This is a genomic window from Rhizobium sp. LCM 4573, from assembly GCF_001854865.1.
GTDB lineage: Bacteria > Pseudomonadota > Alphaproteobacteria > Rhizobiales > Rhizobiaceae > Neorhizobium.
In genome coordinates this window covers 230,687-341,047 of record NZ_MDDW01000029.1, presented here as the reverse complement: position 1 = coordinate 341,047, position 110,361 = coordinate 230,687, and the positions used below count along the sequence as shown (strand labels likewise).

Annotated in this window: 123 protein-coding genes, 2 tRNA genes and 1 pseudogene (2 of these 126 only partly in view); 56 read left to right on the top strand and 70 right to left on the bottom strand. The window is 62.5% G+C overall.

The annotated features are described in order from the left end of the window. Positions 1-91: the beginning of a cytochrome c gene (locus LCM4573_RS26265; RefSeq protein WP_071009526.1), read on the bottom strand. 350 nt of this gene lie to the left of the window's left edge; only the first 91 of its 441 coding nucleotides appear in the window; its start codon is at positions 89-91; its stop codon lies beyond the left edge, outside the window. A gap of 141 nt (positions 92-232) precedes the next feature. Beyond that, the gene (locus tag LCM4573_RS26260; RefSeq protein ID WP_071009525.1) at positions 233-877 is read right to left on the bottom strand and encodes a LysE family translocator; all 645 of its coding nucleotides are present in this window, start codon (positions 875-877) and stop codon (positions 233-235) included. A gap of 131 nt (positions 878-1,008) precedes the next feature. On the opposite strand from LCM4573_RS26260, the gene LCM4573_RS26255 reads away from it, so the two are divergent. Then, positions 1,009-1,707 carry a YafY family protein gene (locus LCM4573_RS26255; protein WP_071009524.1) on the top strand — a complete coding sequence of 233 codons (699 nt, stop codon included), beginning with the start codon at positions 1,009-1,011 and terminating at the stop codon, positions 1,705-1,707. Positions 1,708-1,846: 139 nt separating this feature from the next. Here LCM4573_RS26255 and LCM4573_RS26250 read toward each other — a convergent pair whose 3' ends face one another. Continuing rightward, on the bottom strand, positions 1,847-2,449 hold the full coding sequence (locus LCM4573_RS26250; protein WP_071009523.1) for a superoxide dismutase: 603 nt from the start codon (positions 2,447-2,449) through the stop codon (positions 1,847-1,849). A gap of 187 nt (positions 2,450-2,636) precedes the next feature. On the opposite strand from LCM4573_RS26250, the gene LCM4573_RS26245 reads away from it, so the two are divergent. The 5 genes and pseudogenes from LCM4573_RS26245 to LCM4573_RS27600 all read left to right on the top strand — a co-directional run bounded on the left by LCM4573_RS26245 (position 2,637) and on the right by LCM4573_RS27600 (position 4,654). Then, positions 2,637-2,957: a hypothetical protein gene (locus LCM4573_RS26245; RefSeq protein ID WP_071009522.1), complete on the top strand. Its 321-nt coding sequence runs from the start codon at positions 2,637-2,639 to the stop codon at positions 2,955-2,957. Positions 2,958-3,066: 109 nt separating this feature from the next. Further along, a complete protein-coding gene (locus LCM4573_RS26240) occupies positions 3,067-3,810 on the top strand; it encodes a sulfite exporter TauE/SafE family protein (protein ID WP_407071768.1) in 744 nt (247 codons plus the stop codon). A gap of 12 nt (positions 3,811-3,822) precedes the next feature. Beyond that, positions 3,823-4,080 (top strand): YdeI/OmpD-associated family protein, encoded by a 258-nt coding sequence (locus tag LCM4573_RS26235; protein ID WP_071009521.1) that lies wholly within the window; start codon positions 3,823-3,825, stop codon positions 4,078-4,080. 45 nt (positions 4,081-4,125) lie between these two features. After that, positions 4,126-4,362, top strand: a complete 237-nt coding sequence (locus LCM4573_RS26230) for a ribbon-helix-helix protein, CopG family (protein ID WP_071009602.1) — start codon at positions 4,126-4,128, stop codon at positions 4,360-4,362. Positions 4,363-4,367: 5 nt separating this feature from the next. Continuing rightward, positions 4,368-4,654: pseudogene (locus tag LCM4573_RS27600) on the top strand (type II toxin-antitoxin system RelE/ParE family toxin). Between the two features lie 45 nt (positions 4,655-4,699). On the opposite strand, the gene LCM4573_RS26220 reads toward LCM4573_RS27600, so the two are convergent. Beyond that, a complete protein-coding gene (locus LCM4573_RS26220) occupies positions 4,700-5,581 on the bottom strand; it encodes a branched-chain amino acid aminotransferase (RefSeq protein ID WP_071009601.1) in 882 nt (293 codons plus the stop codon). A gap of 169 nt (positions 5,582-5,750) precedes the next feature. Between LCM4573_RS26220 and tam the strand changes: the two genes are divergently transcribed. Beyond that, complete coding sequence (tam, locus tag LCM4573_RS26215; protein ID WP_071009519.1) at positions 5,751-6,521, top strand: trans-aconitate 2-methyltransferase; 771 nt, start codon at positions 5,751-5,753, stop codon at positions 6,519-6,521. A 24-nt stretch (positions 6,522-6,545) separates the two neighbouring features. Here the strand turns inward: tam and LCM4573_RS28175 are convergent, their stop codons facing one another. Further along, on the bottom strand, positions 6,546-6,686 hold the full coding sequence (locus tag LCM4573_RS28175) for a hypothetical protein (protein ID WP_157895540.1): 141 nt from the start codon (positions 6,684-6,686) through the stop codon (positions 6,546-6,548). A 64-nt stretch (positions 6,687-6,750) separates the two neighbouring features. Then, positions 6,751-7,659 carry an alpha/beta fold hydrolase gene (locus LCM4573_RS26210; protein WP_071009518.1) on the bottom strand — a complete coding sequence of 303 codons (909 nt, stop codon included), beginning with the start codon at positions 7,657-7,659 and terminating at the stop codon, positions 6,751-6,753. Positions 7,660-7,800: 141 nt separating this feature from the next. On the opposite strand from LCM4573_RS26210, the gene LCM4573_RS26205 reads away from it, so the two are divergent. Then, entirely contained in the window at positions 7,801-8,460 is a 660-nt protein-coding gene (locus LCM4573_RS26205; protein ID WP_071009517.1) for a glutathione S-transferase family protein, read from the top strand. Positions 8,461-8,462: 2 nt separating this feature from the next. Here the strand turns inward: LCM4573_RS26205 and LCM4573_RS26200 are convergent, their stop codons facing one another. Both LCM4573_RS26200 and LCM4573_RS26195 read right to left on the bottom strand, forming a co-directional pair. Next, the gene (locus tag LCM4573_RS26200; protein WP_157895539.1) at positions 8,463-8,873 is read right to left on the bottom strand and encodes a hypothetical protein; all 411 of its coding nucleotides are present in this window, start codon (positions 8,871-8,873) and stop codon (positions 8,463-8,465) included. Between the two features lie 8 nt (positions 8,874-8,881). Continuing rightward, on the bottom strand, positions 8,882-9,775 hold the full coding sequence (locus tag LCM4573_RS26195) for a LysR family transcriptional regulator (RefSeq protein WP_071009515.1): 894 nt from the start codon (positions 9,773-9,775) through the stop codon (positions 8,882-8,884). 453 nt (positions 9,776-10,228) lie between these two features. On the opposite strand from LCM4573_RS26195, the gene LCM4573_RS26190 reads away from it, so the two are divergent. From LCM4573_RS26190 to LCM4573_RS26175, 4 genes are all read left to right on the top strand, one after another. Then, positions 10,229-11,410, top strand: coding sequence for an MFS transporter (locus tag LCM4573_RS26190; RefSeq protein WP_071009514.1), 1,182 nt, complete (start codon positions 10,229-10,231; stop codon positions 11,408-11,410). A gap of 75 nt (positions 11,411-11,485) precedes the next feature. Next, entirely contained in the window at positions 11,486-12,523 is a 1,038-nt protein-coding gene (locus tag LCM4573_RS26185) for an aldo/keto reductase (RefSeq protein WP_071009513.1), read from the top strand. Positions 12,524-12,629: 106 nt separating this feature from the next. Then, positions 12,630-13,457: an aldo/keto reductase gene (locus LCM4573_RS26180; RefSeq protein ID WP_071009512.1), complete on the top strand. Its 828-nt coding sequence runs from the start codon at positions 12,630-12,632 to the stop codon at positions 13,455-13,457. Between the two features lie 338 nt (positions 13,458-13,795). Next, a complete protein-coding gene (locus LCM4573_RS26175; protein WP_071009511.1) occupies positions 13,796-15,100 on the top strand; it encodes a hypothetical protein in 1,305 nt (434 codons plus the stop codon). A 68-nt stretch (positions 15,101-15,168) separates the two neighbouring features. Here the strand turns inward: LCM4573_RS26175 and corA are convergent, their stop codons facing one another. The 3 genes from corA to LCM4573_RS26160 form a co-directional block, all read right to left on the bottom strand. Continuing rightward, positions 15,169-16,146, bottom strand: a complete 978-nt coding sequence (gene corA, locus LCM4573_RS26170; RefSeq protein WP_071009600.1) for a magnesium/cobalt transporter CorA — start codon at positions 16,144-16,146, stop codon at positions 15,169-15,171. 295 nt (positions 16,147-16,441) lie between these two features. Then, positions 16,442-16,834 (bottom strand): hypothetical protein, encoded by a 393-nt coding sequence (locus LCM4573_RS26165; protein ID WP_071009510.1) that lies wholly within the window; start codon positions 16,832-16,834, stop codon positions 16,442-16,444. Positions 16,835-16,986: 152 nt separating this feature from the next. After that, positions 16,987-17,868 carry an alpha/beta fold hydrolase gene (locus LCM4573_RS26160; protein WP_071009509.1) on the bottom strand — a complete coding sequence of 294 codons (882 nt, stop codon included), beginning with the start codon at positions 17,866-17,868 and terminating at the stop codon, positions 16,987-16,989. 163 nt (positions 17,869-18,031) lie between these two features. Between LCM4573_RS26160 and LCM4573_RS26155 the strand changes: the two genes are divergently transcribed. Next, positions 18,032-18,406 carry a helix-turn-helix domain-containing protein gene (locus LCM4573_RS26155; RefSeq protein ID WP_071009508.1) on the top strand — a complete coding sequence of 125 codons (375 nt, stop codon included), beginning with the start codon at positions 18,032-18,034 and terminating at the stop codon, positions 18,404-18,406. 116 nt (positions 18,407-18,522) lie between these two features. Beyond that, positions 18,523-20,064, top strand: coding sequence for a helicase HerA-like C-terminal domain-containing protein (locus tag LCM4573_RS26150; RefSeq protein WP_071009507.1), 1,542 nt, complete (start codon positions 18,523-18,525; stop codon positions 20,062-20,064). Between the two features lie 21 nt (positions 20,065-20,085). Here LCM4573_RS26150 and LCM4573_RS26145 read toward each other — a convergent pair whose 3' ends face one another. Next, the gene (locus LCM4573_RS26145; protein ID WP_157895538.1) at positions 20,086-21,384 is read right to left on the bottom strand and encodes a beta-propeller fold lactonase family protein; all 1,299 of its coding nucleotides are present in this window, start codon (positions 21,382-21,384) and stop codon (positions 20,086-20,088) included. 132 nt (positions 21,385-21,516) lie between these two features. Here LCM4573_RS26145 and LCM4573_RS26140 point away from each other — a divergent pair, with 132 nt between their 5' ends. After that, positions 21,517-22,458, top strand: a complete 942-nt coding sequence (locus LCM4573_RS26140) for a LysR family transcriptional regulator (protein ID WP_071009505.1) — start codon at positions 21,517-21,519, stop codon at positions 22,456-22,458. Positions 22,459-22,461: 3 nt separating this feature from the next. On the opposite strand, the gene LCM4573_RS26135 is transcribed toward LCM4573_RS26140, so the two are convergent. The 5 genes from LCM4573_RS26135 to LCM4573_RS26115 all read right to left on the bottom strand — a co-directional run bounded on the left by LCM4573_RS26135 (position 22,462) and on the right by LCM4573_RS26115 (position 25,915). Then, on the bottom strand, positions 22,462-23,208 hold the full coding sequence (locus tag LCM4573_RS26135) for a sulfite exporter TauE/SafE family protein (RefSeq protein WP_071009504.1): 747 nt from the start codon (positions 23,206-23,208) through the stop codon (positions 22,462-22,464). A gap of 93 nt (positions 23,209-23,301) precedes the next feature. Continuing rightward, positions 23,302-23,703: a nuclear transport factor 2 family protein gene (locus LCM4573_RS26130; protein WP_071009503.1), complete on the bottom strand. Its 402-nt coding sequence runs from the start codon at positions 23,701-23,703 to the stop codon at positions 23,302-23,304. Positions 23,704-23,796: 93 nt separating this feature from the next. Further along, complete coding sequence (locus tag LCM4573_RS26125) at positions 23,797-24,609, bottom strand: VOC family protein (RefSeq protein ID WP_071009502.1); 813 nt, start codon at positions 24,607-24,609, stop codon at positions 23,797-23,799. Between the two features lie 38 nt (positions 24,610-24,647). Next, complete coding sequence (locus tag LCM4573_RS26120; protein ID WP_071009599.1) at positions 24,648-25,118, bottom strand: DUF1579 domain-containing protein; 471 nt, start codon at positions 25,116-25,118, stop codon at positions 24,648-24,650. A gap of 41 nt (positions 25,119-25,159) precedes the next feature. Continuing rightward, complete coding sequence (locus tag LCM4573_RS26115; RefSeq protein ID WP_071009501.1) at positions 25,160-25,915, bottom strand: thioredoxin family protein; 756 nt, start codon at positions 25,913-25,915, stop codon at positions 25,160-25,162. A gap of 53 nt (positions 25,916-25,968) precedes the next feature. On the opposite strand from LCM4573_RS26115, the gene LCM4573_RS26110 reads away from it, so the two are divergent. Continuing rightward, positions 25,969-26,421 (top strand): MarR family winged helix-turn-helix transcriptional regulator, encoded by a 453-nt coding sequence (locus LCM4573_RS26110; RefSeq protein WP_071009598.1) that lies wholly within the window; start codon positions 25,969-25,971, stop codon positions 26,419-26,421. Here LCM4573_RS26110 and LCM4573_RS26105 read toward each other — a convergent pair. The 3 genes from LCM4573_RS26105 to LCM4573_RS26095 all read right to left on the bottom strand — a co-directional run bounded on the left by LCM4573_RS26105 (position 26,414) and on the right by LCM4573_RS26095 (position 28,049). After that, the gene (locus tag LCM4573_RS26105; RefSeq protein ID WP_071009500.1) at positions 26,414-27,172 is read right to left on the bottom strand and encodes an RES family NAD+ phosphorylase; all 759 of its coding nucleotides are present in this window, start codon (positions 27,170-27,172) and stop codon (positions 26,414-26,416) included. The two genes, LCM4573_RS26110 and LCM4573_RS26105, sit on opposite strands and share 8 nt — an antisense overlap. Then, positions 27,132-27,530, bottom strand: a complete 399-nt coding sequence (locus LCM4573_RS26100) for an MbcA/ParS/Xre antitoxin family protein (protein ID WP_071009499.1) — start codon at positions 27,528-27,530, stop codon at positions 27,132-27,134. The genes LCM4573_RS26105 and LCM4573_RS26100 overlap by 41 nt, the downstream gene beginning before the upstream one ends. A gap of 96 nt (positions 27,531-27,626) precedes the next feature. Continuing rightward, positions 27,627-28,049, bottom strand: a complete 423-nt coding sequence (locus tag LCM4573_RS26095; RefSeq protein ID WP_071009498.1) for an organic hydroperoxide resistance protein — start codon at positions 28,047-28,049, stop codon at positions 27,627-27,629. A 143-nt stretch (positions 28,050-28,192) separates the two neighbouring features. Here LCM4573_RS26095 and LCM4573_RS26090 point away from each other — a divergent pair, with 143 nt between their 5' ends. Beyond that, entirely contained in the window at positions 28,193-28,660 is a 468-nt protein-coding gene (locus LCM4573_RS26090) for a MarR family winged helix-turn-helix transcriptional regulator (protein ID WP_071009497.1), read from the top strand. On the opposite strand, the gene LCM4573_RS26085 is transcribed toward LCM4573_RS26090, so the two are convergent. The 4 genes from LCM4573_RS26085 to LCM4573_RS26070 form a co-directional block, all read right to left on the bottom strand. Then, a complete protein-coding gene (locus tag LCM4573_RS26085; protein ID WP_083347633.1) occupies positions 28,661-29,548 on the bottom strand; it encodes an aminoglycoside phosphotransferase family protein in 888 nt (295 codons plus the stop codon). Positions 29,549-29,609: 61 nt separating this feature from the next. Next, positions 29,610-30,344: a L,D-transpeptidase gene (locus tag LCM4573_RS26080; RefSeq protein ID WP_071009495.1), complete on the bottom strand. Its 735-nt coding sequence runs from the start codon at positions 30,342-30,344 to the stop codon at positions 29,610-29,612. A 249-nt stretch (positions 30,345-30,593) separates the two neighbouring features. Then, positions 30,594-31,403, bottom strand: coding sequence for a L,D-transpeptidase (locus tag LCM4573_RS26075; RefSeq protein ID WP_071009494.1), 810 nt, complete (start codon positions 31,401-31,403; stop codon positions 30,594-30,596). A gap of 78 nt (positions 31,404-31,481) precedes the next feature. Beyond that, entirely contained in the window at positions 31,482-32,378 is an 897-nt protein-coding gene (locus LCM4573_RS26070) for a LysR family transcriptional regulator (protein ID WP_071009493.1), read from the bottom strand. A 123-nt stretch (positions 32,379-32,501) separates the two neighbouring features. On the opposite strand from LCM4573_RS26070, the gene LCM4573_RS26065 reads away from it, so the two are divergent. Continuing rightward, positions 32,502-33,341 carry an oxidoreductase gene (locus tag LCM4573_RS26065; RefSeq protein ID WP_071009492.1) on the top strand — a complete coding sequence of 280 codons (840 nt, stop codon included), beginning with the start codon at positions 32,502-32,504 and terminating at the stop codon, positions 33,339-33,341. A gap of 49 nt (positions 33,342-33,390) precedes the next feature. Here the strand turns inward: LCM4573_RS26065 and LCM4573_RS26060 are convergent, their stop codons facing one another. Then, positions 33,391-33,879: an Rrf2 family transcriptional regulator gene (locus tag LCM4573_RS26060; RefSeq protein WP_071009597.1), complete on the bottom strand. Its 489-nt coding sequence runs from the start codon at positions 33,877-33,879 to the stop codon at positions 33,391-33,393. A gap of 143 nt (positions 33,880-34,022) precedes the next feature. On the opposite strand from LCM4573_RS26060, the gene LCM4573_RS26055 reads away from it, so the two are divergent. Then, positions 34,023-34,913 (top strand): NAD(P)/FAD-dependent oxidoreductase, encoded by an 891-nt coding sequence (locus tag LCM4573_RS26055; RefSeq protein WP_071009491.1) that lies wholly within the window; start codon positions 34,023-34,025, stop codon positions 34,911-34,913. Here the strand turns inward: LCM4573_RS26055 and LCM4573_RS26050 are convergent. From LCM4573_RS26050 to LCM4573_RS26035, 3 genes are all read right to left on the bottom strand, one after another. Further along, complete coding sequence (locus tag LCM4573_RS26050) at positions 34,910-36,550, bottom strand: cisplatin damage response ATP-dependent DNA ligase (RefSeq protein WP_071009490.1); 1,641 nt, start codon at positions 36,548-36,550, stop codon at positions 34,910-34,912. The two genes, LCM4573_RS26055 and LCM4573_RS26050, sit on opposite strands and share 4 nt — an antisense overlap. 211 nt (positions 36,551-36,761) lie before the next feature. Further along, a complete protein-coding gene (locus tag LCM4573_RS26040; RefSeq protein WP_071009488.1) occupies positions 36,762-37,772 on the bottom strand; it encodes a ligase-associated DNA damage response exonuclease in 1,011 nt (336 codons plus the stop codon). A gap of 139 nt (positions 37,773-37,911) precedes the next feature. Beyond that, complete coding sequence (locus LCM4573_RS26035; protein WP_071009487.1) at positions 37,912-39,423, bottom strand: MDR family MFS transporter; 1,512 nt, start codon at positions 39,421-39,423, stop codon at positions 37,912-37,914. A gap of 122 nt (positions 39,424-39,545) precedes the next feature. On the opposite strand from LCM4573_RS26035, the gene LCM4573_RS26030 reads away from it, so the two are divergent. The 3 genes from LCM4573_RS26030 to LCM4573_RS26020 all read left to right on the top strand — a co-directional run bounded on the left by LCM4573_RS26030 (position 39,546) and on the right by LCM4573_RS26020 (position 41,758). Next, positions 39,546-40,067, top strand: coding sequence for a MarR family winged helix-turn-helix transcriptional regulator (locus tag LCM4573_RS26030; protein WP_071009486.1), 522 nt, complete (start codon positions 39,546-39,548; stop codon positions 40,065-40,067). Between the two features lie 62 nt (positions 40,068-40,129). Beyond that, complete coding sequence (locus LCM4573_RS26025; protein ID WP_071009485.1) at positions 40,130-40,375, top strand: type II toxin-antitoxin system ParD family antitoxin; 246 nt, start codon at positions 40,130-40,132, stop codon at positions 40,373-40,375. Positions 40,376-40,390: 15 nt separating this feature from the next. After that, positions 40,391-41,758, top strand: a complete 1,368-nt coding sequence (locus LCM4573_RS26020; RefSeq protein WP_071009596.1) for a TIGR03808 family TAT-translocated repetitive protein — start codon at positions 40,391-40,393, stop codon at positions 41,756-41,758. 8 nt (positions 41,759-41,766) lie between these two features. Here LCM4573_RS26020 and LCM4573_RS26015 read toward each other — a convergent pair whose 3' ends face one another. Together LCM4573_RS26015 and LCM4573_RS26010 are read right to left on the bottom strand one after the other, a co-directional pair. After that, a complete protein-coding gene (locus LCM4573_RS26015) occupies positions 41,767-42,078 on the bottom strand; it encodes a type II toxin-antitoxin system RelE/ParE family toxin (protein ID WP_071009484.1) in 312 nt (103 codons plus the stop codon). Continuing rightward, a complete protein-coding gene (locus LCM4573_RS26010; protein WP_071009483.1) occupies positions 42,075-42,359 on the bottom strand; it encodes a type II toxin-antitoxin system ParD family antitoxin in 285 nt (94 codons plus the stop codon). Before LCM4573_RS26010 ends, LCM4573_RS26015 begins: the two co-directional genes overlap by 4 nt. Positions 42,360-42,500: 141 nt before the next feature. On the opposite strand from LCM4573_RS26010, the gene LCM4573_RS26005 reads away from it, so the two are divergent. Next, positions 42,501-43,148, top strand: a complete 648-nt coding sequence (locus tag LCM4573_RS26005) for a glutathione S-transferase family protein (RefSeq protein ID WP_071009482.1) — start codon at positions 42,501-42,503, stop codon at positions 43,146-43,148. Positions 43,149-43,165: 17 nt separating this feature from the next. Here LCM4573_RS26005 and LCM4573_RS26000 read toward each other — a convergent pair whose 3' ends face one another. After that, positions 43,166-44,059 carry a LysR substrate-binding domain-containing protein gene (locus LCM4573_RS26000; protein WP_071009481.1) on the bottom strand — a complete coding sequence of 298 codons (894 nt, stop codon included), beginning with the start codon at positions 44,057-44,059 and terminating at the stop codon, positions 43,166-43,168. Between the two features lie 102 nt (positions 44,060-44,161). Here LCM4573_RS26000 and LCM4573_RS25995 point away from each other — a divergent pair, with 102 nt between their 5' ends. Next, positions 44,162-44,356 carry a hypothetical protein gene (locus tag LCM4573_RS25995; RefSeq protein ID WP_071009480.1) on the top strand — a complete coding sequence of 65 codons (195 nt, stop codon included), beginning with the start codon at positions 44,162-44,164 and terminating at the stop codon, positions 44,354-44,356. A 7-nt stretch (positions 44,357-44,363) separates the two neighbouring features. On the opposite strand, the gene LCM4573_RS25990 is transcribed toward LCM4573_RS25995, so the two are convergent. Next, positions 44,364-44,987 (bottom strand): glutathione S-transferase family protein, encoded by a 624-nt coding sequence (locus LCM4573_RS25990; protein ID WP_071009479.1) that lies wholly within the window; start codon positions 44,985-44,987, stop codon positions 44,364-44,366. 70 nt (positions 44,988-45,057) lie between these two features. Further along, positions 45,058-45,414, bottom strand: coding sequence for a DUF4406 domain-containing protein (locus tag LCM4573_RS25985; RefSeq protein WP_071009478.1), 357 nt, complete (start codon positions 45,412-45,414; stop codon positions 45,058-45,060). A 124-nt stretch (positions 45,415-45,538) separates the two neighbouring features. Here LCM4573_RS25985 and LCM4573_RS25980 point away from each other — a divergent pair, with 124 nt between their 5' ends. Beyond that, on the top strand, positions 45,539-46,294 hold the full coding sequence (locus LCM4573_RS25980; protein ID WP_071009595.1) for a DeoR/GlpR family DNA-binding transcription regulator: 756 nt from the start codon (positions 45,539-45,541) through the stop codon (positions 46,292-46,294). Here LCM4573_RS25980 and LCM4573_RS25975 read toward each other — a convergent pair. Beyond that, positions 46,291-47,298: an asparaginase gene (locus LCM4573_RS25975; RefSeq protein WP_071009477.1), complete on the bottom strand. Its 1,008-nt coding sequence runs from the start codon at positions 47,296-47,298 to the stop codon at positions 46,291-46,293. The two genes, LCM4573_RS25980 and LCM4573_RS25975, sit on opposite strands and share 4 nt — an antisense overlap. A gap of 72 nt (positions 47,299-47,370) precedes the next feature. On the opposite strand from LCM4573_RS25975, the gene LCM4573_RS25970 reads away from it, so the two are divergent. Continuing rightward, positions 47,371-48,108 carry a DUF3750 domain-containing protein gene (locus LCM4573_RS25970; protein WP_071009476.1) on the top strand — a complete coding sequence of 246 codons (738 nt, stop codon included), beginning with the start codon at positions 47,371-47,373 and terminating at the stop codon, positions 48,106-48,108. Positions 48,109-48,117: 9 nt separating this feature from the next. Then, positions 48,118-48,555 (top strand): YdeI/OmpD-associated family protein, encoded by a 438-nt coding sequence (locus LCM4573_RS25965; protein ID WP_071009475.1) that lies wholly within the window; start codon positions 48,118-48,120, stop codon positions 48,553-48,555. A 328-nt stretch (positions 48,556-48,883) separates the two neighbouring features. Here the strand turns inward: LCM4573_RS25965 and LCM4573_RS25960 are convergent, their stop codons facing one another. The 3 genes from LCM4573_RS25960 to LCM4573_RS25950 all read right to left on the bottom strand — a co-directional run bounded on the left by LCM4573_RS25960 (position 48,884) and on the right by LCM4573_RS25950 (position 52,466). Further along, positions 48,884-49,885, bottom strand: a complete 1,002-nt coding sequence (locus tag LCM4573_RS25960) for an NAD(P)H-quinone oxidoreductase (protein ID WP_071009474.1) — start codon at positions 49,883-49,885, stop codon at positions 48,884-48,886. A 78-nt stretch (positions 49,886-49,963) separates the two neighbouring features. Then, the gene (locus LCM4573_RS25955) at positions 49,964-51,766 is read right to left on the bottom strand and encodes a bifunctional diguanylate cyclase/phosphodiesterase (RefSeq protein WP_071009473.1); all 1,803 of its coding nucleotides are present in this window, start codon (positions 51,764-51,766) and stop codon (positions 49,964-49,966) included. Positions 51,767-51,905: 139 nt separating this feature from the next. Further along, a complete protein-coding gene (locus LCM4573_RS25950; protein WP_071009472.1) occupies positions 51,906-52,466 on the bottom strand; it encodes an HdeD family acid-resistance protein in 561 nt (186 codons plus the stop codon). A gap of 180 nt (positions 52,467-52,646) precedes the next feature. Here LCM4573_RS25950 and betC point away from each other — a divergent pair, with 180 nt between their 5' ends. The 3 genes from betC (at position 52,647) to betA (ending at position 57,473) form a co-directional block, all read left to right on the top strand. Then, the gene (gene betC, locus LCM4573_RS25945; RefSeq protein WP_071009471.1) at positions 52,647-54,170 is read left to right on the top strand and encodes a choline-sulfatase; all 1,524 of its coding nucleotides are present in this window, start codon (positions 52,647-52,649) and stop codon (positions 54,168-54,170) included. A gap of 1 nt (position 54,171) precedes the next feature. After that, positions 54,172-55,650, top strand: coding sequence for a betaine-aldehyde dehydrogenase (gene betB, locus LCM4573_RS25940; RefSeq protein WP_071009470.1), 1,479 nt, complete (start codon positions 54,172-54,174; stop codon positions 55,648-55,650). Positions 55,651-55,823: 173 nt separating this feature from the next. Next, positions 55,824-57,473: a choline dehydrogenase gene (betA, locus tag LCM4573_RS25935; RefSeq protein WP_071009469.1), complete on the top strand. Its 1,650-nt coding sequence runs from the start codon at positions 55,824-55,826 to the stop codon at positions 57,471-57,473. On the opposite strand, the gene LCM4573_RS25930 is transcribed toward betA, so the two are convergent. The 8 genes from LCM4573_RS25930 to LCM4573_RS25895 form a co-directional block, all read right to left on the bottom strand. Beyond that, positions 57,474-57,845 (bottom strand): type II toxin-antitoxin system VapC family toxin, encoded by a 372-nt coding sequence (locus LCM4573_RS25930; RefSeq protein WP_071009468.1) that lies wholly within the window; start codon positions 57,843-57,845, stop codon positions 57,474-57,476. Further along, positions 57,839-58,054, bottom strand: coding sequence for a CopG family transcriptional regulator (locus LCM4573_RS25925; RefSeq protein ID WP_071009467.1), 216 nt, complete (start codon positions 58,052-58,054; stop codon positions 57,839-57,841). Before LCM4573_RS25925 ends, LCM4573_RS25930 begins: the two co-directional genes overlap by 7 nt. A 60-nt stretch (positions 58,055-58,114) precedes the next feature. Further along, complete coding sequence (locus LCM4573_RS25920) at positions 58,115-58,585, bottom strand: DUF6644 family protein (RefSeq protein WP_071009466.1); 471 nt, start codon at positions 58,583-58,585, stop codon at positions 58,115-58,117. Between the two features lie 13 nt (positions 58,586-58,598). After that, positions 58,599-58,976: a DUF6152 family protein gene (locus LCM4573_RS25915; protein WP_071009465.1), complete on the bottom strand. Its 378-nt coding sequence runs from the start codon at positions 58,974-58,976 to the stop codon at positions 58,599-58,601. 86 nt (positions 58,977-59,062) lie between these two features. Continuing rightward, a complete protein-coding gene (locus LCM4573_RS25910; RefSeq protein WP_071009464.1) occupies positions 59,063-60,100 on the bottom strand; it encodes a sulfate/molybdate ABC transporter ATP-binding protein in 1,038 nt (345 codons plus the stop codon). A gap of 15 nt (positions 60,101-60,115) precedes the next feature. After that, complete coding sequence (gene cysW, locus LCM4573_RS25905; RefSeq protein ID WP_071009463.1) at positions 60,116-61,003, bottom strand: sulfate ABC transporter permease subunit CysW; 888 nt, start codon at positions 61,001-61,003, stop codon at positions 60,116-60,118. Continuing rightward, the gene (gene cysT, locus LCM4573_RS25900) at positions 60,996-61,856 is read right to left on the bottom strand and encodes a sulfate ABC transporter permease subunit CysT (RefSeq protein WP_071009462.1); all 861 of its coding nucleotides are present in this window, start codon (positions 61,854-61,856) and stop codon (positions 60,996-60,998) included. The genes cysW and cysT overlap by 8 nt, the downstream gene beginning before the upstream one ends. Positions 61,857-61,869: 13 nt before the next feature. Beyond that, a complete protein-coding gene (locus LCM4573_RS25895; protein WP_071009461.1) occupies positions 61,870-62,895 on the bottom strand; it encodes a sulfate ABC transporter substrate-binding protein in 1,026 nt (341 codons plus the stop codon). Positions 62,896-63,211: 316 nt separating this feature from the next. On the opposite strand from LCM4573_RS25895, the gene LCM4573_RS25890 reads away from it, so the two are divergent. Beyond that, complete coding sequence (locus LCM4573_RS25890) at positions 63,212-63,874, top strand: class I SAM-dependent methyltransferase (RefSeq protein ID WP_407071767.1); 663 nt, start codon at positions 63,212-63,214, stop codon at positions 63,872-63,874. A gap of 83 nt (positions 63,875-63,957) precedes the next feature. On the opposite strand, the gene LCM4573_RS25885 is transcribed toward LCM4573_RS25890, so the two are convergent. After that, entirely contained in the window at positions 63,958-64,416 is a 459-nt protein-coding gene (locus LCM4573_RS25885) for an Rrf2 family transcriptional regulator (RefSeq protein WP_071009593.1), read from the bottom strand. Between the two features lie 433 nt (positions 64,417-64,849). Between LCM4573_RS25885 and LCM4573_RS25880 the strand changes: the two genes are divergently transcribed. The 7 genes from LCM4573_RS25880 to LCM4573_RS25845 all read left to right on the top strand — a co-directional run bounded on the left by LCM4573_RS25880 (position 64,850) and on the right by LCM4573_RS25845 (position 71,810). Further along, complete coding sequence (locus tag LCM4573_RS25880) at positions 64,850-65,641, top strand: phosphoadenylyl-sulfate reductase (protein ID WP_407071772.1); 792 nt, start codon at positions 64,850-64,852, stop codon at positions 65,639-65,641. 37 nt (positions 65,642-65,678) lie between these two features. After that, a complete protein-coding gene (gene cysD, locus LCM4573_RS25875) occupies positions 65,679-66,635 on the top strand; it encodes a sulfate adenylyltransferase subunit CysD (RefSeq protein ID WP_071009459.1) in 957 nt (318 codons plus the stop codon). A gap of 1 nt (position 66,636) precedes the next feature. Next, a complete protein-coding gene (cysN, locus tag LCM4573_RS25870) occupies positions 66,637-68,130 on the top strand; it encodes a sulfate adenylyltransferase subunit CysN (RefSeq protein WP_071009458.1) in 1,494 nt (497 codons plus the stop codon). Between the two features lie 407 nt (positions 68,131-68,537). Further along, positions 68,538-69,329 carry a molybdate ABC transporter substrate-binding protein gene (gene modA / locus LCM4573_RS25860; RefSeq protein ID WP_071009456.1) on the top strand — a complete coding sequence of 264 codons (792 nt, stop codon included), beginning with the start codon at positions 68,538-68,540 and terminating at the stop codon, positions 69,327-69,329. 172 nt (positions 69,330-69,501) lie between these two features. After that, positions 69,502-70,203, top strand: coding sequence for a molybdate ABC transporter permease subunit (modB, locus tag LCM4573_RS25855; RefSeq protein ID WP_071009455.1), 702 nt, complete (start codon positions 69,502-69,504; stop codon positions 70,201-70,203). After that, positions 70,200-71,270 (top strand): molybdenum ABC transporter ATP-binding protein, encoded by a 1,071-nt coding sequence (gene modC, locus LCM4573_RS25850; protein ID WP_071009454.1) that lies wholly within the window; start codon positions 70,200-70,202, stop codon positions 71,268-71,270. The genes modB and modC overlap by 4 nt, the downstream gene beginning before the upstream one ends. Positions 71,271-71,339: 69 nt before the next feature. After that, positions 71,340-71,810 carry an NUDIX domain-containing protein gene (locus tag LCM4573_RS25845; protein ID WP_071009453.1) on the top strand — a complete coding sequence of 157 codons (471 nt, stop codon included), beginning with the start codon at positions 71,340-71,342 and terminating at the stop codon, positions 71,808-71,810. Positions 71,811-71,843: 33 nt separating this feature from the next. Here LCM4573_RS25845 and LCM4573_RS25840 read toward each other — a convergent pair whose 3' ends face one another. Beyond that, positions 71,844-72,158: a hypothetical protein gene (locus LCM4573_RS25840; RefSeq protein WP_131819014.1), complete on the bottom strand. Its 315-nt coding sequence runs from the start codon at positions 72,156-72,158 to the stop codon at positions 71,844-71,846. A gap of 196 nt (positions 72,159-72,354) precedes the next feature. Then, positions 72,355-72,431: transfer RNA gene (locus tag LCM4573_RS25835), tRNA-Pro, on the bottom strand. Between the two features lie 251 nt (positions 72,432-72,682). Between LCM4573_RS25835 and LCM4573_RS25830 the strand changes: the two genes are divergently transcribed. After that, the gene (locus tag LCM4573_RS25830) at positions 72,683-73,054 is read left to right on the top strand and encodes a hypothetical protein (protein ID WP_071009591.1); all 372 of its coding nucleotides are present in this window, start codon (positions 72,683-72,685) and stop codon (positions 73,052-73,054) included. Between the two features lie 103 nt (positions 73,055-73,157). Here LCM4573_RS25830 and LCM4573_RS25825 read toward each other — a convergent pair. Further along, positions 73,158-73,232: transfer RNA gene (locus LCM4573_RS25825), tRNA-Gln, on the bottom strand. 178 nt (positions 73,233-73,410) lie between these two features. Here LCM4573_RS25825 and LCM4573_RS25820 point away from each other — a divergent pair. Then, positions 73,411-74,319, top strand: coding sequence for an MBL fold metallo-hydrolase (locus LCM4573_RS25820; protein ID WP_071009590.1), 909 nt, complete (start codon positions 73,411-73,413; stop codon positions 74,317-74,319). A 230-nt stretch (positions 74,320-74,549) separates the two neighbouring features. On the opposite strand, the gene LCM4573_RS25815 is transcribed toward LCM4573_RS25820, so the two are convergent. After that, entirely contained in the window at positions 74,550-75,446 is an 897-nt protein-coding gene (locus tag LCM4573_RS25815; RefSeq protein ID WP_071009452.1) for a DUF1499 domain-containing protein, read from the bottom strand. A gap of 118 nt (positions 75,447-75,564) precedes the next feature. On the opposite strand from LCM4573_RS25815, the gene LCM4573_RS25810 reads away from it, so the two are divergent. Beyond that, positions 75,565-75,837 (top strand): hypothetical protein, encoded by a 273-nt coding sequence (locus LCM4573_RS25810; RefSeq protein WP_071009451.1) that lies wholly within the window; start codon positions 75,565-75,567, stop codon positions 75,835-75,837. A gap of 24 nt (positions 75,838-75,861) precedes the next feature. Beyond that, positions 75,862-76,926, top strand: coding sequence for a glycosyltransferase family 4 protein (locus tag LCM4573_RS25805; protein ID WP_071009450.1), 1,065 nt, complete (start codon positions 75,862-75,864; stop codon positions 76,924-76,926). Here the strand turns inward: LCM4573_RS25805 and ppdK are convergent. The 4 genes from ppdK to LCM4573_RS25785 form a co-directional block, all read right to left on the bottom strand. Next, positions 76,907-79,594, bottom strand: coding sequence for a pyruvate, phosphate dikinase (gene ppdK, locus LCM4573_RS25800; RefSeq protein WP_071009449.1), 2,688 nt, complete (start codon positions 79,592-79,594; stop codon positions 76,907-76,909). The genes LCM4573_RS25805 and ppdK overlap by 20 nt on opposite strands. Before the next feature lie 377 nt (positions 79,595-79,971). Further along, positions 79,972-83,433, bottom strand: coding sequence for a chromosome segregation SMC family protein (locus LCM4573_RS25795; protein WP_071009448.1), 3,462 nt, complete (start codon positions 83,431-83,433; stop codon positions 79,972-79,974). Positions 83,434-83,469: 36 nt separating this feature from the next. After that, positions 83,470-84,168, bottom strand: coding sequence for a DsbA family protein (locus LCM4573_RS25790; protein ID WP_071009447.1), 699 nt, complete (start codon positions 84,166-84,168; stop codon positions 83,470-83,472). Between the two features lie 224 nt (positions 84,169-84,392). Further along, positions 84,393-84,893 carry a DUF721 domain-containing protein gene (locus LCM4573_RS25785; RefSeq protein WP_071009446.1) on the bottom strand — a complete coding sequence of 167 codons (501 nt, stop codon included), beginning with the start codon at positions 84,891-84,893 and terminating at the stop codon, positions 84,393-84,395. 262 nt (positions 84,894-85,155) lie between these two features. Between LCM4573_RS25785 and mutY the strand changes: the two genes are divergently transcribed. Continuing rightward, a complete protein-coding gene (gene mutY / locus LCM4573_RS25780) occupies positions 85,156-86,220 on the top strand; it encodes an A/G-specific adenine glycosylase (protein ID WP_244505419.1) in 1,065 nt (354 codons plus the stop codon). Between the two features lie 38 nt (positions 86,221-86,258). Continuing rightward, positions 86,259-86,873 carry an HAD family phosphatase gene (locus LCM4573_RS25775; RefSeq protein ID WP_071009444.1) on the top strand — a complete coding sequence of 205 codons (615 nt, stop codon included), beginning with the start codon at positions 86,259-86,261 and terminating at the stop codon, positions 86,871-86,873. Positions 86,874-86,901: 28 nt separating this feature from the next. Here the strand turns inward: LCM4573_RS25775 and LCM4573_RS25770 are convergent, their stop codons facing one another. Continuing rightward, the gene (locus LCM4573_RS25770) at positions 86,902-87,984 is read right to left on the bottom strand and encodes a helix-turn-helix transcriptional regulator (RefSeq protein WP_071009443.1); all 1,083 of its coding nucleotides are present in this window, start codon (positions 87,982-87,984) and stop codon (positions 86,902-86,904) included. A gap of 186 nt (positions 87,985-88,170) precedes the next feature. After that, positions 88,171-89,058 carry a LysR substrate-binding domain-containing protein gene (locus tag LCM4573_RS25765; RefSeq protein WP_071009442.1) on the bottom strand — a complete coding sequence of 296 codons (888 nt, stop codon included), beginning with the start codon at positions 89,056-89,058 and terminating at the stop codon, positions 88,171-88,173. A gap of 141 nt (positions 89,059-89,199) precedes the next feature. On the opposite strand from LCM4573_RS25765, the gene LCM4573_RS25760 reads away from it, so the two are divergent. Then, positions 89,200-89,868: an FMN-dependent NADH-azoreductase gene (locus tag LCM4573_RS25760; protein WP_071009441.1), complete on the top strand. Its 669-nt coding sequence runs from the start codon at positions 89,200-89,202 to the stop codon at positions 89,866-89,868. Positions 89,869-90,010: 142 nt separating this feature from the next. On the opposite strand, the gene LCM4573_RS25755 is transcribed toward LCM4573_RS25760, so the two are convergent. Beyond that, on the bottom strand, positions 90,011-91,141 hold the full coding sequence (locus LCM4573_RS25755; protein WP_071009440.1) for a site-specific DNA-methyltransferase: 1,131 nt from the start codon (positions 91,139-91,141) through the stop codon (positions 90,011-90,013). A gap of 140 nt (positions 91,142-91,281) precedes the next feature. Here LCM4573_RS25755 and LCM4573_RS25750 point away from each other — a divergent pair, with 140 nt between their 5' ends. Next, positions 91,282-91,578, top strand: a complete 297-nt coding sequence (locus tag LCM4573_RS25750; RefSeq protein ID WP_071009439.1) for a nucleotidyltransferase family protein — start codon at positions 91,282-91,284, stop codon at positions 91,576-91,578. Beyond that, positions 91,578-91,925 (top strand): DUF86 domain-containing protein, encoded by a 348-nt coding sequence (locus tag LCM4573_RS25745; protein ID WP_071009438.1) that lies wholly within the window; start codon positions 91,578-91,580, stop codon positions 91,923-91,925. The genes LCM4573_RS25750 and LCM4573_RS25745 overlap by 1 nt, the downstream gene beginning before the upstream one ends. Before the next feature lie 10 nt (positions 91,926-91,935). Here LCM4573_RS25745 and LCM4573_RS25740 read toward each other — a convergent pair whose 3' ends face one another. Both LCM4573_RS25740 and LCM4573_RS25735 read right to left on the bottom strand, forming a co-directional pair. Beyond that, positions 91,936-92,283 carry an antibiotic biosynthesis monooxygenase gene (locus tag LCM4573_RS25740; RefSeq protein WP_071009437.1) on the bottom strand — a complete coding sequence of 116 codons (348 nt, stop codon included), beginning with the start codon at positions 92,281-92,283 and terminating at the stop codon, positions 91,936-91,938. Beyond that, complete coding sequence (locus tag LCM4573_RS25735; RefSeq protein ID WP_071009436.1) at positions 92,280-92,609, bottom strand: NIPSNAP family protein; 330 nt, start codon at positions 92,607-92,609, stop codon at positions 92,280-92,282. Before LCM4573_RS25735 ends, LCM4573_RS25740 begins: the two co-directional genes overlap by 4 nt. A gap of 72 nt (positions 92,610-92,681) precedes the next feature. Here LCM4573_RS25735 and LCM4573_RS25730 point away from each other — a divergent pair, with 72 nt between their 5' ends. Next, a complete protein-coding gene (locus LCM4573_RS25730; protein WP_071009435.1) occupies positions 92,682-93,365 on the top strand; it encodes a helix-turn-helix transcriptional regulator in 684 nt (227 codons plus the stop codon). On the opposite strand, the gene LCM4573_RS25725 is transcribed toward LCM4573_RS25730, so the two are convergent. The 3 genes from LCM4573_RS25725 to LCM4573_RS25715 all read right to left on the bottom strand — a co-directional run bounded on the left by LCM4573_RS25725 (position 93,316) and on the right by LCM4573_RS25715 (position 95,244). Then, positions 93,316-93,792, bottom strand: coding sequence for a DUF1284 domain-containing protein (locus tag LCM4573_RS25725; RefSeq protein WP_083347631.1), 477 nt, complete (start codon positions 93,790-93,792; stop codon positions 93,316-93,318). The two genes, LCM4573_RS25730 and LCM4573_RS25725, sit on opposite strands and share 50 nt — an antisense overlap. 10 nt (positions 93,793-93,802) lie before the next feature. Then, positions 93,803-94,393: a biotin transporter BioY gene (locus LCM4573_RS25720; RefSeq protein WP_071009434.1), complete on the bottom strand. Its 591-nt coding sequence runs from the start codon at positions 94,391-94,393 to the stop codon at positions 93,803-93,805. 182 nt (positions 94,394-94,575) lie between these two features. Then, positions 94,576-95,244 carry a GntR family transcriptional regulator gene (locus tag LCM4573_RS25715; RefSeq protein WP_071009433.1) on the bottom strand — a complete coding sequence of 223 codons (669 nt, stop codon included), beginning with the start codon at positions 95,242-95,244 and terminating at the stop codon, positions 94,576-94,578. Between the two features lie 137 nt (positions 95,245-95,381). On the opposite strand from LCM4573_RS25715, the gene LCM4573_RS25710 reads away from it, so the two are divergent. Beyond that, positions 95,382-96,071, top strand: coding sequence for an HAD family hydrolase (locus LCM4573_RS25710; RefSeq protein ID WP_071009432.1), 690 nt, complete (start codon positions 95,382-95,384; stop codon positions 96,069-96,071). Between the two features lie 30 nt (positions 96,072-96,101). On the opposite strand, the gene LCM4573_RS25705 is transcribed toward LCM4573_RS25710, so the two are convergent. Then, the gene (locus LCM4573_RS25705; RefSeq protein WP_071009431.1) at positions 96,102-96,674 is read right to left on the bottom strand and encodes a PilZ domain-containing protein; all 573 of its coding nucleotides are present in this window, start codon (positions 96,672-96,674) and stop codon (positions 96,102-96,104) included. A 134-nt stretch (positions 96,675-96,808) separates the two neighbouring features. On the opposite strand from LCM4573_RS25705, the gene thrC reads away from it, so the two are divergent. From thrC to LCM4573_RS25685, 4 genes are read left to right on the top strand one after another with little or no spacing between them, the layout of a single operon-like run. Next, a complete protein-coding gene (gene thrC, locus LCM4573_RS25700) occupies positions 96,809-98,206 on the top strand; it encodes a threonine synthase (RefSeq protein WP_071009588.1) in 1,398 nt (465 codons plus the stop codon). 27 nt (positions 98,207-98,233) lie between these two features. Next, positions 98,234-99,532: a pitrilysin family protein gene (locus LCM4573_RS25695; RefSeq protein ID WP_071009430.1), complete on the top strand. Its 1,299-nt coding sequence runs from the start codon at positions 98,234-98,236 to the stop codon at positions 99,530-99,532. Positions 99,533-99,556: 24 nt separating this feature from the next. Continuing rightward, the gene (locus LCM4573_RS25690) at positions 99,557-100,168 is read left to right on the top strand and encodes a GNAT family N-acetyltransferase (protein ID WP_071009429.1); all 612 of its coding nucleotides are present in this window, start codon (positions 99,557-99,559) and stop codon (positions 100,166-100,168) included. Between the two features lie 59 nt (positions 100,169-100,227). Then, positions 100,228-103,074 (top strand): EAL domain-containing protein, encoded by a 2,847-nt coding sequence (locus LCM4573_RS25685; RefSeq protein WP_244505423.1) that lies wholly within the window; start codon positions 100,228-100,230, stop codon positions 103,072-103,074. A gap of 10 nt (positions 103,075-103,084) precedes the next feature. Here the strand turns inward: LCM4573_RS25685 and LCM4573_RS25680 are convergent, their stop codons facing one another. Next, positions 103,085-103,789, bottom strand: coding sequence for a helix-turn-helix domain-containing protein (locus tag LCM4573_RS25680; RefSeq protein ID WP_071009427.1), 705 nt, complete (start codon positions 103,787-103,789; stop codon positions 103,085-103,087). A 202-nt stretch (positions 103,790-103,991) separates the two neighbouring features. Between LCM4573_RS25680 and LCM4573_RS25675 the strand changes: the two genes are divergently transcribed. Further along, positions 103,992-105,143, top strand: coding sequence for an acyl-CoA dehydrogenase family protein (locus LCM4573_RS25675; protein ID WP_071009426.1), 1,152 nt, complete (start codon positions 103,992-103,994; stop codon positions 105,141-105,143). A gap of 45 nt (positions 105,144-105,188) precedes the next feature. Here LCM4573_RS25675 and LCM4573_RS25670 read toward each other — a convergent pair whose 3' ends face one another. The 3 genes from LCM4573_RS25670 to LCM4573_RS25660 all read right to left on the bottom strand — a co-directional run bounded on the left by LCM4573_RS25670 (position 105,189) and on the right by LCM4573_RS25660 (position 107,221). Then, entirely contained in the window at positions 105,189-106,253 is a 1,065-nt protein-coding gene (locus tag LCM4573_RS25670; RefSeq protein ID WP_071009425.1) for a putative zinc-binding metallopeptidase, read from the bottom strand. Between the two features lie 87 nt (positions 106,254-106,340). Then, complete coding sequence (locus LCM4573_RS25665) at positions 106,341-106,532, bottom strand: CsbD family protein (protein WP_071009424.1); 192 nt, start codon at positions 106,530-106,532, stop codon at positions 106,341-106,343. 83 nt (positions 106,533-106,615) lie between these two features. Beyond that, positions 106,616-107,221, bottom strand: a complete 606-nt coding sequence (locus LCM4573_RS25660; protein ID WP_071009423.1) for a YqgE/AlgH family protein — start codon at positions 107,219-107,221, stop codon at positions 106,616-106,618. Positions 107,222-107,384: 163 nt separating this feature from the next. Here LCM4573_RS25660 and LCM4573_RS25655 point away from each other — a divergent pair, with 163 nt between their 5' ends. Together LCM4573_RS25655 and LCM4573_RS25650 are read left to right on the top strand one after the other, a co-directional pair. Then, complete coding sequence (locus LCM4573_RS25655; protein ID WP_244505418.1) at positions 107,385-108,245, top strand: protein-disulfide reductase DsbD domain-containing protein; 861 nt, start codon at positions 107,385-107,387, stop codon at positions 108,243-108,245. 105 nt (positions 108,246-108,350) lie between these two features. Continuing rightward, entirely contained in the window at positions 108,351-108,836 is a 486-nt protein-coding gene (locus LCM4573_RS25650) for a peroxiredoxin (RefSeq protein WP_071009422.1), read from the top strand. Positions 108,837-108,940: 104 nt separating this feature from the next. Here LCM4573_RS25650 and LCM4573_RS25645 read toward each other — a convergent pair whose 3' ends face one another. From LCM4573_RS25645 to LCM4573_RS25635, 3 genes are all read right to left on the bottom strand, one after another. Beyond that, positions 108,941-109,249, bottom strand: coding sequence for a Dabb family protein (locus LCM4573_RS25645; RefSeq protein WP_071009421.1), 309 nt, complete (start codon positions 109,247-109,249; stop codon positions 108,941-108,943). A 63-nt stretch (positions 109,250-109,312) separates the two neighbouring features. Beyond that, positions 109,313-110,122, bottom strand: coding sequence for an endonuclease/exonuclease/phosphatase family protein (locus LCM4573_RS25640; protein WP_071009420.1), 810 nt, complete (start codon positions 110,120-110,122; stop codon positions 109,313-109,315). 6 nt (positions 110,123-110,128) lie between these two features. After that, positions 110,129-110,361 carry the 3' end of a bifunctional 2-polyprenyl-6-hydroxyphenol methylase/3-demethylubiquinol 3-O-methyltransferase UbiG gene (locus LCM4573_RS25635; RefSeq protein WP_071009419.1) on the bottom strand. Its footprint extends 502 nt past the window's final position, so only the last 233 of its 735 coding nucleotides appear in the window; the start codon falls outside the window, past its right edge; its stop codon occupies positions 110,129-110,131.

The following is a 110,361-nucleotide window of genomic DNA, read 5'->3' as shown; positions in this document are numbered from 1 at the left end:
GCTTTGCCTGCGGGGTTTCCTGCGCAATGGCGACGGCGGCGAAGCCAAGACAGAGTGCGGTCGCCGTGATTGCGGCAGCTTTGAACCTCATGCGGAACTCTCCATGGTTGGTAACCGGCACGAGCCGGCGAGCGATTGTTCGACGCGGGCAAGATGCCGGTTCCGGATCGGAGATAGAAGTAACAAACCGGTGATAAGTGTTGTAAAACAAGGTTGTAAAAGTAAGATTCGGTCAGAATGCGCCGGAAGCGACAAGCCCCTCCCACAGCGTGATCAGCGAGACCACCACCAGCAGGAGCCCTGCCACGCGGCCGAGCCAGACGGTGACGCCGCCGTTGCCGACCAGGAATTCCCGCGCCTTGCCGGCGGCCGCGGCAAGCCCGCCATAAACGGCAAGCTGCGTTGCCGCCGTCATCGCCGCCATGACTGCCGCCTGCGGCGCCAGCGGCCCAAAATCCGGCCGAAGGAATTGCGGATAGACCGCGAGCATGAAGAGGTAGGCCTTGGGATTCATCAAGCAAGTGACGGCGCCGCGCCGGAACRCCTCCCAATTGGAGCGGGCATCGGCCGTTTCGACCCCTTCCACGACGATGGCGCTCTTCATCAAGCTCACGCCGATCCAGGCCATATAGGCTGCGCCCATGATGAGCAGCGGCGTGAAAAGTCTCGGCATGAGGCTCGCCAGCAGACCAACGCCAAGCGCGCCGTACAACGAATGGACGAGCCCGCCCGCCATGATGCCCCCGGTCGCGGCCAGGCCGGCAGTTCGTCCGCGTGTGAGCGAATTCGCGAGCACGAAGATCATGTCCATGCCCGGCACGACGATGATGCCGAAGAGCAGGATGAAGAAGAGCCAGAGGTTTTCCGCATAGGTCATGTCAGTTAGCCTTGGGTGCCGCGGCGCCCTCCGGAAATGGGCGCCTTGTTTTTCAATCGGATATGCGGCGATATAGACGTGACCAACTGACAGCGTATTGTCAGGAGCCTTGGCCATCGCGGAGAAGAAACATGCGCAAGGCTTCCCGGCTGTTCGAGATCATCCAGATCCTCCGGCTTGCCCGCAGACCGGTGACGGGCGCCGAAATCGCCGGCCAGCTCGAGGTGACGGTGCGCTCCATCTATCGCGATATCGCAGCGCTTCAGGCCATGCGGGTGCCGATCGAGGGCGAGCGCGGCATCGGCTACATTCTCCGGCCGGGCTTCACGCTGCCGCCGCTGATGCTGTCGATCGAGGAAACGGAAGCGATCGTGCTTTCGCTGGCGCTGCTTGAGCGCACCGGCGATACCGGGCTGAAGCAGGCGGCAAAGCAGGTGAACCGCAAGATCGCCGCGGCCGTGCCGGAGCCGCTCGCGCGCATCTTTTCCGACAACGCCCTGCATGCCTGGGGCACGGCGGCGCCGGCACCGGAGGCCATCGATCTTGCCCTGGTGCGCCGGTCGATCCGCGACGAGCAGAAGCTTGCCCTCGATTATCGCGACGAGCTGGGACGCGCGACGGAAAGGACGATCCGGCCGATCGCGCTCATCTATTATTCGGCAACCGCCAATATCGTCGCGTGGTGCGAACTCAGGCAGGCGATCCGCAATTTCCGGGCGGATCGCGTGGAGCATTGCGAACCGGTGGAGGAGTTCTTCAGCGGTGAAGGCGAGAAGCTGAGGCAGCTCTGGGTGGAAGGATGGCAGACAGGATCCGGGGCTGCGGGCTAGTGTGCCACCCCCCTTTTCAGGCCGTGGCGCTATCTCTCAACAGCCAAGTCCTCGGGCGGATTCAAGCGGACGAGAGGGCCCGAACGAAAGCACCCGGCGTCTTGCGACGCCGGGTGCTGCGAAAGGCAAATAGCCCAGATTACTTCGTGGCCGCTTCGTAGCGCTCCAGGACGTAATCCCAGTTGATGAGGTTATCCACGAAGGCTTCGAGGTACTTCGGGCGGGCATTGCGGTAGTCGATGTAATAGGAGTGCTCCCACACGTCGACGCCGAGGATCGGTTCCGCGCCATGCACTAGCGGGTTTTCGCCGTTCGGGGTCTTGGAGATGGCAAGCTTGCCGTCCTTGACGGAGAGCCAGGCCCAGCCGGAACCGAACTGCGTGGCGCCGGCGGCGAGGAAATCGGCCTTGAACTTGTCATAGCCGCCGAGATCGGAGGTGATCGCGCTCTCCAGCTTGCCCGGCAGCTTGTTGCCGCYGCCGCCCTTCTTCATCCACTTCCAGAAATGGATGTGGTTGTAGTGCTGGGCAGCATTGTTGAAGAGGCCCTGATTGGTGCCGAAGGACTTCTTCACGACTTCCTCGACCGAAAGATCGGCCATGCCGGCCTCGGCCGCGAGCTTGTTGCCGTTATCGACATAGGCCTTGTGGTGCTTGTCGTGGTGAAATTCCAGCGTTTCCTTCGACATATAGGGCGAAAGCGCTTCGTAATCGTAGGGAAGTTCAGGAAGTTCAAAGGCCATTGTCTTACTCCTTTTCGGCAAACACCTAGGAACGGCTCGTGCGGGAACGGGCTCGTGGCGGAACATAGGTGCGGACATGGCCGGAGGCAACGGCAATCTTGCCAAAAATCGGCCTGTCGGCGTCAAAGACTTGCTGGATTTCCGGTGTTGTTGGAACCTCTGATTTAAATGATTCGCGAGGCCTCCCATGAAGACCGCTCTGCCGCTCTCCCTTCTCATCCTGGTTTCCGCGCAGACCGCCAACGCATCTTCTGGCGAGGCCTGGGCCGAGTTCGAAAAGACGGTGGAGGAGAAATGCCTCGCCGCTGCAAGCGGCATGATCGAGAACCCGGAAGCGGTGGTCGATCCCTTCGGCAGCGAGCGCTTCGGGCTTGCGATCGTCACCGGCAAGGCGGTGGGCGCCGACGCCCGCATCAGCCATATCTGCGTCATGGACAAGCAGACGCAAGCGGTCGAACTCGGCAGCGAACTCGGTGAAGACCGGGTCGTGGTGGAGTTGCCGGACTGATCTAGGCCCGCGCCGGACATCCTCCGGCGCGGAACCTTTTCTTCCGATCACGAATTACTTCCGGCTGGAACCCAGGTTGAACCACGATCTAGCCAGGAGAACGGCCCCGATGCTCGACTTCGTGACCACGGACTTCCTGATTTTCGTGCTGATCGGCTTTTTCGCGCAGATCGTCGATGGCGCGCTCGGCCTCGCCTTCGGCGTACTTTCCACGACAAGCCTGCTGACGATCGGGGTGCCGCCTGCCGTCGCGAGCGCCATGACTCATGTGACGGAATGCTTCACCACAGCGGCATCGGGCATTTCGCATGCCTATCACCGCAATGTCGACTGGCGGCTCGTGGCACGGCTGGCACCGGCGGGCATGATCGGCGGCGCCATCGGCGCCTACCTGCTTTCCAACATCGACGGCGAAGCGATCGAGCCCTTCGTTTCGGCCTATCTCATCGCCGTCGGGCTCTTCATCCTCTACAAAGCGTTCCGGCCGCAATGGCCGCGCGACGTGCGCGACTGGATCGTGCCCTATGTAGGCGCCGGCGGCGGCCTGCTCGACGCGATGGGCGGCGGAGGATGGGGACCGATCGTGACTAGCACGCTGCTCGGTCGCGGCCACGATGCCAAGAAGGTGATCGGCTCCACCAATCTGACCGAGTTCGGCGTGACATTCGTCATTTCGCTCACCTTCATCCTGGCGCTCGGCTGGTCGGAGCTTTCCTCGGCGATCGGCCTCATCATCGGCGGCGTGCTGGCAGCGCCCTTCGGAGCGCTCATCGTCAAGCGCGTGCCGGTGAAACCCTTGATGATCGCCGTTTCCCTCATCATCATCGGCACCGCGGCCGTGAGGCTCGCCTGAGGAGATACCGCCATGAAATCGGACCGGGACACGCTGAAGCGTCCGCTGAACCCCATGCCTCCGGAGATTGCCGGGCGACTAAGAGCGGAAGGGCTCGAGGCGACCTACGACGCCCGCCCCGCCTACCAGCGCAACGATTATCTCGGCTGGATCGCGCAGGCGAAACGGGAGCAAACCCGGGAAAAACGCATTCGCCAGATGCTGGACGAACTCAAAGCCGGCAATGCCTATATGAAGATGAAGTACAGTGGCCCAACGGGCAGAGAGTGAGGAAGACGACTATCGTCAGCCAATCCGTTGTGGCAGGATATTCGTATGAGTAATGACATCGACATTCCGGAAGACCTCAGCCGCCGCATCGATGTGCTCGTGGCACGATCCAACCTTACTCGGGGCCAGATCATCGAGGACGCGCTATCGCACGGGCGTTCGCTGGCTTGGCAAGAGCGATGGATAGCAGGTGTTCAGGCTGGGGTAGAGGCTGCCGACAACGGTGACTTCGCCAATGACGAAGAAATCGCCACAGTGCTGAACAAATTCGTGCAAGGCTGATTCCAGTGCGGATCGTCTGGACCAGGCGCTATCTGCAAGAGCTTGCCCATATCGGCGACTATATTGGCGAACGCAATCCGCGCGCCGCAGGCAAGATCGTCAACGAGATTCATTCAAAAACCCAAGGCTTCTTTCCGCCAATCCTTTCCTGGGGCGTCACGGCGAGATCAAAGGCACACGAGAACTCGTTCTCCCTGGTACGCCATACATCGTCGCCTATCGCGTGACAGACACGCAGGTCGAAGTCCTCTTCGTCCAGCATGGCGCTCGCGAATGGCCGGACGAAGTTTAGAGTGCGAAGAGGACGACGCTCCATAGCGCCGCCCTCCTCTCAAACTTAGGCGTTCCGGGTCGAGCGCGCCCAATCCATATAAAGCTCCAGCGCCTTGCGGGCGACCGGGCCTTCTTGGAACTCGCGGTCGTCCAGCCGGTTGACGGCGACGATCTTGGAATAGTTTCCGGACGTGAAGACCTCGTCGGCCTCCATGAAATCCTGCACCGTCAAGGTCGCCTCGCGCACGTCGAAGCCTGCCTGGCGCAGAAGACCCATCGTCCGGGCACGTGTGATGCCGGCGAGGAAGGTGCCGTTGGCGAACGGCGTAAAGACCACCCCGTCCTTGACCATGAAGACGTTAGAAGAGGCGGTCTCGGCCACGTTGCCGTTCATGTCGCGTGCGAGCGCGTTGTCGAAACCGCGCGAGCGGGCCTCGGTGATCATGCGGCCGCTGTTCGGATAGAGGCTGCCGGTCTTGGCGCCGGTCATCGCCACTTCCGGCGAGGGGCGGCGGAAGGGCGAAACAGTCAGCGAACCGGCCTTCGCCGAATTCATCGGCGCCTCGAACAGGCAAAGCGCGAACCGGGTGGATTCCGGGTCGGCGGCCACGACGCTGTAGGAGGTGCCGTGCTCGGCCCAATACATCGGCTTGATGTAGATGGCCGTCTTGCCGTCGAACTTCTTCACGCCTTCCCAGGCGAGAGCCTCGATGTCTTCGGCCGGAACGACCGGCTTCAGGCCCATGTTGATCGCCGAGCGGTTGATGCGCTGGCAGTGCAGGTCGAGATCCGGGGCGATCCCATCGAACCAGCGGGCGCCGTCGAACACCGTCGAGCCGAGCCACATGGCGTGCGAGGTGGGGCCGATCAGCGGCGGATTGCCCGAGTGCCACTCGCCATCCACGAAGGTCCAGGTGGCGCTGCGGGGCTTGGTATCGACGGGCATGAGGGTCTCCTTCATTCTTAAAATTTCGCGGCGAGTGAAGGCCCGGCCCTGCGCGCAGGTCAAGCGATAATTGAAGATGGATCATCACAAAAATTGATAAATCCGACCATGGAGCACTGATGCAAGGAGTGGCATGTTCCACGCCATCGCAATGTCACGGAGTCGCACAATGGCCTGGTCTGCGGAGCAATACGTGAAATTCGAGGACGAGCGGACGCGRCCGGCGCGCGATCTCTTGGCACGGGTGCCGCTCGGTTCGGCAAGCCGCGCCTATGATCTCGGCTGCGGGCCAGCCAATTCCACCGAACTGCTCGCCGAGCGTTTCGGCGCGGCCAGTGTCATCGGCCTCGACAGCGACGACAACATGCTGGCCGCGGCAGCCGAGCGGCTACCCGAAGGCCGTTTCATCAAGGCCGATCTCGCCACATGGACGCCGGAGGAACCGGCGGATCTGCTCTATGCGAACGCGGTGTTCCAATGGGTGCCGGATCACCTTTCGGTGCTGGCCAGACTGATGGACCATCTGCGGCCTGACGGCGTGCTTGCCGTGCAGATGCCGGACAACCTTTCCGAACCCAGCCATACGCTGATGGAGGAAACGGGAGCGGCCGGACCCTGGGCACCGGCTTTCGAAGGCGGCAGGATAAAGCGCAAACCCCTGCCTGCGCCATCCACCTATTACGACCGGCTGATGCCCAAGGCGGCACGCATCGATCTCTGGCACACCGTCTATTATCATCCGCTCGCCGATGCGGCGGCGATCGTCGAATGGATCAAGGCCACCGGGCTCAGGCCCTATCTTGATGCCGCCGGCCCGGAACATGCGCAGGCCTTCACGGCGGATTACGCCGCCCGCATCGCGCGTGCCTATCCGCCGATGGCGGACGGGCGGGTATTGCTACGCTTTCCCCGCCTCTTCATCATCGCCGTGAAAGCCTGAACCAACAACAATTGCGAACGGTCGCTAACGGGCATCCGCGCCGGCTTCGGCGCTGCTGGTGAGCTCGCCATTGGCCGGCTCGTCCTTCGGTGACCGCAGGACGAGGATGCTGAGGACGAGAGCGACCAGCAACACGAAAATCCCCGGCATGATAAATCGCATCATGGCTCCTCCATTGCGCGGGGAGAGYAACCCGCCTGCAACGAAAAGGTTCCATGCCACTCGCCCCTCAACCGCGCATGGAAGCCGCCGGCAGAACCCGACCGAGGAAATCGCGCATCAGCGGAACGACCTCTTCCAGATGGGTTTCCAAGAGCCAATGGCCGCCGGTCTCGAAGAGATGAAGCTCGGCCTCCGGCAGGTCGCGAAGGTAGGCGCGGGCGGATATCTCCGGCATATAGCCGTCGCGCGGCCCCCAGACGATGAGCGCCGGCGGCCGGTGTTCCCGAAGATAGGACTGATAACGCGGGAACCACGCGACGTTCTCCCGCAAGCCGGAGATGACGTCGATCGCAATCTGCCGGCGTTTCTCGTCCATCAGCGACCAGTGGAGCTGCCAGAGATCGGGAGATATTTGCTCGGCGACATCGACATCCACCTCGTTCAAAAACTCTTCCCTGAACCCTTCCTCGCTCACGGCGGCGGCAATCTTCTCGCGTCCTTCCGGCGTCGGATTGCGCCAATATTTCTTGAGACCTTCATATTTCGGCCCCAGCGCGTCCTCGWAGATATCCCCGTTCTGGATAATGACGGCTGCGATACGTTCAGGATGCCGGATTGCCAGCCTCAGCCCGATCTGCGAGCCGAAATCGTGCAGGTAGATGGCGAAACGGTTCGCTCCGAGCTTTCGGGTAAAAGCATCGAGGAATTCGGCATAGCCGTCGAAATCATAAGGAAAACCGTCCGGCGCATCGCTATACCCACAGCCCGGGAAATCCGGCGCCAGAAGCCGCCAGCGATCGGCAAGCGCCGGCATCAATTCCCGGAACTCATAGGAAGAACAGGGATAGCCGTGCAGCAGAAGCAGCACGGGAGCATCCTCCGCTCCCGCTTCACGGTAGAATATGTTCATGCCGTCGAGATCGAGCCATTTATGGCGAACCCGTTTCTCCTCGAGATGCGCGGCCGTCGCTTGCATGAGCTTTCTCCGTGGGCGTTGAGAATAAGCCCTCAAAACCGCGAAGGTGYCTGAATCGATCCAAGAAGAAAATAACTGATTGCAAAACAGGATCAGTTAATCAATACTGATTTCAAAACGAAACTGGTTTGGAGGTTTGCCATGCGCCCGATGCTCTACGCCCACCCGTTCTCTTCCTATTGCCAGAAAGCGCTCATTGCCTTCTACGAGAACGATATCGCTTTCGAATACCGCATGCTGAGCCCGGAGGATCCCTCGGCCTACGAGGAGCTTTGCGCGATCTGGCCGGTCAAGCGCTTTCCGATCCTGAAGGATAAAGGCAGGAATGTCTTTGAGGCGTCCATCATCATCGAGTACCTGCAGCAGCATTATCCGGGGCCGGTGCGGCTGATCCCCGACGATCCCGATCTGGCGCTGGAAGTCAGGATGCTCGACCGCTTCTTCGACAACTATATTGCCAGCCCTCAGCAAAGGATCGTCTTCAATGCGATCCGCCCCGAGGACAAGCGGGATCCTTATGGAGATGAGGACGCGCGAGAGATGCTGGAGGCCGCCTATGGCTGGCTGGACCAGCGCATGGGAGCCCGAGAATGGGCGGCGGGGGACGGCTTCAGCCTCGCCGATTGCGCCGCCGCGCCCTTCCTCTTCTATGCCGATTGGACGCATGAAATCGACAGCCGGTTCGCCAATGTGCGGGCCTATCGTAACCGGCTGCTCGCCCGTCCCTCGTTTGCGCGGGCGGTCGACGAAGCACGGCCCTACCGGCCGCTCTTTCCGCTCGGCGCGCCCGACCGGGACTAGGCTCAGAAACTGCTGTCGGTCGCCACCGCATGGCCGTTCATCGCGGCCCATATCATCCGCACTTCCCGGCGCAGGACCGCGCTGGGACGCACGCCGCCGCTCGAATAGTTGCGGTATTTTTCACGGTAGGCTTCGATGAAGACCGCCACCGCCTCGATGACATCATTGTGCTGATCAATCTTGCGGCGCAGCTCCTCCCTTTCCGAATGGAGGGTTTCCAAATTCTGGATCAGCAGCCGCAAATCTTCCATCGGTATCGTGAGATGCGGCAGGTCGGCGGTTGCGGCATTCACGTCGGCCCGAATGCGGGCGAGGACGTCATTAAATCGTTCGGACATGATCAGATTCTCCATGCCCATGAATTTGTGGAAGAAATTGTCCAAACCATGGCATGATTGCGGCAGGTTTGCCACGTTCGCCATCAGAGCCGCTCCGCCAGGAACTCGATGAAGGCGCGGATGCGCACGGCGAGATGCTCGTGACCGGCATAGACGGCGTGCATCTCCTCCATGTCGCCCGGATTATAATCCTCCAGCACAGGGACAAGGCGCCCTGCCTCAAGGTCCGGCTCCACATGGAAACGCCCGACACGGCCGATCCCGAGCCCGGCAAGGCAGAACTGGCGAATGATCGAGCCGCTGCTTGCCTTCAGGCTTCCCGCTACCGGGCGGACCTCCGCCCTGCCCGTCACCGGATCACGAAAAGGCCATCCTTCGACGGCTCTTCTAAAATTGAAGTTGATGCAATTGTGATGGATGAGTTCGTCCGGCGTCTTCGGCGTGCCGTGCCTTTTCAGGTATTCCGGCGAGGCCATGATCACCTGGCTGCTTTCGGCCAGCTTTTTCGCCATCAGGGACGAATCGCGCATGGGCCCGTGGCGGATGGCGATATCCACCCGCTCGCCGATCACGTCTACGATATCGTCGGTCAGCGTGACGTCGAGCTGGACATCCGGAAAGAGCGCCAGGAATTCACCCGTCAGCGGCAGGATGTAGCGCTCCCCGAAGCCGACCGAGGCGTTGACGGAGAGCGGCCCGCGCGGAAGCATGCGCCCTCCGCCCGAAACCACCGCCTCCGTATCGGCGATCTCGGCGAGGATGCRCTGGGCGCGCGCCAGATAGGTCTCCCCCTCCGGCGTCAGCTGCAGCGTGCGGGTGGAGCGTACGACAAGGCGCGTGCCCAGCCGGTTCTCGAGCCGGGTGACGAGCTTGCTCACCGCCGAGGGCGAGAGCTTGAGTTTCCGCCCTGCGGCCGAAAAACTCCTGAGCTCCGCCGCGAGCGTGAAGACTTCCATTTCACCGACGCGATTGTCCATCGTTCTTACCTCTACAGGCTGCTCTTCAGTTGCTTTCTACGGAATGCCCCTCATCCGGCTGCCGCCACCTTCTCCCCGTTATGACAGGGAGAAGGGATATGACGCACCGTTCTGCCACGACCCTGTCGCAGAGCACGTCCCCTCTCCCCGCGTGCGGGGAGAGGGTTAGGGTGAGGGGCAAACCTGCATCAGCTGTGACTTCACTTCACAAATGATTATCCGCTTGTGCCGCTACACAGGCAAGTGCCGCGCGACGATATTGCGGTTGCAAAGAAGGCCCCTCTCATCCGGTCCTTCGGACCACCTTCTCCCCCTTAGGGAGAAGGTAAGATGCCGCAGCCCTTCCGTTCCTTCCTCTCCCCTCGGGGAGAGGGTCGCCGAGCGAAGCGGAGGCGGGGTGAGGGGGAATTCAGATGCAACCCTGCCCTCCTCCCAAGGATTAGGAACACAACCATGCCACTCGCTCTCTATGCCCTGACGGCCGGGGCCTTCGGGATCGGCGTCACCGAATTCGTCATCATGGGCCTGCTCATCGACGTCAGCAACGACCTCGGCGTCTCGATCCCGGCAGCCGGCCTCCTGATCTCCGGCTATGCGCTGGGCGTCGTCGTCGGCGCACCGCTTCTCGGTGCGATCACCGGCAAATGGTCGCGCAAGACCCTGCTGATGAGCCTGATGGTGGTCTTCACCATCGRCAACCTCGCCTGTGCGCTGGCGCCCGACTACTGGACGCTGATGGCAGCGCGCGTGCTCACCGCCTTCGCGCACGCCTCCTTCTTCGGCGTCGGCTCCGTCGTCGCAACCAGCCTCGTCGCGCCCAACAAGAAGGCTTCGGCCATCGCCATCATGTTCACCGGGCTTACCGTCGCCAATATTCTCGGCGTGCCGTTCGGCACCTGGCTCGGCCAGGCATTCGGCTGGCGCTCGACCTTCTGGGCCGTCACCGCAATCGGCGTCATCGCGCTTGCTGTGATCGCTCTCCTGGTTCCCAAGGACAATGCCGCCGAGCAGCAGGAAGAAAGCTCGCAGGGCGTGCTTGCCGTGCTCGGGCGCCGCTCCGTGCTGCTCGGCCTCTTGACCACCGTGCTCTCCTGGGTGGGCGTGTTCGCCGGCTTCACCTATATCGCGCCGATCCTGACCGAGATCACCGGGTTCTCTGAATCCGCCGTCTCGCCCATCCTGCTGGTCTTCGGCGGCGGGCTCGTGGTCGGCAACCTGCTCGGCGGACGTCTGGCGGACCGCAAGCTGGTGCCCACCGTCATCGGCAGTCTGATCGCCCTTTCGGTCGCCCTGCTCGTACTGACCTTCGCCATCCACCAGCAGGTCGCCGCGGTGATTGCGATCGGCCTCTTCGGGGCAGCCGCCTTCGCCACCGTCTCGCCGCTGCAGATGTGGGTACTGGAAAAGGCGGAAGGTGCCGGCCAGGGACTGGCCTCCTCCTTCAACATCGCCGCCTTCAATCTCGGCAACGCTATCGGCGCATGGCTCGGCGGCGTCATCATCGACAGCGGGCTTGGCCTCGGCTCGGTTACGCTCGTCGCCGGCCTGGTGCCGATCGCCGCCCTTGCGGTGGCGCTGATCGCGATCCGGCTGGATGGCTCACGCCCTGCCCTGCAGGCAAGCCCGGCGGAATGATGCACCAGGAATAATGAGATGGGGCGGGGCTCGCCCGCCCTTTCCGCTTACACAAACCCTCCCATGGAGCCCGTTATGGAATACAGATCTCTTGGAGCATCCGGCCTGAAAGTGCCGGTCTTAAGCTTCGGCGCCGGCACGTTCGGCGGCTCCGGCCCGCTCTTCGGCAATTGGGGCACGACCGATGTCGAGGAGGCCCGCCGCCTGGTCGACATCTGCCTCGAAGCCGGCGTCAACCTGTTCGACACGGCGGACGTCTATTCGAACGGCGCTTCGGAAGAGGTGCTCGGCCAGGCGATCAAGGGCCGGCGCGATGCGGTGCTCATCTCCACCAAGGCGAGCCTGCCGATGGGCGAAGGGCCGAACGACTGGGGTTCCTCCCGCTCGCGGCTGATCCGCTCGGTCGAGGATGCCTTGAGGCGGCTCGGAACCGGCCATATCGACATCTTCCAGCTTCACGCCTTCGATGCCTCCACGCCCGTCGAGGAAGTCGTCTCGACGCTCGACCGGCTCGTGGCCGACGGCAAGCTTCGCTATATCGGTGTCTCGAACTTCTCCGGCTGGCAGATCATGAAATCGCTCGCCGCCGCCGAGAAGCACGGCTGGACGCGCTATGTCGCGAACCAGGTCTATTATTCGCTGGTCGGCCGCGATTACGAATGGGACCTGATGCCGCTCGGCAAGGACCAGGGCCTCGGCGCGCTCGTCTGGAGCCCGCTCGGCTGGGGGCGGCTCACCGGCAAGATCAGCCGGGAAAAGCCGATCCCGGCGGGCAGCCGTCTGCACGAAACCGCGAGCTTCGGTCCGCCGGTGGAGGACGAACTGCTTTATCGGGTGGTCGATGCCCTGGAAGAGGTCGCCGCAGAGACCGGCAAGACGGTGCCGCAGGTGGCGATCAACTGGCTTCTCCAGCGGCCGACCGTATCCTCCGTCATCATCGGCGCCCGCAACGAGGAACAGCTTCGGCAGAACCTCGGCGCCGTCGGCTGGGCGCTGAGCAAGGGACAGATCGAAAAGCTCGATACGGCAAGCRCGGTCACCGCGCCCTATCCGCATTTCCCCTATCGGCGGCAGGAGGGCTTTGCACGCCTCGACCCGCCACTTGCCGGCTGACCGGCACACGACATGACGGTTGATCCGTCATGGAATCGGCCCATGTAGAAAGGGCCCCTTTCCTCCGCCCTCTCCGGGCGGACATTCTTTAGCCAAGGAGACTATCATGCACGTCGTCAGCGCCAATGGCGCCAATATCCCCGCTCTCGGCTTCGGCACCTTCCGCATGCCGGGCCCTGACGTCCTGCGCGTCCTGCCCAAGGCGCTCGAACTCGGCTTCCGCCATGTGGATACCGCGCAGATCTACGGCAACGAGGCGGAAGTGGGCGAAGTGATCGCCAAGTCGGGCATCCCACGTGCCGACATCTTTCTCACCACCAAGGTCTKGGTCGACAAATACCGCCACAAGGACTTCATCGCCTCCGTCGATGAGAGCCTGAAGAAGCTTCAGACCGACCACGTGGACCTGCTCCTTCTCCACTGGCCAAAGAGCGAAGTGCCGCTGGCCGAGCGCATCGGCGCGCTGAACGAGGTGAGACAAGCCGGCAAGGTGCGCCATATCGGCGTCTCCAACTTCAACACCGCCCTGATGGCGGAAGCCGTGAAACTTTCCGACGCGCCGATTGCCAACAATCAGATCGAATACCATCCCTATCTCGACCAATCCAAGGTCATCGCCGCGGCGCGCAAGGACRGCATCTCCATTACCGCCTATTATCTGATGGCGGACGGCAAGGTGCCGCAGGACGAAGTGCTGAAGGAGATCGGCTCGCGGCACGGCAAGACGGCGGCCCAGGTAGCGCTGCGCTGGGCTGTGCAGCAGAAGGACGTTATCGCCCTTTCCAAGACGGCCACGGAAAGCCGGCTTCCGGAGAATTTCGACATCTTCGATTTCTCGCTGACGGAAAAGGAGATGCAGGCGATCCACGAACTCGCCCGTCCCGACGGCCGCATCGTCAACCCCGGCCATCTGGCGCCGGAATGGGACAACTAATGACCACCCTCCCCTTGAGGGGGAGGGTCGAACCGAAGGTTCGGGGTGGGGGTGACCATTTATCCAACAAACGGTCACCCCCACCCGCCGCTCTGCGGCGACCTCCCCCCTCAAGGGGGAAGGTGAGAGCCAGCCGCAGCCGTCCTGATCCCTTGGGGCGCTTTGCCCTCCGCCGCCGATGGGTAGTTTCCCACCCATCCTCGGCGCCCGGTTGGGCAGAATGCGGAACATTCGCAGGTGCGGAATCGCATCCGGCGCGCAATCTGGCCCCTTACTGCGGTTGCCTCCCGCAAACACACCGGAATAGCCTCCTCGTGGTGGAGAAGGAGGAGTTTTCCATGAAGCATCTATTGGCCTCGGTGGCTTTCGCCGCCGTCATGTCCCTGTCTGCGGCATTGCCGGCCCTTGGGCAGGAAAAGAAGGATTGCCCGGAAGAGCTTCCGGAGGGGACCGAATGCTTTGCGGGCGCCGATCAGAACGGCGCCTTCTACTGGATCGCCAAGCCCCGGAACTGGAACGGCATCCTCGTCGTGCACTCGCATGGCGGACCGCGCACCGCCAAACCCGAACCGGATGATCCCGTCGAAGATCTGGAACGGTTCGCCGTCACCGTCGAGGAGGGCTATGCCTGGGCCGGCTCCAATTATCGCCGGGAAGGCTATGGAGTGCGAATGGCGGCGGAAGACACCGAAAATGTCCGCAAGATTGCCGAAAAGCTGCTCGGCGAACCAAGGCTGACCCTGCTGCACGGCCAATCCTGGGGTGCCAATGTCGCCGCCAAGGCGGCCGAACTCTATGCGCTCGATGCCGACGGCAAAAGGAATTACGACGGCGTGGTGCTGACGAGCGGCGTGCTCGGCGGCGGCACCGGCTCCTATGGCTTCCGGGCCGATCTTCGCGCCGTCTACCAGTATTACTGCAAGAACCATCCGCGGCCGGAGGAAGTGCAATATCCCGTATGGCGGGGCTTGCCGAAGGGCGAGAAGATGGCGCGTGCCGAGCTTGAAAAGCGTGTTGACGAATGCACCGGCCTTTCCCTCGACAAGGACAAGCGCTCGCCGGAACAGGCGAAAAACCTCGCCCACATCCTCGCCGTCACCAAGGTGCCGGAGGGCAGTCTCGTGGGGCATCTCGCCTGGGCGACCAATCTCTTCCAGGACATCGTATGGCGGCGACTTGACGGCAAGAATCCGTTCGACAATTCGAACACCGTCTATTCCGGCTCGGATGACGATGCGGCCCTCAACAAGGGTGTGGAGCGGTTCAGCGCCGATGCGGAAGCGCGGCGGCTGCTCGCCTATGACGCGGACCTGACGGGCGCGATCGTCGCCCCGACGATTTCCATGCATGCCAGGAATGATCCGACCGCTTTCGTGGAGCTGGAGGCCCAATATCGCGAGACGGTGGCGAAGGCCGGGAATGCCGATCTGCTCGTCCAGACCTTCACCGACGAAAACCAGCACAGCAAGCTTTCGACGCCGCAATATACAGCAGTCTTCGCCGCCATGGTGGACTGGATCGACAAGGGTGAGAAACCAAGCTCCGCATCGATCGCCGAGGCGTGCCAGGCCGCAAGCGCCCGTTACGGCAACGAGCCCTGCCGGTTCATCATGGACTACGAACCGGAGGCGTCGGGGCAGTAGTTACAATCACCCCGCCCCGAACTTTGGTCCTCAGGGGCGAGCCCCGTGTCTCGCCCCTTCCATCGTGACTACAGCCAGCCCTTTCTCTTGAAATAGAGATAGGGCAGGATCATCGAAACGATCATCATGGCAATCGCCATCGGATAGCCGTACTGCCATCTCAGCTCCGGCATGACATCGAAGTTCATGCCATAAACCGAGGCGACCAGGGTTGGCGGCAGGAAGACCACGGCGGCAACCGAGAAGATCTTAATGATCTGGTTCTGCTCGAGATTGATCAGCCCCAGCGTGGCATCCAGCAGGAAATTGATCTTGCTCGACAGGAAGGCCGAGTGATCGCCGAGCGAGGTCGCATCCCGCTGCAGAAGCTTCAGGCGCTGGCGGAGCTCCTTGGCCAGCTTGCGGTCAACACCRTCCAGCGCGCTGTAATAGGCCACGACGCGCGAGACGCTGACCAGGCTTTCGCGAACGACCGTCAGGAACTCACCCGCCTGACCGATCTCCCGGATCAGTTCCTGAAGGTCCCGCGTCTTCTTGTTGACCTTGGCAGCCTTGGCGCTGAAGACCTCCTGGGAAATCTGGTCGATATCGTTGCCGAGCCGCTCGAGCGTATCGGCCATGCGGTCGATCACCGCTTCGATCAGCCCGGCCATGATGAGTTCGCCATTGCCGCAATGGAGGCTGGCGCCGTTGCCGCGACGGGCGCGTGCAAGGAAGGCGTCGAACGGCCGCGGCTCCGAATAGCGCACGGTGACCAGCGTCTGGCCCTTTATGATAAAGGTGACGGGCACCTTGCGCGGCGCCTCGGCATCCGGCCGGGTCAGGACCGTCATCGTCATGAACTCGGCGCCATCCTCCTGGTAGAGCCGGGCGGAAAGCTCGATGTCCTCCATCTCGTCCATGGTCGGCACGGTGATGCCGAGGCGCTCGCCGACGGTGCGCTCTTCCTCCTGGGTGGGATTGATGAGGTCGTACCAGACGACGGGCGGCTGTGCCTGGGCATTCAGGTCGAGCGCGACCGCGGCTCCGGCAGTTGCGGGCGCCATGGCGACGGCGGGCGTATCGGAAACGACCGGCACAAGGCGGTCGAGGTCATAGGCATGGATACGCAGCATGACAGCTCCTTTCTCGGACCATCGGTCCTTCAGGAGCGCGTATCCTCAAAAAAGGATCAGAGCCCCGAAAGGACGGGTCGGTATGTTGACGTCGAACTTCGACTGTCGAGGTTCATCTCTCTTTTCCTTTGAAACAGCGACGCCCGGACGGGCGGCGCTGAGCGAACGGATGCGCCCAAAGCGCAAGGAAGTCAAATACTTTTTGCACCGCACAGGCGGCGCGGCATCACACGAATTGGGAAAGGCCCGGAACGGAAGAAACCACGGTGTCCACGACCTCATCGCCGGCATGTTCGCGGGCAACGGCAATGGTTTCCTTGGCAAGCGAAGTGATCTCGCCCATGCCGAGGCCCTGGCTCATCAGCTGCTGGCCGAGGCCCATCACGCCGCCGCCGCCGATCGCCGACATCAGACCGCCGAGCAGGCCGCCGCCGTTCGAGCCTTCGCCRTTGAACTGGGCGACCAGTTCCGTCGCGCCTGGGATCGCTTCGATCATCCTGGCGACCGCGCCGTCATCGGCCTCGCGCTGCAGGAAACCGAGCATCATGCCGACCGCCTTTTCGGCGACATCGGGAGCGATGCCGACATTTTCAGCAACGCGGGTAACCAGCTCGTTCATAAAGATTCTCCTCGAAATCTGACGTTGACGTCAAAGTAATACACACTGTCCGGCCACCAAGCCAGTGGGGAGACGTAAATATAGGCGCAAATCCGCGCCCGTCGAATCTGTGAGCGGCATATCGGTGACTGGCGTATCGCCGGCCACGATTCCTAAAGCGCATCGATCCAGGCGGTGATCGCCGCGTTTGCGTCCTCCCGGCGGTCCTRCATGATCCAGTGGCCTGCATTGGACCATGGATCGACTTTCGATTTCGGGTGCGAGAACCATGGCCGCATGCGGTTTGCCTGGGCGGGATCGCGGCACAGGTGATAGACGGGCACCGTCAGCCGCCGGCAGAATTTTGCACTCGCCTCTCCGACGCCGACCTGGTCCGCTCCGAAGAAAAGCGGACCGAAGGATTCCCGCACGACGTGGTTCGGCATGCCCTGGACGCGCCTCGCGTGCCAGCGCTTGAATGCCGGATCGGTCTTGACATCATAGACGAGCTGGAACAGAGCCGGGACCACGATGCCCGGATCGCCGGTGTAAAGATCACGGACGGTCTTGTCGAACAGCTGCACTGCGTCATTGCCGAAACCGAGCGCCCCATCGACGGACACGACGGCACTGACCAGATCCGGTCGCTTGGCTGCCAGGCGGGCGGCGATCTGGCCGCCCATCGAGTGCCCGACGATGACGAACTTCTCGCCCGGATATCTGGTCGAGATGAGGGTTTCGATATCCGCGACGTAATCGGCAGGCGTATAGGCGCCCGATGGCATGACCTCCGATTTTCCATGCCCCCGCAGATCGGGCGCGACGACCCGGTACCTGCTTTCGAACAATGGAAACTGCCCGATCCAATCATTGGAATCGCAGGTCCAGCCGTGCAGGAGCATCACGTTCCTGCCGGTGCCGGCCTCGGTATAGAAGAGCTTCGCCGCCGGTGCCGCAGGCGCTGCTGCCACAGGCGCGCCCTTGAAAGCTGTGGTCGCAACGGCTGTGGCGCCGGCGAATTTCAGCAGGCTTCGCCGGGAGAATCTCGTTTCCATTTTATCCTCTGTCATTTGCAAAGCTTCGTGTTCGGTTGCCTCGCAGGGGCGTGGCCGGTTGTCGGCAATCCTGATCTCCTGCGCGTTGCAGAATAGATATCCATCGTATATCTAGGATCAAGAATGCACTTTTGAGTGCCTAGATATACGGAAGGATACCGGGATGACGGGCCAGGTTGATGCGGTGTTCTTTGCGGACTGCGCCGCGCGCTCTTTCTTCGATCAGGTCGCCAACAAATGGTCGGTGATGATCCTCACCGTCCTCACCGAGAAGCCGACGCGCTTCAACGAATTCAGGCGGAGGCTGGAAGGCGTGACGCACAAGGCGCTGACGCAGGCCCTGYGGCGTCTGGAGCGCAACGGGCTGATCGACCGGAAAGTATTTCCCACTTCGCCGGTCGCGGTCGAATACTCGATCACGGAACTCGGGCGCACCCTGCAAGCCCCGCTCGGAGCGGCCTATGACTGGGCGATCGACCATCTGCACGAGATCGAGCGGGCGCAGGAGGCCTATGACAATAGAAAGCCTGCCCGGTGAACCGCACAGTGGAAGGAGTAACCAACCGTTGCACTTGCCGTTGCCGCTTTTCCCGACGCACCCTATAACTAACCTCCTATATGATGGCGGCACGCGGCCAGGGAGCGCATAGTTGCATGGACGAAACGGGTAAACTCTTCATCGGCGGCAGCCGCAATCCGGACGATTCGCTCAACAAAGCAGAATATCTGGATTTGAAGTTCGGCAACCGGCACGGCCTCATTACCGGCGCCACCGGCACAGGCAAGACCGTGACGCTGCAGATCCTGGCGGAAGGCTTCTCAAAGGCAGGCGTGCCCGTCTTCGCCGCAGACATCAAGGGCGATCTCTCCGGCGTTGCCGCCAAGGGCGAGCCCAAGGATTTCCTTGCCAAGCGCGCCGAGCAGATCGGCTTTGCCGATTACGATTTCGAACAGTTTCCGGTGATCTTCTGGGATCTCTTCGGCGAGAAGGGCCACCGGGTGCGCACCACGATCGCGGAGATGGGCCCTCTCCTGCTCTCGCGGCTCATGGATGCCTCCGAGCCCCAGGAAGGCGTCATCAACATCGCCTTCAAGATCGCCGACCAGGCGGGAATGCCGCTTCTCGACTTCAAGGACTTCACCTCCCTCCTCAACTACATGGCGGAAAACGCAAGCGCGCTTTCCGGCCAGTTCGGACAGATTTCCAAGGCTTCCGTCGCCTCCATCCAGCGGTCGCTTCTGGTGCTGGAACAGCAGGGTGCCACCCATTTCTTCGGCGAGCCGGCGCTGAAGATCACCGACATCATGYGCACCCATACCAACGGTTACGGGCAGATCTCGGTGCTTGCCGCCGACAAGCTGATGATGAACCCGCGGCTCTACGCCACCTTCCTGCTCTGGCTGCTCTCGGAACTCTTCGAGGAACTGCCGGAAGTCGGCGATCCGGAAAAGCCGAAGCTGGTCTTCTTCTTCGACGAGGCGCATCTGCTTTTCAACGATGCGCCGAAGGTGCTCACCGAGCGCGTCGAGCAGGTCGTACGCCTCATCCGCTCCAAGGGGGTGGGCGTCTATTTCGTGACGCAGAACCCGCTCGACGTTCCGGAAACGGTGCTGGCACAGCTCGGCAACCGGATACAGCATGCGTTGCGCGCCTATACGCCGCGCGAGCAGAAAGCRGTGAAGACGGCAGCCGATACCTTCCGACCCAACCCCGCCTTCGATTGCGCCACGGCGATCACCAATCTCGGCACCGGCGAGGCGCTGGTCTCGACGCTCGAAGGCAAGGGCGCACCCTCCATGGTGGAGCGTACCCTCATCCGGCCGCCTTCGAGCCGCATCGGGCCGCTTACCGATCAGGAACGCCAGGCGGTGATGGACAAGAGCCCCGTGCTCGGCCTCTATGACGAGGACGTAGACCGCGAATCCGCCTTCGAAATGCTGGCCGCCCGCGCCAAGCAGGCAGCGGATGCGGCAGCCGCCAAGGAGGCGGAGGAAGCCCAGACCGCATCGACGGGTTCCGGCTGGTCGCTGCCGGGCTTCGGCGGCGGCGATGCCCCCCCGGCCCGTGGCCGCGCCCGCGCCGGCTCGCAGCGCCAGACCGTGGTGGAAGCGGCGATGAAGTCCGTCGCCCGCACGGTCGCCACCCAGGTCGGCCGGGCGATCGTGCGCGGCATTCTCGGCAGCTTCAAGCGGTAGGTCCCTGCCGCTTGCGGACCGTCATCCTGCCGCCAGGGTATGAACGCCCGGTGGCAGGCGAACCGTTGTGCCGGTTCTTTCAAGCCGCGGCCCTCCTTCGGTAACCAGATTCCATATCTCGACCGCGCCGTGGTTTCCTCCGCGATAGCGATTGACGCCGACATAGAGCACCGAGCCATCTTTCGAAAAGGCAAGCCCCTGCGGCTGCACAGCCGGAAACCGCCATTCGCCGCGGGAATGGAGCCTGCCTGTCTCTCGATCGAGTTCATGGAGACTGAGGGAGGCTTCCTCGGTCCATTGCCGATCGCCATCGGCTTTGCCGGTGCCGCGTAGGTTGGACGTGACCAGAAAGCGGCCATCCGGGCTGAACAGAATGGTCTCCGAGGCCCAGCCACCCAGCGCGACATGCGGAACGGTATGAAGCGCGGCCTCACCGGACGAGCCCTCCCCCGCCAGCCGCACGGTCGTCAGAATTCCTTCCTCGACACCGAAGAAACCTTTGGTATCGACACCCCATTGCAGATCCGATGTGATGTAGAAGCGGCCATCCGGGGAAAAGCGGCCGACGAACGGAAACTTGTTGGTCTGGACGCGGTTGCCCCAGGGCTGGATAGCTGTCACGGCGCCCTCGCTATCGCGGACCACCTCGTAAAAGGCGACCTCTGCCCGATCCACGAGATTGACGGCAATGTAGCGGCCGCTCGGATGCCATTCGATCCAGGTAGATTTCAGCGGAATGAAGCCGCCCGATGGCGGCAGGCCGAGACCGAAACGCACAACGGCACCGAACCGCCCCTCACGAACGGGCACGAAGGCCAGTTCCTGCCCATCGTCCACCGTAATGGCGGCAAGAAGGTCTCCGGCGGGATTGAGACTGATCGCCTGCGGCTGGGTGCCGATCTCCACGGTAGCCGCGACCTCTCCCTCCCCGGCCAGATCGATCGATCGGATTACCTTGCCCTGCGGCAACTGGTCGAGGCGGGTGGCGTCCCTCGGTCGGCGTCCGTAGGTCTCTGCGACGAGGGCAAAGCGTCCATCCGGCGAGAGGGTGAGTGCGGCCGGCGGCCCGTTGGTAGAGTTGGAGACCGCGAAGTGGCGCGGTTCGGCTTCGGCATCAAGAGGCAGGGCGATGATCGAGAGCGTGTCGTGGTTTTCCCCGTCCGCCGGGCCGAGAGCGCCGGTCTCATACACGGTGGGCACCATGTCCGTGTCGGACAAGGCAGCCAGGAATGGCGGATTTTCCCCTATTTGTACCTGCGCATGGAGGGCGGAGGGAAATAAGGCGAACAGGCAGATAGTAAGATATTTCCAGTGCATCATGGTGTCTCCGGTGCTGATCCACGCGGATGCTGGCAAATCCTCTCCTTCGATACCAATCGATATCGGCCATCCCGATATTCCTCACAGGCATATGAGTGGCATAAGAGGGGATTATCGATCTATCGTCGATCCATGAAGCTCTCGGCCGTCGATCTCAATCTGCTCGTCGCCTTCGATGCGCTCCTCAGCGAGGGGGGCGTGGGAGCGGCGGCATCGCGCATCGGCCTGACCCAGCCGGCCATGAGCAAGCGACTTGCGCGTCTTCGGGCGCTCTTCCGCGACGATCTTTTCGYGCGCAGCGGCGAAGGCATGCGGCCGACGGAGCGGGCGCTCGATCTCGCCGATCCCATACGCTCCGCCCTTCGCCAGATCGAGGAGACGCTCGGCGGCTATGGCCGATTCCAGCCCGGCCGTTCGGGACGGACCTTCCGCATCGCCACACCAGACCACATAGCTGCGACGCTGATGGCATCGGTGATCGCCCGCGTGCGGATGGAGGCGCCGCGCGTCGCCATCATCCTGCGCTCCATGCATCGGCAAGCGCTTGCGGAGACGCTGGAGACCGGAGAAATCGACCTCGCGATCACCCTGCTTCCGGATGCGCCCACGACACTGAAACGGGCCAGCCTCTTCCATGAAAGCTGGATTTCGCTCGTTTCGGAAAACCATCCGGAGATAAGAGACGAGCTGACGCTCGATCTATTCCTCAAGTACCCGCATCTTCTCATCACCCATGTGGGCGACCTGAAGGGCTATCTCGACCGGCTGCTCGACGAACGCGGCCTGAAGAGGCATGTGGCGGCGAGCCTTCCCTATTTTCTTGCCGCGCCCGCCATTATCGCCGAGACGGACATGATCATCACCCTCTCCGAGCGGGTGGTGCGGTTGACGCCCTGGCCGCGCGTCCGCTCCTTTCCGGTACCGCTCGATTATGACGGCTACAACGAAACCATGCTCTGGCACCGCCGCAACGACAGTGATCCCGCTCACGCCTGGCTCCGGCAGGTCATAAGCAGCGAAAGTGAGAAGCTGGACGCCATGCAGCCCGAGCCGGGATTTTACRCGAAGGCCTGATTCTCAAAACCACGGCCGCAATGCGAGTTCGCCGCCGAGCAGGACGAGGCAGATCAGAAAGCCGCGCCGGAAGGCCGGTGGGCTGATACGGCTGCGCAGGGCCTGGCCCGCCCACATGCCGAGAAGCGCCGGCAGGATGGCCAGGGACGACAGCAGGAGATTGCCGGGATCGAGGGCGCCGTGCCAGGCGAGCCCGGCAAACAGCGCGCCAGTCGAAACGGTGAAGGAAAGCCCGAGCGCCTGCACGAGATCGTCGCGGCCGAGGTTCAGCGCCTGAAGATAGGGCACGGCCGGGATGACGAAGACGCCTGTGGCGCCGGTGATGACGCCGGTCACAAGGCCGATGAGCGGCGAGAGCCATTTTTCCGCTTTCGAAGGTATGACGGGCTGTTTCCCGAAGAGAGAATAGAGCGCGTAGGCAACCAGAACGAAGCCGAGAGCGGCGACGGTCAGATGGCTGCCGGCCGTCAGCAGGAAGGCGCCCGGCACCGTGCCGGCCACGATCATCGCCATCATCGGCCAGAGCCTTCTGATGAGCGCCATGAAGTCCGGCCCGGTGAACAGCTGCCACAGGTTGGTGACGGCGGAAGGGACGAGCAGCAGGCCCGCCGCCGCGACCGGCGAGATCAAGGCGCCCAAAACTCCCATCGCGACAGTCGGAAGCCCCATTCCGGTGACGCCCTTGACCAGGCCTGCGATGATGAAAGTGCCGATAACGGCGGCAAGGAAGGGAAGAGAAAGTTCGGTCATGCCGCCGTTATGTCATGGCGGTCGGACGCTTCTCAAGGCGTGAAGATGCCCGATGCTTCGATAAAGATCGAAGTATCGCATCACCCCTTGCCATCATTCTTCGATGAAGCGTTCCTCGATCGTCGGCACCGAGTGATGCTCATGCGTGATGACCCATTCGCCATCCCGTTTCTCCAGGCCGACCGTCAATCTGAAATCCAGCGGACCGGCCGAAGTCCCGTCGCAGTGGAATGTGCAGGCGGCGAAGGCGACCTCCTTTCCGGCCGTCACCCGCATGGAGGTTGGCCGGTACGTGATAGGCCCTTTGGGATCGGCAAAGAAGAAATCCCACGTCCTGGCATAGGCTTCGATGCCTTCGATCGTTTCGGGAAAGTCGAACATCAGGAGATCGGACGAGTGACGGGCAAGGATTTTCGCGCGGTCCCCGCTCATCACGGCGTTCGCCCAGTCTTCGATGATGTCCCTGATCCGCTGCTCTTCGCTTTCGGATACCATTTGAACCTCCTTTGCTCGCACAGCCGCGCTCACCCCGCCACGGCCGCAACCGCGGCGGGGCTTTGGCGATCTCGGGAAGATCGAACTCGGCGGTTACCGTTTCGCCGCGTTCAGCGCGAAGAAAGCACCCTGCGGATCGGTGCCCTGGATGATCCAGCTGCCGCCGGGAACCTCCATCGGCCCCATGAGGATCTTGCCGCCGCCGGCTTTCACACGCTCGACGGCCGCATCGATGGCATCGACGTTGAAGTAATAGCACCAGCAGGCGGGCATATCCGCGGGTTTGGTCATCATGCCGCCGATCATCTGACCGTTGTGGGCGAAGATGTGATAGACGCCCATCTCGCCCATGTCGAAATCATGATCGAGCGTCCAGCCGAAGACTTTGCCGTAGAAATCGAGGGCTTCCTTGCCGTCGCCGGCATAGAGTTCATGCCAGCCGACCGCGCCGACGGCATCCTGGGCAAGTTCCTGCGGCGGCTGATCCATCGGCAGGGGCTTCATGACGCAGATGACCGCGCCGTGCGGATCGGCAAGCACCGCGAAGCGGCCGATGCCCGGAATATCCTCGGGCGGACGCTGCACCGAACCGCCATGTTCGGTGAACTCCTTCGCCGTCTGGTCGACATCGTCGACCGCGACATAGCCGGTCCAGTTCGGCGGGATCTTGCCCTCCAGTTCCGGCGGGAAGTTCAACATGCCGCCGATGCCGGGGCAATTGTCGCCCTCCCCCATCTCGAAGAGGAAGTAGGGAATGTCGATATCGGGCATATCGACCTGTTTGACCTTCCAGCCGACCACCGAGGAATAGAACTTGCCCGCGGCGGCGGTGTCGGGCGTCATCAGCTCGCACCAGATGAACTTGCCATGCGTCTTCGAACGCGATTCCGAAACGGTCTGCAACATTGCCGTTTCCTCCATATGTTGTTGTTGAACACGCCCGCTCAGTGTTTGCGCGTATAACTCGCTTCCATGAACTGTTTCCAGCTCCCATCGGGCTGTTTGGCGCTGGAATTGAAGGTGCGGTTATTTCTGTCCTGGAAGGTGATCTGCTCGCGGTATTCGCCGGTCTTTCCCGGATTTTCCATATCCGGACCGGTTGTATAGAGGCTGAGCGTCTTGCCGTCGGCGGAAAGCTCTCCCTCATAAACCCATAGGTAATTCATCATCGACCCAAGCCAGGTGCCGACATATTTGCCCTTTTCGGGATCGTAACCCAGCGTCATGATCGTGGTGGCATCCCCGCCTCCCGGCATCTGGCCATTGCCCTCGGCCACGAACCAGATGCCACCCAGGGAACGGACCACTTCCGTCCACGTCTCATCGCCGCTCATGGTCCCGGAGGTGACATCCCACGTCCCGACGAGCTGTTCGAGAAAGCCATGCTCGGCCTGCGGTTTCGGCATTTCCATCATGATCGTTTCCTCCTCCTTATCCGCGTTCATCCTGTGCCCGATCAATGGCAAGATGATGAAGAGCCCCGCGTTTCCGGCGCCGGCTCGTATTCGTCGTGACGCTTGACGAAATCCATGGTGGAACCCTCGTTGCGGCCGAAAGGCGCACGATCGAGGATCATCAGCGTTCCTATGATTTCCTCGGCGCCGCGGGCATAGCTGGAATAGGTATGGAACACCTCGCCCTTCTCGTTCTTGTAGAAGGCCGAGAGGCCGGGCAGCTCGTCATGGGCATCTTCGGGCGGAATGGGCTCGAAATTGTAGAAGACCTTGTCCTTCGACAGATCCTCCCTGGTGAAGGAGACGTGATAATCGAAGTTGAAGTCTCCGCCGAAGGACGAAACCCACGGGAATTTCCAGCCCATGCGCTTCTTGTAGGCCTCGATCTTTTCGAGCGGCGCGCGGGAGACCGCGGTCAGCGTCACGTCGTGATGGTTGAGATGCGGCAGCGTGCCGTCAAGGTGATCGGCCAGGAAGGAACAGCCGGTGCAGCCTGCCTCCCATTCCGGGCCGAGCATGAAGTGATAGATGAGGAGCTGGCTGCGGCCGTCGAAGAGTTCGGCGAGCGTCTTCCTGCCCTTCGGCGTTTCGAAGACATACTCCTTGTCGACCTTCACCCAGGGCAATGCCCGGCGTTCGGCCCGAACCTTGTCGCGCAGATGGGTCTCTTCCTTTTCGAGCTTCAGGAGATCGCGGCGCGCCTTCAGCCACTCCTCGCGCGACACGACAGGATTTCTCGGGGATACGGTAGCATCCATGATTTCTCTCCTCCATTGACAGGATAGGTTGATATCAACATACTATCCGCATGCTGTCAAACACTGCCGAAATAGAGCCGATTCCCTTCTCGACCACCCTGCATGTTCGCGACACATGCCTTTGTCTGCACGTGCAGCGGGCCGCGCGGGCGCTTGCGCGCCGCTTCGACAACGCCATGAAGCCGATCGGACTGACGAACGGCCAGTTCTCGCTGATGATGTCGCTCAACCGCCCGGAGCCCGCTTCCATGGGATCGGTCGTCAACGTGCTCGCCATGGACCGCACGACGCTGACGGCAGCGTTGAAGGTGCTGGAGCGGCGCGGGCTCGTCAAAACCGCCGTCGACCCGAAGGACCGGCGCGGCAAGCTGCTCAGCCTCACCGACGACGGCATGGCGCTGCTTTCGGCGGCGCTGCCGATCTGGGTCCGCGTGCATGGCGAGTTGGATGCYGAACTCGGCGGCGACGTGGAACGCCTGAGAGAGACGCTGGCTCTCGTTAAATAGGCGGTCGCAGACGCGGATCGGCTTCGAAATCCGCCCGCGAAAAACCGAGCCGAACCACTGGAAAATCGCGGATCGCCTGAACGCCTGCCCCGGACAGGCGGATGCGCCAGGTCTGCCGCTCCACCGGCTCCCTGGCGGCAAATGTCCTGGCGGTGAGGAGCGCGACATTCATCCCGCCCTCCGGATCGCGCACCGAACGGTAGAGGATCGCCTCTATGCCCGCCCCGCGCGCCGCATCCGCCAGAGCCTGGCAGGCCGAATAATCCGTGCGGTGCTCCCAGTGGGCACGATCCCGATCAAGCGGCGGAAGGGTGAGATCGATGCCGGCCTCCGTCTCGGCGGGCACCGCAAAGGCCGTGTATTCCGCGGCATTGGCGGGAAAGGGCGTCGCGGGCGATTCGGCGAAGAACAGCAGCCGGTAGAAGGCCATTTCGGCGATCGCCGTGGTGACGGCCGCGGCCGCATAGAAGACGCCGAGCGTTCGCCCCGCCCGGCGGAAGCGCGAGCCGTGCGGATAGGCGGCGCCATAGCGGAAGGGCGTGGCCAGCAGGTAATCCAGCCCCTCGCATTCGGGCGGATAGGAGGGCTTCGTCTCCTCCAGCAGGTTTTCCAGAAGCGCCTGCTCCTCTACCGTATCGACGAGCTTCATGGTCGATACCCGGTGCTGCGCCTCCACCAGGCGCCAGAAGCGGCCGGAGATGCGCCGCGCCTCAGACGAGAGCGCGGCGGGCATCCAGATAGGCAAGGACATCGGTGAGGCCGGAAACGGTGAGGATTTTCTGAGCCGGCACGCCGCCGAGCGCCGAATTTTCGTTGCGCAGCCATTGGCGGGCGACCATGTCGTCACCGCCGGTAATGGCATCGAGCGAGCGGAACAGCCGGATGAGCAGAAGCGCCAGTTCGAAGGGTTTCGTGCCCTTTTCCAACTGGTGATCCTGCCGCTTCATGCGCGAGACGGAAGCTTCCGATACGCCGACCACCGCGCCGAGTATGCGCGCGTTGAGACCGAGCCGTTCAGCTGCGTTCACCGCCGCCTTGGTTACCACCATCCCTTCCTGGGACGCACCTTCGCGCGTCGGAGGGGGAGCCACTTTCTGCCGCAAAGTCATGGCTACTTCCTTTCCATGGAAAGAATATAGCACCAAACTTGCGGAAAACAAGGAGGATGGAGGTTACCTCCCCCTTGAGAGGGGAGGTAAGGCGCATCAGGCCACCTTGACCGGAACTTCCGTCGAGGTGCGCATGGCGTGGCTGTAAGGGCAGACGATGTGGGCCTTGGCGACCAGATCTTCCGCCTGGGCCCTGTCCATGCCGGGGATATCGACCAGCAGCGAGACTTCGATGCCGAAGCCGGTGCCGTCGTCGCGCGGGCCGATGCCGACGGTGGCGGTGACCTTGGCATCTTCCGGGATCTTCACCTTTTCCTTGCCGGCGACATTCTTCAGCGCCCCCAGGAAGCAGGCCGAATAGCCGGCGGCGAAAAGCTGTTCGGGATTGGTGCCGGTGGCGCCATCACCGCCGAGTTCCTTCGGCACGGTGAGCGTGACATCGAGGACGCCGTTTTCGGAAACGGCGCGGCCGGCGCGGCCGCCGGTGGCGGAAGCCTTGGTCGTATAGAGAATGGCCATCTTGGGTCTCCTTCCTGAGAGCGAGGCAAATTTTAATTGATCGCAATTCAATTGCGCACAATATAGTTATGCGCATTGTGCTTTGCCGTCAAGCCTGCGACAATGACGAAATAGAGAGCTTGGCGCCGAAGTCAGGAGTTCAGATGCAGAAAAAACCGAAAAACAGCGACACGCAGAATGTCGGGATCAGCCTCGACGGCCAGCTCTGTTTCGCGATCTACGGCGCGGCGCATGCCTTCAACCGAGCCTACAAGCCGCTGCTGGAGCCTCTGGGCCTGACCTATCCGCAATATCTCGTCATGCTGGCGCTGTGGGAGGAGGACGGCCAGCCGGTAAAGGCGATCGGCGAGCGGCTCGGGCTTGATTCCGGCACGCTCTCCCCTCTCCTCAAGCGGCTGGAACAGGCCGACCTCGTCAGGCGCAAGCGCGACCGCAAGGATGAGCGGCAGGTACATATCTCGCTCACGCCGAAGGGCGCCGAAATGAAGGCTCAAGCCGAACACGTCGCCAGTGCCATCGGCGAAGCGCTCGGCTGCGGACTGGACGAGGTCGCCGCACTGAGGGACGCCTTGAAGGCGCTGAGGGAGAGGCTTCGGAGCGCGAGCGGCTAGTCAAGCGTCGGCGCCCAGGTGATCCGCGACGATCCCGTCGATCCAGCGGCGATGGACATCCGCCTTTTGCCGATCGCTCTCCCGGTGTTCGGCAATAGTGATCAGCGCCTTCCATAGCGCCCATCCCCGCCCCCTCTCCCAGGTCTGCAGGTCGAGGTTCAATCGGCTGCGGAATGCCTTGCGCGCCGGCCGGTCGAACAGCGTCCAGGCGATGACCAGATCGGAAGACGGGTCGCCGACGCCGGAACTGCCGAAATCGATGACGGCGGAAAGCCGGCCGTTCCGTACCAGGAGATTGCCCTCGGCGATATCGCCATGCACCCAGACGGGCTTCTCCCGCCAGCGGCTGGCAAGCGCCCTTTCCCAGATTTCCGTCAGCAGCGGCACGTCCACTTCATCGGCAAGAACAGCAAGTGCCGCCCGCGTCCCGCCATCATAGACGGCGAGCGAGCCGCCGCGGTGAAAGTTGTGCACGCCGGCGGCAGGGCCTGCCGAGGCATCGATCTTCCACAGCGCGATCAGGAAATCCGCCAAATCCTCCGCGAAGGCGGTGAGATCAGCAATTGCGGAGCGGCTTGCCCGCTCGCCTTCGATCCAGCGATAGACCGACCAGGGCCAGGGATAGCCGCAACCCGGCCTTCCCTTTGCCAGCGGCGCCGGGATCGGCAGAGGCAGGGAGGAGGCCAGTTCCGGCAGCCAGCGATGCTCCTTCTCCACCTGCGCGACATAATGCTCGGCGCTCGGCAGCCGAACCGACATATGATCGCCGAGGTGGAAGGTGCGGTTGTCCCAGCCGCCATTGGCGACGGGACGCACCGGCAGATCGGCCCATTGCAGAAACTGTTCCGCCACCAGGCTTTCGACCAGTTTCGTATCGATTTCCGCCATGCGCTCCCCCACGATGCCGGACAGGCGCTAACACCGCCTCACGACGGGAATGTGAAGGCGCTTACTGCCAGACGACGATGCGGGCCTTGGTCGGCACACGGTCGTAGAGATCGATGACGTCCTGGTTCATCAGCCGCACGCAGCCGGAAGAGGCCGCAGTGCCGATGGATTGCCATTCCGGCGAGCCGTGCAGGCGGTAGAGCGTATCCTGGCCATTCTGGAAGATATAAAGCGCGCGGGCGCCGAGCGGATTGCGCAGCCCCGGCGGCATGCCGCCATTGTCGGCCGAGTATTTTGCAAGCTCCGGCTGGCGGGCGATCATTTCGTTCGGCGGCGTCCATTTCGGCCATTTCTGCCGCCACTGGATGACGCCCTCGCCCTGCCAGGCGAAGCCCTCGCGGCCGATGCCGACGCCGTAGCGCATGGCCGAGCCGCCGGGTTCGACGAGATAGAGGAAGCGCGAGGCGGTATCAACCACCACCGTGCCCGGCCGCTCACCCGTCGGATCGACCACGCGCTGGCGATAATAGCGCGGATTGATCTTCTGGTAGGGCACGGCCGGAATGACGAAACCGCCATCCGTCATCGTGCCGTACATGGCGTCGAGCTCTGCCGAGCCGCCGGCGTCCACCGGGGGCGGGGCGAAGGCAGCGGGCGTCGGGGCGACCGGCGCCGGATAGGAGGCGATGAGCTGTGGGCGCGGCGCGGTCGATGCGCAGCCGGCAAGTGTGGAAGCCGCTCCGCCTGCCAGAAATGTGAGAACGCTCCGGCGGGAATAGGAAGTGGTGAGACTCATTCTGGGAAGACCACCCGTCTTGGTAATGCTGATGTCGGCCTCGTCAACGGCAGGAGGCAGGAAAAAGTTCCAGCCGCAGACAGGGCTACCACCCCATGGTTTACGCTTCGCTAAGGAAGCCCACACGCCACCGAACCCGGAAGCACTTGGCCCGCTTAGCCGATACTCTGTAGCAAAGCAAATGCGCCCGGCGGACGACGTCCGCCAGGCACATTCGCGTGAACGGATGGAAGTGTCGCGCGGGTGTTGTCAGATAACCACGATCTCGGCGCCCGCAGGCACGCGCTCGAAGAGATCGATGACATCCTGGTTCAGCATGCGCACGCAGCCCGAGGAGGTCGCCTTGCCGACAGACTGCCAATCCGGCGTGCCGTGGACGCGATAGAGCGTGTCCTTGCCGTCCTTGAAGATATAGAGGGCGCGGGCGCCGAGCGGGTTGTTGAGGCCGGGGGTCGCGCCGCCCGCGAACTGGCGCAGTTCCGGCTGGCGTTCGACCATGTCCTGCGGCGGGGTCCAGCGCGGCCATTTCGCCTTCCACTGGATCTTGCCGCGCCCCGACCAGGCGTAGCCGTCCCTGCCGAGGCCGACCCCGTAGCGGATCGCCTTGCCGCCCGGCTGCACGAGATAAAGATAGCGCTCGCGCGTATCGACCACGATCGTGCCCGGCGCCTCGGCCGTCTGATAGGACACCTCCTGACGCAGGAAGCGGGATTCTATCCGGGAATAAGGAATGGCCGGCAGCGTGTGCCCCTCGTCCTGCAGCACGCCATACATGGTGCGGTGGACGGGATTGGAGACCGGCAGACCATAAGTCTGATGGAACTGGGTCTGGTAAAGGTTGCGCTTCTGCGGGATCGGCTCCCGCGTCGGCACCGGCTGCGGCTGCACCGGCGCAGCGTAATAGGGATTGTAGAAGACCGGCGCCGTCTCCTGCACGAAGACGTCGGGGTTCATGCGGCTCGTATCGGTGACGAAAAGGCAGCCGCTCAGCGGGATCGAGGAGACCGAGACCGAAAGCAGCGCAAGGATTCGGCGAAGAGGCTGATGAGGTGATGGCATGGAAACCCACTTCCGGCAGATGACGTCGGAAGTGATCATGCCAAAGCCAACTGGCGCGAAGCTGACGAAATCTATTCTTCAACGCCTTGATTGCCGCGCCACCTCGATGAAGGCGCGCAGCTTCGGCGCCAGCGAGGCACGGCGGGGATAATAGAGGAACAGCCCATCCTCCTCGACCGCGGTTTCCGGCAGCAGCCACTTGAGGCGGCCCTCGCGAATATCGTGACGCACCAGAGGCTCGAAGATATAGGCGATGCCAACACCGGAAAGCGCGAGATCGCGGGCATAGGTCGCATCCGTTACGACAGCGGTGCCCGCCGTGTGGACGGAGACGTCCCTGCCCTGATCGACAACTTCCCATTCATAGAGCCCGCCGGAGCCGAGCATCCGGAAACCGATGCAGTTGTGCGCCGAAAGATCGGCGATGGACCGCGGTTCACCCCGCGCCTCGACATAATCAGGTGCGGCGACGAGGATAGCCTTGAAGGGCGGCGTCAGGCGCACGGCGACCATATCCTGCTGCACGGCGATGCCGAGCCGGATGCCCGCATCGAAGCCCTGCGCGACGATATCCACGAAGGCATCGTTGGTGTGAACTTCCACTGTCAGCCGCGGATGCGCCCAGGCGAGCTTCGCCAGAATGGGGGTCAGCGCCATGCCGATCGCCACGCGCGGCGCGTTGATCCTGAGCAGCCCCGTCACCTCGCCGCGATCTGCCGTCAGTCCCTCGAAGGTCTTACCGATATCATCGAGTGCCGGCCCGACACCCGCGAGAAAGCGGCTGCCGGCCTCCGTCAGCGAAACGCTTCTGGTCGTGCGGGCAAACAGCGGTTCGCCAAGCCTGTCCTCGACTGTTCGAACCGCGTGGCTCACCGCCGACGGGCTCATGTTGAGCGCGGCAGCGGCCGGTGCGAAGCCACGATGACGGGCGACGGCGATAACGACCGGCAGATGTGGGAGAAGGTCTCGATCCATTCATGCACCAAATCGCATAACTCATGCGAATTAAGCCAGCTTATCGAACTCCATTCCTTGCTGCAATCTCCTGTCCATACCGCGGGACATGCGGGACGTCAGAGACAAACAAAGGAAATCGTCATGAGCAATGCAGCAAACACCACCTGGTTCATCACCGGCGCCTCTTCCGGTTTCGGCATGGCCTTCGCCCGCTACGCCATCGAGCAGGGCTACAATGTGGTCGCGACCGCCCGCACCCCAGCCAAGCTGGAGGCGCTTGCCGCGCTCGCTCCCGAACGGGTGCTGGTCCATAAGCTCGACGTCACCGCCGCCGGCGATCCGGAAACTGCCGTCAAGGCCGCCGTCGACCGCTTCGGCCGGATCGACGTGCTGATCAACAATGCCGGCTACGGCATCGTCGGCGCGGTCGAAGAGACCCCGGACGAGGAATTCCGCGCTCAGATGGAAACCAACTTTTTTGGCGCGGTTTCGGTCACCAAGGCCGTCCTGCCGCAGATGCGGGCGCAGAAAAGCGGCGCAATCGTCAACATTTCCAGCCTTGGCGGACAGCTCTCCTTCGGCGGTTTCAGCGCCTATTCGGCATCGAAGTTCGCCCTCGAGGGTATGAGCGAGGCTCTTGCGCAGGAGGTCGCGCCCTTCGGAATCAAGGTGCTGGTCGTGGAACCGGGCGCCTTCCGCACGGGCTTCGCGGCGGATGCGCTGAAGCACATGCCGGTCATGGATGCCTATCGCAACGTCATCGGCGGCACGCGGGATTTCGCCCACGGCATGCACGGCACGCAGGAAGGCGACCCCGCAAAGGCGGCCCACGCCATCGACCGTGCCCTCAAGGCGGAGAAAATGCCGCTTCGCCTGCAGCTCGGCGCAGATGCGGTTTCAGCCGTCCGCGCCCATGCGGAACAGCTGCTGCAGGATCTGGCCGAATGGGAAAAGGTGGGGCTCGATACGCGGGTCGAATAAAGCTGCAGGATGAAAGATCAATTGGCCGGGCGAGCACTCTCTCGTCCGGCTATGCTTTTGCCGACACGTGCCGCGCGCGGCACTCGGCTCCCTCATGGGAGACGTCGCGGCCGGTCTTGGCCATCCGCTCGTCGAAATCACGGGCGATATCGGCCAGCGTCACATCACCGAAGCGCTCGAGAAGCAGCTTCTCCGCCTCCGCCAGCGCGTCACCGAGCGCCGCATTGACAGCCTGCTCGACAAGGCATTCCGGCTGGTCACAGGCGGGACCGACAGCAAATACGGGCGGCTCGCCGATCGCCTGATAGACATCGAGCAGGGTGAGCTCCGCCAGCGGCCGGCTGAGGGTCCAGCCGCCGCCATGGCCTTTTTCCGAGCGGACATAGCCTTTCTCCCGAAGCCCGGCCATGGTGCGGCGGATCACCACCGGGTTGGCATTCAGCATGCCGGCGATCGCCTCCGACGTCGCGGAACCTTCGTGCCGGTTCATATGGATCAGCACATGCAGCATGCGCGAAAGCCGGCTGTCCTGTCTCATCGTCAGTCCTTCATCTTTCTCGATCGATCTATCCATCCCATCCTACAGGAATGCGCCTTACGCAACAACAAAAGTTACAAACCCATTGACGAAGGGATTTCATGTAACTTATGTTGTGTCGAAATAAAGAAAGGAAGTTTCTGATGTCCTATGACGCAATCATCGTGGGCGGCAGCTTTGCCGGCCTTTCCGCCGCACTTCAGCTCGGCCGCGCCCGCAGGCGAACCCTCATCATTGACGAGGGTTTGCGTCGCAACCGCTTCGTCTCCCATTCCCACGGCTTTCTCGGACAGGATGGTCGCCCGCCGCAGGATATCGTGGCGGATGCCCGCGAGCAGCTTCGGCGTTACGAAACGGTAGAATGGCTGGATGGGCGAGCCGAAGAAGCTGAGAAAGCCGGTTCCGGATTTTCGGTTAAGACGAGTGACGGCCGGCGCATTTCGGCGCGGCGGCTCGTACTGGCAACGGGCGTCGTCGATAGCCTGCCGGATGTTCCGGGCCTTGAGGAGCGCTGGGGACGCTCGGTCTTCCATTGCCCCTATTGCCACGGATATGAGCTGAATCAAGGGAATGTCGGCGTGATCGCCGTGTCGGAAATCTCCATGCATCACGCGATGATGCTGCCGGACTGGGGGCCGACAACCTTCCTGCTCAACGGCGCCTTCTCGCCCGACGAGGAGCAGCGCGCGCAGCTTGCGCGCCGGAGCGTCGGGATCGAGGAAGCGCAGATCGAGAAGATTACGGGCCGGGCCGACCTCCACTTCACCGACGGAAGAACCGCCTCCTTCGCCGGCCTGTTCGTGCTGCCGCAGTCGCGCATTGCAAGCGGGCTTGCCGAACAGCTCGGCTGCGAATTCGAGGAGTCCCCTCTCCTCCACTTCATCAAAACCAGCCAGATGAAGGAAACCACCGTCTCCGGCGTCTTTGCCTGCGGCGACGCCACCCGCCCCGCGGGATCGGTCCCCATCGCGGTTGCGGACGGCAATATCGCCGGCGCCGCGACCCATCAGTCGCTGATATTCCGGGAGGATTAAGAACCCTTCGCCTCCACCATGGCGGTCAGCGTCGAGAGCCGGTCGGCATCGCGCGGAAGCTTGTCCTGCCTCAGCCGGGCGATGCGCGGGAAGCGCATGGCAACGCCCGACTTGTGGCGCGTGGAGCGGTTGATGCCTTCGAAGGCGACTTCCAGCACGAAGCCGAAATCCGGCTCGGCGCGGACGGCTCGCACCGGGCCGAAGCGATCGACGGTATTGTCGCGCACGAATTTATCCAGCACTTCCAGCTCGGCATCGGTGAAGCCGAAATAGGCCTTGCCGACCGGCACCAGCTCCTCGCCGTCCGGAGTTTCGGCCCATACACCGAAGGTGAAATCGGAATAGTAGCTCGAGCGCTTGCCGTGGCCGCGCTGCGCGTAAAGCATCACCGCATCGATATTGTAGGGGTCGCGCTTCCACTTGAACCATGGGCCCTTCAGCCGGCCGGCCTGATAAGGACTGTCCTTCCTCTTGATCATCACGCCTTCGATGACCGGATAGGGCGGCGTGCGGCGCAGGGCTTCCAGTTCCGACCAGGTGGAGAAGGGCACGAGATCCGAAAGATCGAACCGATCATGCGGCGCCCTGTCGATGACCTCCGAAAGCCGCCGCCGGCGCTCCAAGAAACCCTCGGCTCGGATATCCAGGTCCCCTTCGAAGAGCAGATCGTAGGCGCGCACGAAGGCCGGATATTCCTCCAGCATCTTCGTGGTCACCGTCTTGCGGTTCAGCCGCTGCTGCAGATCGGAAAAGGTGCGCGTCGGGCTGTTGGAGCGCATCGTGCCGCCGACAAGTAGCTCGCCGTCGATGACACCCTCGAAGCTGATGGCATCGATGATATCCGGAAACGCGCCCGAGATATCGTCGCCGGAGCGGGAATAGAGCTTGCGCGTACCGCCATAGCTCGACATCTGGACGCGGATGCCATCCCATTTCCATTCGGCGGCGTAATCCGCCGGATCGAGCTTTTCGAGATCGCCCTCCTCAACCGGGTTGGCGAGCATGACGGAATGGAAGATTGCCGGGGTCGCGAGCACCGGTTTCTCCGCCCTGCCCTCCAGCCAAGCAAAAAGCGGTTCATAGGGCGGCACGAGGCCATGCCAGAGGGTCTCGATCTCGGTCACATCCCTTTTGTTTTCCCCGACGCCACTCATATCGGACAAGGCTTGCTTGGCGAGCCTTGCGGAAACGCCGATGCGCAGAGAGCCGGTGGCGAGTTTCAGGAAGGCAAAGCGGCTGGAGGGGTCGAGCCGGTCGAGGAGATCGCGCACGGCCGAGCGTACCTCGGTACGGCCGAGCGAGTTCATTTTCATGACGACCTCCCCGAGCCGCGGCTGCTCCTCGTCGGTCRTATCGTCCTTCTCCTCGGCATCCCATACGAGCGAGATGGTTTCGGCGAGATCTCCCACGTAATCGTAGGAATACTGGAAGAGGATCGGGTCCATGCGCTCCAGCACCAGATCGCGCAGCATGGCCGGCTTGACGTTCTTCAAGTCGAGCGCGCCGGCGAGCGCCGCAAGGCCATAACCGCGATCGGGATCAGGCGTATCACGAAAATAATCGGCCAGCAGTTTCAGCTTGCCGTTGCGCGACGGGGTGAGGACGAGGCGGTCGAGGAGGGTTGCGAAGGCTTTCATGGCGCTCGCTCCGCAAAGTCCCCCTCTGGCCTGCCGGCCATCTCCCCCACAAGGGGGGAGAAGACTCGCGGCATGCCTTGCCGCTCCCTCGAAACCGAACGCCGCAAGTCAGCTTTCCCTGGACGAGCGAACATGGCACCAAAGCGCCTCCCCCTTGTGGGGAGGGGTTGGGGAGGGGACTTCACTTTCAGAAAGCGGAAAGAGATCACCATCAATCCCCCTCGTCCTCATAGCCCACCAGATGCAGCGGGCGGGCGGGAATCCCCTTCAGCTCGCACCAGCGCACCAGAGCCTCCTCGCGTCCATGCGTCACCCAAACCTCGGAAGGGCCGATCTCCTCTATGGTCGACAGAAGCTCCGGCCAGTCGCAATGGTCGGAGATCACCAGCGGCAGCTCAACGCCGCCCTGCTTGGCGCGCTGGCGCACCATCATCCAGCCGGAGGCAAAGGCGACGAGCGGCTCGTTGAAGCGTCGCGCCCAACGGTCCTGAAAGGCCGACGGCGGACCGACGATGACGGAGCCGCGGAAGGTTTCCGGGCTGCTTCCTTCGATCGTGGCCGGGCGGATATCGCCGAGATCGATGCCCTCGCCCTGATAATAATCGCAGAGCCTCGCCAGCGCGCCGTGGATGAAGATCGGTTCGTGATAGCCGCGATCGCGGATCAGCCGAATGACGCGCTGCGCCTTGCCGAGCGCATAGGCGCCAATGAGGTGGCTGCGTTCGGGAAACTGTTTCAGCGAGGTGAAGAGCTTGCCAATCTCCTCTTTCGGATCGGGATGGTGGAAGACCGGTAGGCCGAAGGTCGCCTCGGTGATGAAGACATCGCAGGCCATCGGCACGAAAGGCTCGCAAGTGGGATCGATGCCCCGCTTGTAATCTCCCGAGACGACGATCCGGAGCCCTTCCCGCTCAACGACGATCTGAGCCGAACCGAGCACATGACCGGCGGGGTGAAAACTCACCCGCACGCCGTCGATATCGATCTCCTCGCCGAAGGAAACCGCCTGCTCGGAGCCTGCAAACCCTTCCCCATAGCGCAGCCGCATGATGTCGAGCGTCTGGCGGGTCGCCAGCACCTTGCTATGGCCGGCGCGGGCGTGATCCGAATGGCCATGCGTGACGAGCGCCCGCTCGACGGGGCGCACCGGATCGACATGGAAGCGGCCGATGGGGCAGAAGAGCCCGGCCGGGGTGGGATGAAGCAGCACCTCGGGTTTCATGCGGCCCAAAATAGAGCGCTTTCACTTTTCTCCAAGCCGCAGAAACGCTCTATCTCTTTAGTTTTCCTGCAATTCCGGATGGAAAACCGGTTCCACTTTTCCTGGAATTGCTGTAGAGCGAAAGCGGCTGTTTGAAAGGTCAGTGCCCCCTATCGCCCGCGGGTGGGAGGCGTACCGGCTTCAAGGCGAGCGCCGCGACAAGGCCGATCGCCGCGATGCAGGCGCCGGTCAGGAAAAGCGGCGTAAAGGCAGCGGAATAGATCTCGGCGATTGCATGACGCGTCGACTCCGGCAATTCCGCCATCATCTTGGGCGTCATCTCCGCCAACCGCCCGGCGCCCGGCAGATCGATGGCCGCGTGGCCGACCTGGGAACCGATGATCGCGCCATAGATGGAGATTGCGATCGCCGCGCCGCCCATGCGGGTGAGAGTCACAGCGCCGGTGGCTGCGCCGACATCGGCACGCGGCGCGCTGTTCTGGACGCCGATGATCGGCGCCTGCTGGCCGAAGCCGATCGCCAGCCCCTGCAGCAGCATCAAGAGAGCCACGATGATGAGCGGCGTGCCGGCGCCGATCTGCGAGAATATGGCCAATACCGTCATGTTGAGCGTCAAGCCGATGACGACGAAGGGCTTGTAGCGGCCGGTCATCGAGATCAGCCGTCCGGCCGTCAGCGAGCCAAGGGCGATGCCGCCGGTGGTGGCGATGAAGAACAGGCCGGCCGTGGTGGGCGTCAAGCCCGTCGTCGTCTGCAGGAAAAACGCGAAATAGTTCACCATTCCGATCGCCACCCCGCCGGTCATCAGCGAGATCACGAGGAATAGCGAGAAGGTGGAATCCCGAAAGAGCTTCAGGGGGATGATCGGCTCCGACACGCGGGCCTCCACCTTGACCCACAGGAAGGCGCAGAGCGCGCCGAGGCCGATGATGGCGAGCGACTGCCAGGCAAGGAGCGAGCCGAATATCTGCGCGGAATCGGCCCAGAGCACAACGCTCGCTACCGCGGCGGCAAGCAGCACGGCTCCCCCGTAATCGATCTTCGGCCGGCGCGCGGGACGGCGATAGGGAAGCAGAAGCACAAGACCGGTCAATACGATGATACCGATCGGCAGGTTGATCAGGAAGATCGACCGCCAGCCGAAGAGATCGCTCATGGTGCCGCCAAGCGTCGGGCCGACGGTTCCCGAAGCCATCAACACGAGGCTGGAATAGCTCTGATATCTCGCCCGTTCCCGCGGCTCGAAAAGCTCCGCATTGATGGAGAAGATCGACACCATGATGCCGCCGCCGCCAAGCCCCTGGACGACGCGGGCGGCGATCAGCGAATCCATCGACCAGGCAAGGCCGCAAAGAACCGAGCCGAGCACGAAGATGAGGACGGCGGCCATCATCACGTATTTGCGGCCGAAGAGATCGCCGAGCTTGCCGTAGACCGGCATCACCGCGCTCGTCGCAAGCAGATAGGCCGACCCTACCCAGCCGAAACGTTCCAGCTCGCCGAAATCGCCGACGATGGTGGGAAGAGCCGTGGAAACGATCTGGTTGTCCAGCGTCGCCATGAATAATGCCATCATCAGAAAAAGGAAAACGGCCAGCCGCAGGCCATGGCTGGAGACGAGCGGCGGGGGCGCCGAATAATTCATGTCCATGATAACTTTCCGGAAGTGAGCACCAAATTTATGTGCTTTTAGCATATAACTGTCAATGGCAAATGTTTGGTGCACGCAACAACTTGTCTTGATCGGCCGGCACGCTTTGCTATGGTCGCGCCATGAACGAGAGCGTGACGAGACGAGAGAAAACCGCGACCGGCAAGGGAGAAGAGATCGCCCGCATCGGCGATACGCTGACGCGCATGCGGCTGCTCATCCGCCGCCGCATTATCGGCCGCATGGCGATCGCCAATGTCGTTCCAGGGCTCGATGTCTCGCATCTGGACGTGCTCGACGTGATGAAACGGATCGACAAGGCGGGCGGGGAAGCGACCGTCGGCGCGATCGCCGAGGCCATGCGCATCGATCCGTCGCGCGGCAGCCGCATGGTGGCAGAGCTGGTAACGCGCGGCGTCGTTCGCCGCACGGCTTCCCAGGCGGATGGACGGCGCTCGCTGATCGAGCGGACCGAACTCGGGGAGCGGCTGATCAGCGAAGTGCGCGCCGTCAAGCAATCGCTGCTGATGGATGTGCTCGAGGATTGGCCGGCTGAAGATGTCGCGGCCTTTTCCGTACTCTTCGAGAAATTCGTCACACGGTTCGAAGCGGTTCACCTGACAGGCGACCGTTCGGAGAGCTAGAAGCGCCGACACGTTTATGCTATCATTTGCGCATAAATTGTTATGGCATGATGAGGTGCGCCATGAATGTCTCGGTCGGCCAGCGCTGGGAAAAATTCATCGAACAGGCTGTGCAGGACGGGCGCTACGGCTCGGCCAGCGAAGTCGTACGCGAAGGCCTGCGCCTTGTGGAAGAGCGCGAGACCAAGCTTGCCGCGCTCAGAGAAACAATCCAGCAATCGATCGCGGCGGGCGGAAGCTTCACGGACGAGGAGGTGGATGCGGCCTTGCGGGTAGCGGCAGAAGACTTGCGTAGAGAGGGTTACTGATTGCCTCCGTTGCAAGTGTTTTCCAGACGCTCGACGCTGGCCTTCATGGCCGGCGGGGTTGCGGCAGGCGCGGTTCCAGGCCGGCTGCATGCCGCGTCCCCCGGTCTTTCCATGACGGATCTCAGAGGCTCCATCGACGCGGGGGAGCATGGTCTGACGCCGGGAGGAAGGGAGCAGAGCCGCAAGCTTGGAGAACTTCTCGCCAGGGCCGCGCGCGAAAGCGTGCCTCTCTTCCTGCCGCCGGGCAATTACGAGGTCTCCAATATCGACCTGCCGGATGGAGCCCGCATCACCGGCGTGGCGGGCGCCTCGCGCATCGTCCATTCCGGTGGCGGATATCTCTTCCGCGCCAGTGGCGCATCGCGCATCGAGCTCTCAAACCTCGTGATTGACGGCGCAAGCAAGCGGCTCGGCGAAGAGGTGGGCGCGCTCATCCACATGCGCGGCGTCAAAGAAATCCTTCTCGGCAATTGCGAGATCACAGGTTCGCAGAAGAGCGACATTCAGCTCGAGGCCTGCGGCGGAAGGATCGAGAACTGCCGCATTTCCGGCGCCGCCGAATACGGACTCTATGCGGTGGAGAGCAGCGGGCTTTCGATCATCGGCAACACGGTTTCCGATTGCGGCAATGGCGGCATTCTCGTGCATCGCCGCACCAAGGGCGTGGACGGCACGATGGTTTCCGGCAACAGGCTGTCGCGCATCGGCGCGAGCTATGGCGGTACCGGGCAATACGGCAATGCCGTCAACATCTATCGCGCCGACAATGTGATGGTGAGCGGCAACCACATCTCGGACGCCGCATTTTCGGCGATCCGGGCCAATGCGGCCTCCAATGTGCAGATTGCCAACAATCAGTGCTTCGGATCGGGCGAAACGGCAATCTACTCGGAATTCGGCTTCGAGGGAGCGCTGGTGACGGGCAATCTCGTGGACGGCGCGGCGAACGGCATTTCGGTCGTCAACTTCAACGAAGGCGGGCGGCTTGCGGTCATCTCCGGCAATCTCATCCGCAACATCTCGGCTTCCGGCCCCTATATCCACGATAGCGTGGGTTTCGGCATCGGCATCAGCGCCGAGGCCGATACAGCGGTCACCGGCAATGTCATCGAGAACGTGCCGAAATGGGGAATGCTGGTCGGCTGGGGGCCGTATCTGCGCAACCTTGCCGTGACCGGCAATATCGTGCGCCGCGCGAAGGTCGGCTGCGCCGTCTCGGTTGCGGAAGGCGCGGGCAAGGCGCTGATCACCGGCAACCTGTTCGACGAGGTGCTGGACGGTGCGGTGATCGGCTACCGCTGGCACGATGCCGCCACGCGCGAACTTGCAGCCGGCCCATCGAGCTTCAGTCATCTGACGATCGAGGGAAACCGTACCGGATAGGTGCGGGACTATTCCAAATGGTCCTCGTCGCCCAAGTCGACGTCGCGGCCGCCGTGAAAGATGCGGAGGATGGTTACGATCTCTCCCGCGATCATGAAGGCGATTGTTGCCTGGCGGCGATAACCGACTAGGCGAATTCCTGTTCTGATATCATCTCTCTGTATGCCGCGCGCCGGAAACGTTTTGAAAGCAAGGCAATAGCTCTCGATCTTGCCGACATATTGCCGTGCCCTGACGGGGCCGATTTCCTCAGCCAGATAGACCAGCAAATTTTCGAGGTCCGCGGCTGCTTGTGGTCCGAAAATAACGCGGTAGCTCATACCTTATGCTTCTGCAAAAGACTGGCCATGCGATCGTCGAGGCGCTTTCTGACTTCTTCCGCGGAAACGGCTCGTTCCGGATGTGCCTTTATTTCATCGTAGGCGGGGGCGACCTCCTCCACCAGCCATTTCTCGATCGCGGCATCGCGGGCGAGCAGCGTGCGCAGACCATCGCGAATGACCTCGCTTTCGCTCGCATATTCGCCGGACGCTACCTTGTCCTTGACCATCTGCGCCATTTCGATAGGCAATGTAATGCTCAGCGATTGGGTCGTGCGCATGTTCGGCTCCTTTTTCCTCATTCTAGCACGCGGCACGATTAAATCCTATCGAAACAAATCATGAGTCCCGAACGCTGATCGCTCTTCCGTTCAGCCGCCTGCGGCAATAGCGTGCGCGAAGCTTTTCCACGGAGGGAATCGATGCTGACGATCTATGGGGTCTATCGTTCGCGCGCCACGCGGCCGCTCTGGCTTGCGGAAGAACTGGACATTCCGTTCAGGCACGTGCCGGTGATCCAGGCCTATCGCCTGCCGGACCCGATGGCGCCGGATGCGCCGGTCAACACGCTGTCGCCGGAATTCCGGTCGGTCAACCCGATGACGATGATCCCCTCCATGGATGACGACGGCTTCGTGCTGCACGAGTCCCTGGCAATCAGCCTTTACCTTGCGAAGAAATATGGCGGCGAGATTGGCCCGAAATCCATCGAGGAAGAGGCGCTGATGATCCAGTGGTCGCTGTTTGCCGCCACGGGCATCGAAACCAACGCGCTGAAGATCCAATCCTCCAATCTGGAAACCGAACAGGGCAAGGCCGATATCGAGGTCTGCGCCCGCAGCTTGAAACGGCCTTTCGACGCATTGGAAGAGCATCTGAAAGCGGGCGGCTATTTGGTCGGCGACCGCTTCACGGTCGCGGACATCAATGTCGCGGAGATCGTGCGCTATGCGCAGGGCTATTCGCCGCTCTTCGAAGGCCGTCCAGCCCTAAAAGCGTGGATCGAGAAGTGCCAGGCCCGGCCGGGCTTCAAGGCGATGTGGGAAAAGCGGATGGCGGAGCCGGCCTGATCTCACGCGCCCGATCTTCAGGCACCCGACACTTCCGGCGCGAGTTCCGCGTAAAGCCAATCGCGGAAAGCCTTCACTTTCGCCGGCAGGCGCGCGCCGGCGCGGGTGACGAAATAATGCCCCATGCCGGTGCGAGCCTCTATCGCGAAAGGCTTCACCAGCCTGCCCTGCTCCAGGGCATAGGCCGCCAACGTGTGCCAGGCGAGCATCACCCCCTGCCMCGCGACCGTCGCGTCGAGACAGAGCGAGGCATCGTTGAAGACGTGGCGCGTCTCCATCCGCCTGCCCGAAAGTCCGGCTTCGCGAAGCCAGGTCTCCCAGGTGAACATGGAGGGCCCGTCGATGATGGCCGGCAGGTTCAGGATGTCGGCCGGCTCCCTCAATCTTTCCGCCAGCGCCGGTGCGCAGACCGGGAAAATACGCTGTTCCCGCAACAGCTCCGCATCGACGCCGGGCCAGGTTCCCGTCCCGACACGTATGGCGAGATCGATATCGTCCGTGCCGAGATCGGCCAGCCTGGTGGTCGCATCCATCCGCAGGCGAATACCGGGGTGATGGGCCGAGAAGCGATCAAGGCGATGGACCAGGAAACGAGCGGCGAAGACCGGCGCCACGGAAATGGTGAGCAAGGTATCGTCGCGACGCCTGCCGATCGCCRCCGCCTCCGAAAGCGAGCGAAAACCTTCCGTCAGGCGGACAAGCATCGGACGGGCAGCTTCGGTCGGCTGCATGCCCTTTGGCAGACGCTGGAACACGGGCTGGCCGAGCTGTGCCTCCGCCTTGATGACCTGCTGGCTGACTGCGCCGATCGAGACGCCGAGTTCTTCCGCCGCCGCCTGCAGCGAGCCGAGGCGGCCGACCGCCTCCAGTGCGCGAAGGCCGTTCAGATGCACGAGGTTCAGGTTTTTCATATAGATTTTCTACAATGAACTCCTGAGCAACTCAATTGAACCTTTTGCACGCCAGGCGCATTCTAACTTCGCAAATGCCGAAAGATTTGCGAGGTGACCGAGATGGAACCGCTGAAGATTTTCTGGAACCTGAGAGAATGGCTGCACGCCGACGAAAGGCGCGTGGCGGAAGACGATGACCCCTTCCACGACCCGGAGGTCATGGCGATGAACGAACGGGAGCTCGCCGACCTGCCCTTTCCGGGTATTTATCACGCCCGTCCCGACTTGAGYGCACCACCGAGGAAATGCGCCTGAGCCTCGCTCAGGCGACCTGATGCTCGGCAAAGGCACGCTGCACGGCGGGACGCTCCTTCATGCGCCGGTAGTGATCGGCAACGCGCGGAAACTCGGCGATATCGACACCGGCRCCAGCCAGCCAATCCGACATGGTGAAGAGATAGGCGTCCGCCACCGTATAATTCTCGCCCATCACCCAAGGCCCCGCCAGATATTCATTYTCGATCAATGCAAAGCAATCGCGCAGGTTCTTCGGCATCTTCGCCGCCATGTCGTCGAAGCTCTCTTGCCTGTCCGCCCAGCGATAGCCGCGCTTGCGATGCGCATAAGCGACATGCACGGTCGAGGAAATATAGACATTGAAGGCCTGCATCCTGCCGAAGGCGAAGGGATCGTCCAAGGGTGCGAGCTTCGCTTCCGGTGCTGCCTGCGCGATAAAGGCCAGGATGGCGACGTTTTCCGTCAGCACGCCCTTCTCCGTCGCCAGCGCCGGAACGCGTCCCTTGGGGTTGATCTTCAGATATTCGGGAGATTGCTGCTCGTTCTCGGCAAACTTCACCCGCCGCAATTCATAGGGCAAGCCGGATTCGGCAAGCGCGATGGCGCTCGCCAGCGAACAGGAATTCGGCGAAAAGAACAGCGTGTACATTTTGGCATCCTCCCTTTGAGGATGCCTTTTCTAGCACGGCTTTCGCCTGCCGGAAGCATCAAAAGACACATCAAGAGACACCGGGCACATCCTCCAGCCGATACCAGACCGGGATGCCGCGCTCGGTAGCGATCCGGACGTCGTTATCAGCCCCCTTGGACTCTCCCGGCAGGCGCAGCACGCCCTCGCAAAGCTGGAGCAAGCGCCCGGCGACAGGATGAAAAATCTCCTCGTAAAGGTCATCCCCCACTTCGACGCCACCCGCCGCATGCCAGACCGGCAGCGCCACCCATTCTCCGATCATCGGCACATGGCCGGCCTTGAACAGCGCATAGGACGGCGCCTCCAGCCGCTTCAGGTTCTCCGCCATCTTCTTCGGATCGTCCCCCGTGCCCGAACGATAGGGGCCAGCAATCAAGATCAACATCTTCGTTTCTCCAAACCAAACTGCACTCATGACAGAATGCACGAATTTGCATGAAATTCTTTACATTTTCGGCAAATTCAGGCACATTCATGCTTATTCACGCAGTTTCGTGCAGAGTCAAGATATGCTGACCAGTCAACGCAAGGACCTCATTCTCGACATGCTGCGCCGGGAGGGGCAGGTCATCGCAAAACGGGCCGCGGAAGAATTCTCGCTTTCCGAGGACACGATCCGGCGGGATCTGAGAGAGATGGCCGCCGAGGGCCTGCTTCGACGCGTCCATGGCGGAGCGATGCCCATATCGCCAGCCCTGCCCGATTTCTCCGCCCGGCGGGCGATTTCTTCGGAGGTGAAACAGAGGTTTGGCGCGGCGGCGGCAGGCATGGTGAAGCCCGGCCAATTGATCTTTCTGGACGGCGGCACCTCGACGGCGGAAATCGCGCGTGCGCTACCCCGCAGCTTCGCCTTCACGGTGGCAACCCACAGCCCGACGATCGCCGCCGAACYCGAGCATCATCCGACGGCAGAGGTCATTCTGATCGGCGGGCGTCTCTACAAACATTCCATGGTGGCTGTTGGCGCGATGTCCATCAGCCAGATTTCGCTGATCCGGCCGGATATCTTCTTCCTGGGCGCTACCGCCATCCACCCTTCGCGCGGGCTTTCCACCGGCGATCTGGAGGAAGCGGCGGTCAAGCGTCACATCGCCTCGCGCGCCGCCGAGACATTCGTGCTGGTGACGGAAGAAAAGCTGGATGCCTCTTCGCCCTGCACGATCATGTCGATTGCCGATCTGGCGGGCATGATCGTTCAAAGCGGGCTCGGCGAAGAGCGTCTGGCGCCCTATCGCGCCCTCGAACTCGATATCATCGAAGCCTAAGCGAAGAGCGCATCGGTGACACGAACGTCGCCGACATGGATGCCGTTCCAGTTCTTCATGGAGCGGTTGGCCATGCCCAGCAGCTTCTGCTGAACCTCGCCGCCCTTTTCGAAATATCGGGAAATCAGCGCGAAGATCATGGCTTCCGCAGCGCGCGTCGTGCCGTCCTCGCATTTGACTGCCATGGCGAGGCCCTCATCGGGAAGGGCAGCGACGAAGACGCCCTCGGCACCGGTCTTGGCGAAAATCCTGCCGGGTGCGACCTCCATCAGCCGCGTGCAGGCCCGCTTGGTGCCGGCAACATAGAAAGGCTCCGCCATGCAGGCATCGATCAGCCGCCGGGAGGCTTTCGCGCGTTCCGGGGCAAGCCCGTTGCCGGTCAGCATCTTCGCGAAACCGTGGGCAAGCCCTTGCAGGGGAACCGCATAGGTGGGGATCGAACAGCCGTCCGTGCCGCAATTGTCATGGCCGAGCGCGGCACCCGTCAGGTTTTCCATGACGCCGCGGATCTCCGCCTGCAGCGGATGTTCGTAACCGACATAGCCCTTCACCTCGTATCCGGTATGGACGCAGGTGCAGACAAAGCCGGAATGCTTGCCGGAGCAATTGTTGTGGAGCGCTGTCGGCCTGTCGAGCGTGCGGGCCTGGTGGATCAGCGTCTCCTGGTCCGAGGACCAATGCGCCCCGCATTCGAGCGCGGCGACATCCCGACCGGCACGGGCGAGCATGGCGGAAGCGGTGGCGACATGCTCGTCCTCACCGGAATGCGAGGAGCAGGCAAGCGCCAGTTCCTTGCGGCCTAAGCCATAGGTATCCGCCGCGCCGCTTTCGACGAGCGGCAGCGCCTGCATGGCCTTGCAGGCGGAACGGGGAAAGACGCCCGCTTCCGCCTCTCCAAAGGAGAAGACCACCTTGCCGTCGCCATCCACCACCACGCCAAGCCCGCGGTGGCGGCTTTCCACGAGATTGCCTCTGGTCACTTCCACGGTAACGGGGTTTTGCATGGTCCGGTCCTGAAATTGCTGCTTTCTTTCCTCCATAGAGCAACCGGACGGGACTTGCACGGGGCACTTGGGTTGAAATCGATAAAACGGCTGTTTCTCATCATCTTCATCATCTACCTGCTGCCTACCTTCGCCTCCGCCGGCTGGTGGGCCATGCAGGACAGGCCCATGCGCTGGAGCGAGGCACGATGGTCCTCGGCCGGCATCCTGCCCGAGGCTTCGGCCAGCGAGGAGGCGGCGGTCTACATCTTTTCCGCCGCCACAGGCGGGCTCAAGGGCGCCGTGGCCAGCCATGCCTGGATCGTGACGAAGGAAAAGGGTGCCGCGAGCTATACACGCTATGACAAGGTGGGCTGGGGCTCGCCGATCCGCCTCAACCATCGGCCGGCGGACGCCTATTGGTATTCCAATCCGCCACAGCTCGTTACCTCGGTGACGGGCGCGCAGGCGGAGCTGCTGATCCCGAAAATCGAGGGCGCGATCGCCGCCTATCCCTATGCCGAACCCGGCGGCTATACGATCTGGCCGGGGCCGAACTCCAACACTTTCGTGGCCTACGTGCTGCGCACGGTGCCGGAGCTCGATGCCGTTCTACCGCCGCATGCGGTGGGAAGGGATTATCTGCCCGACGGTGACTTCGTGCATATCGACAGCGACTGGCGCGATCTGCACGTGACGGTTCGGGGATTGGCGGGTTTTTCCATCGGCATGCGCAGCGGCTTCGAGGTACACTTCCTCGGCCTCGTGGCCGGGCTGGACTTCGCCGATCCCGGCATCAAGATACCGGCACTTGGGCGTATTGGCGTTTGAGGTCTCGACATGCGCAAGAGCTTCACCACCGTTCTCGGGCGTGACGGCCCGGGGTTCTTCATCATCCTGCCGTTCGATCCGAAGCCGATCTTCGGAAAGGTGCGCGCACCGGTGAAGGTGACGGTCAATGGCTATACCTATCGCAGCACCGTTTCGGCCATGGGCGGAATGTTCTGCCTTCCGTTGCGCAAGAGCCATCGCGAGGTGGCGGGCGTTAAAGATCAGGAAGAGTTACAGGTGACGCTCGAACTGGACACTGAGGAGCGCACGGTGGAGACGCCGAAAGAACTGGCTGAGGCACTGGAGCGCGCGGGCTGCCGGGGCGCCTGGGAGCGCCTGAGCTACACGCAGCGGCGGGAAGATGCAGAGGCCGTCATCGAAGCGAAGCGGCCCGAGACGCGCGTACGGCGGATCAAAAAGATCGTTGAGAGAATGAAGCCGGTGTGATCCGGAAAAAGGAAAAGGGCCGCGCGAGGCGACCCTTCCATGAGTTTCGGTCCGGTTGAACGAACCCGGGCCGTTTAAAAAACGTCCCGAAGGAGGATGGGGTTCAGAGCGAGGGCTGCCCCGCCGAAACCTTCACCTTTCCACTGTCCGTTACGCAAACCGCAATCTCACTAGACATTGGATCACCTCCTTTCGTTACGTTGATGATGAGATTAAGTTAGGGACGCATATCCGAGTCTGCAAGGCACGTTATGTAAACAAGGGCAGATCTAATTGAGTTGCGCGAGGTCCGAAGCCGCGTAGAATCCGCACCGCTTTCCCAACTTCGCTATCTCAGCTTTAGCACGATCTTGCCTATATGGGTGCTCGTCTCCATCAGGCGATGAGCCTCTACGACCTCATCAAAGGGCAGGATCGTGTGAATGACCGAAGCCACCTTGCCCTCCTCCAGAAGCGGCCAGACCTCGGAGAGCAGGTCGTCGCGGATGGCGCGCTTTTCCTCCGCCGTGCGGGGGCGCATGGTGGAACCGGTGACGGTGAGGCGCTTGACCATGATCGGCGTGAGGTTCGCCTTTTCCACTGTAGGCCCGCCGAGAAAGGCGATGATCGAGAGGCAGCCGTCCTTGGCGAGCACGTTCAAGTTCTTCTCGAAATAGGCGCCGCCGATCATGTCCAGCACCACGTCCACGCCCTTGCCGCCGGTCACTTCCTTGATGACGGCGGCGAAATCCTCCGTTTTGTAATTGATGCCGCGCGACGCGCCGAGCTTTTCGCAGGCCCCGCATTTCTCCTCAGAGCCCGCCGTCGCGTAGACCGTGGCGCCGAAGGCCCTGGCAAGCTGGATTGCGGTCGTGCCGATGCCGCTCGTGCCGCCATGGATGAGCACGCTTTCGCCTTCCGTCAGCGCCGCCATCTGGAAGAGGTTTGCCCAGACGGTGAAGAAGGTTTCCGGCAGCGCGGCGGCCTTGACCGCATCATAGCCCTTCGGCCAGGGAAGCGCCTGGCCCTCCGGAACAGCGCAATATTCGGCATAGGCGCCGCCATTGGCGAGTGCGCAGACCTTGTCGCCCGGTTTGAAACCGTTCACCCCTTCGCCGAGTGCAATCACTTCGCCGGCAATTTCCAGCCCAAGGATTGGGCTTGCATCCTTCGGCGGCGGATAGGTGCCCTGCCGCTGCGCCACGTCAGGCCGGTTGACGCCCGCCGCCTCGACCCGAACCAGGATTTCGCCGGGCCGCGGCCGGGGCACCGGTCCGGTGGCGATGGTCATGACGTCCGGCGCTCCGAAAGACGGCAGATCGATGAAACGCATTTCAGCGGGAAGCGACATGGGAGACTCCTTTCGGTGACAGCCCACAGACTTAGGCCAGTCCCCGGAGGATAAAAAGACGACCCCTTGGCAGACGGGTCAATTTGTCTCGCCGAAAGTGGCGAAGACCAGTCCGCTTTCGCTCGCCTTGGCCTGCGCTTTCACGGCTGCGATCTTCGCGCCGATCCGGCCGACATCATCGAGCAGCAGCCCCTGCGGCAATTCCAATACCCCCATCGAGCAGCGCAACAGCGGAAAGTCGCGCTCCATGCCTGAGCGATCATGACCGCGAATCTTGCCGGCCGCTCTTTCCTCCGGCGAATAGAGTTCGACGACATCGGCGTGGAAGTCGCTAAGCAGCCGCTCCAGGATTTCGGTGATTTCGTCCCGCGTCCAGTCGCTTACGCCGATGAAGAAATCATCGCCGCCGACATGCCCCAGGAAATCGCCTTCGGAGAAGAAATAGCGCTTCATCAGCGCGGCGAAGAGCGTGATCGCATGATCGCCGGCGTGAAAACCGTAGTGATCGTTGAACGGTTTGAAATTGTCGAAATCGCAATAACAGAAGAACCTCGTCTGCTCGTCGTCGCGGCCGGCCTCCTGCATGAAGTCGCGGATGGCGCGGTTGCCCGGCAGGCCGGTCAGGGGGTTCTGGTCCTGGGCGATCTTCAACTGCTTTTCGTTGATGACCTTGATGAGCGAGGCGGCGGAGACCACGCCGGCATAGCGCATGTTTTCCGTCAGGATCACGCAGGCGCTGTTGTCCATGCTGGCGAAGAGGCTCATCAGCWCCTCTGCATCCGCATCCAGCCCCATGATCGGCGCCGGATCGACGAAGTGCGAGATGGTCCGCTCGTAGACCTTGTTCTTCAGAAGATCACGGCCGAAGGGCTGATAGATGTATTCCTTCAGGTGATATTCGTTGATGACGCCGCGCGGCTCGCCATTGGCGTTCAAAACGGGGAAGAAAGCCTGACGCGGGTTCTTCCGGAAGAGCTCGAACACCTTGTCGATGCTCTCGTTTTCGTAGACGCTCGGCAGATGCTCGATCTGGCGGCGGATGAGGATTTCATCGAGCGACTGGCTGGAGCGCAGCCGGCCGATATCGGCCAGATGCGGAAAGGAAGGCTGCAGTTCCGCCGGAAATGTCGTGGGCCGGGCGATGAAATAGCCCTGCACCAGATCGACGCCATATTCCCGGCAGGCCACGAATTCCTGCTCGGTCTCGATGCCCTCGGCAATCACCCGGATTCCAAGGACGTGAGCGATGTTGACGATATTCTTGACGAGATGCCGTTTGCGGGGGCTTCTGTCGATGCCGGCGACGAAATGCCGGTCGATCTTGAGGTAGTCCACCGGGTAGTCGCAGAGCAGCTTCATCTCGCCGTGACCGACGCCGAAATCGTCTATCGCGAGCTTGAAGCCCGCCTTGCGCATATGCGTCACCAGATTGGCGAATTCCGGAACGCTGGTGTTGTCGAAGCGCTCGGAGAATTCGAAGCAGACCGAAGACGGCGGTATCGCCGATTTTCGAAGGCTTTGCAGAACCTTGTCGATGAAATACTCGCCGTGGCGGATGAGCCGGACATCCAGATTGAGAAAGAGCGTCGCGGAGGAGAAATCCGGCAGCGCGGCGAACTTGGCAAGCGCCCGGTTTGCCAGCATCTGCTCGAGCGGGAGAAGCTGACCGGCATCCTGGGCCTGATCGAGAAGTTCCGGCGGCGAGGAAAAGCCGATCCGCTCATGTCCGCGCAATAGCGATTCATAGCCGAAGACCGAACCCGTGCCCATTTCGACGATCGGCTGGAAGGCGTTTTCCAGAACCAGCTTCGCGAGCGTGACGAGCTGATCATTGGCATAACGCCTCAGAATACCCGGCTCGAGGATTGCGGCGGACGACATAACTACTCCACGCGGTACGCAAGACACGGGCGCGAAGCTCACAGCAATTCGTCAAAAATCCCTTTCCCTTCAATGACACTTCCATGAAGGTTTGATGACGGAGGCGAGCGCCTCCGTCCCGTGCAACCAAGGCTATCGATTAGGCTTCCTTGGCGCGGGCAGCCAGTGCCAGCGCGATCAGCGCCCAGCCCTGCATGATGAGGTCGATGGCCAGGAATAGGCCGAGAACCCAGAGGCTGTTCACCGGCCATCCGAGCGCGATCACCAGGCCGGCGATCACCGTGACGATACCCGCGGTGATTACCCAGCCAGCGCCCTTCATCGGCCGCATGCGGAAGCCGATCCAGATGCGGAAGCCGCCGGCGACAATCATGGCGACCGCCATGAAGAAGGTGAAGACCACCGCAGTCAGCGCCGGGTTCCAGAAGGCAAGCAGGCCCGCGATCGTATAGAGCAGGCCGCTCAGGCCCCAATAAAGCCAATCCCGCCAGCCGCCCTTCGACTGGAAGGCATGGATGAACTGCGCGGCACCACCGATCAGCATCATCATGCCGATGTAGAAGACGGAAGCTACCGTCGCCACGAACAGATTGGCGAACGCGATGATACCGAACACAAGAAGAAGAATTCCGAGAGCGAGAAACCAGCCCCACTTGTCGCGCACCGTGCCGACCGACGGCGTATCCAGACCCAAAGTCATGACCGAACTCCTTTTCCCCAGGGGCTTCCAAGCCCATGCAGAATATCTGGAGCCGGCATGGCAGACGTCAACGGCGCGCTTTTACGACAGGATGGTTCGCAAACTTCGCTTGATCGGCGCAGCAATCGAAAATAACTCAGTCTCGAAGCCGTAATCCGCTTTCCGGGAACCGATTCCGCCATGGCCAAGCCGAATATCCTCATCATCATGGTCGATCAGCTCAACGGGAAACTGTTCCCTGACGGGCCTGCGGAATGGTTGCACGCCCCGCATATGAAGGCGCTTGCCGCCCGCTCTGCCCGGTTTTCCAACAACTACACTTCATCGCCGCTCTGCGCGCCGGCGCGTGCCTCCTTCATGGCCGGGCAGTTGCCGAGCCGCACGCGCGTCTACGACAACGCCGCCGAATACGTCTCCTCGATCCCGACCTATGCGCATCATCTGCGTCGCGCCGGCTATTACACCGCGCTTTCCGGCAAGATGCATTTCGTGGGACCCGACCAGCTCCACGGCTTCGAGGAGCGGCTGACGACCGATATCTACCCGGCCGATTTCGGCTGGACGCCGGATTATCGCAAGCCGGGCAAGCGGATAGACTGGTGGTATCACAATCTCGGCTCGGTCACCGGCGCAGGCGTCGCCGAGATCACCAACCAGATGGAATATGACGACGAGGTCGCCTTCCTCGCCAACCAGAAACTCTACCAGCTTTCCCGCGAGAACGACGATGCGGACCGCCGGCCGTGGTGCCTCACCGTCTCCTTCACCCATCCGCACGACCCTTATGTGGCGCGGCGGAAGTTTTGGGATCTCTACGAGAACTGCGAGCACCTGGCTCCGGAGGTCGGTGAAATTCCGCTCGAAAAGCAGGACCCGCATTCGCAGCGGATCATCTTTTCCTGCGACTACAAGAATTTCGACGTGACGGAAGAGGACATCCGCCGCTCGCGCCGGGCCTATTTCGCCAACATCTCCTATCTCGACGAGAAGGTGGGCGAACTCATCGATACACTGACGCGCACGCGGATGCTGGAGAATACCTTCATCCTGTTCTGCTCCGACCACGGCGACATGCTGGGCGAGCGGGGCCTGTGGTTCAAGATGAACTTCTTCGAGGGCTCGGCCCGCGTGCCGCTGATGATCGCCGGCCCCGGCATTGCGCCGGCCCTGCATCCGGCGCCGGTCTCCAATCTCGACCTGACTCCAACCCTTTGCGACCTCGCCGGCATTTCCATGGAGGAGATCGAGCCCTGGACGGACGGCGAAAGCCTGAAGCCCATGATGAATGGCCAGGCGCGCACAAGCCCGGTGCTGATGGAATATGCCGCCGAAGCCTCCTACGCGCCGCTCGTTTGCATCCGCGAGGGCAAATGGAAATACATCCATTGCGAACTCGACCCCGAACAGCTTTACGATCTGGAGGCCGACCCCAAGGAACTCACGAACCTTGCCGGCGATCCGGCGCATGCGGCAACCCTTGAAGCCTTCCGTCAGATGCGCGCCGCTCATTGGGACATGGCCGCCTTCGACGCGGCAGTGCGTGAAAGCCAGGCGCGCCGCTGGGTGGTCTACGAAGCGCTCAGGAACGGCGCCTATTACCCGTGGGATCACCAGCCTCTGCAAAAGGCTTCCGAGCGCTATATGCGCAACCATATGAACCTCGACAATCTCGAGGAATCGAAGCGCTATCCAAGAGGCGAATGAGATGAAAGCCCAGCCGATCGCCAGCCACTTCATCGACGGCGAATATGTCGAGGACGAAGACGGCGCCGTCATCGAAAGCCTCTATCCGGCGACGGGCGAGGTGATCGCCCGGCTGCATGCGGCAACCCCCGCGATCATCGAAAAGGCAATTGCGGCGGCGAAACGTGCCCAGCCGGCATGGGCCGCAATGAGCCCGACGGCGCGCGGCCGTATCCTGAAACGCGCCGCAGAGATCATGCGCGAGAGGAACCGCGAGCTTTCCGAGCTTGAGACGCTCGACACCGGCAAGCCGATCCAGGAAACGATCGTCGCCGACCCCACCTCGGGCGCTGACAGTTTCGAATTCTTCGGGGGTGTGATCGCCGCCGGCATGAACGGCAGCTATATCCCGCTCGGCTCTGACTTCGCCTATACCAAGCGCGTGCCGCTCGGGGTCTGCGTCGGCATCGGCGCCTGGAACTATCCGCAGCAGATCGCCTGCTGGAAAGGCGCGCCGGCGCTCGCAGCCGGCAATGCCATGGTTTTCAAGCCCTCCGAGAATACGCCGCTCGGGGCGCTGAAGATTGCGGAAATCCTGCACGAAGCCGGCTTGCCCAAGGGGCTTTACAACGTCATCCAGGGGGACCGGAATACCGGACCGCTGCTCGTCAATCATCCGGACGTGGCGAAGGTTTCGCTCACCGGCTCGGTGCCGACCGGCCGCAAGGTGGCGGCGGCAGCCGCCGGCAGCCTCAAGCATGTGACGATGGAGCTCGGCGGAAAATCGCCGCTGATCGTCTTCGAGGACGCCGATCTCGAGAGTGCGATCGGCGGCGCGATGCTCGGCAATTTCTATTCGACCGGCCAGGTCTGCTCCAACGGCACGCGTGTCTTCGTGCAGCGGAAGATCAAGGATCAATTCCTCTCCCGTCTCAAGGAGCGGACGGAGAAGATCATTATCGGCGATCCGATGGACGAGGCGACACAGCTCGGCCCCATGGTCTCCTTCGACCAACGGCAGAAGGTGCTTTCCTATATCGACAAGGGCAAGGCGGAGGGCGCGACGCTGATCACCGGCGGCGGCATCCCCAACCACGTGACTTCAAACAACGGCTCGGGCGAAGGCTATTACGTGCAGCCGACGGTCTTCGCCGACGTGACGGACGACATGGTGATCGCCCGCGAGGAAATTTTCGGGCCGGTGATGTGCGTGCTCGATTTCGACGACGAGGCGGAAGTGATCGCGCGGGCCAATGCGACCGAATTCGGCCTCTCGGCAGGCGTCTTCACAGCGGATCTTTCGCGCGGTCATCGTGTCGTGGACCAGCTTGAAGCAGGCACCCTGTGGATCAACACCTACAATCTCTGCCCGGTGGAAATCCCCTTCGGGGGCTCGAAGCAATCGGGCTTCGGGCGGGAAAATTCGCTCGCGGCGCTGGAGCACTATTCGGAGCTGAAGACGGTCTATGTGGGCATGGGCAAGGTCGAGGCGCCGTATTGAACTAGTCCCCTCCCCAACCGCTCCCCACAAGGGGGAGGGGCAAGAGCGCGCCGCATCCCGCACCGAACTCACTACCCCAGCAGGATGATGGCTGGCTAAAGTGGAGCGGCAGGTTAAACCCCTCCCCCTTGTGGGGAGCGGTTGGGGAGGGGAAATCTATCTCGGAGATATTCATGCAGGCAGATTTCGTCATCATCGGTTCAGGATCCGCCGGCTCGGCGATGACCTACCGTCTGTCAGAGGACGGCAGGCATTCGGTGATCGTCATCGAGGCCGGCGGCTCGGATTTCGGGCCGTTCATCCAGATGCCCGRCGCACTCGCCTGGCCGATGAGCATGAAGCGTTACAACTGGGGCTATCTTTCCGAGCCCGAGCCGAACCTCAACAACCGCCGCATCACCGCACCGCGCGGCAAGGTGATCGGCGGCTCCTCCTCCATCAACGGCCTCGTCTATGTCCGCGGCCATGCGGAGGACTATAACCGCTGGGAAGAACTCGGCGCGACCGGCTGGGCCTATGCGGACGTGCTGCCCTATTTCAAGCGAATGGAGCATAGCCACGGCGGCGAGGAAGGCTGGCGCGGCACGGACGGGCCGCTGCATGTCAGACGCGGGCCGGTGAAGAACCCGCTCTTCCACGCCTTCATCCAGGCCGGCAGCCAAGCCGGTTTCGAGATGACCGAGGATTACAACGGCTCGAAACAGGAAGGCTTCGGGCTGATGGAGCAGACCATCCATCACGGCCGGCGCTGGTCCGCCGCCAATGCCTATCTGAAACCGGCGCTGAAACGGCCGAATGTCGATCTCGTCTACGGCTTCGCCAACCGGATCGTCATCGAGAACGGCCGGGCCGTCGGCGTGGAGATCGAGCGGCGCGGACGGCCCGAGATCATCCGCGCCAATCGCGAGGTGATCGTTTCGGCCTCCGCATTCAACTCCCCGAAGCTGCTGATGCTTTCCGGCATCGGCCCGGCCGAGCATCTGAAGCGGATGGGGATCGAGGTGAAGGCAGACCGGCCGGGCGTCGGAGCCAATCTGCAGGACCATATGGAATTCTATTTCCAGCAGGTCTCCACCAAGCCGGTGTCGCTCTATTCCTGGCTCCCCTGGTTCTGGCAGGGCGTGGCGGGAGCGCAATGGCTGCTTTCAAAGGGCGGGCTCGGCGCCTCCAACCAGTTCGAAGCCTGCGCCTTCCTGCGCTCCCAGGCCGGGCTGAAGCAGCCGGACATCCAGTATCATTTCCTGCCGGTGGCGATCTCCTATGACGGCAAGGCCGCGGCGAAAAGCCATGGTTTCCAGGCGCATGTCGGCTACAACCTCTCGAAATCGCGCGGCTCGGTAACGCTGCGCTCGCCCGATCCGAAGGCCGATCCGGTGCTCCGGTTCAACTATATGAGCCATCCGGAGGATTGGGAGAAATTCCGCCACTGCGTGCGGCTGACGCGCGAAATCTTCAGCCAGAAAGCCTTCGACCAGTATCGAGGACCGGAAATCCAGCCGGGTGAAAAGGTGCAATCCGACGAGGAGATCGATGCCTTTCTGCGGGAGCATCTGGAAAGCGCCTATCACCCCTGCGGCACCTGCCGCATGGGTCGAGCCGACGACCCGCTCGCCGTTGTCGATCCGGAATGCCGGGTGATCGGCGTCGAGGGCCTGCGTGTCGCGGACAGTTCGATCTTCCCGCACGTGACCTACGGCAACCTCAACGGTCCCTCGATCATGACCGGCGAGAAAGCCTCGGATCACATTCTTGGCAGGCAGCCGCTGCCGCGCAGCAATCAGGAACCTTGGGTCAATCCGCGCGCGGCGGTGAGCGATCGGTGATCAGTGATGTAGCATGTAAGGAATTCGAATACCTGGAAGATTGGCCGGAAAATCCTTCGTATTCCTCGTAACGAGCAACATGGAATGGACGTCCGCACTTGCCCAGATGATCGCATCCGGCAGCTTCACCTTATATCGTTGACGAAGGAGTAYGGCGCGTTCGGCAACAGCTTCATCTATGGCTATGATGTGAAAGCTGTCGAGAAAGTCACGGGTTGCCGATGCCACTTCGGGCTTAGCGCCGATCAGCACCTCCATCCACGTGATGATACTGATGCACCTGTGTTCGTATCGCGCAAGTTCTTCACGCGCTTCAGGAATGGCATTCAGATAATCGATAACGATGTTCGTGTCGAATAGGGCCTTCACCATTCGCCACGGATCTCTTCCTGAAACTTCAAGCCGTCGATGCCACTCGTTCCCCAAAGACCAAAGGCTTCCGCCTGCTTTTCCTTGGCATTGCGTCGAAGATATTCGCGAACCGCAGCGCGAATAAGGGAGGCGCGCGAAACGTTCTCTTCCTTCGCCAAGCGGTCGAGCGCTTCAAGATCGGCTTCGCCGAGATCCACCAGTGTTCGCATGATGAACTCCGATATATGATATCGGCGACATATATCACACACTTTCCATCACATCCAGCCTCACAAGAACCCGATCCACCGCCCGGCTATCACGGCCCCGATCCAGATGAGGATCGAGAATGTCGCGGACATGCGCAACGCGGCTGTCGGTGCCTCTCCCGCGAGCAGGCCTCGCCAGCTGGAACTGAAGTGAACGACCGCCACGTTCAGAAGTCCCAGAGCGATGAGGCCTAGTTTTGCGAGAAAGGCCGGGTTCTGGGCGTATTCGGTCGGGCGAACGGAGAAGAGACAAAGGCCGGTGACCGCAGCGAGCAACACCCCTACCCCCGCCACCCGCGAGAGATAGGGCGCCACCGCCTGCAAGACAGCGGCCGGCAAAAAGCCGAGCAGCGCCAGATCGAGCGCCAGGATCGAGCCGAACAGCACGCCGATCGACAGGATATGCGCGGCATTGACCAGGAGATAGGCGGTCGATGAGGCGATGAGCGCCCGCGCGAGCGGGGTTTCGGCAAGCGGGGCCAGCCACTCCATGCGGAGCCCCGCCTCAGTTCGTCTGGATGCGTTCGGGATACATATCGAAGTTCTTGCCGGTGACGGTGATGCGCACCGCCTTCATCAGCTTCTCGTTCTCATCCTTCGAACGGTTGCCGAGAACAGTGATGCGGTCGCCGGCCTTGGCCGAGCCTTCCTGAAAGCCGGAGCGCTCGGTCTGGCGCGGATTGCCAAGATCGATCTGCCAGACCTCGCCTTCCGAATCCACTCTCAAGGAAGGATGAGGCGGCGCGAAGGAAATCGACTGGATCGTGCCCTCGAGCGTGGTCTGTTCCCCTTCCGCCCATGCCCAGCCGTGATGGGCGACGGCGGAACCGGCGATGGCGGCGGCAACGGCCGCTCCTGCAAAAATGATCGACAAACGGGTCATGGCGGCTCTCCCTCGGTCACGACGCTATGACGCCAAGATGTGGAGCGAGGCTGCCAAAACCAGAGGCCTCACCTAATCTTGAAGACCTATTTGAAGAACACCTTCCAGCGCGTCGGGCGGAAGCGCAGCTCGCTGCCGAGCGCGACCGGCGCATGCAGCGGCACCTCGACTTCGACATGGTAGGGCGCATGCCCGTCATTGGCGATGTCGATCTCGGCGATCCGCGTGCCGGCAAGACGGCGGCAGGCCGTCACTTTGCCGAACAGCGCATCCGGCGCGTCTACCAGCACCACGTCCTCCGGACGGAAGAAGAGATCGCCCTCCCCTTCGGTGGATTCCAGAATGCCGATCGGCTGGCCCTGGAACAGCACGGTGCCCGCTTTGACCTCGACAGGAAGCTGCGAGGATTCTCCGATGAAGGAGAAGACGAAAGGCGAACCTGGCCGATCGTAGACGTCGTCCGCCGAACCGACCTGCTCGATCTTGCCTTGGCTCATCACTACCACGCGGTCGGCAAGTTCCAGCGCCTCTTCCTGGTCGTGAGTCACGAAGACCGTCGTGTGACCCGTACGGTCGTGGAACTCGCGAAGCCAGCGGCGCAGCTCCTTGCGCACCTTGGCGTCGAGCGCCCCGAACGGCTCGTCGAGCAGCAGGATGCGCGGCTCGATCGCCATGGCGCGGGCAAGCGCCACGCGCTGACGCTGGCCGCCCGAAAGCTGGTTYGGATAGCGCTTCTCCAGGCCGGAAAGCTGCACCATCTCCAGCAGTTCGGAGACGCGGCGGCGGATTTCCGTTCTGGCTGGACGATTGCCCGAAGGCCGCACCTTGAGGCCGAAGCCGATATTTTCCGCAACCGTCATATGGCGGAAGAGTGCATAATGCTGGAAAACGAAGCCGACATTGCGCTCCTGCACCGTGCGATGCGACGCATCCTCTTCACCGAAGAAGATCTGGCCGGCGGTCGGGAAATCCAGGCCCGCAATCAGGCGTAGAAGCGTTGTCTTGCCCGAGCCAGAAGGGCCGAGCAACGCGATCAGCTCGCCCGAGGCGATCTTCAGCGACACATCGTTCAGCGCCGGAAAGCGTTCGAATTCCTTGCGGATATTGCTGATGGTAACTTCCATCGAGACTTACACCTTTCAATGCCTGCCGCCGGCATTGCCGGCACCGAACCGAAGTTCGAGAAGAGTTTTGAGAGCGAGGGTGACCAGCGCCAGGAGCGCAAGCAGCGAAGCCACCGCGAAAGCCGCAACGAAGTTATACTCATTATAGAGTATCTCCACATGCAGCGGCATGGTGTTGGTGAGCCCGCGGACATGGCCGGATACGACCGAGACGGCGCCGAACTCGCCCATGGCGCGGGCGTTGCAGAGAAGCACGCCGTAAAGCAGACCCCACTTGATGTTCGGGAGCGTCACGTACCAGAAGGTCTGCCAACCGGAAGCGCCAAGGGATAGAGCCGCCTCTTCGTCGCCTGTGCCCTGCTCCTGCATCAGCGGAATGAGTTCTCGTGCCACGAAGGGAAAGGTCACGAAGACGGTGGCGAGCACGATCCCCGGTACCGCGAACAGGATCTCGATGCCGTGGCTTTTCAGCCAGGGACCGAGCAGGCTGTGGCTGCTGAACAGCAGCACGTAAACCAGGCCGGAAATGACCGGCGAGACCGAGAACGGCAGGTCGATCAGCGTGATCAGGAAGGATTTACCCTTGAACTCGAATTTGGCGATCGCCCAGGCCGCGGTCAGGCCGAACACGAGGTTGAGCGGCACGGAGATTGCCGCAACCAGAAGCGTGAGGCGGATCGCCGAAACCGCATCCGGCTCCACCAGGGCCGCGAGATATTCTCCCCAGCCCTTGCGGAAGGCTTCCACGAAAACCGAAACCAGCGGCAGGAGAAGGAAGAAGGCAAGGAAAAGCAGGCCGACCAGGATCAGCAGCGCCTTGGCCAGCGGCCTCTCGTCCGCGGGGCTGCGGAATGCGGGTGGCTTGCCGAGATAGGCTTCGGCGGAGCGGACAGCCTCAACCATGACCGTACCTCCTGCGGCTCCAGGCCTGAACGAGATTGATGAAGAAGAGCATCGCGAACGAGATCAGCAGCATGATCGTGGCAACCGCCGTCGCACCGGCATAGTTGAACTCTTCCAGCCGGATGACGATCAACAGCGGTGCGATCTCCGAGATGTAAGGGATATTGCCGGCGATGAAGATGACCGAACCGTATTCCCCCACCCCTCGGGCGAAGGCGAGCGCGAAACCGGTCAGGATCGCTGGTGTGAGCCCCGGCAGGATGACCTTGAATATGATYTGGAAACGGTTCGCGCCCAGCGTGGCGGCCGCCTCCTCCACTTCTTTGTCTATCTCCTCCATCACCGGCTGGACGGTGCGCACGACGAAGGGCAGTCCGATGAAGATCAGCGCCACGACGATGCCGAGCGGCGTGAAGGCGATCCGGAGACCGAAGGGCATGAAGAGCGAGCCGATCCAGCCGTTCGGCGCGTAAAGGGCGGCGAGYGCTATGCCGGCCACCGCCGTCGGCAGCGCGAAAGGCAGGTCGACCATGGCGTCGATCAGGCGCCGGCCGGGGAAATCGTAACGCGTCAGTATCCAGGCGACGATGACACCGAAGACAACGTTGACCAGAGCGGCCACGAAGGCGGTGCCGAAGGATATATAAAGCGCATCCTGCGTGCGGCGGTCGGCGAGGATCGCGAGAAAGCCTTCCCAGCCGAGCCCTGCGGTACGCCAAAGCAGGCCGGCGATTGGGATGAGAATGATCAGCGACAGGTAGGCGAGCGAAAAGCCGAGCGTCACCCCGAAACCCGGGATGATGCTCGGCTGTTTCAATCGCCACCGCACCGGAGCGGCAGCGGTATCGGTCATATGGACATCTCTATCAGTTAGCGGGCTTGTAGATCTGGTCGAAAATGCCGCCGTCACCGAAATGCTCGGGCTGCGCCTTCTTCCAACCGCCGAAGATCGGATCGTCGATGGTGACGAGCTTGATGTCCGGCAGCGCCTTCAGAAGCTCGCTATCGACGACTTCCGGTTTGGAGGGGCGGTAGAAGTGCTTGGCCGCGAGGTTCTGGCCCTCGTCCGAATAGAGATACTGGAGATAGGCCTCCGCGACCTTTCGGGTGCCCTTGGCGTCCACATTGGCATCCACGACAGCGACGGGCGGCTCCGCGAGGATGGAGATCGGCGGCACCACGATATCGAACGCATCTTTGCCGAATTCCTCGCCCGCGAGATAGGCTTCGTTTTCCCAGGCAAGCAGCACATCGCCGATCTGGCGCTGGGCGAAGGTGACCGTCGAGCCGCGGGCACCGCTGTCGAGCACAGGAGCGCGCTTGTAGAGCTCGGTGATATAGGCCTTGATCTTTTCCTGATCGCCCTTGTACTCCTCGTTGGCCCAGGCCCAGGCGGCGAGATAGTTCCAGCGGGCGCCGCCCGAGGTCTTCGGGTTCGGGGTGACGATCTGCACGTCGTCCTTCACCAGGTCGCCCCAGTTATGGATTCCCTTCGGGTTGCCCTTGCGGACCAGGAAGACGATCGTGGACGTATAGGGCGAGGAATTATTCGGCAGGCGGGAGCGCCAATCTGCATTGATCTTGCCGCCGTTCTCCACGATGGCGTTGATATCGCTTTCGAGCGCCAGCGTTACGACATCGGCTTCCAGGCCGTCGATGACGGAGCGAGCCTGCTTGCCGGAACCGCCATGGGACTGCTGGACGGTGACGTCCTCGCCAGTCTCCGTCTTCCAGTGCTTGGCGAAGGCCGCGTTGAACTCCTTGTAGAGTTCCCGGGTCGGATCATAGGAGACGTTGAGGAGCTGTGACTGGGCATAAGCCGGTGTGAAAATCCCGACCGTCAGCGACAGGCCGAGTGCGATCGCGCCCAATCCGTTCATGAATTTGAACATGGCGGTTCCCTCCGTTGGTTACTGCCTAAAGACTATCGGGTTAGTCGAGTTGGTCAATTCGCAAGCGAAAGAAGGCAAAACTGTTTCTCTTCGGCGGGTCCGTGCCGCAATGAAACGGTCGGCGGCGGACCCGCCAGCAGAATGACAGCGTCGGGATAACCCGTCCCGGCGAAAACACAATCCGGCCACAATTGACGATCCGACAGGCAAAATCGCCCCTACCTACCATGATCGGCGACCCAAAACTGTGGTCATGGAACGGTTGCAGGAGGAGATCGATAATACCATATACAAGTTGCCGCAGATACGATGGAGGATGATCTTGGCCAGCATCCGCAATACTGCCGAACACCAGCGGGAGGTCTACAAGCGATGGGCTCCGATCTATGACCACGTCTACCGGCGGTTTCTCCGCGACGCGCACCGGACGGTCGCCACGCTCGCATCGGCGGCGGGACAGGATATCCTCGAGGTTGGGGTCGGCACAGGTCTCGTGCTGCCGCACTATTCCAARCAAAGCCGTGTCACCGGCATCGATCTTTCCGAAGACATGATCGCCAAGGCGCGGGAAAAGGTCTCCCGCCATGGGCTTGCCCATGTCCGGGCGCTGCACGTGATGAACGCGCACCGGCTCGATTTCCCGGACCATTCCTTCGATGCCGTCTGCCTGCCCTTCGTCATCACGCTCATTCCCGAACCCGAACGGACGCTCGACGAATGCGCCCGCGTACTCAGGCCCGGCGGCGAGATCATCATCGCCAGCAAGCTCGGCGACGGACGCGGCATGCAGGGCGCAGTCGAGGAGATGGTCGCACCGCTCGTCCAGCGGATCGGCTGGAGTTCATCCTTCCGCATCGCGCGGATTGCCGGCTGGGCGGAACGGCGCGGCGATTTCGAGGTGCTGGAAATCCGCCCGGTGTTTCCGAACGGCTTTTTCAAGGTGATGCGATTGAAGCAGCGGCCGGCTGTACTGGCTTAGCACCGGTCGCGATGCACAGCCTCTTACCCCCTTTGGCCTTCCGGCCATCTCCTCCAGAGGGGAGCTTCAGGTAGGTGAGCGGATCACGCCGTCAGGAGCTCACGGGCCGGCGCCTGCGTCTCGCCCGACGTTCCCTCGATGGCATCGGCGATCGTGGTCTTGAACAATACCTCGCGCGTCGCATCCGCGACGCGGGCGAAGACATGGCGGATTTCGCAAAGATGCTCGCCGTCGCAATCCTCGCAACGGCGGTAGGCGGTCTGGCTGAGGCAGGGCAGCGGCGCGATCGGACCGTCTACCAGGCGCAGAACCTCGCCGAAGGTGATGCGATCAGCGGGCTTCAGCAGAAGATAGCCGCCCTGCTTGCCGCGCCGGCTGGCAACCATGCCCGAGCGCTTGAGATCGAGCAGTATCTGTTCGAGGAACTTCTTCGGGATGCTCTGCTGAACCGCGATCTGGGAGATCAGCATAGGCTCGTCCGGATCTGCCTGCGCTAGAGCGGCGAGCGCCCTCAACGCGTATTTCGCTTTCTGGGATATCATCACGCAACCATTGGACCACCACGCCGCCGCAGGATGGACGCCCCCGGCGACGCGCAACTTCTCGTTTTCCTGTCGCGTCCGGCGGCGCCGGAAAGGCGCGCCAGGGCGAACGGCATCATCCTAACGCACAAATCTTTCCGAAATCATGGCGATTGCGGAAATTCGTGCGAGCATCCTCGGGCAGGCTGGAAGGGCTTGCAGGGGGTGCCGGTCCGCCGAAATCGGCGTCTCCAGCGGACATGATCCGGACTTACCGCAAATTGCAGAAAATTACAAATGGATGCGGGTCTGGAAGGCCTGAAAATCGAGCATTTTCACGCGAAGCGGCAGCTTTTCTGCCATGGCGCGGCTTTGGAGAGATATTTGCTCCTCATCTCCATGACATGAAACGGGTTTTTCTGTCTTTCGCGGCGCGGAACCGGATAATCAAGACATTGCTCACGGAACGAGACTCATGACGCTTCACGATGCCGCACGCCAGGACGGACCGGTTCTGGCAACGTCGCTCGACGCCAAACTTGAAAAGCTCGACCTTGCCGGCCGACTGGCGCTTGCCGCCGAACTCGGCAACGCGGTCTTCACCACCTCGCTCGGCATCGAGGACCAGGTGATTACCGCCGCGATCGGGACGCACCGCCTGCCGATCGAAGTCTCGACGCTGGAAACCGGACGCCTGTTCCAGGAGACCGTCGATTTGATCGGCGAGACGGAGGAGCGCTACGATATCACGATCCGCCGCTTCACCCCCGAGCAGGACGACGTGGACGCCTATGTGGCGCAATACGGGATGAACGGCTTCTACGACAGCGTCGAGGCGCGCCATGCCTGCTGTCATGTGCGCAAACTGAAGCCGCTCGCCAAGGCGCTTTCGGGCGCGGAGGTATGGATCACCGGCCTTCGGCGCGGCCAGTCCGGCAACCGGGCCTCGACGCCTTTTGCCGAGTATGACGCGGAGCGCAAACTCATCAAGATCAACCCGCTCGCGGACTGGGACATAGAGACGATCCGCGCCCATGTGGCGGCGGAAGCAATCCCCGTCAACCCACTGCATGCGCGCGGCTATCCCTCGATCGGCTGCGAGCCGTGTACCCGCGCCATCAAGCCCGGCGAGCCCGAGCGCGCCGGCCGCTGGTGGTGGGAGAACGACGAGAAGCGCGAGTGCGGCCTGCATGTGCATGAGGCCGAGGCAAGCGCCATTCCGCAAGCCGGCTCGACCGCCCGATAACCCCTTTGTGTTTGTTATAGACTGCCCGGAGACCGAAATGCCCCTGTCGTCAGTACAGGAGACGGAAATCAAGAACCCACCCGTTTCCAAGCCGCCTCTCGATCCGCATCTGAAAGCCCTCGAAAACGAAGCCATCCACATCTTCCGGGAAGTCGCGGCCGAATTCGAACGGCCGGTGATGCTCTATTCCATCGGGAAAGATTCATCGGTGCTCCTGCACCTTGCCCGCAAGGCCTTCTATCCCGGCCGCGTGCCCTTCCCGCTTCTGCACGTGGATACGACGTGGAAGTTCCGCGAGATGATCGAATTCCGCGACGAGATCGCGCAGAAGTACGATCTCGACCTCGTGGCGCACACCAATCCGCGCGGCAAGGCCGAGGGTATCACGCCCTTCACCCACGGATCGGCCTTCTATACYGACATCATGAAGACCGAGGCGCTGCGCCAGGCGCTCGACGCCGGGCAATACGATGCGGCCTTCGGCGGCGCGCGGCGCGACGAGGAAGCCTCCCGCGCCAAGGAACGCATCTATTCCTTCCGCACGCCGGATCACAAATGGGACCCGCGCAACCAGCGCCCGGAACTCTGGAACGTCTATAACGGCATGATCCGCAAAGGCGAGAGCGTGCGCGCCTTCCCGCTCTCCAACTGGACGGAAGTGGATATCTGGCGCTACATCCAGGCCGAGGACATCCCCATCGTGCCGCTCTATTTCGCCGCCGAGCGCCCCTATGTGGAGCGCGACGGGATGATGATCCTCGCCGAGGACCCGCGCCTGGAACTGCAGCCCGGCGAAACCATCCAGCGCGGCATGATCCGCYTCCGCACGCTCGGCTGCTTCCCRCTGACCGGCGCGATCCGCTCGACCGCTTCCAATCTCGAAGAGATTATCGCCGAACTGGAAATCGCCACCGTCTCCGAACGCCAGGGCCGCGCGATCGACCGCGACCAGTCCGGCTCGATGGAGAAGAAGAAACGCGAAGGATATTTCTGAGATGACGGCAACCGCAACCTCCGCCTCCCCCGGAGCGACCATCCTGCCCTTCGCCGAGCCCGTCAAGGCCGGGCGCGACACGCGGCCGCTGCGCCTCATCACCTGCGGCAGCGTGGACGACGGCAAATCCACCCTCATCGGCCGACTGCTGTGGGACACCAAGGCAGTGAAGGAAGACCAGGCGGCGACGCTTGCCCGCGACTCGGGCCAGCAGAACGATCTCGGCCTGCCGGATTTCGCGCTGCTGCTCGACGGTCTGCAGGCCGAGCGCGAACAGGGCATCACCATCGATGTGGCCTATCGCTACTTCTCGACCGACCGGCGCTCCTTCATCGTCGCCGACACGCCGGGCCACGAGCAATATACCCGCAACATGGCGACCGGGGCCTCGACCGCCGATCTCGCCGTGCTGCTGGCGGACGCCCGCGCCGGCCTGCTCGAACAAACCCGCCGGCATGCGACGATCGCCGCTCTGATGGGCATCCGCCAGTTCGTGCTGGCAGTCAACAAGATCGACCTCGTGAACTACGACAAGGCGGTCTTCGAAAAGATCTCCCACGAATTCCGCGAATTCGCGCTATCTCTCGGGGTTCGCCAGATCACCGCAATTCCGATGTCGGCGCTGAAGGGCGAAAACGTCGTCTATTCCGGCGGATCGGCCATGCCCTGGTATGACGGGCCGACTCTGATCGAGACGCTTGAGCTTGCGACCGTGCGTTCCGCCCAGGCCGGCGGCTTCCGCCTGCCGGTGCAGCGCGTCTCCCGCCCCGGCGAGAGCTTCCGCGGCTATCAGGGGACGGTGGCCGGTGGTTCGGTGAAGCCCGGCGACAGCGTCATGATCCTGCCATCGGGCATGGTCGCGAACGTCAAGCAGATCGTGACCTTCGATCTGGTGCGCAATGCGGCCGTTGCGGGTGACGCCATCACGCTCGTCCTCGACCGGCAGGTGGATGTCTCGCGCGGCGACGTGATCGTCTCGCTCGACGGCCAGCCGATGACGGGCCTTCATTTCGAAGCGCAGCTCGTTTCGCTGCAGCCCGGCGGCATCGAGCCCGGCAAGCGCTACTGGCTGAAGAGCGGATCGCGCCGCCAGCGCGTCTCCGTCGAGCCCGTTTCGCAACTCGAACTCGCCACCGGCAAATGGCAGCCGCACGCTTCGACGCTTTCGATGAACGCGATCGGCAAGGTGCGGCTTTCCTTCGAGGAACAGGCGGTCTTCGATACCTATGAACAGAACCGCGCCACCGGCGCCTTCATCCTGATCGATCCCGACACCAACAACACGGTGGCGGGCGGCATGATTACCGCCAAGCGCGGCGAACTGGGCGGCATCCACCGCGACGGACAGCGGGTGCTGATGTCGCTTCCCGCCGATCTTGCCGAACARATCATGGCGAGCGAACTCTTCGCCACCCGCCGCGACGAGACCGAGATCAAGCGCATGACGGCCAAGCAGGCTGCGGAAATCTTTTCCAACGCGGCCAGCGATATCTGAACCGCCATCCACCACCATGCCGAACACGGCTCCTCCACGCGGAGGAGCCGTCAGTCTCCTGACAAATGGCACTAACTTCTCTTTCGTCATGGTCGGGCCCTGTCCCGAGCATCTGACCACGCCAACCATCTTGAATTACATGAGCACCGTTGCGGTTGGCGGAAGCGAGCAGATCCTCGGCACAAGGCCGAGGATGACGTCGTGTATGCCGAGGGCATTGTTAACAAGTTGGCGGCCCTCCACACGAAGGAGCCGTTCTTTTTTGGGCAAGGCAACCAAAGCGAAGCTCTTTCCCTCGACGCTCTCACGATCGCGTCAGGCATTATATTCCTGAAAATATATCGCTGGCGTTTCATTTCGCCTCGATATATCCAGATGAATATTTCGTCCAAACAGGGAGAGGGAATATGCATTTGAACCGCCGGGGAATGGGACTTGCGATTGCCGCTGCCGTCATGGCTTTCATCGGGCTCGGCTCCTCGAGCACAGAGGCCGTGGCGCAGGAAAAGGTGACGGTTTTTGCCGCCGCCAGCATGAAGAACGCGCTCGACGCGGCCAATGCCGCCTGGACGGCCGAGACTTCCAAGGAAACGACGGTTTCCTACGCGTCAAGCTCGGCGCTCGCCAAGCAAATCGAATCGGGAGCGCCCGCCGACATCTTCATTTCCGCCGACCTCGACTGGATGAAATATCTCGCCGACAAGAACCTCGTGAAGACCGATACGCAAACCAAATTGCTCGGCAACCGCATCGTGCTGGTGGCGCCGCGGGAAGGCGCAAAGCCCGTCGAGATCGGCCAGGGCTTCGACCTTGTCGCCCTTCTCGGCGACGGAAAGCTCGCCATGGGCGCGCCGGATTCCGTGCCCGCCGGCAAATACGGCAAGGCCGCGCTCGAAAAGCTCGGCGCATGGTCCGCCGTGGAGAGCAAGGTCGCCGGCGCCGAAAGCGTGCGCGCCGCACTTGCGCTCGTCTCGCGCGGCGAAGCGCCCTACGGCATCGTCTACCAGACGGATGCGGCCGCCGATCCGGGTGTGGCCATCGTCGGCACCTTCCCCGAAGACACGCATCCGCCGATCATCTATCCGGTGGCCGTTCTGGCGGAATCGAAGAGCCCGGATGCGGCTGCCTATCTCGACTATCTGAAATCGGACAAGGCCGCTCCTTTCTTCGAGAAGGAAGGATTTACAGTGTTGAAGTAAATTGGCGAACGTTGCCCCTCATCCGCCTGCCGGCACCTTCTCCCCGCACGCGGGGAGAAGGATATGCCGCACCGGCCTGCCCGAATTCGTCGCGCATGTGAGGCACGTCCCCTCTCCCCGTTTACGGGGAGAGGGTTAGGGTGAGGGGCAAACCCACATTCAGGAGCTTTATTTGGACTGGCTGACACTGAGCGACGAGGAATGGACAGCAATCCGGCTGAGCCTGAAGGTTTCCGGCGTCGCGATGATCGCGAGCCTGCCCCTCGGCATCCTTATCGCCTATCTTCTGGCGCGCGGAAAATTCTGGGGCAAATCCATCCTCAACGGCGTGGTGCACCTGCCGCTCATCCTGCCGCCGGTCGTTACCGGTTTCCTGCTGCTCATCCTCTTCGGACGGCGCGGACCGATCGGCGCCTTCCTCTATGAGCATTTCGGCATCAGCTTCTCCTTCCGCTGGACGGGCGCCGCACTTGCCTGCGCCGTCATGGCCTTTCCGCTGATGGTGCGCTCCATTCGCCTTTCGATCGAAGCGGTCGACCGGAAGCTGGAAGAGGCCGCCGGGACGCTCGGCGCCAATCCCGCCTTCGTCTTCCTCACCGTCACGCTGCCGCTCATGCTCCCCGGCATCATCGCCGGCATGGTTCTCTCCTTCGCCAAGGCCATGGGCGAATTCGGCGCGACGATCACCTTCGTCTCCAACATTCCGGGCGAAACACAGACGCTTTCCTCGGCGATCTACACCTTCACCCAGGTGCCGGGGGGCGATGCCGGCGCCATGCGGCTGACGATCGTGGCGATCGTCATTTCCTTCGCGGCACTTCTCGCCTCGGAATTCCTCGCCCATATCATCGGCCGCAGGGTGCATCTCGAATGACGCTGACGGTCACGGCAAAACAGAAGCTCGGCGATTTCAGCCTCGATGCTGGCTTCACCTCGGAGCGCGGGGTGACGGCGCTGTTCGGCCGTTCTGGCTCGGGCAAGACCTCGCTGGTGCGAATCATCGCCGGGCTGTCGAAACCGGACGAAGGGCGGATCGTGCTCGACGGCGATGTGCTGGCCGATACGGAAAAGCGCATCTTCGTACCGAAGCACCGCCGGCGGTTCGGCTATGTCTTCCAGGAGGCGCGGCTCTTTCCGCATCTGACCGTACGGCAGAACCTTCTTTACGGACGCTGGTTCGCACCGAAGAACACGCCGGGGGAGAGCTTCGGCCACGTGGTAGACCTGCTCGGCATCGGCGCGCTGCTCGACCGGCGGCCGGGCAGGCTTTCCGGCGGCGAGAAGCAGCGCGTCGCGATCGGCCGGGCGCTCCTCTCCTCCCCTCGCCTACTTTTGATGGACGAGCCGCTTGCCGCGCTCGACGACGAGCGCAAGGCGGAAATCCTGCCCTATCTCGAACGCCTGCGCGACGAGATGAACATCCCGATCGTCTATGTCAGCCATTCCGTGCCGGAAGTAGCGCGGCTCGCCGACCGGGTGGTGATGATGCGAGACGGCAGGGTGGATGCGATCGGCACGCCTTCACAGGTGCTGAGCGGCCCTTCCCTTTCGGCAAGCGACCGGCGCGAGGCGGGAAGCGTGCTTTCCGGAACCGTGGAACGGGTGGACGAGCACTATCGACTGGCGACGATCCGGCTCTCGCAAGCGACGATCAAGGTTCCGGACGCGCATGTCGCGCCGGGCCATCGCGTGCGGCTCCACATCCCCGAGCGGGATGTCATGATCGCCACCGCCCGTCCTGAAGGTTTGAGCGCCCTCAACACCCTGGAAGGCCGGATCGCTTCGATCGAACCGGACGGCGAAGGCACGATCCGCATCAACATCGATTGCGGCGGCGATATCGTTCTCTCCCGCATCACGGCGTTTTCGGGAGAACGGCTGGGACTGCACCCCGGCATGGCGGTCTTCGCTGTCATCAAGACGGTCGCGCTCGAACGCTGAACCGCGGTGGACGGCCAGCGGTCGCGCGGGCTAAGCTTGCCTGGCCTCACCGCCCACGGAAGTCTTCACATGCCGCAGCGTAGCTCAGGATTGCTGATCCACCGGCTGAAAGGCGAGGAGCGTCAGGTATTCCTCGTCCATCCGGGCGGCCCGTTCTGGGCGCGCAAGGACGAGGGTGCGTGGTCGATCCCGAAAGGGCTCGTCGACGAGGGAGAAGACGAGCTCGCCGCCGCAAGGCGCGAGGTGATGGAAGAGGTCGGTGCGAGCGWGGAGGGCGATTTCCGATGGCTCGGCGAATACCGCCAGCCAGGCGGCAAGCGCGTGCTTGCCTGGGCCGTCGAGGCCGATATCGACATCGATGCGGAAACGATCGCCAGCAACATGTTCACGATGGAATGGCCGCCCCGGTCGGGGCAGTTCAGGGAATTTCCGGAGGTGGACCGGGCCGGCTGGTTTTCTCTTTCGGAGGCTGACGCCAAGATATTGAAGGGCCAGAAGCCGATACTTGCGGATTTGGCGCGGCAGGTTGGCCGAGCCTGACCGGACACGCCCGCGCCCGGCCAGGGACCGCGATCAATCAAGATAGCGGTCGTTATGGGTTTTGTTATAGATGTAGCGGGATGCACGGTCCTGCATACGCTCGATCTTCTGGCGTTCCCGCGGGGAAATATAACCGTCGCGGGCCGCATGACGCTGATAGCGATCGATCTCATCCTGCTGGCGGCGGAGGCCGCGAAGCTCCTGGGGCGTCAGTTCGCCGCGAGCCATCCCCCGATAGACACGATATTCCTGGCGGCGTTCGCGCGCCTCGCTGCGATATGTCTGGGCGAAGGTCGGCACGGCCGACACCACGACAAGGGCGAGCGCGCTGATCAAAATCTTCTTCATGACGAACTCCTTTGGGCGCGATTCGATCGCGAACAGGCGCATGCTAGGCCGGTAACGATGAACGCCGGGTGAAGGTTTCGTTCAGAAAATTGAAGATAAATCCCAGTGCGTGCCAGCGATGAAAGCAGGCCGAGCGACAGGCCTTGCGCATGACAGAGAATGATTTGGGAGGAATGCCTTGAGATGAGGCTTTAGCTGGTCGGAGTGGCAAGATTCGAACTTGCGACCCCCACGTCCCGAACGTGGTGCGCTACCAGACTGCGCTACACTCCGTGACCAGCGGCGCCTCTATAGACCAGCCTTTCGCGTTCCACAAGCGGGTTTCCGAATTTTCTGCAACGAGATTGTGACGGCCGCGAAAGCCTCTGGAAAACAAGCGGTGGCGAGAGGCGTGGCAAAAAAGCGGCGCTTGCAAATTTTCAGCAGGATGCCCGCGCATGCGCTCCGAAGCCGGCAAAAAATCTGTTAGGTGCATCGCACATGGAGCGCCTTCCGGCGCTTGCGACAACAAGGGCTTTAGGGACATGAACCGCCGCATCATCGCATCGACCGCATTCTTCGCAATCGCACTTTCCGCCTGCACCAGCACCGGCACGGGGCCCATCGCGGTCGCCAGCAACCCTATCGAGTCGCGCTGGGTGGGCCGTTCGGCCGGAGAGTTCTTCGCGAAATATGCGCCGCCCCTGAGCGATGTCGAAAGCGGCTCCAACACCATCTACAGCTGGCGCGGCGGCTACAAGCGCATCAAGCTCGCCAATGGCCGCAGCGCCAGCGTGAGCTGCTCGGCGCAGATCACCGTTTCGCAGGACTACACGATCCGCGACATCAAGATCGTCGCCGACCGCCCCGGCACCAACGGCCCGAGCTATTGCACGGAGCTGCTCGCGGGGGAATGAGGGCGAAAGCTGATTGATGAGCATGAAAGCCCGCCGGTGAAGATCGGCGGGTTTTTACATTGCGCGCAAGCGCACCGGAAATTGCTACTAAGCTAGAAATCTGTGGCTGGGGCGCCAGGATTCGAACCTGGGAATGCCGGTACCAAAAACCGGTGCCTTACCGCTTGGCGACGCCCCAACATGGCGCGGGCGGCGATCGGAAAAACGGACCGCCCGGCAAGTGCGGCCTGCTCTAGCAAAGCTTCGCGCGAGCGGCAATCATGCCGTGACGGTTTTTTTGAAGATTTCCGCCGCCGCCTCATGCTAGAGCACGCTTCAAACGGAAGCGGATTTTCCCGATGGCGGACGAAGACGACGTGGCGGAACCCTCATTCGATCTCGAATTCGCGCCGGCCTACGGCACGGCGGTGCCGGTCGCCGACGGCGTGGAACGTCTCACCGTCAACAATCCCTCGCCTTTCACCTTCCACGGCACCAATACCTATATCGTCGGGCGCTCGTCGGTCGCCGTCATCGATCCGGGGCCGGAGAACGAGGCGCATTTCGAAGCCCTCATGGCGACGCTCAAAGGCCGCGAGGTAACGCATATCTTCGTCAGCCACACGCATCGCGACCATTCGCCGCTCGCCCGCCGGCTGAAGGAAGCGACCGGGGCGCTCACCGTTGCGGAAGGGCCGCACCGCGCCGCCCGGYCGCTGCATGCCGGCGAGACGAACCCCTTTGCCGAAAGCGCCGACATCGATTTCATGCCGGATATCGCCATCGCCGACGGCCAGGTGATCGAGGGAGACGGCTGGGCGCTTTCGGCCGTGCACACGCCGGGCCACACAGCCAATCACACGGCCTTTGGGCTGGAAGGCACGGGCGTTCTCTTTTCCGCCGATCATGTGATGGCCTGGGCGACCACGATCGTCGCGCCGCCGGACGGTTCCATGGCGGATTTCATGGCCTCGATCGAAAAGCTGCTTACCCGCGAGGACCGCATCTTTCTGCCCGGCCATGGCGGGCCGGTGAAGGAGCCCGGCTCGTTTCTGCGCGGGCTTCGGGCGCATCGGCGCATGCGCGAGCGGGCCGTGCTGGAGCGGATCAAGGCCGGCGACCGGCTGATCCCCGACATGGTGAGGGCGATCTATTCCAGGACCGATCCGCGCCTACACGGCGCGGCCGCGCTTTCCGTGCTCGCGCATCTGGAAGACCTGATCGAGAAGGGCCGTGTCGCGACGGAAGGGCCGCCCTCCCTGACCGGGACCTATAGGATCACCTGAGGATGGGCGCTCTCCTTGAGAGGAGCCAGTTATATAAGGGAATTTGCCCTCTCACCCCGCCTCCGCTTCGCTCGGCGACCCTACCGGGGTCGAGCCATGGGTCTCGACCTGTCCTTCGGATCCCGCTGGGGAGAGGAGGAGCAACGACGGGCCGGCACCTTACCTTCTCCCCTCGGGAGAAGGTGGTCCGAAGGACCGGCTGAGGGGGCGACATCCAGCCAAGCTTGATTTCAGCCGCCTCCCGAAATTCCCAAAAGCTCCACATCCAGCCGGTCGAGGAAATCCTCGGCGATCGCCGCGCCGAGCCCCAGATCGTGCGGACCGTAGCGGGAGGCGACGCGGATATCGACCGAGGTGGTCTCGGYATCCTCCGTCAGCCGGATCACGACATCGAACCGAAGCCCGAGAACGAGCGTGCGCGTCTCTCCCTGCAGAAGCACGTCGCCGGCTGCCAATTCCGGATCGGCGAGCAAAGGTTCGGGGCGTTGCAGCGGGATAGGTGCTACATCCGGCACGACCGCCTGATCGTCTCCCGGCGCCGGACGTTCGCTGATATCCGGCTCCATCAGTTCCAGGCCTTCGCTGCGGGTGATCGTGATGCGGGCGGAAAGCGCGGCATTCTTCACGCCCTCATAGACGCGGTCGAGCGCGCCTTCGTAACGCCGGCCGGTGAGCCCCGGATAGGCGGCGAACTGCGCCCGGCGATCGGCCGGCGTGACGGTCGCGGAGCGCGGCATCCATTGCTGATCCGCCTGCGGCTCGCTCACCCAATCCGGCGGGTCGGAAAGATCGGTCGAGATATCGTGAAGCGCCGGCTGCGTGTAATAGAGGAAGGCCCCGGTCGCCACCGTGCCGAGCGGCAATGCCGCGTAAAGCAGGGCCTTGGCGGCGGCAAGGCCACCGCTGGCACCCACCTGCCATAGGCGCGCGAGGCCAACCAACGCGAGCGGAACTGCGGCCGCGGCGATCGCCGCCGAGAGGAAAAGAAGCGCGGCGAAGTCCGGTCCGGTCAGCGGCCCGAAGCGATGGGCAAGCACTGYCAGCAGGAACAGAATGAGCGCGGCGAGGCCGATCCGCCGGGCGGCGTAAGCCGAATGCGAAACAGGCCTGACGAAACGGACGGTCATCTTGCAGGAACATCCTCGCGAAGAGATGGTCTTCAATGTATAGATTCAATGTGTAGAACAGGTCGGCGGGGAATGGAATCGGGATCGTTCCGTCCTGCCGAGCTTATGGAGTCTTGCCATGCGTGCCTATCGTCTGCTCCTTGTCGCCGCCCTTCCCCTCATGCTCACGGCCTGCGAAACCATGTCGCCCGAGGAACGCCGCGCTGCGGACGAGCAGCATTGCAGAAGCTACGGCTTCCGGCCGGGCACGGAAGGCATGGCGCGGTGCCTGCTCGACCTCGACCTGGATCGCCGGGCCGAAAGCCGCAGCTGGCGCGAGCAGCAGGCGCGTACCGCCTGGGGCCCCATGTTCGTGGAGCGGCGGGTGATCGTTCACGATCGCAGACGGTGAAGCCGCATCGATGCCGGGGCGGGGATGACCAGAGACATCCATTATTTTTCGAGCCGCGACTATGCGCGGCGCACCGGCGGCTTCGTCTACAACAGCCGCCTGATAGAGGCCCTTGCCAGGCAGGGAAGCCGCATTCTGCCGATGGGCATCGAGACGGCGTTTCCGGCGATCGACAGGGAAACGCTCGCGGCTCTCGCGCCAAACCTTTCGGCGGTCGGGGACGGTCTGCTCCTTACCGACCACATCCATGTCTGCCAGCTCCTGCCGCTCCTGCGCCATGCGGCATTTCCGGTGGTCTCCATCTTTCACCATTCGCTCGTGGTGGAGCACGGCAACCCGCATGACAGCGAGGGAATACGGTTGCGCCAAATGGAGGGAGAGGCGCTTGCCTTGAGTGCCGGCATCATCGTCACCTCGCAGGAATCGAGACGCTATCTCGAGGAGCACTATTCCATCGACGCCAGCCGGATCAGGGTCGCCGTGCCCGGTAACGAGTGGGCGCCTCGGTCGAAGGTCGGTGATGCGCGGCCGCTGCAGATCCTGTCCATCGGCGCGGTGATCCCCCGCAAGCGCTACGATTACATCCTGGAAGCCGCAAGCCGGCTGCGCGCGACGGATTGGCGGTGGCGGATCGCGGGCGATCCGAACCGCTATCCGGCGCTTGCCGCGCAACTCCGCCTGAAAATCGCAGAACTCGGCCTTGGCGAGCGCATCGAACTGCTGGGAGAGGTTTCCGACGCTGAACTCGCCTCCCTCTGGCAGGCCACAAGCCTTTTCGTCGCCGCATCGCGCTATGAGGGTTACGGCATGGCCGTGGCCGAAGCGCTTCGCCGCGGCGTTCCGGTGGTCACGACGGATTCCGGCGCGGTGGCGACCTGGGCAAGCGGCGGGGTGATCGGCGCTCCGGCCGACGATCCGCCAGCTATGGCCGAGCTTATCGACAGCCTGCTTGCCGTTCCCGAACGCCTCACCGCGGAAGCCGAACGCGCCTGGCGCTTCGGCCAGTCGCTGCCTACCTGGGAGCAGACGTTCAAGGGCATGGGCGAGTGGATCGGCGGATTAACGAATATCAAGGCGTCGGTGCCTTGACCTTCCTCTGCTCGATCGCGGCTTGAGCGGCGGCAAGCCGCGCGATCGGCACGCGGAAGGGCGAGCAGGAGACATAGTCCAGCCCGGCCTCCTCGCAGAAGCGTATGGAGGCCGGATCGCCGCCATGCTCGCCGCAGATGCCGAGCTTGAGATCGGTCCGGGTGGAGCGTCCCCGCTCCGCTGCCAGCCGGATCAGCTCGCCGACGCCGTCGAAATCCAGCGAGATGAAGGGGTCGTGCTCGAGGATGCCCTTCTTCTGGTAAATCGGAATGAAGCCCGCCGCGTCATCGCGGGAGATGCCGAAGGTCGTCTGGGTCAGGTCGTTGGTGCCGAAGGAGAAGAACTCGGCGGTTTCGGCGATCACATGGGCGCGGAGTGCCGCGCGCGGCAGCTCGATCATGGTGCCCGCCAGATAGCCGATCTTCCTGCCGCTTTCCTCGCCCACGGCGGCAGCCACGCGATCGATGACGCCCTTGACGTAGTCTAGCTCGGAGCGCAGGCCGACCAGCGGCACCATGATCTCCAGCTCGACCGGCTCGCCCGTCTTTTCGGCTGCGGCAACCGCGGCCTCGAAGATGGCGCGCGCCTGCATCTCGGCAATCTCGGGATAGGAAATGGCAAGGCGGCAGCCGCGCAGGCCGAGCATAGGGTTGAACTCGTGCAGCGCATCGACGCGGCGGCGCAGGAAGGCGGGTTCCATGCCCATGGCCGCCGCGACATCCGCGATCTCCTCGTCCGTCTTTGGCAGGAATTCGTGGAGCGGCGGGTCGAGAAGGCGGATCGTCACCGGCAGGCCGTGCATGATCGTGAAGAGCTCGGTGAAATCGGCTCGCTGCATGGGTAGCAGTTCGGCGAGTGCAGAGCGGCGCCCCTCCTCCGTCTCGGCGAGAATCATGCGGCGCATCACGTGGATGCGGCCGCCCTCGAAGAACATGTGTTCGGTACGGCAGAGCCCAATGCCTTCGGCCCCGAAGGAGCGGGCGGCGCGGGCGTCCTGCGGCGTATCGGCATTGGTGCGCACGGTCATGCGGCGGGTCTTGTCGGCCCATGTCATCAGCCGGCCAAAATCGCCCGAAAGCTCCGGCTGGATCATCGGCACGGCACCCTTCAAGACCTGGCCGGAGGAGCCATCGATGGTCACCGTGTCGCCACGCCTCAGCGTCAGTCCGCCGAGCCCCATCAGCACCTCGTTGCGCATATCGACGCGCATCGATCCGGCGCCGACCACGCATGGTATGCCCATGCCGCGCGCCACGACCGCCGCATGGCTGGTCATGCCGCCGCGCGTAGTGAGAATGCCTTCGGCCGCGTGCATGCCGTGGATATCCTCGGGGCTCGTCTCGATGCGCACAAGGATGACCTTGCGCCCCTCCTCCTCGGCCTGGACCGCCTCTTCCGCCGTGAAGACGATCTCGCCGGTCGCAGCCCCGGGCGATGCGGGAAGGCCGGAACCCACGAGGTGGCGTTCCACGCGCGGATCGATGGTCGGATGCAGCAACTGGTCGAGCGAAGCCGGCTCTATGCGGCAGATCGCCTCCTCTTCGGCGATCAGCCCTTCCTCCACCATGTCGACTGCGATCTTCATGGCCGCGCGCGTCGTGCGCTTGCCCGAGCGGGTCTGCAGCATCCAGAGCTTGCCGCGCTCGACGGTGAATTCGAGATCCTGCATATCGCGGTAATGCCGCTCCAGCCGGGCGCAGATTTCCCTGAACTCCGCAAAGGCCTCGGGCATCAGCTTTTCCATCGAGGGCCTGTCGGAGCCGGAGGCAAGCCGCCCCTCCTCCGTGATCGCCTGGGGCGTGCGGATGCCGGCCACGACATCCTCGCCTTGAGCATTCACCAGGAACTCGCCGTAAAGCTCGTTTTCGCCGGTCGAAGGGTTGCGGGTGAAGGCGACGCCGGTGGCGGAAGAGGAACCCAGATTGCCGAACACCATGGCCTGGACGTTGACCGCCGTGCCCCAATCCTCCGGAATCCGGTGGAGCATGCGGTAGGTGGCGGCGCGAGGGTTCATCCAGCTTGCAAAGACGGCGGCAATGGCCTTCCAGAGCTGGACATGCGGATCCTGCGGGAAATCCTCGCCCAACTCCTCCTCGATCACCCGCTTGTAGAGGCCGACGACATGCTGCCACTCCACCGCCGAGAGTTCGGTGTCGAACTCATGGCCGAAGCGCGCCTTCTCGTCTTCCAGTATCTCCTCGAAGATCTCGTGATCCAGCCCCATGACCACGTCGGCATACATCTGGATGAAGCGGCGATAGCTGTCCCAGGCGAAGCGTGCATCGCCCGCGTCATGGCCCAGCGCCTGCACCGTGCGGTCGTTGAGGCCGAGGTTCAGCACCGTATCCATCATGCCGGGCATGGAGGCCCGCGCACCGGAACGTATCGAGAGGAGAAGCGGCCTCGCGCCGCCGCCGAAGGCGCGGCCGGTCAACCCTTCTATACGGGAAATCCCCTCCAGAACCTGGGCCTTCAGGTCATCCGGCAGGGTGCAGCCATTGCCGAAATACCAAGCGCATGCTTCCGTGACGATGGTGAAACCGGGCGGGACCGGCAGGCCGAGGCTTGCCATCTCCGCGAGATTGGCGCCCTTGCCGCCGAGCAGCGCCACATCGGCTACTCGCCCTTCCGCCTCGTCGCCGCCGAAGCGATAGACCCATTTCACCATGCCTGCTCTCCACCCGCCGCAGTATTTTTCTTAACGATTACAGCTTTTGCGACAGTTTGGAAACGTTTCACGGCAGGATTATGTTGCAATGCAGCAATCGATTTGCCGGGAAGAATTAGGAAAGAGCACGAGGGGAAGAGAAAGCAAAGCTTTGCGGGGCCGGATCACAAGCGGCCCCGCAAAGCTTTCCGTCCAGGACAGGAGGCCCGAACGGGGGGTGCATGAAACTGTTGGACCGTCGAAACCCCTAACGCGGGTTAAGAAGTGTGACGGGATAAAGGCATATATAGCCCATTTCGAACATCACCCATATGGGTGATTTCACGCATTTGAATCGAATTCTCGGGGATGAAATATCGGGGGTAGAAATCCGGCCGTCAGCTTGCTTCGCGCATCAGCTCGGCGGTCTGCAGGTCCACGGAAACGAGCTGCGAAACCCCCTGCTCGGCCATGGTGACGCCGAACAGCCGGTTCATGCGCGCCATGGTGATGGGATTGTGGGTGATGATGACGAACCGCGTCTCGGTGGAAGCGGCCATCTCGTCCATCAGGTTGCAGTAGCGCTCGACATTGTGGTCGTCGAGCGGCGCATCCACCTCGTCCAGCACGCAGATCGGCGCCGGATTGGTGAGGAAGACCGCGAAGATCAGCGCCATCGCCGTCAACGCCTGCTCGCCGCCCGAAAGCAGCGTCATGGTCTGCGGCTTCTTGCCCGGAGGGCGGGCCAGAATTTCAAGCCCGGCTTCCAGCGGATCATCCGATTCGATGAGCTGCAGCTCGGCCGTGCCGCCGCCGAAAAGATGCGTGAAGAGGCGCTGGAATTCCGTGTTGACCACGTCGAAGGCGGCGATCAGCCGCTCACGGCCCTCGCGGTTGAGGCTCTGGATCGCGCCGCGCAGCTTGCGGATCGCCTCGATCACATCGTCGCGCTCACGCACCAGCGTCGCGAGCTTTTCGGCAAGCTCCTGCTGTTCCTCGTCGGCGCGCAGGTTGACTGCCCCGAGCCGCTCGCGCTCCATCTTCAACCGGTCAACTTCGCGCTCGATATCGCGCGGATCAGGAGGCGTACCCCCCGCCTGAAGACCGGCGAGGCGCAAGATCTCATGCGGCGCGACGCCGAGCGCCTCGCGGATGCGCTGTTCGCTTTCATGGCGCTTTTCGGCTGCCGAAACCAGGCGCTCCTCTGCCCGGCCGCGCTTTTCGCGGGCCTCGGCAAGCTCCGAGAGCGCCGTTGCGGCTATCTGGTCCGCCTCGCGCTGGCGGATTTCAGCCTCGGCCAACCGGTCTGCGGCCGCTCGGCGCGCCTCTTCCGCCTTCTGCAGCTCGTCGATCAGGGTGCGGCGCTTGTCGTCGAACTCCTCCGGCGCCGCCTCGAGATCAATTATCTCCTCGCGCGCCTCCTCCTCGCGTTCCCGCAGGGTCGCCACATGATCCTCGGCGCTCGCGGCCCGGGCCTGCCAGGAGGCGCGCTCCTGGGCGATCGCGCTCAGGCGGCGGCGGCGCGCCTCGATCTCGCGGTTCAGCCCCTCGTGACGGGCACGCGCTTCCGCCAGCAGACCGCGATCGGTCGCTACGACCATCTGCTGGCCGCGCAGCCGCTCATCCATATTCGAAATGTCCGGCGCGTCTTCCAGTTCGATCCGGGCATTCTCCTCCTGAATGCCGAGCTCCTCAAGCTGCGCCTTCACCTGGCTCACCGCTTCCGCCACCACATCGCGGCGGCGCATCAGGTCGCCGGCGGCGCGTTCGGCGGCGGCAAGCCCTTCGCGGGCTTCGGCAAGCCGGCGTGCGGCAAGCCTGCCGCGGTCGCGAGCCTCGGCAAGATGCCGCTCCTGCGCGGCGATTTCGCCGACGGCGGCGGCAAGCGCGTCTTCCGTCTCCGAAAGCAGGATGCGCGCCTCGTCGATTTCCGCTTCCAGCTCGGAAAGCCGGTTCTTCTGGGCGAGCCGAAGGGCTGCCGCGCCAGGTGCTTCCGAGCCCGTCACGTGACCGTCCCAGCGGTAAACCGCCCCCTCTTTCGTCACCAGACGCTGGCCGGGCTTCAAAAGCGCAATCAGCCTCGAGGCGTCCGCCGGCCCAACCACGCCGATCTGGCGCAGACGGCGGGCAAGCTCCGGAGGGGCCGTAACGCGCTCGATGAGCGGTTCAGCGCCTTCCGGCAGGACCGGATCGCCGGCGCCATCGCCGTTGAGCGACCAATGGGCCGGGGCGGACACATCGACCGAGCTTTCGAGATCATCACCCAGGGCCGCGCCGAGTGCGGTTTCATAACCGCGATCGACGCGGATCATTTCCGCGACCGGCGCGAAATCACCCGACGCATCGCCGGCGGCAAGCATCCTGCGGATCGTGCGGGCTTCCGTTTCGAGCCCGTTGAGGCTTGCACGGGCAGCTTCCACCGGCGCGCGGGCAAGCGTTTCGTTCGAACGCGCCTCGGCAAGCGCCGCCTCCACCTCCTCGGCGATCGCGGCGGCCTCTTCGACCGCGAACTCGGCCGCTTCCACCGCCTCACGCTTTTCGGAAGGATCATCGAGGCCGGAGAGCCGCTCGGTGATCGACGCAAGCTCCGCTTCCGCCTCGCTCAGTTGCCTGTCGAGCCGCTGGCGGCGCTCGGAAAGATCGCGGATCGACCGTTCAAGCTGGTTGCGCGCGGCCGCGGCCTCGGCGCGCTCGGCGGTGATGGCGGCAAACAGCTTTTCGCTTGCCGCAAGGGTTTCGGCGGCTGTCTCGAAGGCCACCCGCACGTCCTCTGCTTCCACGCCGGAATCGGCCAGGAGCTCATTGAGTTCGCCTTCCTCCTGGTCGAGCTTGGCGAGAAAGGCGGCGTTATCCGCCACCAAGCGCTCCTCGCGCCGAATATCCTCGGCGAGCTGCGCAAGCCGGCGGGTGAGTTCGTCGCGGCGTTTCAGGAGCCGGTTGACCTCCTCCTCGAGCTGGCCCCGGGCGATCTGCAGACGCTGGAGGGCTGCTCCCGCCTTCGCCTCCTCCTCGCGCAGTTCCGGCAGCTTGAGGCTGGCGATGCCCTGGCCCTTGGCGGCCTCCATCTGCGCCTGCGCCTTTTCGGCGACGACGATAGTCGCCTGGTTGAGCGCGCTTTCGGCCTCTCCCTCGGCCTCCTTGGCCTGCACCCAGCGGATATGCAGCAGCATGGCCTCGCGGGAGCGGATATCGGCGGACAGCGCCTTGAAGCGGTTTGCCTGACGCGCCTGGCGCTTCAGGCTTTCGATCTGGCTTTCTAGCTGGGTGACGACATCTTCCAGGCGCTCCAGATTGCCTTCGGCGGCGCGCAGGCGAAGCTCAGCCTCGTGGCGGCGCGAATGCAGGCCGGAAATGCCCGCCGCCTCTTCCAGAAGCTGGCGACGAGCCTGCGGCTTTGCCTGGATGAGTTCGCCGATACGCCCCTGCCCCACCATGGAAGGCGAGCGGGCGCCGGTCGAGGCATCCGCGAAAAGAAGCTGGACGTCCTTGGCGCGCGCTTCCTTGCCGTTGATGCGATAGACGGAGCCGGCTTCCCGCTCGATACGGCGGGAGACCTGGATCTCGTCGCTATCGTTGAAGGCGGCGGGCGCGGTGCGATCCGAATTGTCGAGATGAAGGCCGACTTCGGCGGTGTTGCGTGCCGGACGGTTGCCGGAACCGGAAAAGATCACGTCGTCCATGCCGGACGCGCGCATGTTCTTGTAGGAGTTCTCGCCCATCACCCAGCGCAGCGCTTCGACAAGATTGGACTTGCCGCAGCCGTTCGGGCCGACCACGCCGGTCAGCCCACGCTCGATGACGAATTCCGTCGGCTCCACGAAGGACTTGAACCCGACGAGGCGCAGCTTGGTGAATTTCATGCCGCGCCCCTTGCCTTCCCCCGCTGGGGGAAAGGATCAAAGCAGGCTGTCGATGAGCGCCGACATGGAATCAACCGACATGTCTCCAGTGTATTTCTTCCCATTGATCAGGAAGGTCGGCGTGGAATTGACGCCGAAGTCGTTCGCACCCCGCTGCATGGTTGCATTCACATCATCGAGAAGTTTCTGGTTCGTCAAGCAGGCCTGGAAACTCTCCTGTGAGAAACCTGCAAGTTTCGACATCTGCAGCAGCGCGGCGCGGCCATCTTCGGCTGCGGCCCAGCTCTGCTGCTGCTTGAAGAGCATGGAAACCATCGCTTCATACTGTTCCGGCGTGGTGCGCTCCTCCGGCTTGGAAGGATTGCAGCGGGCCAACATGAAGGCGGCCGCGGCACGCGGATCGAAGGGGAATTCGCGCACGATGAAGCGGACCCTGCCGCTATCCACATACTTCGTCTTGATCGCGGGGAAGGTGTTGTTATGGAAGTTGGCGCAATGCGGGCAGGTCATCGACATGTATTCGACGATCTGAACCTTCGCATTTTCCGGGCCGAGCGCCATTTCCGGCAGCGGACCGGGCTTCAGCACTTCGGCCATGTCCACGTCACCTGCGGATTCGGGAAGCGTCTGGGCAAACGCCTGCGAAACGCCGAGCGGGGGAGCCAGGCAGAGAGCCGCGACGGCGGCGCTGCCGAGGAGAGCACGCCGGGTGATGGTGGTTTCGGTAAGCTGCATGGAACACCCTTGTTCAAGAAAGCTGAATTCTTCGTCATTTCCGTAGCCCGGCCCCAAGGCACTAACAAGCCGTCGATACGGAAATCTCTTCAAAGATGTGTGACAGACCTGAACTGAACGGAAGCTGTACGGGAACAGGCGGTACGATCTTGCGGATTCGCTCACGCCTTCAGTTTACGCATGCCGTTATCGTAAAACCGCTGCACAGTTTTGCGCGACATGCCTTACCGCTTCTTCTGGAGAACCGCCGTGCCGAGCCGCTCGACGGCCCTTTTCAAGACCTCGCTCTCGATGCCCGCCGTCATCTCCTGAAGCTTGCGCGCGGCCTCTCCCTTCAAGGGTGGCGGCTTGCGCGGGTGACGGAAGGTGGCCGATATCGGCTTCTGGACGATGCGGATCTGGCGCACCGCCGGAAAGCCGAAGAAGCTGTTGATGCGGGAGATCAGCTCGCCCTGCGCATGGGTGAGGAAGAGAGCGCGGGCGCCTTCGCAGGCGATCGTCAGCACGCCGGATTGGTAACCTTCGGCCTCGCCGGCCGCATCGCGACGCGGCCAGGCGATCTTTTCGGGCCGCGTGCAATCGGCGAATTCCTCGCCGGCGATCTCATCCCACGAGCCGAGGAGCGCGGTGGAAATGCCGGCACGGCGGGCCAGAACGGGATCGATGATCCCGTTCGCCACTTCGGAGATTTGCAGTTCGCGCTTCGGCGTGAATGGTTTCTTCAAGGCTTCGTACTCGAAACGGAGGTGGGACAGGCAGGATGATCTGCCTGGTATTGATCAAAATCTCCGTGGGGACACCAACCGCTGGACAAATTCAGCACCACCACCACAATTGCGAATACAGTCACGGTCATTAGAGCAAGCGCGGCGCGGAAAACCCAGCGAAGTGCCTTCCCTGTCCTCATCTGCTCACTCGACATCGTGAAAGTTCGCGCTCATATAGGTCAAAATGACCCTTCGGCCAATAATGCAACCTCCCGTCAGTATGCACAATACGGCAACTAAACTCCTCGCCTGGTACGACCGGCACCACCGGGAGCTGCCCTGGCGAGTGAGCCCGGCGGCGGCGAAGGCGGGGAAACTCGCCGATCCCTATCACGTCTGGCTTTCGGAAGTGATGCTGCAGCAGACGACGGTGCAGGCGGTCAAACCCTATTTCGCGAAATTCCTGGCGCTCTGGCCGAAGGTGACCGACCTTGCCGATGCGGCGGTCGAGGACGTGATGGCGGCCTGGGCGGGCCTCGGCTACTACGCGCGTGCCCGCAACCTCAAGAAATGCGCAGAGGCGGTAGCCGGCGAGCACGGCGGGGTGTTTCCCGATACCGAGGAAGGCTTGCGGCAGTTTCCCGGCATCGGCGACTATACCGCGGCGGCCGTCGCGGCGATCGCCTTCAATCGGCCGGCAGCCGTCATGGACGGCAATGTCGAGCGGGTGATTTCCCGCCTTTACGCGATCGACGAGCCGCTGCCCGGCTCGAAGCCGATGATGAAGGCCAGGGTGGCTGCATTGACACCCGTGGATCGGCCCGGCGATTTCGCGCAGGCGATGATGGATCTCGGCGCCACGATCTGCACGCCGAAGAGGCCGAGCTGCATTCTCTGTCCGCTCAGCGAAGACTGTCTCGCCTTTGCCGAGCACGATCCGGAGAGGTTTCCAGTGAAGGCGGCCAAGAAGGAAAAGCCCGTGCGGGCTGGCGCCGCCTTCGTGGCGGTGACGCCGGAGGGCGAGGTACTGCTGCGGCGGCGTGTCGAAAGCGGGCTTCTGGGCGGCATGACGGAAGTGCCCACCACCGGCTGGACCTCGCGCATCGACGGCGGCTCTACCGCAGATCATGCGCCTTTTCCCGCGGATTGGGAGGCCTGCGGCGCAGTTACCCACGTCTTCACCCATTTCGAACTGAGGCTATCCGTTTTCCGGACGTTGGCGGAGAAGGTGACGCGCGATGACGGATGGTGGGAGCCGGTCACAAATCTTGATGCCCAGGCGCTGCCGACCGTCATGAAAAAAGCAATCGCCCAGGCTATTCCGCGGGCGTTCCAACCCGATTGATTCACGGGTTCAGTTAATCCAAGGGAGCCAAGGCATTCATGGCGGCAAAAATCGACCACATCGTTTTCGACATCGGCAAGGTTCTGATTCACTACGATCCCAACATTCCCTATAGCCGCATCATTCCGGACGAAGARGAACGCCGCTGGTTCTTCCTCAATGTCTGCACCCATGAATGGAACCTGGAGCAGGACCGCGGCCGCAAGTGGGAGGATGCCGAAAACCTGCTGATCGAGAAGCACCCCGAGCGCGAGGAGCAGATACGCGCCTTCCGCAAATACTGGCACGAGATGGTGCCCCACGCCTATGAAGGTTCCGTCGCCATCATGGAGGGCCTGATCGAGAAAGGCCGCGACGTGACGATGCTGACCAATTTCGCGGCCGACACCTTCACCCATGCACGCGAGCTCTTCCCCTTCCTCAACAAGCCGCGCGGCGTGACGGTCTCCGGCGAGATCGGGCTCATCAAGCCGGACGTGGCGATCTACGAAAAGCACGCGCGCGATTTCGGCCTGACCCCGGAAGCGGCGATCTTCATCGACGACTCCTATCCGAATGTCGAAGGGRCACGGGCTGCCGGCTGGCAGGCCATCCACTTCACGGATGCGGAAAATCTAAAGAAGGATCTCGCAGCCCATGGCGTGGAAGCCTAGGCGCTCCACGAGCTTGCGCGGATAAGCCTCAAAGCAAAAGGCGCAGCAGGTCCACCTGGCGGCTCACGCCGAGCTTGGCATAGATGCTCTTGATCTGGGTGCGGACCGTTTCCCGCGAAACACCGTGGGCGAAGGCAACTTCGTCCACCGTCTCCCCCTTCACCAGCCGCGCGGCAACCCTTGCTTCCGTCGGTGTGAGGCCGTAGGCGGATAGAAGCGCCTCCTGCTGCCGGACCCGGCCCTGTATGTTATCCTCGATCAGCACCGCGACAGTCGGTCCCTCGAGAAACTCGCTGATGTAATCGGAACCCAAGCGAAGCAGAGTATAGCGGAACCGCCTGCCATCCCGCTCGGCCGTGGTGGAGAAAACGGAGTTTCCAGCGAAATCGCGCTTCAGCAGCAGCTCAAGCCGCCCGCTCGTCTCGTCATCGGAGAACATGACGCGGCCYGTCGGCGAAATGCTGATGCCGCACCCTTCCTCGATCATTGTCCGAGCCTTGTCGCTCGCGGAACGGACGAAGCGCCCCTGCCGGACGAGCACGACGCCCACGCCTATCGCGGTCAGCATCGCCTCCTTTTCGGCGGCTTCGGCCGCGGCGCGGCGCCGGTAAAAGTGAAAGGCGCGCTGCAGGTGGGGAGAGAGGCGGGTGAGAAGATCGGCAACCGCGTGCATCTTTTCCGGTTCGGCGCTCGCATTCAGCGTGCTGAGAAGCAGAACGCCTTCGCTATTGCGGACCGGAACGACGCCAACGCCGCATGTCACCCCCAGCGGCCGCATGAAGTCGTTATAATATTCCGTCCGCATGGACTGGCTTCTCGGCATCAACTGATCCGAGGTCATGCCTATGCCGATAGGCTGCATGAAAGCCTTGGACATCCACGGATGCACGCGATGATAATAGCTGTTGTAGGCTTCTATCGCGTCCGCCGGACAATTGGTGCTGAGCTCGACATTGGCCCGCGAGCCGCGGCTTTCCACCATTACGAAATTGCTGATCGCATTTGGCAGAAGCGCATCGATGCGCGTCATCAGACTCGGCCATGGCAGTTCGCCGAGCAGACAGGCATAGATCGTTTCTACGAATTCCTCTTCCGGTATATGGTCGATCATCCGCCGGGCCCGAAAATGAATATCGATTGGACGTGAGATATGCGCTGTTCAAGATATGCTGAAAAACATCGAAGATTCTCGATGATCAGTAATATATGAATCAAAACTTAAATAAAGAGACTTGATGAGGGGAATAAAATATTCCCAAAAGAGTAACGCCCCAGGCGTCAGCTTCTACGGATGCGTCTATTTCCGCTCTCGCATCCAGTCCATGAACAATTGCAGCTCGCCGACTCTTGGATTGGAGTTCAGGAACACACCCCAAAACACCAGTCCTGGAAGGGTAACTTGCGATATCCGGATGAGCTCGCCCCGTGCAAGCAAATCGGAAACAAGCACCTCAGAGGCCAATACCACGCCCTGCCCCGCGACGGCTGCATCGATCGCATGCACCTCTTCCGAGAAGGTTTGGACTACAGGCGCTTCCGGCACACCCTGGACCGCACGCGCGAACCAGCGCTCCCACGACGGCGCGAGTTTCGATTTCGATCTCCAGCGATAGTGTATCAGCGGCAGCCCTGCCACTTCGCGGGGATCCAGCTCAGATGAAAGACCCTCCACAAGCCGCGGGGCGCAGACCGGYACGATGCGGTCATCGAAAAGGCGAACCCACTCCGCCCCCTGCCCCGGCGCTTCCGAATAGCGGATCGCGATATCGACATCGGAGGCATGCAGATCCACCGGCCGATCCTCCGCTTCGATCGCGAAGGAGAGGCCGGTTTCGGCCCGAAGCCTCGGCAGGCGCGGCGTCAACCACCGGCTTGCAAAGGCCATGGTGACGGAGACTGTCAGCGGCCGGCCCAGGCGCGCTGCCGAGATATCCTCAACTGCCGCGGCAATACGATCGAGAGCTTCCCTCAGCACCGGATAGAACGCCTCGCCTTCGGGCGACAGGCGAACCGGACGGGGATAGCGATGGAAGAGCGTCACGCCCAGGATGTCCTCAAGATGACGAACCTGGTGGCTGACCGCCGTCGGCGTCAGGTTGAGCTCCTCCGCAGCCTTGGAGAAATGGAGATGCCGGGCGGCGGCTTCGAAGGCCCTGAGCGCGTGCAGAGGCGGTAATCGGCGCATGTCGGCCTCTTTTCGAGAGTTTAGAAGATGAATCTCATTCATCTTATCTCTGAAATATTCGCTTTCGCCAAGCCTGTCGGCCGCTGATAGCTCTTGGGTCCCCGGCGGGTATGCCCCCGCAAAAGGAGACAAGGAGACGCCATGACTACCCTGCTGCGCATCGATTCCAGCGCCCAACTTGAAGACCGCTCGCTGACCCGCCGCCTGACCAATCTTTTCATCGCGGAGTATCGGAAGCGGGCTCCTTCGGCCCGTATCGTCACGCGGGACGTGGGGCATTTTCCGGTTCCGCCGATTGACCATCGCTTCATTCATGCCGCGTTTACCGCGCCGGAGAAGCGGGAGGACTGGATGGCCGAAAGGCTGGCGCTTTCCGATGAGCTTATCGACGAGGTCATGGAGGCGGATATTCTGGTCATGGGCGTGCCGATGTACAATTACGGCATCCCATCCACGTTGAAGGCATGGATCGATCATATCGCCCGGATCGGCCGCACCTTTTCATTCGATCTTTCGCGCGGCGACAAACCGATCGCGCCGATACTTTCGGGCAAGCGGCTCGTCGTTCTGTCGTCGCGCGGGGAATTCGGCTTCGCGCCGGGCGGAGTGCGCGCGCATATGAACGCCCTCGACCCGGCGATTGCCGCTTGCGCCCACTATTTCGGCGTCTCGGCGGACGCGATCGAAACCGTCGCGATCGAATACCAGGAATTCAAGGACGACCGCCACAGATCGTCCATAGAACACGCCGAAGCGCGGGCTCGCGAGATCGCAGGCCGGCTGGCGATGGACGCGCTGGAAGCGGCCTGAGGTCATCGAATGTCGCGCGTCCCAAGCGGATGGCGCCTGACATATTGACGCCCGGGGTCAGCCTCCCCGGGCGTCAGTTATCCTTCTTCGGGACTAGAGGTAAAACCGGAGAAGGAATTCGAAATCCGGTCTGACTGGTGGATCAGTCGAGTTTCGCCAGATCGCTGCGGATCACCGCACGCAGGTCGTCGATCGGACGCAGGGACTGTCCGTCGTCGAAGTGCCAGAAGGTCCATCCGTTGCAGGCATCGAGCCCCTGAACCTTGGCGCCGAGGCGATGAATGGAGCCGGCGTCGCCGCCCGAAGCAACCGTGCCGTCGGCGCGGATGATGGCGCTGTAGCGGCGCTTGGCGTCCGTCAGCACCTGCCCAGGCTTGACGAGCCCACTTTCGATCAGTGTGTTGAAGGCGACGCGCGGTTCGGCCTTCTTGCCTGTCATGACCGTCAGCTCGGCCTTGCCGAGAGGTTCGACCGCCGCGATACGGGCGGTGGCGGCATCGATATATTCCTGCTCGCGCTCGATGCCGACGAAGTTGCGGCCGAGCCGCTTGGCGACAGCCCCGGTGGTGCCGGAACCGAAGAAGGGATCGAGCACGACGTCGCCGGGCTTGGTGGAAGCCATGATGACGCGGGCAAGCAGCGCCTCCGGCTTCTGGGTCGGATGAACCTTCTTGCCGTCCTCGCCCTTCAGCCGCTCGGCGCCCGAGCAGATCGGGAAAAGCCAGTCGGAGCGCATCTGGACGTCGTCGTTCGAAGCCTTCAGCGCATCGTAGTTGAATGTATAGCCCTTGGCCTTCGGATCGCGGCTCGCCCAGATCATCGTCTCGTGCGCGTTCTGGAAACGGCGGCCTTTGAAGTTCGGCATCGGGTTCGTCTTGCGCCAGACGATATCGTTGAGGATCCAGAAGTTGAGGTCCTGCAGCGTGGCGCCGACGCGGAAGATGTTGTGGTAGGAGCCGATCACCCAGATCGTGCCGTTCGGCTTCAACACGCGGCGGCAGGCAAGCAGCCAGGCGCGGGTGAAGGCATCGTAGACCTCGAAGGAGGCGAACTGGTCCCACTCGTCATCGACGGCGTCCACCACCGAGTGATCCGGCCGGTGCAGGGTGCCGCCGAGCTGGAGGTTGTAGGGAGGATCGGCGAAGATCGCGTCGACGGACTGATCCGGCAGCGCTTCCAGCGCGGCCACGCAATCGCCCTTGATGATGGAATTGAGCCAGGAGGCAGGCCGGGCCTGAATTTTCAGGTCGGCGAGCGGCAGGACAGACGCCATGGGATACTCGCTACGCTTTACTCTTTTACTGCCTGTTATGGTTACCCAAGTTGGTTACCAAAAGCTGAAGCGCATGAGCGATTTCGAGAAAAAATCCGGGCATATGGAAAGGAGTCAATTCGTACGCTAGAATAAGACGCATGAAGAAGGACGAAGCAATCGAACGACTGCGGGAGAATGCCGAGGCGATCYGCGCGCTCGGTGCGACCTCGCTTTATCTCTTCGGTTCGGTTGCAAGGGACGAGGCCGCGGAAACGAGCGACCTCGACCTGTTTATTGATTATGATCCAGAAAAGAAATTTTCCCTGCTTGATCTCATCGGAATCAAGCTTTTTCTAGAGGACGAGCTCGTGACAGATGTCGATGTGACCACTCGCGACAGCCTGCATCCGATGCTGAAAAGTAAAATCGAAAATTCAGCCATTCGTGTTTTCTAATGGCACGCGATGCCACTCCCGCCCTCGCGGATATTCTGGAAGCAATCGAACTGATTGAAAAAGCTCTTGCGAACAAAAGCCGCGACGAGTTCCAGCAAGATCAGATCCTGAAGCTTGCCATTCAACGCGCTATCGAGATCATCTCTGAAGCCAGCAAGCACATTCCGAGCGAGCTTCTGCAGCACGCGCCGGAAATTCCGTGGCGCTCGATTCGCGCGATTGGAAACATCCTGCGCCATGAATATCATCACATAGCTGACGACGTGATCTGGGATTTGACCCAGCATGACCTGCCACCACTCAAGGCGGCGGTACTGACCTTGCAAAAGATAACGCTTAACAAGTGATATCACGCAGCTAAGCCGAGTGCACCTTGCGGCTGTCGTCCGGCGCCTCGGCGCGCTCGGTCATGCYGTAATCCCGCACCACATGGCCGATCCGCAGGCGGTAGTCGGCGAAGATGTCGTTGCGGCCGGCGCGCTGGGCTGCCCTATGGCTCTCCAGATTGCGCCATTGCCGCACGGCCTCCTCATCCCTCCAGAAAGAGAGCGACAGGATCTTGCCGCGCAGCGTCAGGCTCTCGAACCGCTCGATGGAGATGAAGCCATCGATCTTTTCGAGTTCGGAGCGAAGGTCGCCTGCGAGGTCCAGGTATCTGTGACGTTCGCCCATATAGGGGATGACTTCGAAGATGACGGCGATCATGGCTTTACGAAAGCTCCGTGCGGGAGGGACATGTTCTTCAGGAAAATGCGGTCTTCCTTGAGGATGAAGCGCTCGCGCCTGGCGAACTCGTAGTTTTCGCGGCCAAGCGGATCTTCGGCAAGACGGGCACGATAGGCCTCGTAAGCCGCGAGACTGTCGATGTTATAGAGGCCGTAGGCGGTGGTGGCCGAGCCCTCGTGCGGACCGAAATAGCCGATCAGGTCTGCTCCGCAGCGCGGAATAGCCTGGCCCCAGGCGCGGGCATAATCCGCGAACTTCTCCTTCTTGAACGGGTCGATCTCGTAGCGGATGAAGCAGGTAATCATGTTGTCTCTCCGTTTTTCATGGGATGACTTTGACACATTGTGCGACGAAGATGCTTCGGTTATGATCGAAGTATGAAGGAAGGACCGGACATAGCCCGCATAGGAACGCTGATCGGCGATCCAGCCCGCGCCAATATGCTGACCGCGTTGACGGGCGGACAGGCGCTGACGGCGACCGAACTTGCCCAGGCGGCCGGCGTGACACTACAGACGGCAAGCTCTCATCTTTCCAAGCTCGAAGACGGCGGCATCATCTCCCAGCGGAAACAGGGACGGCATCGCTATTATGCGCTTGCGGACGCTGCGACTGCTTCGCTTCTGGAAGGCATCATGGTTTTTGCCGCAAGCCGCGGGCACTTGCGGCACCGGCCGGGCCCAAAGGACCCTGCACTTCGCAAGGCGCGCGTCTGCTACGATCATCTTGCCGGCGACTACGGGGTGCGCATGCTCGACAGCTTCGTGCAAAGCGGCGCGATCGATGAGGATGGAGAAAACCTCCGCCTCACCGACGAAGGCCGCGCGCGACTTGCCGAAATCGGCATCGATCTGGAAGCGCTGAGCTCCACACGGCGGCCGCTCTGCAAATCCTGCCTCGATTGGAGCGAACGCCGCTCGCACCTTGCCGGCACGCTCGGCAAGGCATTACTTTCGCACTTCCTCGAAAAGGGCTGGGCGCGGCGGAGCGAAGACAGCCGCGCCATTCTCTTCACTCCATCCGGCGAGCGGAAGTTCCTATCGCTCTTTCCGGCCGAATAGGGCGGGCCGAACCGACCAGAACGCCATCGAAGCCGACACCGGCGATGCGGTCGCACAGGGTGCTCCATTCGCAGCCGCTACAGGCCCCGCGAACGGAATGCTTCGAAAATCCCTCGCGAAGCTTCGCCAGAAATGCCGCATCGGGCCTGATCACCAATCCCTCCACAATGGCGATGCCGAGCAACGCGCTTACGTCGAGCGCCGCGGCCTTGTCCCTCAGCCCGACACTCTCCCGAAAGCAATGCGCCTCCGCATCGGCCAGAAGCGGAGCGCAGATATCGTCCGGGCCGTGAACAATTTCGATCTCCTCTCCCGCCGACAGCCGCTCGGCGAGCCGGCGGTAGTTCGCGGTGAAGGCCGGATTGTAGCCTTCACCGACGAATGTCAGCATGCAGAGGAGATGATGGGCACGAAGCCGGACCGTCAATTGAGGCCCCTCAATTGAGGCTGGTCCGGCCGCCATAGACCTGCACGCCCTTCAGCACGGCCGCGGCCAGAGCAGACTTCAGGACGGCGCCGAGGATGAAGGGCGCGACACCCAGCAGCCATGCCTTTTCCGCTCCAAGAAGCCAGACGAGGTAGAGCCCGCCAGCGGCGAGGCAAAGCAGGTTGGCGCTCAGATGCGCAACGAAGCTCCGCACGAACCTCTCGCCGGTCCAGCCGCGCTGCGCCAGCCAGCCGGCAAGCGCCGCGATGATCGGGAAGGAAGCGAGATAGCCCGCGGTCGGGCCGACGAAGGGTGCAAGGCCGCCCGAGCCATTGGCAAGAACCGGCGCGCCGAGCATGGCTTCGCCGAGCCAGGCAAGCACCGTGAGGCCGCCGAGCCGCCAGCCGTAAAGCGCGCCTATCATGGTGATCGCGAAGGTCTGCATGGTGATCGGCACCGGAACCATCGGCACGGAGATGCGCGAGGCGAGCGCCAGCACGAGCGTGCCCGCCAGGACAAAAACCGCTTTCGTCGCCAGAGGGCGATCCGCCAGCCGGAGGGGATCGAAGATGGTGGCCTCATGGACGTTGATCAGTGACATTGAGCTCTCCTTTTCAAATTATAGATAATTTTGATTCCCATATATTTTATGAAAGGAGATTCTTCGGATGACAAGCATGGAAATCGCCGACAGCATTCAAACGCGCCGAGCATCGATCCAAAAACTTCAATATCTTTCGCAAGATAGAGGTCGAAATAAAAAATCTATAATTCTTGGTTTCGTCAGCCGACGATGGCGAAGGCTTCGCGCGGGGCGCCGGATTTCACGCCCTGGGGAGCACGGCCGATCCATTGGACATGCTTCTCGAGGATGCCACAGGCCTCCTCCGTCCGTCCCTGGCGGAGCGCCAGCAGAATGGCCCGGTGGTCGTGATCGGTGCGCTTTTCCCACCCGGATTGCCAGGCGGAGAAGAGGAAGCGGGCGCTTGCGGCATGCAGGTCGTCGATCGAGGCAAGCAGACGGCTCATTCCGCAAGGGGTCAGGATGAGCCGGTGAAAACGGCGGTTCGCTTCCTCCCAAGCGCGCACGTCGGCTGCGGCATCGCCCTCGCGGGTCGCCTCTTCCGCAGCGTCGAGGATCGCGGGCGTCAGATGCCGCGCGGCATGGCGCAATGCCAGCACTTCGAGTGCTGCGCGCATTTCCGCCACTTCGCGTACTTCGGCGAGATCGAAGGAGGCGACGCGCACGCCGCGGCGCGGCTCGCTGATCGCCAGCCCCTGCGCTTCCAGCCGGCGAAAAGCTTCGCGCACCGGCACATGACTCGTCTGGAATTCTTCCGCGATATGGTCCTGGCGGAGCCGGGCGCCGGGCGCCAGTTCGCCGCGCACGATGCGATCGGCAAGCTCCCGGCTGATGCGGCTGGCGATTGTGTCTTCCGGCTCTTTGCCCATAAGGTTCCTTAGAATGGCGCCACCGGCTTGTCGAGAGCTGCCCGCTGAGCTTCCATCAGTCATGCACCGGCATCGGTTGAGCTTGCCACTCCAGTCGTATAAAAGGCCCCGTACCTCCCCCAACAAGGCGTTTCATCATGAGTGGATTCGACCTCATCATTTTCGATTGCGACGGCGTTCTGGTCGATTCCGAGATCATCGCGGCACAGGTGGAATCACGGCTGCTCACCGAAGCCGGCTATCCGATCAGCGTCGAGGAAATGGGCGAGCGCTTCGCTGGCCTGACCTGGAAGGACATTCTGCTTGCGGTCGAGAAAGAGGCGGACATCCCGCTTTCCGCCTCGCTGCTCGACAAATCGGAAAAGCTGCTCGACGCGAAGCTCGAGCGCGAGGTGAAGATCATCGATGGCGTGAAGTTCGCCCTTGCCCGCCTCACCACGCAGCGCTGCATCTGCTCGAATTCGAGCTCGCACCGGCTCGACATGATGCTGACCAAGGTCGGGCTGAAGCCCTATTTCGCGCCACACATCTTCTCGGCCAAGGATCTCGGACCCGATCGGGCAAAGCCGAAGCCGGACATCTTCCTGCACGCGGCCGAACAGTTCAACGTTTCGCCGTCCAAGGTGCTGGTGGTCGAGGATTCGGTCCACGGCATCCACGGCGCACGCACCGCCGGCATGCGCGTCGTCGGCTTCACGGGCGCCTCGCACACCTATCCGAGTCATGCCGACCAGCTGACGGATGCCGGCGCGGAGACGGTGATATCGCGCATGTCGGACCTGCCGGCAGTCGTCGCCGCACTCACCGAATGGGCGGGCGCGATCTAGGCAGCGCCCGCAACAATTAGGTCGATACGATCAGGACCGGGCCTTCTTGGCTGGCCCCGTCTCGAAGCCGAGGCGTACGCGGGTGAAGCGCGAGGCGCCGCCTGCCGCATTCGGAATGGTAACATCCGGCTTTGCGAAGACGAACTGGGTCGAAGGCGCGCCCGGCGGCAGATCGACCTTGAAATTGACGACCTGCGAATAAAGGACGTTGTCGCCGTCGACCACGTCCACCCGAATCGGCAGCGAGATCGGGCCCGACGGTCCAGCCGCTCCGGTAACGAGCCGTCCCTGGGCGACCACGTTGATGGTCAGGGTGGCTTCGTTCGCGGTGCAGGCGCGGGTCGCGTCCGCGAGCGAGGCCTGGTAGAGAAGCTTCTGCGGATCATCCTGGCCGCCGCGGGCGTAGACACGGTGGAAAGCTGCCTCCTCACGCATCACCACGGGCGGGCAGAAAGCCTGAACCACCGGTGTTGCCGGCTGTTGCGCTTCCGCGGAAGCCTGCCGACCGAGCCCCAATCCTCCGCCTTCAGAGGAAGAATTGCAGCCGGTCACGACCGCCAGGAGCGATATGGAGACAAGCGCGCGCGATACCTTGCCGAACACCTTACTCAACTCTCTTCACCTCTTCCCGTTGTTCCGCAGCAACCGGTCTGCGATCACGTTTTGTGGCCTTTCATGGCCAATTTTCCTGGTCTATACCAGCGGCGCGAAGAAAAATCGATTGGGGATTGAAGGTCGTGGACTACATTTCTACCCGGGGCGAAGCGCCCGCGCTCGGCTTCCGTGATGCGCTGCTGGCTGGACTCGCACGCGACGGCGGCCTTTATGTGCCGCGCGAATGGCCGGCATTGACGAAACGCGAGATCAGGGCATTGCGGGGAAAGCCCTATCAGGACGTGGCCTTCGAGATTTTGAAACATTTCGTGGATGACGAGATCCCCGCCGACAAGCTGAAGGCGATGATCGACGAGGCCTATGCCACCTTCCGCCATCCGGCCGTTGTGCCGCTCGTCCAGACGGGCCCCAACGATTTCGTTCTGGAACTCTTTCACGGCACGACCCTCGCCTTCAAGGACGTGGCGATGCAATTGCTCGCCCGGCTGATGGATTACGTGCTTGCCGAACGCGGCGAACGCGCAACCATCGTCGGCGCCACTTCGGGCGATACCGGCGGTGCCGCGATCGATGCCTTCGCCGGACGGGACCGCACCGATATCTTCATCCTCTTCCCGCATGGCAAGGTCTCCCCCGTCCAGCAGCGGCAGATGACCACCTCGAACGCCTCCAATGTGCATGCGCTTGCCGTCAAGGGCAATTTCGACGATTGCCAGAACCTGGTGAAGGAGATGTTCAACGACGCCGCCTTCCGCGATCGGCTGAAGATTTCGGGCGTGAACTCGATCAACTGGGCGCGCATCATGGCGCAGGTTGTCTATTACTTCACCGCCGCGGTTTCCTTGGGCGCGCCGGACCGGAAAATCTCGTTTACCGTGCCCACTGGCAATTTCGGCGATATCTTCGCCGGCTACGTCGCCAAGAAGATGGGGCTGCCGATCGACCGGCTGGTGATCGCCACCAACGACAACGACATCCTCGCCCGCACGCTGAAGTCCGGCCGTTACGAGATGAAGGGCGTCAAGGCGACCACCTCGCCTTCCATGGACATCCAGATTTCCTCCAATTTCGAGCGGCTGCTGTTCGAAGCCTATGGGCGCGACGCCTCCTCCATCCGCTCCGCCATGGCGAGCCTCAAGCAGTCGGGGGCCTTCGAAATCCAGCCGCCGGCGCTGAAAGCCATCAAGCGCGAATTCCGCGCCGGACGCGCCACCGAGCGCCAGGTGGCGGCGACGATCCGGGAGACGCTCGAGGCTACCGGCTACCTCATCGATCCGCATACAGCGACCGGCGTTTTCGTCGCGAAAAAGAACGCCCGGGCGGCAAGTCCCATGGTCACGCTGGCAACCGCGCACCCGGCCAAATTCCCCGCCGCGGTAAAATCCGCTTGCGGAATTGATCCCGCGCTTCCATCATGGCTCGCCGATCTGATGGACAGGGAGGAGCGCTTCAACGTCTTGGAACCGGAGCTCAAAGCCGTCGAAAAATTCATCGGCGAGCATGCGCGGGCAAGGAACTGAGTATCGGCGGCGCCGGAAAGACAGACTATGAATGTACAAATCACCCGGCTTTCCTCCGGGCTGACAGTAGTGACCGAGACGATGCCCCATCTGGAGAGCGTGGCGCTCGGGGTTTGGATCAAATCGGGGTCTCGCAACGAGACCGAAGAAGAACACGGTATCGCCCACCTCCTCGAGCATATGGCCTTCAAGGGCACCGCGCGGCGAAGCGCTCGCGACATCGCCGAGGAGATCGAGAATGTCGGCGGCGAGCTGAATGCCGCCACATCCACCGAAACCACCTCCTATTATGCCCGGGTGCTGAAGGATCATGTGCCGCTCGCGGTCGACATCCTTGCCGACATCCTGACGGAATCGGTCTTCGACGACGAGGAGCTGCGGCGTGAGAAACACGTCATCCTGCAGGAGATCGGCGCCGCCAACGACACGCCGGATGACGTTGTCTTCGACCGCTTTTCGGAGGCCGCCTATCGCGACCAGACGATCGGCCGGCCGATCCTCGGCACGCCGGAGAAGGTGAAAAGCTTCACGYCGGACCAGATCCGCGGCTATCTCTCGCGCAACTACACCACCGACCGCATGTTCGTCGTCGCCGCCGGCGCGGTCGACCATGAGACCTTCTGCCGCCAGGTCGAGCAGGGCTTTGCAAAACTGCCGCAAAGCGCGAGCGCGCCTCCGGTCTTCGATGCGGCCCGCTATATCGGCGGCGACGCACGGGAAAGCCGCGACCTTATGGATGCTCAAGTCCTCCTCGGCTTCGAGGGCAAGGCCTACCATATGCGCGACTTCTATTGCTCGCAGATTCTCGCCAATATCCTGGGCGGCGGCATGTCTTCCCGCCTCTTCCAGGAAGTGCGCGAGCATCGCGGCCTCTGTTATTCGGTCTACGCTTTCCACTGGGGCTTCTCGGACACCGGCATCTTTGGCGTTCATGCGGCGACGAGCGGCGACGAGCTGCCGAACCTAGTGCCGGTCGTCATCGACGAACTGCGCAAGGCCTCCGACAGGATCGACAACCAGGAGATCGACCGCGCCCGCGCCCAGATCAGGGCGCAACTGCTGATGGGACAGGAAAGCCCGGCAGCACGCGCGGGGCAGATGGCCCGGCAGATGATCCTTTACGGGCGCATCATCCCCAACCAGGAGATGATGGAGCGCCTGGAGGGAATTACGACAGAACGCCTGACCGATCTTGCCGGCCGGCTGTTTTTCGATACAGTTCCCACATTATCGGCGGTCGGCCCCATCGAAAGGCTGGCACCCATGTCAGAAATCTCCGCTGCGCTTTCCTCCTCCGGGGCGCGGACGCAGAAAGCCGCAAGCTAGCGTAAGGGCGCCTGGAGCAAGGGCATGGCAAAATCGGTGTTTCGGTTCTTGTCGCGGCAGCCGGACACACCAGAGCTTTACGGCGAGAACCACCTGCTGCGCCTGCCCCGCTATTCGGACTACAGGCAGTGGCATGCGCTTCGCTTCGAGAGTCGTGCCTTTCTGCAGCCCTGGGAGCCGGTATGGCGCAGCGACGACCTCACCGAAAGCTCGTTTCGTGCCCGCGTGATACGCTGCGGGCAGGAATATAATTCCGGGCTTGCCGTTCCCCTTCTCCTCTTCCGCCGCCAGGACATGGAACTGCTGGGCGGCCTCACGATCGGCTATATCCGCCGGGGGGCTGCGCAAAGCTGCATGATCGGCTACTGGATGGGAGAACGCCATGCCGGGCAAGGCCACATGCTTTCCGGCCTCAATCTGGCCATCCCCTACATCTACGGCGAACTTCAGTTGCACCGGATTGAGGCAGCCTGTATTCCGGAGAACTGGAAAAGTGTGCGGCTTTTGGAAAAAGCCGGTTTCGTGCGGGAAGGTCTTTTGCGGAAATATCTGAAGATTAACGGCGAGTGGCGCGACCATGTGATGTATTCCCGGCTGCCGGAGGATGGCGAATTCGGGAAGATGCTGAAATCATGAGTACCCGCCGCCAAGGTCTTGGCCTTCCGCTCCGCTGGCTCGCAGCGCTTCTTGCCCTGATGACGGTGACGGCCGTGCTTGGAGCGCACCCCGCGCGCGCGGCCGAGCCGGTGAAGATTTCCCGTGACGACACGGCGCTCGACCTCACCGAGACCACCGATATCTACACCAATCAGGGAGAGGCTTTTCAGGTCTCGACGGCCGCCGGTGCAGACGGCATCCGCCGCCGCATCGAGGTCAGGGCAAGCTCTCCCCGGCACCAGGGCGACTGGGCCGTCTTCGCGCTTGCCAACGTTTCCGAAGAACAGCTCGAACGCGTGATCGTGGCGCCGCATTTCCGGCTCGTGAACTCGCAGCTTTTCTGGCCCGATCTCGGCTCGCAGCGCATCATCGCCATCACGCCTTCCGAAGGCTTCGCGCTCGACCGGGAGCCGAGCCCCGATGCGGACGTATTCCGCATCACGCTCAATCCGGGGGCGGTCATCACCTTCGTGGCGGAGCTTGCGACACCGCAACTGCCGCAGATCTATCTGTGGGAACCGGAAGCCTACAAGGACACCGTCAACGCGTTCACGCTCTATCGCGGCATCGTGCTCGGCATCGCCGGCCTGCTCGCGGTATTCCTGACCATCCTTTTCGTGGTGAAGGGCACTTCCATGCTGCCGGCCGCAGCCGCGCTCGCCTGGGCGGTGCTGGCCTATATCTGCGTGGATTTCGGCTTTCTCGACAAGCTCATCACCATCACCTCCAGCGATCAGCGAATATGGCGCGCCTGCGCGGAAGTGGCACTCGCCTCCTCACTGGTGATCTTCCTCTTCACCTACCTCAATCTCAACCGCTGGCACGTGCATCTCGGCTATGCCACGCTTGCCTGGGTGGTGGGGCTGGTTCTGCTCTTCGGGGTGGCGATCTACGATCCCTCCATCGCGTCGGGCATCGCGCGGCTTTCCTTCGCGCTCACCTCGACGGCGGGCATTCTGCTCATCGTCTATCTCGGCTTCAACCGCTATGACCGCGCCATTCTGCTGGTGCCGACCTGGGGCCTAATCCTGGTCTGGCTGTTCGGCGCCTGGCTTACAGTGACCGGCCGGCTCGACAACGACATCATCCAGCCGGCGCTCGGYGGCGGCCTCGTGCTGATCGTGCTCCTGATCGGCTTCACGGTGATGCAGCACGCCTTTGCCGGCGGCGCCTACCAGCAGGGCCTGTTCTCCGATCTCGAGCGGCAGTCGCTGGCGCTGACCGGCAGCGGCGACACCGTGTGGGATTGGGACGTGGCGCGCGACCGCGTGGTCACCACGCCCGATATCTCCACGCGCCTCGGCCTTTCGCCGGGCTCCATGCACGGGCCGGTCCRCAACTGGCTGCCGCGCCTTCATCCCGACGATCGCGACCGCTTCCGGGCGACGCTCGACGTGCTGCTCGAACACCGGCGCGGCCGGCTGAACCACGAATTCCGCATCCGCGCCGAAGACGGGCATTTCCATTGGCTGCAAATCCGCGCGCGGCCGGTGCTCGGCTCCGACGGCGAGATCATCCGCTGCGTCGGCACCGTCGTCGACATCACCGAACAGAAGAACTCCGTCGAACGCCTGCTGCAGGATGCCGTGCACGACAATCTCACGGGCCTGCCGAACCGCCAGGTCTTCCTGGACCGGCTGCAGGCCGTGCTGACGCTGGCGCCTGGCGGCGATACCGTGCGGCCGACCGTGCTGTCCATCGACATCGACCGCTATAAGCAGGTGAACGATTCGCTCGGGATAGCGGCCGGCGACAACATCCTGATCGCGCTGACCCGCAGGCTGCGTCGCCTTCTCAAGCCGCAGGATACGCTTGCGCGCTTGAATGGCGATCAGTTCGGCCTCATCCTGGTGTCCGAGCGCGATCCGGTGAAAGTGGCCGATTTTGCCGATGCGGTTTCCAAGGCGATCATGGTGCCGATCAATTTCGCCGGCCGCGAAATCATTCTGACGGCCTCGATCGGGCTCGCCTCCTGGGTGGACCAGCAGGAAAGCGCCGCCAGCCTGCTCGCCGACGCGGAGCTTGCCATGTACCGGGCGAAGCGCGCGGGCGGCAACCGGGTGGAGCCCTTCCGGCCGGCCTTCCGTTCTTCCGGGACCGACCGGCTGCAGATCGAGACGGACCTTCGCCGGGCAATCGAGCGCAAGGAGCTTTCGCTGGCCTATCAGCCGATCATCCAGCTGAAGGACGGCGAGATCGCCGGCTTCGAGGCGCTGCTGCGCTGGGAGCATCCCAAACGCGGCAGCATTCCGCCCTCCGAATTCATACCGATTGCGGAAACCTCGGACCTCATCGGGGAGCTTGGTATGTTCGCGCTGGACCGCGCGGCAAACGACCTGATGGACTGGCAGCAGCATACGGGAGAGTTGCCGATCTTCGTCTCCGCCAATCTTTCCAGCGCCCAGCTTCTCAATGCCGAGCTCTACAACGACGTGCGCACGCTGCTCGCCAAGACGCAGGTCAATCCCGAGCAGCTCAAGCTGGAACTCACCGAATCGGTGATGATGGAAAACCCGGAACAGGCGCGCCTCGTGCTGGCGCGGCTGAAGGAAACGGGACTCAGCCTCGCACTCGACGACTTCGGCACCGGCTATTCCTCGCTCGCCTATCTGACGCAGTTCCCCTTCGACACGATCAAGCTCGACAAGGCGCTTGTCAGCGATGCTTCCGAGAAGCGGGCTGTGCTGCTGCGCTCCGTGATCGCCATGGCCCGCGCCATGGAGATGACGGTGGTGGCGGAAGGGGTGGAAACAGACGAGGACGCGGCGGAGCTTGCCAAGATGGGCTGCCATTTCGCCCAGAGCTTCCTCTTCAGCCCGCCTGCGCCGGCCGATGCGGTACTACGTTTGCTGAAAGAGCGCTTTCCGCTGACCAAGCGGGCCTGAGCACAAGAGCTCAGGCCGCCGTTGTTGCTGCTGCCTTCCCTTCACGCGCGAAGGGGCTCAATCCAAGCCATTGCTGCATGGAGGCCGCAAGTACAGGATCGCCGTCAATTTCCAGACGGCCTTCCTCCACCTCGTTCCGAACGGTAGCGATCCCCATCCAGATAGCCGTCATGGTGCGCAACGAGCACTCGACATAGAGATCCACCTCGAAACCGGGATCGGTCGAGCAGACATCCACGTCGCGCCCTTCCACAACCAACCAGTATCTCTGCCGGGCGGAAGGCAGGTCCGGATAAAGGAACAGGATGGTACAGCGCCCCGCGACCATGGGGTCCGGATCGAGGTGCCTGCGCATATCCCACATCAGAAGCGAAGGATCGAGCTTCCTCAGGGCGAGATCGGCTTCGACCCAGTGCTGCCCCCAGAAGCCCAGCGCCATGACCACTTCGCGCAGCTCCTCTCCCGCGGGCGTCAGGTGATATTCCGTACTTCCATCCGCGCTTTTGCGGCTTTCTATGATGCCCGCCTGGGTCAGCTCCTTGAGACGCTTCGACAAAAGCGTCGGCGACATGCGCGGCACGCCGCGCCTCAGATCGTTGAAGCGGCGGCTGCCGCAGAGAAGCTCTCTCAGAACAAGCGGCGTCCACCGGGTGCAGAACACCTCGGCAGCCATCGCGACGGGACAGAACTGGCCGTAGCTTGCAGTCATTTCCATGACGGCATCCTCCTCATTGGCCAAAGATGAAATATAGACCCTCCGGCCCGTCCGCAAAATACACTTTATGTACCTTCCAACCCGCAGACCTCCTCTACCAGTAGTGGCAATAACTGACGCGGCCCGAAGTACACTTCCTGTACTTGAGGAGTATCCCACCCCCGCAGACAATCGCCTCCGTCTCAATGGGAGGAACATGACCATGTCAGCAGTCAGTGAACTTAATACCAGTCCGGCGRCACTCGACGTCGTCGCCATCGCCCGGTCGCTGGGCCCGCGCTTTGCGGCGCGAGCCGAGGCGGCGGATGACGGCGATGCCTTCGTCGCGGAAAACTATCAGATGTTCAAGGAATCCGGCCTTGTCGAAGCCGGCGTTCCGGCCGATCTCGGCGGCGGGGGCGTGGAGATCGCAGAGCTTTGCGCGATGGTCAAGGAGCTGGCTCATCATTGCGGCTCCACCGCGCTCGCCTTCTCCATGCACACCCATCAGGTCGCCATTCCCGCCTGGCGCTGGACCCACCAGCAAGCGGCGCCGGTCGTGCCCTTGCTCAAGCGGGTGGCCGCAGAACGGCTGATCCTGCTTTCCAGCGGCGGCTCCGACTGGATCAGAGGCTCCGGCAAGGCCGAGAAGGTGGAAGGTGGCTACCGCATCACCGCGAAGAAGATATTCACGTCCGGCTCACCCATGGGCGACATTCTTATAACGGGCGCCGTGCTCCACGAGCCGGATGGCGCGAAGGTCCTGCATTTCGGTCTGCCGATGAAATCGCCGCATGTGAAGATTGTCCCCACATGGAAGGCCATGGGCATGCGCGGCACCGGCTCGAACGACGTGGTCGTGGAAGGGCATGTGGTTCCCGAGGAGGCGGTAGCGCTCAAGCGCAATCAGGGCGAATGGCATATGCTCTTCCACATCGTCTCCATGCTCGCCTTCCCGTTGATCTACGCCGCCTATCTGGGCGTTGCGGAAAGCGCCCGCGACATTGCAGTCGCCATCGCCAAGGAGCGGGCGCCGGACCCGCATGTCATAGCGCTTGCGGGCCAGATGGAAACGGAGCTCAGGGCAGCGCAATACGCCCACGCCGCCATGATTGCGATAGCCGAGCGAGGCAATCCCTCGCCCGAAACGACCAACGAGATCATGATCGGCCGTGGGCTTGTGGCGCGCCATGCGATCGCTGCAACCGAACTCGCCATGGAAACGGCGGGCGGCTGCGCTTTCTATCGGAACAAGGGGCTGGAACGCCGCTTCCGGGATGTGCAGGGCGCACGCTACCATCCAATGAGAACCGGCCCGCAAAGCCATTTTGCCGGCCGGATCGCACTCGGGCTAGACACGAAGACGACGTTCTGACGTCCCGCGCCAGCATTCGCGGCGGCTCCCAATGGAGCCGCCCTTTTATCTGCTCCCTGCCCGGATGAGGGCGTGGATGAATTCGAGCTTGGCCACTACGGTCGGCGTGAGGATGAAGGGATAGAAATCCGGTACGCCCATGGAGCGATGGATGCCGTTCAGGGCCAGGCTGAAGGGAATCCAGGCCGCGACGAGCTGCTCGGCGTCGCGGGCGGCATAAGGATTGAAGACGACGACGGCCGCCAGATCCTCATGCCCGCGCGGCTCGATCGCCATGCCATAGGAGCGCGCGGTTTCCAGCGTATCGACGATATGCACGTAATGGGCAAAGCATTCGGCGAAATCTTCCCACGGATGGGCGCTGGCATAGGCGCTGATGCAGTTTTCCTGCCAGTTCGCCGGCGGGCCGTTTTCATAATGGCGCCTGAGCGCCGCGCCATAATCCTCGCGCTCGTCGCCGAAGGCAAGCCGGAAGGGTTCCAGCCGGTCGGCATCGAGCACCAGCCTGTTCCAGATGTAATGGCCGATCTCGTGACGGAAATGGCCGAGCAGGGTTCGATAAGGCTCTTTCATCGAGACCCGCACCTCCTCGCGCGTAAGGTCGTCCGCCTCCGCCGCCCTGATGGCGATCACGCCGTTTTCATGGCCGGTCCTGGCGGGAATGACGGCGCCGTCCGCGCCGATTTCATCCACTAGGAAATCGAAGACGAGGCCGCCTTGCGGATCTTCCTCCCGATCGGCCCTAGGCAGGTTCCAGCGCAGGAGCGAATAGAAAAGATGTCGCTGGGCCTGGCCGATGCGGCGCCACTGGGTGAGCCCGGCCTCCGTGGAGGTGTCGGGAACCAGCCGATTGTGCCGGCAGGACGAGCAGTAGGCATGCGGGTCTTCCTCCGCCACCGTCCAATTACAGATATCCATGGCTGCGTTGGCGCAAAACCGGACCTTGTAGGCCGGCGCGGCGACCAGATGCCAGGTCCCATCCTCATCTTCCCGCAGGGCATGCATGGCCAGCCGCTCCGGCACGAAGGCAAGACGATGGCCGCAGCTCACGCAGAAGCGATTATCGAAGTGGACGGGTTGACCGCAGTGGTCGCAATCGTAAAGACGCATGCACAATTCCATTGAACGTTGAACACAAGAAGACCTGCCCCGGGCGGCTCTCGGAGCAGGTCTTTGCGTCAAAAAGATGAGAGGCTGTCAGAGACGGTCGAGACCGCTCTTGGCGGCATCCTTGATCTTGCCCTTGGCCTGCTGGGCATTGCCCTTAGCCTCCTGTGCCGCACCCTTGGCGCGGAGACTGTCCTTACCCGTGGCGGCACCTGCCGCCTGCTTCGTTTTTCCGGTCACTTCATTGGCCTTGCCGGCCAGTTTGTCCTTGGTGCTGCCCATGTCACATCTCCCTGTTTGCGGACGCCCATCGTCCGGAGCGCAGGAAACGCGGAGCGGGCCGTTCCGTTCCGGCTGGGTCGCGCTCAGGCGTGGCCGGCTTCGCTGGAGAGCATTTCCGGCGTGACGCCGAGGAGCGCCAGGGCGCGCTCGTACTTGCCCTCCGCCACGCGATCGAAGATCAGATCGTCCGAGGCCGGGCAGGTGAGCCAGCCATTGCCGACAATTTCCGTCTCGAGCTGGCCCGGCCCCCAGCCGGCATAGCCGAGAAGCATGGTGGCGCGGGCAGGTCCCCTGCCCTCGCCGATGGCGCGCACGATATCGAGGGTCGCGGTCAGCGAAATCTCCTCGCTGACGGGAATGGAGGATTCGGAGAGGAAATCATCCGAATGCAAGACGAAGCCGCGGCCGGTTTCCACCGGACCGCCGGAAAGGATCGGAAAATCGCGGGTTTGATCCGGCAGCATGATCGCTTCGGTCTGATCGCAGAGCTTGAGATGCAGCAGGACATCCGTGAACGAGATGTTTTGGGGCCTGTTGATGATGAAACCCATGGCGCCGGCGAGCGAGTGAGCACAGATATAGACGACGGCGCGAGCGAAATTGCCGTCCTGCATGCCGGGCATGGCAATCAGGAACTGGCCATCCAGGAAGCCGCGCTCGTCCATATCCTTCAAGCTCGACAAGGCCATCGTGCCTCCAGTCCGCTCTTCCACCCGGCTTACGGGCGGAAGGCTTCAGAACAACAATAAAATGAAGATGGGGCAGAGTGCCTTAGCAATCAACCGAAAATGATCGCCTTCTCGGGCTCGTGACTGGCCTGAAACGGTCGGATCGGCTAAATGCATTGCCGGCATGAGAAGAATTTCAACCAATCGCCTATCTTCCCGATGGCGCTCGCTGACGCTTGCCGGCGCCCTGGCCGCCGGCGGGTTGCTCGGTCATGCTTCCACGGCGAATGCCGAAATGACGCCCTGGGCGCAGAACGAAGGCGGGCGGATGCGCATCATAGCGCTGCCGCCGGAGCCGGACGGCAAAGTACGCGGAGCGCTGCAGATCGAGCCGAAGGCCGGCTGGATCACCTATTGGCGCGAGCCCGGCGACGCGGGAATCCCGCCCAAGATGGTCTTCTCGAAGGCCGGCGGCGTGACGCTCGACAGCATCTCCTACCCCGTGCCGAAACGCATCGACAGCGGCAAACTGCGCGATATCGGCTACGATCAGGCGGTGACCTTTCCCTTCCAACTCACCGTGAGCGATCCGGAAACGCCCGTCAGTCTCGGCGCCTCCGCCTTCATCGGTCTGTGCCGCAACATCTGCATTCCCTTCCAGGCGGAATTCACGCTGGCGCTCGGCTCGGCCAAGGGCACGCCGGTGGAGGAGGCGATGATCCTCGCCAAGGCAGCCCTGACGTTGCCGGAGGCCCCTTCCGAGGATTTTTCGGTCACCGACTACGCCGTGACCCAAGGCCGAGATCTCCTCAAACTCACCCTGGAGCTGCCGGCCGAGGTGGAGAAAGCACCACAGGTCTTCGCGACCGGGCCGGAGGGGCACGTTCTCTTCGACGCGCTCAACGGCGAGCGGAAAGGCAACAGCTACTCCCTCGACATGCCCATCGGAAAACTGCCGGAAAATTACGACCTGAAGGGTCAGCGCTGGGGCATTCTGGTGATCGCCGGAAACCGCGCCATGGAGACTTCGCTCGCTTTCGATTGACGGCTCGTTCGAGGGCCATCTTTCCTTGCTATCGATCAGGCTGGGTCTATAGTGCGCCGCGAAGGCGCGGGCCATCCCAAAGCCACCCGAACGAAGGAGAGCACCATGACCATTGCCGTCGGCGACAAGCTGCCACAAGCCAAGTTCAAGGAAAAGACCGCTGAAGGCCCGATCGAGGTCACCACGGAACAGCTCTTCAAGGGCAAGCGCGTGGTGCTGTTCGCCGTGCCGGGCGCATTCACGCCCACCTGCACGTTGAACCACCTGCCCGGCTATCTCGAAAACCGCGACACCATCCTTGCCCGCGGGATCGACGACATCGCCGTGATCGCCATCAACGACTGGCATGTGATGGGTGCCTGGGCGGAGCATACCGGCGGGTTCGGCAAGATCCACTTCCTCGCGGATTTCGACGGCGCCTTCACCAAGGCGGTCGGCCTCGATACGGACCTTTCCGGCGGCGGGCTCGGCGTTCGCTCCAAGCGCTATTCCATGCTGGTGGAAGACGGCGTGGTGAAGTCGCTCAACATCGAGGAAAGCCCCGGCCAGGCAACCGTTTCCAGCGCCGCGACGATGCTCGAGCAGATCTGAGCGTCGCCTCGATACCCAAGGGTCCGCGAGGAAAGTTGCCGCCGCAATAGCGCGCCCCCCTCATCCGGTCCTTCGGACCACCTTCTCCCCACAGGGGAGAAGGATCACACCGCGAGATCGAAAACCAGCAGGCCGGCGAGCCCTCCGTCGGTCGCGCTGACGATGCGCTCTCCGACCGCCATATGCTCCGGATGCTCGAGATAGGCGTCGCGAGCCTCCGGGCTTTCGAAAGTCACCACAAATCCATCCACGAAACCGCCGTTCAACCCTTCCGGCGAAATATTCGGCCCATATTTCACGTCGACCATGCCGGGAACGACCTGTTTCAGGGCGGCAACGGCATCGTAAAGCGCCTGCTTGTCGGCCGCCTGCATGGATGCCTTGAAGCGAAGAAACACGCAATGAAGGATCATAGTCCCTGCCTCCCGATCTTTTTGCGGCAGAATAGTAGCTGACGGCGCGAGCGCAACTGGAGATCAGGCGATTTCCAGAAGCAGTGCGCGGTGATCCGAAACCTCAGGCTCGGCGACCACCTCAAAGCGGGCAATCTCGACATCCGGCGTGGTCAGCAGATAATCCGCATATCGGCCTTCCTTCGGATACCAGGAGGTGCGCGTATTGGTGAAGCCGCGCGTGGTGACGAGTTCGGTGAGACCGAGTTCGCCGAGGATCGCAAATGTCTCGCTATGCGGCAGCACGTTGAAATCGCCGCAGACGACCAGGCCCTCACCCGGCTGCCAGACCTGCCGCACAAGTTTCACCAGCGCATGCGCCTGGGCCAGACGCGCCGGGGTGTCGCCCTTGCCGGCGGGATCGCGGAGGCCATGAAGCTGCACAATGGTAACGGACTTTTCTATCCCGTAGCTGAAGACGCGGATGCCGTGGGCATTGCGCGAGCGGGGGTGATCTCCCCAGCCATTTGCTCCGAACATACCATGTATGAAGCCGAGCGCCTGGCCTATGACCGGATGCGATTTCCTGACGAAGGTGGCGAGACCGAATTCGGAGGCGACGACCTCCTCGCCATCGAAAAGATCGCCGCGGGCGACCGGCGCGAAGAAGGCTTCGTGATCGGGAAGTGCCGTCCGCACCTCGTMGAACAGGTTGGCGCGCTGCGGCAGCACGAGCGACCCGTCGCGATAGGCGAGCCATTCGTGGCCCCGTGAGGGCGTGCGCGTCACTTCCTGCAGGCAGAGCACGTCCGCATCGATCTGCGGAAGATAGCGCATCAGCGGCTCGTGGACCCGGCCGCCCCAGGCATTCAGGGAGAGGATGCGAAACGGCATCCGCGCTTACTCCGGCCGGTGCGTGGAGATGATCATCATCATCGGCCGGTCCATCTCCTCCGCGAGGGCAGGGATTTCGGCAAGCAATTCCGGAGAGGGATGCCATTCCACCAGGCGATCGAACACGAAGCCGGCATCAATGAGCGTGTTGAGCGTCGTGCCGAGCGTGCGGTGATATTTGACGACACCCTTGGCGAGCCAGTCGGTGGTGCGCTTGCCCTCGACCGAATAGCCGTCGA

What these genes read in the sequence shown, in the direction of transcription:
- LCM4573_RS26255 (WP_071009524.1), top strand. Translation starts at nt 1,009, where the DNA reads ATGCGCAAGGCTTCCCGGCTGTTCGAGATCATCCAGATCCTCCGGCTT.
- LCM4573_RS26245 (WP_071009522.1), top strand. Translation starts at nt 2,637, where the DNA reads ATGAAGACCGCTCTGCCGCTCTCCCTTCTCATCCTGGTTTCCGCGCAG.
- LCM4573_RS26240 (WP_407071768.1), top strand. Translation starts at nt 3,067, where the DNA reads ATGCTCGACTTCGTGACCACGGACTTCCTGATTTTCGTGCTGATCGGC.
- LCM4573_RS26235 (WP_071009521.1), top strand. Translation starts at nt 3,823, where the DNA reads ATGAAATCGGACCGGGACACGCTGAAGCGTCCGCTGAACCCCATGCCT.
- LCM4573_RS26230 (WP_071009602.1), top strand. Translation starts at nt 4,126, where the DNA reads ATGAGTAATGACATCGACATTCCGGAAGACCTCAGCCGCCGCATCGAT.
- LCM4573_RS26220 (WP_071009601.1), bottom strand. Translation starts at nt 5,581, where the DNA reads ATGCCCGTCGATACCAAGCCCCGCAGCGCCACCTGGACCTTCGTGGAT.
- LCM4573_RS28175 (WP_157895540.1), bottom strand. Translation starts at nt 6,686, where the DNA reads ATGATGCGATTTATCATGCCGGGGATTTTCGTGTTGCTGGTCGCTCTC.
- LCM4573_RS26205 (WP_071009517.1), top strand. Translation starts at nt 7,801, where the DNA reads ATGCGCCCGATGCTCTACGCCCACCCGTTCTCTTCCTATTGCCAGAAA.
- LCM4573_RS26175 (WP_071009511.1), top strand. Translation starts at nt 13,796, where the DNA reads ATGAAGCATCTATTGGCCTCGGTGGCTTTCGCCGCCGTCATGTCCCTG.
- LCM4573_RS26145 (WP_157895538.1), bottom strand. Translation starts at nt 21,384, where the DNA reads ATGATGCACTGGAAATATCTTACTATCTGCCTGTTCGCCTTATTTCCC.
- LCM4573_RS26135 (WP_071009504.1), bottom strand. Translation starts at nt 23,208, where the DNA reads ATGACCGAACTTTCTCTTCCCTTCCTTGCCGCCGTTATCGGCACTTTC.
- LCM4573_RS26130 (WP_071009503.1), bottom strand. Translation starts at nt 23,703, where the DNA reads ATGGTATCCGAAAGCGAAGAGCAGCGGATCAGGGACATCATCGAAGAC.
- LCM4573_RS26125 (WP_071009502.1), bottom strand. Translation starts at nt 24,609, where the DNA reads ATGTTGCAGACCGTTTCGGAATCGCGTTCGAAGACGCATGGCAAGTTC.
- LCM4573_RS26120 (WP_071009599.1), bottom strand. Translation starts at nt 25,118, where the DNA reads ATGATGGAAATGCCGAAACCGCAGGCCGAGCATGGCTTTCTCGAACAG.
- LCM4573_RS26115 (WP_071009501.1), bottom strand. Translation starts at nt 25,915, where the DNA reads ATGGATGCTACCGTATCCCCGAGAAATCCTGTCGTGTCGCGCGAGGAG.
- LCM4573_RS26105 (WP_071009500.1), bottom strand. Translation starts at nt 27,172, where the DNA reads ATGTCCTTGCCTATCTGGATGCCCGCCGCGCTCTCGTCTGAGGCGCGG.
- LCM4573_RS26100 (WP_071009499.1), bottom strand. Translation starts at nt 27,530, where the DNA reads ATGACTTTGCGGCAGAAAGTGGCTCCCCCTCCGACGCGCGAAGGTGCG.
- LCM4573_RS26095 (WP_071009498.1), bottom strand. Translation starts at nt 28,049, where the DNA reads ATGGCCATTCTCTATACGACCAAGGCTTCCGCCACCGGCGGCCGCGCC.
- LCM4573_RS26090 (WP_071009497.1), top strand. Translation starts at nt 28,193, where the DNA reads ATGCAGAAAAAACCGAAAAACAGCGACACGCAGAATGTCGGGATCAGC.
- LCM4573_RS26085 (WP_083347633.1), bottom strand. Translation starts at nt 29,548, where the DNA reads ATGGCGGAAATCGATACGAAACTGGTCGAAAGCCTGGTGGCGGAACAG.
- LCM4573_RS26080 (WP_071009495.1), bottom strand. Translation starts at nt 30,344, where the DNA reads ATGAGTCTCACCACTTCCTATTCCCGCCGGAGCGTTCTCACATTTCTG.
- LCM4573_RS26075 (WP_071009494.1), bottom strand. Translation starts at nt 31,403, where the DNA reads ATGCCATCACCTCATCAGCCTCTTCGCCGAATCCTTGCGCTGCTTTCG.
- LCM4573_RS26070 (WP_071009493.1), bottom strand. Translation starts at nt 32,378, where the DNA reads ATGGATCGAGACCTTCTCCCACATCTGCCGGTCGTTATCGCCGTCGCC.
- LCM4573_RS26065 (WP_071009492.1), top strand. Translation starts at nt 32,502, where the DNA reads ATGAGCAATGCAGCAAACACCACCTGGTTCATCACCGGCGCCTCTTCC.
- LCM4573_RS26060 (WP_071009597.1), bottom strand. Translation starts at nt 33,879, where the DNA reads ATGAGACAGGACAGCCGGCTTTCGCGCATGCTGCATGTGCTGATCCAT.
- LCM4573_RS26055 (WP_071009491.1), top strand. Translation starts at nt 34,023, where the DNA reads ATGTCCTATGACGCAATCATCGTGGGCGGCAGCTTTGCCGGCCTTTCC.
- LCM4573_RS26040 (WP_071009488.1), bottom strand. Translation starts at nt 37,772, where the DNA reads ATGAAACCCGAGGTGCTGCTTCATCCCACCCCGGCCGGGCTCTTCTGC.
- LCM4573_RS26035 (WP_071009487.1), bottom strand. Translation starts at nt 39,423, where the DNA reads ATGGACATGAATTATTCGGCGCCCCCGCCGCTCGTCTCCAGCCATGGC.
- LCM4573_RS26030 (WP_071009486.1), top strand. Translation starts at nt 39,546, where the DNA reads ATGAACGAGAGCGTGACGAGACGAGAGAAAACCGCGACCGGCAAGGGA.
- LCM4573_RS26025 (WP_071009485.1), top strand. Translation starts at nt 40,130, where the DNA reads ATGAATGTCTCGGTCGGCCAGCGCTGGGAAAAATTCATCGAACAGGCT.
- LCM4573_RS26015 (WP_071009484.1), bottom strand. Translation starts at nt 42,078, where the DNA reads ATGAGCTACCGCGTTATTTTCGGACCACAAGCAGCCGCGGACCTCGAA.
- LCM4573_RS26010 (WP_071009483.1), bottom strand. Translation starts at nt 42,359, where the DNA reads ATGCGCACGACCCAATCGCTGAGCATTACATTGCCTATCGAAATGGCG.
- LCM4573_RS26005 (WP_071009482.1), top strand. Translation starts at nt 42,501, where the DNA reads ATGCTGACGATCTATGGGGTCTATCGTTCGCGCGCCACGCGGCCGCTC.
- LCM4573_RS25985 (WP_071009478.1), bottom strand. Translation starts at nt 45,414, where the DNA reads ATGTTGATCTTGATTGCTGGCCCCTATCGTTCGGGCACGGGGGACGAT.
- LCM4573_RS25975 (WP_071009477.1), bottom strand. Translation starts at nt 47,298, where the DNA reads ATGCAAAACCCCGTTACCGTGGAAGTGACCAGAGGCAATCTCGTGGAA.
- LCM4573_RS25965 (WP_071009475.1), top strand. Translation starts at nt 48,118, where the DNA reads ATGCGCAAGAGCTTCACCACCGTTCTCGGGCGTGACGGCCCGGGGTTC.
- LCM4573_RS25960 (WP_071009474.1), bottom strand. Translation starts at nt 49,885, where the DNA reads ATGTCGCTTCCCGCTGAAATGCGTTTCATCGATCTGCCGTCTTTCGGA.
- LCM4573_RS25950 (WP_071009472.1), bottom strand. Translation starts at nt 52,466, where the DNA reads ATGACTTTGGGTCTGGATACGCCGTCGGTCGGCACGGTGCGCGACAAG.
- betC (WP_071009471.1), top strand. Translation starts at nt 52,647, where the DNA reads ATGGCCAAGCCGAATATCCTCATCATCATGGTCGATCAGCTCAACGGG.
- betB (WP_071009470.1), top strand. Translation starts at nt 54,172, where the DNA reads ATGAAAGCCCAGCCGATCGCCAGCCACTTCATCGACGGCGAATATGTC.
- LCM4573_RS25925 (WP_071009467.1), bottom strand. Translation starts at nt 58,054, where the DNA reads ATGCGAACACTGGTGGATCTCGGCGAAGCCGATCTTGAAGCGCTCGAC.
- LCM4573_RS25920 (WP_071009466.1), bottom strand. Translation starts at nt 58,585, where the DNA reads ATGGAGTGGCTGGCCCCGCTTGCCGAAACCCCGCTCGCGCGGGCGCTC.
- LCM4573_RS25915 (WP_071009465.1), bottom strand. Translation starts at nt 58,976, where the DNA reads ATGACCCGTTTGTCGATCATTTTTGCAGGAGCGGCCGTTGCCGCCGCC.
- cysW (WP_071009463.1), bottom strand. Translation starts at nt 61,003, where the DNA reads ATGGTTGAGGCTGTCCGCTCCGCCGAAGCCTATCTCGGCAAGCCACCC.
- LCM4573_RS25895 (WP_071009461.1), bottom strand. Translation starts at nt 62,895, where the DNA reads ATGTTCAAATTCATGAACGGATTGGGCGCGATCGCACTCGGCCTGTCG.
- LCM4573_RS25885 (WP_071009593.1), bottom strand. Translation starts at nt 64,416, where the DNA reads ATGATATCCCAGAAAGCGAAATACGCGTTGAGGGCGCTCGCCGCTCTA.
- modA (WP_071009456.1), top strand. Translation starts at nt 68,538, where the DNA reads ATGCATTTGAACCGCCGGGGAATGGGACTTGCGATTGCCGCTGCCGTC.
- modC (WP_071009454.1), top strand. Translation starts at nt 70,200, where the DNA reads ATGACGCTGACGGTCACGGCAAAACAGAAGCTCGGCGATTTCAGCCTC.
- LCM4573_RS25840 (WP_131819014.1), bottom strand. Translation starts at nt 72,158, where the DNA reads ATGAAGAAGATTTTGATCAGCGCGCTCGCCCTTGTCGTGGTGTCGGCC.
- LCM4573_RS25830 (WP_071009591.1), top strand. Translation starts at nt 72,683, where the DNA reads ATGAACCGCCGCATCATCGCATCGACCGCATTCTTCGCAATCGCACTT.
- LCM4573_RS25810 (WP_071009451.1), top strand. Translation starts at nt 75,565, where the DNA reads ATGCGTGCCTATCGTCTGCTCCTTGTCGCCGCCCTTCCCCTCATGCTC.
- LCM4573_RS25805 (WP_071009450.1), top strand. Translation starts at nt 75,862, where the DNA reads ATGACCAGAGACATCCATTATTTTTCGAGCCGCGACTATGCGCGGCGC.
- ppdK (WP_071009449.1), bottom strand. Translation starts at nt 79,594, where the DNA reads ATGGTGAAATGGGTCTATCGCTTCGGCGGCGACGAGGCGGAAGGGCGA.
- LCM4573_RS25795 (WP_071009448.1), bottom strand. Translation starts at nt 83,433, where the DNA reads ATGAAATTCACCAAGCTGCGCCTCGTCGGGTTCAAGTCCTTCGTGGAG.
- LCM4573_RS25790 (WP_071009447.1), bottom strand. Translation starts at nt 84,168, where the DNA reads ATGCAGCTTACCGAAACCACCATCACCCGGCGTGCTCTCCTCGGCAGC.
- mutY (WP_244505419.1), top strand. Translation starts at nt 85,156, where the DNA reads ATGCACAATACGGCAACTAAACTCCTCGCCTGGTACGACCGGCACCAC.
- LCM4573_RS25760 (WP_071009441.1), top strand. Translation starts at nt 89,200, where the DNA reads ATGACTACCCTGCTGCGCATCGATTCCAGCGCCCAACTTGAAGACCGC.
- LCM4573_RS25755 (WP_071009440.1), bottom strand. Translation starts at nt 91,141, where the DNA reads ATGGCGTCTGTCCTGCCGCTCGCCGACCTGAAAATTCAGGCCCGGCCT.
- LCM4573_RS25745 (WP_071009438.1), top strand. Translation starts at nt 91,578, where the DNA reads ATGGCACGCGATGCCACTCCCGCCCTCGCGGATATTCTGGAAGCAATC.
- LCM4573_RS25735 (WP_071009436.1), bottom strand. Translation starts at nt 92,609, where the DNA reads ATGATTACCTGCTTCATCCGCTACGAGATCGACCCGTTCAAGAAGGAG.
- LCM4573_RS25730 (WP_071009435.1), top strand. Translation starts at nt 92,682, where the DNA reads ATGAAGGAAGGACCGGACATAGCCCGCATAGGAACGCTGATCGGCGAT.
- LCM4573_RS25720 (WP_071009434.1), bottom strand. Translation starts at nt 94,393, where the DNA reads ATGTCACTGATCAACGTCCATGAGGCCACCATCTTCGATCCCCTCCGG.
- LCM4573_RS25715 (WP_071009433.1), bottom strand. Translation starts at nt 95,244, where the DNA reads ATGGGCAAAGAGCCGGAAGACACAATCGCCAGCCGCATCAGCCGGGAG.
- LCM4573_RS25710 (WP_071009432.1), top strand. Translation starts at nt 95,382, where the DNA reads ATGAGTGGATTCGACCTCATCATTTTCGATTGCGACGGCGTTCTGGTC.
- LCM4573_RS25690 (WP_071009429.1), top strand. Translation starts at nt 99,557, where the DNA reads ATGGCAAAATCGGTGTTTCGGTTCTTGTCGCGGCAGCCGGACACACCA.
- LCM4573_RS25680 (WP_071009427.1), bottom strand. Translation starts at nt 103,789, where the DNA reads ATGGAAATGACTGCAAGCTACGGCCAGTTCTGTCCCGTCGCGATGGCT.
- LCM4573_RS25670 (WP_071009425.1), bottom strand. Translation starts at nt 106,253, where the DNA reads ATGCGTCTTTACGATTGCGACCACTGCGGTCAACCCGTCCACTTCGAT.
- LCM4573_RS25665 (WP_071009424.1), bottom strand. Translation starts at nt 106,532, where the DNA reads ATGGGCAGCACCAAGGACAAACTGGCCGGCAAGGCCAATGAAGTGACC.
- LCM4573_RS25660 (WP_071009423.1), bottom strand. Translation starts at nt 107,221, where the DNA reads ATGGCCTTGTCGAGCTTGAAGGATATGGACGAGCGCGGCTTCCTGGAT.
- LCM4573_RS25655 (WP_244505418.1), top strand. Translation starts at nt 107,385, where the DNA reads ATGAGAAGAATTTCAACCAATCGCCTATCTTCCCGATGGCGCTCGCTG.
- LCM4573_RS25650 (WP_071009422.1), top strand. Translation starts at nt 108,351, where the DNA reads ATGACCATTGCCGTCGGCGACAAGCTGCCACAAGCCAAGTTCAAGGAA.
- LCM4573_RS25645 (WP_071009421.1), bottom strand. Translation starts at nt 109,249, where the DNA reads ATGATCCTTCATTGCGTGTTTCTTCGCTTCAAGGCATCCATGCAGGCG.